General features: G+C 39.8%; 99 protein-coding genes and 1 other annotated feature. Of the genes, 97 read left to right on the top strand and 2 right to left on the bottom strand.

Annotated features, from left to right (window positions below; translation table 11 throughout):
* Nucleotides 1-220: 220 nt before the first annotated feature.
* The 39 genes from mraZ to D1953_RS07950 all read left to right on the top strand — a co-directional run bounded on the left by mraZ (nucleotide 221) and on the right by D1953_RS07950 (nucleotide 44,411).
* Complete coding sequence (gene mraZ, locus D1953_RS08140; protein WP_119116659.1) at nucleotides 221-652, top strand: division/cell wall cluster transcriptional repressor MraZ; 432 nt, start codon at nucleotides 221-223, stop codon at nucleotides 650-652.
* 46 nt (nucleotides 653-698) lie between these two features.
* Nucleotides 699-1,631 (top strand): 16S rRNA (cytosine(1402)-N(4))-methyltransferase RsmH, encoded by a 933-nt coding sequence (rsmH, locus tag D1953_RS08135; RefSeq protein ID WP_119116658.1) that lies wholly within the window; start codon nucleotides 699-701, stop codon nucleotides 1,629-1,631.
* A 29-nt stretch (nucleotides 1,632-1,660) separates the two neighbouring features.
* Nucleotides 1,661-2,014 (top strand): cell division protein FtsL, encoded by a 354-nt coding sequence (gene ftsL / locus D1953_RS08130; RefSeq protein WP_119116657.1) that lies wholly within the window; start codon nucleotides 1,661-1,663, stop codon nucleotides 2,012-2,014.
* On the top strand, nucleotides 2,014-4,179 hold the full coding sequence (locus D1953_RS08125; RefSeq protein WP_281271534.1) for a penicillin-binding protein: 2,166 nt from the start codon (nucleotides 2,014-2,016) through the stop codon (nucleotides 4,177-4,179). Before ftsL ends, D1953_RS08125 begins: the two co-directional genes overlap by 1 nt.
* A 121-nt stretch (nucleotides 4,180-4,300) precedes the next feature.
* Nucleotides 4,301-6,223: a stage V sporulation protein D gene (locus tag D1953_RS08120; protein ID WP_119116655.1), complete on the top strand. Its 1,923-nt coding sequence runs from the start codon at nucleotides 4,301-4,303 to the stop codon at nucleotides 6,221-6,223.
* A gap of 243 nt (nucleotides 6,224-6,466) precedes the next feature.
* Nucleotides 6,467-7,927: a UDP-N-acetylmuramoyl-L-alanyl-D-glutamate--2,6-diaminopimelate ligase gene (locus tag D1953_RS08115; RefSeq protein WP_119116654.1), complete on the top strand. Its 1,461-nt coding sequence runs from the start codon at nucleotides 6,467-6,469 to the stop codon at nucleotides 7,925-7,927.
* Between the two features lie 35 nt (nucleotides 7,928-7,962).
* Nucleotides 7,963-8,940, top strand: a complete 978-nt coding sequence (mraY, locus tag D1953_RS08110; protein WP_119116653.1) for a phospho-N-acetylmuramoyl-pentapeptide-transferase — start codon at nucleotides 7,963-7,965, stop codon at nucleotides 8,938-8,940.
* A gap of 1 nt (nucleotide 8,941) precedes the next feature.
* Entirely contained in the window at nucleotides 8,942-10,294 is a 1,353-nt protein-coding gene (gene murD, locus D1953_RS08105; protein ID WP_119116652.1) for a UDP-N-acetylmuramoyl-L-alanine--D-glutamate ligase, read from the top strand.
* Nucleotides 10,295-10,481: 187 nt separating this feature from the next.
* Nucleotides 10,482-11,582 (top strand): stage V sporulation protein E, encoded by a 1,101-nt coding sequence (gene spoVE, locus D1953_RS08100; RefSeq protein ID WP_119116651.1) that lies wholly within the window; start codon nucleotides 10,482-10,484, stop codon nucleotides 11,580-11,582.
* A 368-nt stretch (nucleotides 11,583-11,950) separates the two neighbouring features.
* On the top strand, nucleotides 11,951-12,859 hold the full coding sequence (gene murB, locus D1953_RS08095; RefSeq protein ID WP_119116685.1) for a UDP-N-acetylmuramate dehydrogenase: 909 nt from the start codon (nucleotides 11,951-11,953) through the stop codon (nucleotides 12,857-12,859).
* A 179-nt stretch (nucleotides 12,860-13,038) separates the two neighbouring features.
* Nucleotides 13,039-13,824 carry a cell division protein FtsQ/DivIB gene (locus D1953_RS08090; protein WP_119116650.1) on the top strand — a complete coding sequence of 262 codons (786 nt, stop codon included), beginning with the start codon at nucleotides 13,039-13,041 and terminating at the stop codon, nucleotides 13,822-13,824.
* 618 nt (nucleotides 13,825-14,442) lie between these two features.
* Nucleotides 14,443-15,732: a cell division protein FtsA gene (gene ftsA / locus D1953_RS08085; protein ID WP_119116649.1), complete on the top strand. Its 1,290-nt coding sequence runs from the start codon at nucleotides 14,443-14,445 to the stop codon at nucleotides 15,730-15,732.
* 41 nt (nucleotides 15,733-15,773) lie between these two features.
* Nucleotides 15,774-16,946: a cell division protein FtsZ gene (gene ftsZ, locus D1953_RS08080; protein ID WP_119116648.1), complete on the top strand. Its 1,173-nt coding sequence runs from the start codon at nucleotides 15,774-15,776 to the stop codon at nucleotides 16,944-16,946.
* A 436-nt stretch (nucleotides 16,947-17,382) separates the two neighbouring features.
* Entirely contained in the window at nucleotides 17,383-18,318 is a 936-nt protein-coding gene (gene spoIIGA, locus D1953_RS08075; protein ID WP_425454260.1) for a sigma-E processing peptidase SpoIIGA, read from the top strand.
* Nucleotides 18,319-18,460: 142 nt separating this feature from the next.
* Nucleotides 18,461-19,180, top strand: coding sequence for an RNA polymerase sporulation sigma factor SigE (gene sigE / locus D1953_RS08070; RefSeq protein WP_119116647.1), 720 nt, complete (start codon nucleotides 18,461-18,463; stop codon nucleotides 19,178-19,180).
* Between the two features lie 145 nt (nucleotides 19,181-19,325).
* Nucleotides 19,326-20,105, top strand: a complete 780-nt coding sequence (sigG, locus tag D1953_RS08065; RefSeq protein ID WP_119116646.1) for an RNA polymerase sporulation sigma factor SigG — start codon at nucleotides 19,326-19,328, stop codon at nucleotides 20,103-20,105.
* Nucleotides 20,106-20,446: 341 nt separating this feature from the next.
* Entirely contained in the window at nucleotides 20,447-20,716 is a 270-nt protein-coding gene (locus tag D1953_RS08060) for a YlmC/YmxH family sporulation protein (protein WP_119116645.1), read from the top strand.
* Between the two features lie 58 nt (nucleotides 20,717-20,774).
* The gene (pgeF, locus tag D1953_RS08055; RefSeq protein WP_119116644.1) at nucleotides 20,775-21,596 is read left to right on the top strand and encodes a peptidoglycan editing factor PgeF; all 822 of its coding nucleotides are present in this window, start codon (nucleotides 20,775-20,777) and stop codon (nucleotides 21,594-21,596) included.
* Between the two features lie 7 nt (nucleotides 21,597-21,603).
* On the top strand, nucleotides 21,604-22,281 hold the full coding sequence (locus D1953_RS08050) for a YggS family pyridoxal phosphate-dependent enzyme (protein ID WP_119116643.1): 678 nt from the start codon (nucleotides 21,604-21,606) through the stop codon (nucleotides 22,279-22,281).
* Between the two features lie 12 nt (nucleotides 22,282-22,293).
* Nucleotides 22,294-22,746: a cell division protein SepF gene (locus tag D1953_RS08045; RefSeq protein ID WP_119116642.1), complete on the top strand. Its 453-nt coding sequence runs from the start codon at nucleotides 22,294-22,296 to the stop codon at nucleotides 22,744-22,746.
* 6 nt (nucleotides 22,747-22,752) lie between these two features.
* Nucleotides 22,753-23,016 (top strand): YggT family protein, encoded by a 264-nt coding sequence (locus D1953_RS08040; protein ID WP_119116641.1) that lies wholly within the window; start codon nucleotides 22,753-22,755, stop codon nucleotides 23,014-23,016.
* A gap of 95 nt (nucleotides 23,017-23,111) precedes the next feature.
* Nucleotides 23,112-23,885: a YlmH family RNA-binding protein gene (locus tag D1953_RS08035; RefSeq protein ID WP_119116640.1), complete on the top strand. Its 774-nt coding sequence runs from the start codon at nucleotides 23,112-23,114 to the stop codon at nucleotides 23,883-23,885.
* A gap of 73 nt (nucleotides 23,886-23,958) precedes the next feature.
* Complete coding sequence (locus D1953_RS08030; protein ID WP_119116639.1) at nucleotides 23,959-24,474, top strand: DivIVA domain-containing protein; 516 nt, start codon at nucleotides 23,959-23,961, stop codon at nucleotides 24,472-24,474.
* 64 nt (nucleotides 24,475-24,538) lie between these two features.
* Nucleotides 24,539-24,784: a binding site (T-box leader), on the top strand.
* A 77-nt stretch (nucleotides 24,785-24,861) separates the two neighbouring features.
* The gene (gene ileS / locus D1953_RS08025) at nucleotides 24,862-27,630 is read left to right on the top strand and encodes an isoleucine--tRNA ligase (protein WP_119116638.1); all 2,769 of its coding nucleotides are present in this window, start codon (nucleotides 24,862-24,864) and stop codon (nucleotides 27,628-27,630) included.
* Between the two features lie 140 nt (nucleotides 27,631-27,770).
* Nucleotides 27,771-28,454, top strand: coding sequence for a DUF975 family protein (locus D1953_RS08020; RefSeq protein ID WP_119116637.1), 684 nt, complete (start codon nucleotides 27,771-27,773; stop codon nucleotides 28,452-28,454).
* A gap of 243 nt (nucleotides 28,455-28,697) precedes the next feature.
* On the top strand, nucleotides 28,698-29,168 hold the full coding sequence (gene lspA / locus D1953_RS08015; protein WP_119116636.1) for a signal peptidase II: 471 nt from the start codon (nucleotides 28,698-28,700) through the stop codon (nucleotides 29,166-29,168).
* Nucleotides 29,161-30,075 (top strand): RluA family pseudouridine synthase, encoded by a 915-nt coding sequence (locus D1953_RS08010; protein ID WP_119116635.1) that lies wholly within the window; start codon nucleotides 29,161-29,163, stop codon nucleotides 30,073-30,075. The genes lspA and D1953_RS08010 overlap by 8 nt, the downstream gene beginning before the upstream one ends.
* Nucleotides 30,076-30,257: 182 nt before the next feature.
* The gene (gene pyrR / locus D1953_RS08005) at nucleotides 30,258-30,815 is read left to right on the top strand and encodes a bifunctional pyr operon transcriptional regulator/uracil phosphoribosyltransferase PyrR (RefSeq protein ID WP_119116634.1); all 558 of its coding nucleotides are present in this window, start codon (nucleotides 30,258-30,260) and stop codon (nucleotides 30,813-30,815) included.
* 170 nt (nucleotides 30,816-30,985) lie between these two features.
* Nucleotides 30,986-32,287: a uracil-xanthine permease family protein gene (locus tag D1953_RS08000; protein WP_119116633.1), complete on the top strand. Its 1,302-nt coding sequence runs from the start codon at nucleotides 30,986-30,988 to the stop codon at nucleotides 32,285-32,287.
* A 205-nt stretch (nucleotides 32,288-32,492) separates the two neighbouring features.
* Entirely contained in the window at nucleotides 32,493-33,425 is a 933-nt protein-coding gene (locus D1953_RS07995; RefSeq protein WP_119116632.1) for an aspartate carbamoyltransferase catalytic subunit, read from the top strand.
* Nucleotides 33,388-34,668 carry a dihydroorotase gene (locus D1953_RS07990; protein ID WP_119116631.1) on the top strand — a complete coding sequence of 427 codons (1,281 nt, stop codon included), beginning with the start codon at nucleotides 33,388-33,390 and terminating at the stop codon, nucleotides 34,666-34,668. The genes D1953_RS07995 and D1953_RS07990 overlap by 38 nt, the downstream gene beginning before the upstream one ends.
* Complete coding sequence (locus D1953_RS07985) at nucleotides 34,668-35,750, top strand: carbamoyl phosphate synthase small subunit (protein ID WP_119116630.1); 1,083 nt, start codon at nucleotides 34,668-34,670, stop codon at nucleotides 35,748-35,750. The genes D1953_RS07990 and D1953_RS07985 overlap by 1 nt, the downstream gene beginning before the upstream one ends.
* A 1-nt stretch (nucleotide 35,751) precedes the next feature.
* The gene (gene carB, locus D1953_RS07980; RefSeq protein ID WP_119116629.1) at nucleotides 35,752-38,961 is read left to right on the top strand and encodes a carbamoyl-phosphate synthase large subunit; all 3,210 of its coding nucleotides are present in this window, start codon (nucleotides 35,752-35,754) and stop codon (nucleotides 38,959-38,961) included.
* Complete coding sequence (locus tag D1953_RS07975) at nucleotides 38,958-39,728, top strand: dihydroorotate dehydrogenase electron transfer subunit (RefSeq protein WP_119116628.1); 771 nt, start codon at nucleotides 38,958-38,960, stop codon at nucleotides 39,726-39,728. Before carB ends, D1953_RS07975 begins: the two co-directional genes overlap by 4 nt.
* A gap of 5 nt (nucleotides 39,729-39,733) precedes the next feature.
* Nucleotides 39,734-40,636: a dihydroorotate dehydrogenase gene (locus D1953_RS07970; protein WP_425454259.1), complete on the top strand. Its 903-nt coding sequence runs from the start codon at nucleotides 39,734-39,736 to the stop codon at nucleotides 40,634-40,636.
* 1 nt (nucleotide 40,637) lies between these two features.
* Nucleotides 40,638-41,354: an orotidine-5'-phosphate decarboxylase gene (gene pyrF / locus D1953_RS07965; RefSeq protein WP_119116626.1), complete on the top strand. Its 717-nt coding sequence runs from the start codon at nucleotides 40,638-40,640 to the stop codon at nucleotides 41,352-41,354.
* Entirely contained in the window at nucleotides 41,348-41,983 is a 636-nt protein-coding gene (gene pyrE / locus D1953_RS07960) for an orotate phosphoribosyltransferase (RefSeq protein WP_119116625.1), read from the top strand. The genes pyrF and pyrE overlap by 7 nt, the downstream gene beginning before the upstream one ends.
* A 235-nt stretch (nucleotides 41,984-42,218) precedes the next feature.
* Nucleotides 42,219-43,517, top strand: a complete 1,299-nt coding sequence (locus D1953_RS07955; RefSeq protein ID WP_119116624.1) for a Ppx/GppA family phosphatase — start codon at nucleotides 42,219-42,221, stop codon at nucleotides 43,515-43,517.
* A 123-nt stretch (nucleotides 43,518-43,640) separates the two neighbouring features.
* A complete protein-coding gene (locus tag D1953_RS07950) occupies nucleotides 43,641-44,411 on the top strand; it encodes an ABC transporter ATP-binding protein (protein WP_119116623.1) in 771 nt (256 codons plus the stop codon).
* A 131-nt stretch (nucleotides 44,412-44,542) separates the two neighbouring features.
* On the opposite strand, the gene D1953_RS07945 is transcribed toward D1953_RS07950, so the two are convergent.
* A complete protein-coding gene (locus D1953_RS07945) occupies nucleotides 44,543-46,258 on the bottom strand; it encodes an Rqc2 family fibronectin-binding protein (protein ID WP_119116622.1) in 1,716 nt (571 codons plus the stop codon).
* Between the two features lie 250 nt (nucleotides 46,259-46,508).
* On the opposite strand from D1953_RS07945, the gene D1953_RS07940 reads away from it, so the two are divergent.
* The 17 genes from D1953_RS07940 (at nucleotide 46,509) to spoVM (ending at nucleotide 64,432) form a co-directional block, all read left to right on the top strand.
* Nucleotides 46,509-49,187 carry a cation-translocating P-type ATPase gene (locus D1953_RS07940; protein WP_119116621.1) on the top strand — a complete coding sequence of 893 codons (2,679 nt, stop codon included), beginning with the start codon at nucleotides 46,509-46,511 and terminating at the stop codon, nucleotides 49,185-49,187.
* 102 nt (nucleotides 49,188-49,289) lie between these two features.
* Nucleotides 49,290-50,165, top strand: a complete 876-nt coding sequence (locus D1953_RS07935) for a YicC/YloC family endoribonuclease (protein ID WP_119116620.1) — start codon at nucleotides 49,290-49,292, stop codon at nucleotides 50,163-50,165.
* A 54-nt stretch (nucleotides 50,166-50,219) separates the two neighbouring features.
* Nucleotides 50,220-50,483, top strand: coding sequence for an extracellular matrix/biofilm regulator RemA (gene remA / locus D1953_RS07930; RefSeq protein WP_034313813.1), 264 nt, complete (start codon nucleotides 50,220-50,222; stop codon nucleotides 50,481-50,483).
* 10 nt (nucleotides 50,484-50,493) lie between these two features.
* The gene (gene gmk / locus D1953_RS07925; RefSeq protein WP_119116619.1) at nucleotides 50,494-51,108 is read left to right on the top strand and encodes a guanylate kinase; all 615 of its coding nucleotides are present in this window, start codon (nucleotides 50,494-50,496) and stop codon (nucleotides 51,106-51,108) included.
* Between the two features lie 3 nt (nucleotides 51,109-51,111).
* Nucleotides 51,112-51,318 carry a DNA-directed RNA polymerase subunit omega gene (rpoZ, locus tag D1953_RS07920; RefSeq protein ID WP_119116618.1) on the top strand — a complete coding sequence of 69 codons (207 nt, stop codon included), beginning with the start codon at nucleotides 51,112-51,114 and terminating at the stop codon, nucleotides 51,316-51,318.
* Between the two features lie 254 nt (nucleotides 51,319-51,572).
* A complete protein-coding gene (gene coaBC / locus D1953_RS07915; protein ID WP_119116617.1) occupies nucleotides 51,573-52,781 on the top strand; it encodes a bifunctional phosphopantothenoylcysteine decarboxylase/phosphopantothenate--cysteine ligase CoaBC in 1,209 nt (402 codons plus the stop codon).
* An 8-nt stretch (nucleotides 52,782-52,789) separates the two neighbouring features.
* Entirely contained in the window at nucleotides 52,790-55,201 is a 2,412-nt protein-coding gene (priA, locus tag D1953_RS07910) for a primosomal protein N' (RefSeq protein ID WP_119116683.1), read from the top strand.
* A 112-nt stretch (nucleotides 55,202-55,313) separates the two neighbouring features.
* Complete coding sequence (gene def / locus D1953_RS07905; RefSeq protein ID WP_119116616.1) at nucleotides 55,314-55,799, top strand: peptide deformylase; 486 nt, start codon at nucleotides 55,314-55,316, stop codon at nucleotides 55,797-55,799.
* A complete protein-coding gene (gene fmt / locus D1953_RS07900) occupies nucleotides 55,796-56,743 on the top strand; it encodes a methionyl-tRNA formyltransferase (RefSeq protein WP_119116615.1) in 948 nt (315 codons plus the stop codon). Before def ends, fmt begins: the two co-directional genes overlap by 4 nt.
* Nucleotides 56,743-58,095, top strand: a complete 1,353-nt coding sequence (gene rsmB, locus D1953_RS07895; protein WP_119116614.1) for a 16S rRNA (cytosine(967)-C(5))-methyltransferase RsmB — start codon at nucleotides 56,743-56,745, stop codon at nucleotides 58,093-58,095. Before fmt ends, rsmB begins: the two co-directional genes overlap by 1 nt.
* On the top strand, nucleotides 58,092-59,186 hold the full coding sequence (gene rlmN, locus D1953_RS07890) for a dual-specificity RNA methyltransferase RlmN (protein WP_119116613.1): 1,095 nt from the start codon (nucleotides 58,092-58,094) through the stop codon (nucleotides 59,184-59,186). The genes rsmB and rlmN overlap by 4 nt, the downstream gene beginning before the upstream one ends.
* Nucleotides 59,187-59,192: 6 nt before the next feature.
* Nucleotides 59,193-59,942: a Stp1/IreP family PP2C-type Ser/Thr phosphatase gene (locus tag D1953_RS07885; protein WP_119116612.1), complete on the top strand. Its 750-nt coding sequence runs from the start codon at nucleotides 59,193-59,195 to the stop codon at nucleotides 59,940-59,942.
* Between the two features lie 5 nt (nucleotides 59,943-59,947).
* Nucleotides 59,948-61,954, top strand: coding sequence for a Stk1 family PASTA domain-containing Ser/Thr kinase (gene pknB / locus D1953_RS07880; protein WP_119116611.1), 2,007 nt, complete (start codon nucleotides 59,948-59,950; stop codon nucleotides 61,952-61,954).
* A 26-nt stretch (nucleotides 61,955-61,980) separates the two neighbouring features.
* Nucleotides 61,981-62,862: a ribosome small subunit-dependent GTPase A gene (gene rsgA / locus D1953_RS07875; protein ID WP_119116610.1), complete on the top strand. Its 882-nt coding sequence runs from the start codon at nucleotides 61,981-61,983 to the stop codon at nucleotides 62,860-62,862.
* A 3-nt stretch (nucleotides 62,863-62,865) separates the two neighbouring features.
* The gene (gene rpe / locus D1953_RS07870) at nucleotides 62,866-63,516 is read left to right on the top strand and encodes a ribulose-phosphate 3-epimerase (RefSeq protein ID WP_119116609.1); all 651 of its coding nucleotides are present in this window, start codon (nucleotides 62,866-62,868) and stop codon (nucleotides 63,514-63,516) included.
* Nucleotides 63,517-63,582: 66 nt separating this feature from the next.
* A complete protein-coding gene (locus D1953_RS07865) occupies nucleotides 63,583-64,236 on the top strand; it encodes a thiamine diphosphokinase (protein WP_119116608.1) in 654 nt (217 codons plus the stop codon).
* 115 nt (nucleotides 64,237-64,351) lie between these two features.
* Nucleotides 64,352-64,432 (top strand): stage V sporulation protein SpoVM, encoded by an 81-nt coding sequence (gene spoVM, locus D1953_RS07860; protein WP_119116607.1) that lies wholly within the window; start codon nucleotides 64,352-64,354, stop codon nucleotides 64,430-64,432.
* 122 nt (nucleotides 64,433-64,554) lie between these two features.
* On the opposite strand, the gene rpmB is transcribed toward spoVM, so the two are convergent.
* Nucleotides 64,555-64,743 carry a 50S ribosomal protein L28 gene (rpmB, locus tag D1953_RS07855; protein ID WP_028392895.1) on the bottom strand — a complete coding sequence of 63 codons (189 nt, stop codon included), beginning with the start codon at nucleotides 64,741-64,743 and terminating at the stop codon, nucleotides 64,555-64,557.
* Between the two features lie 248 nt (nucleotides 64,744-64,991).
* Between rpmB and D1953_RS07850 the strand changes: the two genes are divergently transcribed.
* The 41 genes from D1953_RS07850 (at nucleotide 64,992) to hslU (ending at nucleotide 111,232) form a co-directional block, all read left to right on the top strand.
* Nucleotides 64,992-65,354, top strand: coding sequence for an Asp23/Gls24 family envelope stress response protein (locus D1953_RS07850; protein WP_119116606.1), 363 nt, complete (start codon nucleotides 64,992-64,994; stop codon nucleotides 65,352-65,354).
* Nucleotides 65,355-65,371: 17 nt separating this feature from the next.
* Nucleotides 65,372-67,042, top strand: coding sequence for a DAK2 domain-containing protein (locus tag D1953_RS07845; protein ID WP_119116605.1), 1,671 nt, complete (start codon nucleotides 65,372-65,374; stop codon nucleotides 67,040-67,042).
* A gap of 148 nt (nucleotides 67,043-67,190) precedes the next feature.
* Nucleotides 67,191-69,266, top strand: a complete 2,076-nt coding sequence (gene recG, locus D1953_RS07840; protein ID WP_119116604.1) for an ATP-dependent DNA helicase RecG — start codon at nucleotides 67,191-67,193, stop codon at nucleotides 69,264-69,266.
* Nucleotides 69,267-69,372: 106 nt separating this feature from the next.
* Nucleotides 69,373-69,933 (top strand): transcription factor FapR, encoded by a 561-nt coding sequence (gene fapR, locus D1953_RS07835; protein ID WP_119116603.1) that lies wholly within the window; start codon nucleotides 69,373-69,375, stop codon nucleotides 69,931-69,933.
* A 21-nt stretch (nucleotides 69,934-69,954) separates the two neighbouring features.
* Nucleotides 69,955-70,950: a phosphate acyltransferase PlsX gene (gene plsX, locus D1953_RS07830; RefSeq protein WP_119116602.1), complete on the top strand. Its 996-nt coding sequence runs from the start codon at nucleotides 69,955-69,957 to the stop codon at nucleotides 70,948-70,950.
* A gap of 12 nt (nucleotides 70,951-70,962) precedes the next feature.
* A complete protein-coding gene (fabD, locus tag D1953_RS07825) occupies nucleotides 70,963-71,913 on the top strand; it encodes an ACP S-malonyltransferase (protein ID WP_119116601.1) in 951 nt (316 codons plus the stop codon).
* Nucleotides 71,910-72,653 (top strand): 3-oxoacyl-[acyl-carrier-protein] reductase, encoded by a 744-nt coding sequence (fabG, locus tag D1953_RS07820; protein WP_119116600.1) that lies wholly within the window; start codon nucleotides 71,910-71,912, stop codon nucleotides 72,651-72,653. The genes fabD and fabG overlap by 4 nt, the downstream gene beginning before the upstream one ends.
* Nucleotides 72,654-72,779: 126 nt before the next feature.
* Nucleotides 72,780-73,013 carry an acyl carrier protein gene (acpP, locus tag D1953_RS07815; protein ID WP_119116599.1) on the top strand — a complete coding sequence of 78 codons (234 nt, stop codon included), beginning with the start codon at nucleotides 72,780-72,782 and terminating at the stop codon, nucleotides 73,011-73,013.
* A 136-nt stretch (nucleotides 73,014-73,149) separates the two neighbouring features.
* Entirely contained in the window at nucleotides 73,150-73,884 is a 735-nt protein-coding gene (gene rnc / locus D1953_RS07810; RefSeq protein ID WP_119116598.1) for a ribonuclease III, read from the top strand.
* A gap of 28 nt (nucleotides 73,885-73,912) precedes the next feature.
* Nucleotides 73,913-77,476, top strand: coding sequence for a chromosome segregation protein SMC (smc, locus tag D1953_RS07805; RefSeq protein ID WP_119116597.1), 3,564 nt, complete (start codon nucleotides 73,913-73,915; stop codon nucleotides 77,474-77,476).
* Nucleotides 77,477-77,493: 17 nt separating this feature from the next.
* Nucleotides 77,494-78,606 carry a signal recognition particle-docking protein FtsY gene (gene ftsY, locus D1953_RS07800; protein WP_119116596.1) on the top strand — a complete coding sequence of 371 codons (1,113 nt, stop codon included), beginning with the start codon at nucleotides 77,494-77,496 and terminating at the stop codon, nucleotides 78,604-78,606.
* A 128-nt stretch (nucleotides 78,607-78,734) separates the two neighbouring features.
* Nucleotides 78,735-81,122 carry a hypothetical protein gene (locus D1953_RS07795; RefSeq protein WP_119116595.1) on the top strand — a complete coding sequence of 796 codons (2,388 nt, stop codon included), beginning with the start codon at nucleotides 78,735-78,737 and terminating at the stop codon, nucleotides 81,120-81,122.
* Nucleotides 81,119-82,054: an ABC transporter ATP-binding protein gene (locus D1953_RS07790; protein WP_119116594.1), complete on the top strand. Its 936-nt coding sequence runs from the start codon at nucleotides 81,119-81,121 to the stop codon at nucleotides 82,052-82,054. Before D1953_RS07795 ends, D1953_RS07790 begins: the two co-directional genes overlap by 4 nt.
* On the top strand, nucleotides 82,051-82,893 hold the full coding sequence (locus tag D1953_RS07785; protein ID WP_119116593.1) for an ABC transporter permease: 843 nt from the start codon (nucleotides 82,051-82,053) through the stop codon (nucleotides 82,891-82,893). The genes D1953_RS07790 and D1953_RS07785 overlap by 4 nt, the downstream gene beginning before the upstream one ends.
* Before the next feature lie 11 nt (nucleotides 82,894-82,904).
* Nucleotides 82,905-84,449: a hypothetical protein gene (locus D1953_RS07780; protein ID WP_119116592.1), complete on the top strand. Its 1,545-nt coding sequence runs from the start codon at nucleotides 82,905-82,907 to the stop codon at nucleotides 84,447-84,449.
* Between the two features lie 7 nt (nucleotides 84,450-84,456).
* Nucleotides 84,457-85,464, top strand: a complete 1,008-nt coding sequence (locus D1953_RS07775; RefSeq protein ID WP_119116591.1) for an AAA family ATPase — start codon at nucleotides 84,457-84,459, stop codon at nucleotides 85,462-85,464.
* Nucleotides 85,461-86,324, top strand: a complete 864-nt coding sequence (locus D1953_RS07770) for a DUF58 domain-containing protein (RefSeq protein ID WP_119116590.1) — start codon at nucleotides 85,461-85,463, stop codon at nucleotides 86,322-86,324. Before D1953_RS07775 ends, D1953_RS07770 begins: the two co-directional genes overlap by 4 nt.
* A gap of 9 nt (nucleotides 86,325-86,333) precedes the next feature.
* Nucleotides 86,334-88,097 carry a vWA domain-containing protein gene (locus tag D1953_RS07765; RefSeq protein WP_119116589.1) on the top strand — a complete coding sequence of 588 codons (1,764 nt, stop codon included), beginning with the start codon at nucleotides 86,334-86,336 and terminating at the stop codon, nucleotides 88,095-88,097.
* Entirely contained in the window at nucleotides 88,087-89,139 is a 1,053-nt protein-coding gene (locus D1953_RS21695) for a VWA domain-containing protein (RefSeq protein ID WP_245979979.1), read from the top strand. The genes D1953_RS07765 and D1953_RS21695 overlap by 11 nt, the downstream gene beginning before the upstream one ends.
* A 6-nt stretch (nucleotides 89,140-89,145) precedes the next feature.
* On the top strand, nucleotides 89,146-90,840 hold the full coding sequence (locus D1953_RS21690; protein WP_245979977.1) for a vWA domain-containing protein: 1,695 nt from the start codon (nucleotides 89,146-89,148) through the stop codon (nucleotides 90,838-90,840).
* A 94-nt stretch (nucleotides 90,841-90,934) separates the two neighbouring features.
* Nucleotides 90,935-91,267 carry a putative DNA-binding protein gene (locus D1953_RS07755; RefSeq protein ID WP_119116588.1) on the top strand — a complete coding sequence of 111 codons (333 nt, stop codon included), beginning with the start codon at nucleotides 90,935-90,937 and terminating at the stop codon, nucleotides 91,265-91,267.
* Between the two features lie 12 nt (nucleotides 91,268-91,279).
* The gene (gene ffh / locus D1953_RS07750) at nucleotides 91,280-92,620 is read left to right on the top strand and encodes a signal recognition particle protein (RefSeq protein ID WP_119116587.1); all 1,341 of its coding nucleotides are present in this window, start codon (nucleotides 91,280-91,282) and stop codon (nucleotides 92,618-92,620) included.
* A 142-nt stretch (nucleotides 92,621-92,762) separates the two neighbouring features.
* Nucleotides 92,763-93,035 (top strand): 30S ribosomal protein S16, encoded by a 273-nt coding sequence (gene rpsP, locus D1953_RS07745; RefSeq protein WP_119116586.1) that lies wholly within the window; start codon nucleotides 92,763-92,765, stop codon nucleotides 93,033-93,035.
* 12 nt (nucleotides 93,036-93,047) lie between these two features.
* Entirely contained in the window at nucleotides 93,048-93,278 is a 231-nt protein-coding gene (locus D1953_RS07740) for a KH domain-containing protein (RefSeq protein ID WP_119116682.1), read from the top strand.
* Nucleotides 93,279-93,472: 194 nt separating this feature from the next.
* Complete coding sequence (locus D1953_RS07735; RefSeq protein WP_119116585.1) at nucleotides 93,473-93,859, top strand: YlqD family protein; 387 nt, start codon at nucleotides 93,473-93,475, stop codon at nucleotides 93,857-93,859.
* A 10-nt stretch (nucleotides 93,860-93,869) separates the two neighbouring features.
* Nucleotides 93,870-94,388 carry a ribosome maturation factor RimM gene (gene rimM, locus D1953_RS07730; RefSeq protein ID WP_119116584.1) on the top strand — a complete coding sequence of 173 codons (519 nt, stop codon included), beginning with the start codon at nucleotides 93,870-93,872 and terminating at the stop codon, nucleotides 94,386-94,388.
* Nucleotides 94,388-95,122, top strand: a complete 735-nt coding sequence (gene trmD, locus D1953_RS07725; RefSeq protein ID WP_119116583.1) for a tRNA (guanosine(37)-N1)-methyltransferase TrmD — start codon at nucleotides 94,388-94,390, stop codon at nucleotides 95,120-95,122. The genes rimM and trmD overlap by 1 nt, the downstream gene beginning before the upstream one ends.
* 129 nt (nucleotides 95,123-95,251) lie before the next feature.
* Nucleotides 95,252-95,599, top strand: a complete 348-nt coding sequence (gene rplS, locus D1953_RS07720) for a 50S ribosomal protein L19 (protein WP_119116582.1) — start codon at nucleotides 95,252-95,254, stop codon at nucleotides 95,597-95,599.
* A 299-nt stretch (nucleotides 95,600-95,898) separates the two neighbouring features.
* Nucleotides 95,899-96,459 (top strand): signal peptidase I, encoded by a 561-nt coding sequence (lepB, locus tag D1953_RS07715; RefSeq protein WP_119116581.1) that lies wholly within the window; start codon nucleotides 95,899-95,901, stop codon nucleotides 96,457-96,459.
* Between the two features lie 37 nt (nucleotides 96,460-96,496).
* Nucleotides 96,497-97,369: a ribosome biogenesis GTPase YlqF gene (gene ylqF, locus D1953_RS07710; protein WP_119116580.1), complete on the top strand. Its 873-nt coding sequence runs from the start codon at nucleotides 96,497-96,499 to the stop codon at nucleotides 97,367-97,369.
* A 198-nt stretch (nucleotides 97,370-97,567) separates the two neighbouring features.
* A complete protein-coding gene (locus D1953_RS07705) occupies nucleotides 97,568-98,368 on the top strand; it encodes a ribonuclease HII (RefSeq protein ID WP_425454256.1) in 801 nt (266 codons plus the stop codon).
* A 23-nt stretch (nucleotides 98,369-98,391) separates the two neighbouring features.
* Nucleotides 98,392-100,368 carry a hypothetical protein gene (locus D1953_RS07700; protein WP_119116579.1) on the top strand — a complete coding sequence of 659 codons (1,977 nt, stop codon included), beginning with the start codon at nucleotides 98,392-98,394 and terminating at the stop codon, nucleotides 100,366-100,368.
* A complete protein-coding gene (locus D1953_RS07695) occupies nucleotides 100,365-100,646 on the top strand; it encodes an EscU/YscU/HrcU family type III secretion system export apparatus switch protein (RefSeq protein ID WP_119116578.1) in 282 nt (93 codons plus the stop codon). Before D1953_RS07700 ends, D1953_RS07695 begins: the two co-directional genes overlap by 4 nt.
* Before the next feature lie 268 nt (nucleotides 100,647-100,914).
* A complete protein-coding gene (gene sucC, locus D1953_RS07690; RefSeq protein WP_119116577.1) occupies nucleotides 100,915-102,075 on the top strand; it encodes an ADP-forming succinate--CoA ligase subunit beta in 1,161 nt (386 codons plus the stop codon).
* A gap of 20 nt (nucleotides 102,076-102,095) precedes the next feature.
* Nucleotides 102,096-102,998: a succinate--CoA ligase subunit alpha gene (gene sucD / locus D1953_RS07685; protein WP_119116576.1), complete on the top strand. Its 903-nt coding sequence runs from the start codon at nucleotides 102,096-102,098 to the stop codon at nucleotides 102,996-102,998.
* Between the two features lie 157 nt (nucleotides 102,999-103,155).
* Nucleotides 103,156-104,034 (top strand): DNA-processing protein DprA, encoded by an 879-nt coding sequence (gene dprA, locus D1953_RS07680; RefSeq protein ID WP_119116575.1) that lies wholly within the window; start codon nucleotides 103,156-103,158, stop codon nucleotides 104,032-104,034.
* Between the two features lie 261 nt (nucleotides 104,035-104,295).
* Entirely contained in the window at nucleotides 104,296-106,371 is a 2,076-nt protein-coding gene (gene topA / locus D1953_RS07675) for a type I DNA topoisomerase (protein WP_119116574.1), read from the top strand.
* Between the two features lie 616 nt (nucleotides 106,372-106,987).
* On the top strand, nucleotides 106,988-108,295 hold the full coding sequence (gene trmFO / locus D1953_RS07670; RefSeq protein WP_119116573.1) for an FADH(2)-oxidizing methylenetetrahydrofolate--tRNA-(uracil(54)-C(5))-methyltransferase TrmFO: 1,308 nt from the start codon (nucleotides 106,988-106,990) through the stop codon (nucleotides 108,293-108,295).
* A gap of 59 nt (nucleotides 108,296-108,354) precedes the next feature.
* Nucleotides 108,355-109,257: a tyrosine recombinase XerC gene (gene xerC / locus D1953_RS07665; protein ID WP_119116572.1), complete on the top strand. Its 903-nt coding sequence runs from the start codon at nucleotides 108,355-108,357 to the stop codon at nucleotides 109,255-109,257.
* Nucleotides 109,258-109,282: 25 nt separating this feature from the next.
* Nucleotides 109,283-109,810 (top strand): HslVU peptidase proteolytic subunit, encoded by a 528-nt coding sequence (gene hslV / locus D1953_RS07660; RefSeq protein WP_119116571.1) that lies wholly within the window; start codon nucleotides 109,283-109,285, stop codon nucleotides 109,808-109,810.
* A 15-nt stretch (nucleotides 109,811-109,825) separates the two neighbouring features.
* Complete coding sequence (gene hslU, locus D1953_RS07655) at nucleotides 109,826-111,232, top strand: ATP-dependent protease ATPase subunit HslU (protein ID WP_119116570.1); 1,407 nt, start codon at nucleotides 109,826-109,828, stop codon at nucleotides 111,230-111,232.
* Nucleotides 111,233-111,270 lie beyond the last annotated feature (38 nt).

The raw sequence follows: 111,270 nt of genomic DNA, 5'->3' as shown, positions 1-111,270 counted from the left end.
AAAGTTAAAAGATATGGACTTTTTCAGTGCCCTCGTTTTGAGCCTGTCTCTTTTTGCATGTCGGAGGATTGTGTAAGTATATAAGTGCAATTAGTAGTGCTTATTTATCCTATAATCAACATTTAGTGGAAAATGATAGGTCCAAAGTATTTAAATTCAAAACAAGTGGAGATAAGTGGAGAAATGTGGTACATTGATAGTAGAAAGTGGGGTATTGGGTATGTTTATGGGAGAATACCATCACACCATTGATGCCAAAGGGCGGTTGATTGTTCCTGTGAAATTTCGGGACAACCTAGGTGAACAATTTGTGTTGACACGCGGTCTTGATCAGTGTTTGTTTGGTTATCCCATGGCGGAGTGGAGTCTTCTCACAGAAAAGTTAAAGGCGTTGCCATTAACGAAAAAAGATGCCCGTTCTTTTACTCGCTTTTTCTTCTCAGCTGCAACAGAATGCGACATAGATAAACAAGGCCGAATTAATATTCCAGCGCCGCTTATTTCATATGGCCAACTGGAAAAAGAATGTGTAATTCTTGGTGTGTCCAATCGAATTGAGATTTGGAGCAAGCCCCTTTGGGAAGACTATTTTGCAACATCAGAAGACTCTTTTGCTGAAATAGCAGAGAGTATGATCGGCTTTGATATTTAAGGCGACCCGAATGGGACTCAATTAATCGATTGGAAGGATGAAAAAAATGTTTCAACATACGACTGTGCTACTTAGAGAAACGGTTGATGGTTTAAATATAAAACCGGATGGAATTTATGTGGATTGTACACTTGGAGGAGCGGGACATAGTGAATACTTGCTTTCGCAGTTATCTAGTGAGGGAAAGCTATACTCCTTTGATCAAGATATTACCGCTATCCAAAATGCTAAAGAGAAATTACGTGCATATGGTGATCGCGTTGTGCTCATCCAAAATAACTTTAAATATTTACAAGAAGAACTGCAGGCGCGTGGAGTGGACAAAGTAGATGGTATTTTATATGACTTAGGTGTCTCCTCGCCGCAATTAGATACACCAGAGCGAGGGTTTAGTTATCAACATGATGCCCCACTTGATATGCGAATGGATCAAAATGCTTCTATTTCTGCTTATGATGTGGTGAATACATGGTCATATGAGGATTTGGTACGCATTTTCTTCCAGTATGGAGAAGAGAAATTCTCTAAACAGATTGCAAGAAAGATTGAAGCTGCTCGTGCCAAACAACCAATTACGACTACATTTGAATTAGTTGACCTTATTAAAGAAGGGATTCCAGCCCCTGCAAGACGTAAAGGCGGACATCCAGCTAAGCGGGTGTTTCAAGCAATTCGAATCGCAGTAAATGATGAGTTAGGTGTTTTTGAAGATTCGTTAGAACAAGCGATATCCATGTTAAACCCTCGTGGTAGAATCTCTGTTATTACCTTCCATTCATTAGAAGATCGTATTTGTAAAAAGGTATTTAAAGCTGCTAGTTCCCTACCTGACCTTCCACCTGGTTTGCCTATTGTTCCTGATGAGTTTAAGCCAACGTTGAAGTTGATTACGAGAAAGCCGATTTTACCTTCAGAAGCTGAATTAGAAGGAAATAATCGTTCGCGGTCAGCTAAGTTACGAATTGCAGAAAAGCAGTAAACAAATGATACGCAATAGGAGTGAGTGGAATGAACTCGTTTGCTAAAAAAATTCAGGAGCAACAACCTGAACAGCAGCGACAAACTGTTCAGACAGTTGTCGTTCGGAAAAGCAAAATTTCAATTGGTGAACTATTTTTGCTATGTGCCCTTGCTGCAATGGTGGCATTTGTTAGTGTCAAAATGATTTCTAATCAGGCTGCTATTTATAAAGTAAATAAAGATATTCAGCAAGCGGAAGTTTCTATTGAAAAGCAAACAAAAGCGAATGAAGATTTAAAAATACAGGTTAAAGAATTAAGTGGTTATGAAAGATTATGGAAAAAGGCTGAAGAACTTGGCCTTAAACGTAATGATAATAACGTGAAGGTTGTGCAGGAATAATGCTCAAACAAAAAAATATGAAGCGAGGGGCAGCCGGGTTATTTTTCTTCTTCGGCCTGCTCTTTTTTGTCTTACTGATTCGTTTTATTTATATTCAGGCAACAGGTATCGCTGGTGGAGAAGTACTGGCATCCAAACTGGATAAGAAATATGAAAGAGAACAAGTGCTTGAAGCAAAAAGAGGAAATATTTTAGACACAAATGGGGAAGTCATTGCAGAGGATACGTCGTCTTTCACCTTAATAGCGATATTGAGTGAAAAAGAGAAAGAGCATGTTGAGAATCCGAAAGAGACGGCAAAGCAGCTAGCTAAGTTCATTGAAATGGATGAGTCGGACATTTATGAACGTTTGACTAAAAAAGGTCTATTTCAAGTCGAGTTTGGGAAGGCGGGACGTGATTTAACACACGAAACGAAACAGAAGATTGAAGAGCTGGAGATGCCTGGAATTACGTTCCAAAAGAAGAACCGACGCTTTTATCCAAATGGTGTATTTGCCTCTCATTTAATTGGTTATGTGGAACAAGATGAAAAAACAGGAGAGACCGTAGGGAAATTTGGAATTGAGCGGTATATGAACGATGATTTATTAGAGAAGAATGGGAAGATTACCTTTGATAGTGATCGATGGGGCATGTTATTGCCGGATAGTCAAGAAAAGGTGACCGCTCCTCAAAATGGGAAGAATGTTACGTTAACGATTGATAAGAAGGTTCAAACGGTATTAGAGGACGCTTTAACAAAGGTTGAAGAAAAGTATACACCTAGTCAAATCATTGCGATTGTTTCTAATCCTAAAACAGGTGAAATTGTTGCAATGGGACAACGTCCAAGCTTTCATCCGGTTACGAAGGAAGGTTTGGCAGATACTTGGCGAAATTTAGCCATTGAAGAAAGCTTCGAGCCAGGATCCACGATGAAGGTTTTTACATTAGCGGCCGCGGTGGAAGAGGGAGTATTTAATCCGAATGCGACGTATGTATCTGGGAGCTATAATGTACCGGGGTCCAAATCACCTAGAGACCATAGTGGGATACCAGCAGGACAAACGATGACGTTTCTAGAAGGAGTTCAACGCTCTTCTAATGTCGCCTTTTCAACGCTTGCGATGGATAAGATCGGTGCCGATACGTTCCGTGAGTATTTAACAAAATTTGGTTTTGATAACAAAACAGGCATCGACTTGCCAAATGAAATTATTGGAAGGATTCAATATAAATATAAAATTGAAAAGGTCACAACGGCATTTGGTCAAGGGTCAACAATCACGCCCATTCAGCAAATTCAAGCTGCATCAGCGATTGCTAATAATGGCAAGATGATGAGACCATACGTCATTAAAAGTATTTCTAATCAAGACACTGGGAAAGTGTTGAAAACAACAAAGCCGAAAGTAGTTGGACAGCCTATTTCGGCGAAGTCGGCGAAAGAAGTTCGAGATTATTTAGAGACGGTTGTAACAGCTGAAAAAGGAACGGGTAAGCCATATGCTTTAGAAGGGTATGATGTAGCTGGGAAAACAGGAACTGCTGAAATTGCTGGAGCAGATGGACGTTATATGGTTGGACGGAATAACTATATGTTTTCTTTTTTAGGAATGGCACCGGCGGATGATCCTCAACTCGTTATGTATGTGGCTGTTAAGCAGCCGCAATTGGGTACTTCTTATGTAGGAGCAGATCCTGTATCAGAGATTTTTAAGCCAGTTATGCAAAATAGTTTACAATATTTAAATATTGAACCAACGAATATAAAAAAACAAACAGCGACCGAGCTTGAAGATTTTGCGAACCAACCACTTCAAACTGCTACAAAAAAACTTAAGCAATTAGGATATGAAGTAGTGACAATTGGCGATGGACGTAAAATAATTGATCAAGCTCCAAAAGCAGGGGCTGCTTTACTGCCGGGTGAGAAAATTATTTTCCGAACGGAAGGGGAAATGAAAGCCCCTAATATGCAAGGCTGGTCGCTACGGGATGTTATGAAGGTGGCTAATATTAGTGGTGTACAATTAAATACAGCAGGTACTGGGTATGTAACAAAACAAAATATGAAAACTGGTAAGACGATGAAAGAGGGAGATTATCTTATTGTTGAATTAACCAAACCGAATGACATCGTTGAGAAAAAGGAACCGGATGAAGAAGAAGTACATGATTAACGAAAAAGCATCGGCATAAGCCGGTGCTTTTTCGTTGTGGCCCATTCGACTTTGCTTTTCTTAGTCTACCTTCTATAAGACAAGCATATATTGTAGCAAGTGTGAATGGAGGTGTCTGTTTTTGCGAGTTTCTAATGTAACGGTGCGAAAACGGCTGGCGATTGCTTTAGCAGCAGGGATTATCATTTTTTTCATTATTGATATTCGCCTAGGAATTGTGCAATTTTTACGGGGAGACGAATTAACGAGTTTAGCAGAAGATTTGTGGAGTCGGAATATTCCGTTCGAACCGAAGCGCGGTGAAATATTGGATCGAAATGGAGTAGAGCTTGCAACTAATATTTCAGCTCCGACTGTATACGTCATTCCAAGGCAAATCGAAAACCCAGGCGAAGCGGCGGAACAACTTGCTTCTATATTAAATATGGACAAACAAAAAGCCTACGAATTACTGACAAAGAAGACAATGAGTGTTCGTATTCCAGAAGGGCGGAAGATTTCTCATGAAAAAGCGAAAAAAATAAAAGCGCTAGGGTTAAAGGGAGTATATATTGCAGAAGACTCAAAAAGGCATTACCCATTTGGTTCCTATTTATCACATGTACTTGGATTTGCTGGTTCAGATAACCAAGGTTTAATGGGCATTGAATTGACGTACGATAAAGAATTAAGTGGTGAAAAAGGCTATGTGAAATTTTACTCAGATGCTAAAGGAAAAAGACTCGAAAATATGGCAGATGATTATAAAGCGCCTGTTGATGGCAATGATGTAAAGCTGACGATTGATAGCAAAATTCAAACGATTGTTGAGCGAGAACTTGATAATGCAGAGGCGACTTATAATCCGGATGGCATCATTGCAATTGCGATGGATCCGAATTCAGGTGAAATTTTAGCGATGTCGAGTAGGCCATCTTTTGATCCAGCTAACTTCCAAAAGGTACCACCAGAAGTGTATAATCGAAATTTACCAGTATGGAGTTCCTATGAACCAGGTTCGACATTTAAGATTATCACACTGGCAGCGGCTCTTGAAGAAGGCAAGGTCAATTTAGATAAAGATACTTTTTTTGACCCAGGACATGTCGAAGTAGCAGGCGCAACTTTACGTTGTTGGAAAAGGGGCGGGCATGGCTCACAAACCTATTTAGAAGTAGTTGAAAATTCGTGCAACCCCGGCTTCGTTCAATTAGGAGAGCGTCTTGGGAAAGACAAGCTGTTTCAATATATTAAAGATTTCGGTTTCGGAGCGAAAACGGGTATTGATTTAGCTGGAGAAGGTACAGGGATTATGTTTAATATGGACCGAGTTGGCCCGGTTGAGCAGGCTACAACAGCGTTTGGGCAAGGGGTATCTGTGACCCCGATTCAACAGGTAACGGCTGTTTCTGCAGCGGTTAATGGCGGCATCCTGTATACACCTTATATTGCGAAGGAACTAATTGATTCAACAACAGGGGAAGTAGTGATGGAGAAGAAACCTAAAGCGAAGAGGCGCGTTATTTCCGAGGAAACATCGAAGGAAGTGCGCCGTGCCCTTGAATCGGTTGTAGCGAAAGGAAGCGGAGCAGGTGCTTTCGTAGAATCTTACCGAGTTGGCGGGAAAACAGGAACGGCTCAAAAAGCAGAAAACGGCCGTTACTTGGAAAATAATCATATCGTTTCCTTCATTGGATTCGCCCCGGCAGACAAGCCAGAAGTTGTTATTTATGTTGCTGTAGATAATCCAAAAGGGACTGTACAATTTGGTGGTGTAGTTGCTGCTCCAATCGTTGGGAAAATCATGGAAGACTCTCTTCATGCTCTTGATGTCAAGCCGCGAAAAAATCAAATTGAAAAAGAGCGGAAATGGAACGACCCTGTCATGATTGAAGTGCCTAATGTTGTAGGAATGACGAAAAACGAATTACAAACGCAGCTGCTTGATTTAAAGCTCGATATTGCTGGACAAGGTAATTATGTTATTAAACAAGCACCAGAAGCAGGTGTGAAAATAAAAGAAGGGTCCACAATACGAATTTATCTTGGCGAAAATACAGAATAAGTATAAAATAAACATGGTTAGTGGAAGCGGCTGAAACATCAGCCGCTTTGTTTTACGATAACCTAAGCTGACTGACACAGTTTAGGGAGTGGAGGTTTTGTTTAGAAATAAAACAGTTAAAGGAAACAGTTAAGAAGGCTGAAGAGTCTACGATAGAAAAGCAATGATACATGCTTTTCTCGACAAGGTGTAATGATTCACCTATAATAAATCCTCAGATAAAGTTGAGAGGGATGGAGAAAAATGAAGCTACATACATTACTATCTTATTTGCATGCTTTAGTTAAATATGAAGGGGATAATCCAGACATTACCTCGATAGAGAATGATAACCGTAAAGTAAAGGACGGTAGTTTATTTGTTTGTATTCAAGGGTACACAGTTGATGGCCATGAGTTTGCCAAATCTGCCGTAGACAATGGAGCAAGTGCCATTCTTGCTGAGCGGCCGCTTGATCTACCGGTACCCGTTATCGTTGTTCGAGATACAAAACGGGCGATGGCGGTACTGGCCGATGCTTTTTACGGTCATCCAACACAAAAGCTGCGCTTAATTGGCATTACTGGCACAAATGGCAAAACAACAACGAGCCATCTTTTAGAGAAAATCTTTGGTGACCAACAACAAACAACCGGGTTAATCGGTACGATGTATACGAAGATCGCTGATCAAACGTATGAAACGAAAAATACAACACCCGATAGTGTAACGTTGCAGCAAGCGTTTCATCAAATGATTGAAGCGAACGTAGATACGGCTATTATGGAAGTATCGTCACATGCTTTAGAGCTTGGGCGGGTGCATGGCTGTGATTATGATATTGCAGTTTTTACCAATTTAACACAAGACCATCTAGATTTTCATAAAACGATGGAACATTATAAACAAGCAAAATCTTTGCTTTTCTCTCAGCTTGGAAATACCTATATAGAGAACCGTCCTAAATATGCTGTGTTAAATGCCGATGATGAAGCAGCAGGAGATTTCATTAAGGCAACTGCAGCGACGGTTGTGACATATGGGATTGACAAACCGGCTGATGTCGTTGCTAAAGACATTCATATTTCGGCAAAAGGGACCGCATTTACGCTTGTATTTGCCAATGAAGAGCGACGCGTGCAACTACAGCTTATGGGTAAGTTCAGTGTGTATAACGTACTAGCAGCAATTTCAGCAGCATTATGTGCGGGTGTAGATCTAGATGCAAGCATTCAATCAATCGAAGAAGTAAAGGGTGTTTCGGGTCGTTTTGAACTTGTTTCAGCAGGGCAAGCATTTCCTGTTATTGTAGATTATGCTCACACACCGGACAGCTTAGAAAATGTGTTGAAAACAGTTCAAGAATTTGCGGAGAAAAAGATTTTTGTTGTTGTTGGATGCGGAGGCGACCGAGATAAAACAAAACGTCCATTGATGGCTAAAATTGCTTGTCAATTTGCGACGCTTCCAATTTTTACTTCCGATAACCCACGCAGTGAAAATCCAAGCCAGATTTTGCGTGATATGGAAGCAGGCGTTGCCGGCCAACTGTATAAAGTAATAGAGGATCGTCGTGAGGCAATCGCCTATGCAGTTTCACAAGCTGAAGCTGGTGATGTCATTGTCATTGCCGGAAAAGGACATGAAACGTATCAACTAATAGGAGATCAAGTGCTGCACTTTGACGACCGTGAAGAAGCAAAGAAAGCAATTTTAAACAAATAAATGATTTTATTGTATGAGGAATGAGGGAGTAAGGAATGTTGGAACAAGTGATTTTTTATACGATTTTGGTAGCTTTTTTAATTACCGTCCTATTCTCCCCGATTTTTATTCCATTTTTAAGAAGACTTAAATTTGGGCAAAGCATTCGGGAAGAAGGGCCAAAATCACATCAAAAGAAAACAGGAACACCAACGATGGGCGGCATCATGATTTTGCTTGCGGTTACAATTGCGACACTCGTGATGACATTTAAATTTTCAGAACCATCGTTTGAAACATATTTATTATTATTCGTTACATTAGGGTTTGGTCTATTAGGCTTTTTAGATGATTTTATTAAAGTAGTGATGAAGCGAAATCTCGGTTTAACATCGAAACAAAAATTATTCGGTCAAATCGTTATTGCTGTTATTTTTTATTTAGTTTATCGACGCGCGGATCATTTTGTTCCTTCTTTAACGATTCCAGGAACGGATTTTGCTATTGATTTTGGATGGTTTTATGTGTTTATCGTGATTTTCTGGCTTGTTGGCTTCTCGAATGCTGTGAATTTAACAGATGGTTTAGACGGGCTTGTATCGGGAACGTCAGCTATTGCTTTTGGAGCGTTTGCTGTACTTGCTTGGAATCAATCTCAATATGATGTTGCTATTTTCTCTGTAGCTGTTGTAGGGGCTGTATTAGGATTTCTTGTCTTTAATGCTCACCCTGCCAAGGTGTTTATGGGAGATACAGGTTCACTAGCTTTAGGTGGAGCCATTGCTTCGATTGCGCTGTTAACAAATTTAGAATTAATGCTTGTTATTATTGGTGGAGTCTTTGTTATTGAAACATTATCGGTTATTTTGCAAGTTGGTTCGTTTAAATTAAGAGGGAAAAGAATTTTTAAAATGAGTCCGCTGCACCATCATTATGAGCTTTCTGGCTGGTCAGAATGGCGCGTTGTTGTGACGTTTTGGACGGTAGGATTACTTTGTGCAGTGCTCGGAATCTATTTAGAGGTGTGGGTGTAAAATGAAGGAAACAGCAAAATATTCACAAAAAAAAGTATTGGTATTAGGGTTAGCGAAAAGCGGGGTCACGGCTGCTTCCCTTCTTCATAAGCTAGGAGCATTTGTAACGGTGAATGATATGAAGCCACTGTCTGAGAATCCTGAGGCACAAGGACTGCTAGAGCAAGGTATTAAAGTGATATGCGGAAGTCATCCTATTGAGCTGTTGGATGAAGGCTTCGAGCTAATTGTCAAAAATCCAGGAATTCCTTATCGTAATCCGCTTATCAAAGGGGCTCTGGAAAAAGGGATTCCCGTTATTACGGAAGTAGAGCTTGCTTATCAAATTAGTGAGGCGCCGTTTGTTGGGATTACTGGAACAAATGGGAAAACAACGACGACTACATTAATTTTTGAAATGTTGAAGGCTGGGGACAAGTCGCCATTAATTGCTGGAAATATTGGTACAGTTGCTTCCGGTGTGGCTAAAGAGGCAAAAGCAGAGGATACAATCGTCATTGAGCTATCATCGTTTCAGTTAATGGGGATCGAAGAGTTTCGCCCGGAAATCGCACTTGTGACAAATCTATATGATGCTCATCTCGATTATCATAGCTCGAAGCAAGAATATGCAGAGGCGAAAGCAGCAATCACAAAAAATCAACAAAAGACAGATTTCTTTGTTTACAATGCAGACCAAGAAGACGTAAGACGCATGGCTGCCGGCTCACAGGCGGAGCTAGTTCCATTTTCAGCGACGACAAAACAGGAGCAAGGTGCCTATATAGAAGCGGGCGCTGTTTACTTCCGCGGTGAAAAAGTGATGAATACAGCGGATATTGCTCTGCCAGGTAAACATAATTTAGAAAATATTTTAGCCGCTATATCTGCTGTGAAATTAAAAGATGTTTCAAATGAAGCGATTCAATCGGTACTGTCGTCGTTTCATGGAGTAGAACACCGTTTGCAATATGTAGCCACAATAAAGAATCGTAAATTTTATAATGATTCAAAAGCGACGAATATTTTGGCTGCTTCTAAGGCGCTTGCGTCTTTCTCAGAACCAACGATTTTACTAGCTGGCGGCCTGGATCGCGGCAATGAGTTTGACGAATTGAAGGCGAGTATGAAAAATGTGAAAGCTGTTGTGACATTTGGGCAAACAGCAGAGAAAATTGAACGTGTAGCAAAAGAAATAGGAATAACGAATATTAAACGTGTCGATAATGTAGTAACGGCTGTTCCAGTTGCTTTCGAATTATCAAACGAGGGCGACTGCATTCTCCTTTCTCCTGCTTGTGCAAGCTGGGATCAATATAAAACATTTGAGCAAAGAGGGGACATGTTTATGGAGGCTGTGCATAAGCTGAAGTAAGAGCTTTTTATTGAAAGTATTTGGGCTTTACAGAAGAAAGCAGTATTGCTTTCACTTCGACATCTTAGAAAAAAGCGATAATGGTGGTTATCGCTTTTTTTTTGACTAAAGTATAGCCTGCCTATGTACGACTTCAGCTGGTGTTGCTCGCAAAAGGCTCTAAAATCTTCTTAGAGGTGGATTGTCTGTGCCATTAAAAAAATCTAATCCCGATTTAATTCTCATTATTGTGACACTAAGTCTTTTGGCCATTGGTTTAACTATGGTATACAGCGCCAGTGCTATTTGGGCAGATTATAAATTTGATGATTCTTTCTATTTTGCGAAGCGTCAGTTGTTGTTTGCCTGTTTAGGCGTTGTCGCGATGTTCTTTATTATGAATGTTGATTATTGGACGTGGCGCACATGGGCGAAGCTGCTGATTATTGTTTGCTTTATTTTACTATTAGCTGTTCTGGTTCCTGGAATTGGAATGACGCGTAATGGATCGCGAAGCTGGATTGGCGTTGGAGCTTTTTCTGTTCAACCATCAGAATTTATGAAGCTGGCGATGATTGCTTTTTTAGCCAAGTTTCTTTCTGAACGGCAAAAGCTGATTACATCATTTAAAAAAGGGATGCTGCCATCTCTAAGCCTTGTCTTTTTAGCTTTTGGGTTAATTATGCTTCAGCCTGATTTAGGAACGGGCACAGTTATGGTTGGTACGTGTATGGTCATGATTTTTATTGCTGGAGCAAGAATTAGCCACTTTGTTGGGCTAGGTTTAATCGGCGTTGCTGGTTTCGTAGTCCTCGTATTATCGGCTCCGTATCGAATAAAGCGAATTACGTCTTTCTTGGATCCGTGGGAAGATCCTCTTGGAAGCGGCTTCCAAATGATTCAATCTTTGTATGCGATTGGTCCAGGAGGTTTGTTTGGTCTTGGATTAGGGCAAAGTCGGCAAAAGTTCTTTTATCTTCCGGAGCCGCAAACGGATTTTATCTTTGCTATTTTATCGGAGGAATTAGGGTTTATTGGAGGCTCGCTCGTTCTATTTTTATTTGCTCTAATGCTTTGGCGAGGAATTCGCATCGCCCTAGGTGCTCCAGACCTTTATGGCAGTCTTGTGGCTGTTGGGATTATTGGAATGGTAGCCATTCAAGTGATGATTAATATTGGCGTTGTAACCGGGTTGATGCCGGTTACCGGAATTACCCTGCCTCTTTTAAGTTACGGAGGATCTTCGTTAACGTTGATGCTTATGGCCATCGGTGTGTTGTTGAACATTAGTCGTTATTCCCGTTTTTAAGGAGAAGCTCTGTTCATATAGAGCTTCTTTTTTTATAATCCGCTGTCTACATCAATCATCATTGATTAACAGACATTTGGGGAAAATTACTAATATAGATTATGGAGAATTTGTATAGAATTATTGGCATTAATGCCCTGTTTAGACTATAGTATAAGAGGCTAAAACGATGTAAAATAGTGATACGTCTGTCAATGCTGTTAAATCAAATTGTATGTCGGAATGTAGATGAAACATTTCGCTTTTAATACGTTAAAAACGTTTAATCCCCCCAAAGGATTGAAGGGGAAGAAAAGACATGGGCTTTCTTTGCTAGAGAGACAAGTGATGCTTTTCTAAAAGGAATATTGAGGAGGCTTATTTTTATGATGGAGGCAATTGTACAACAATTAAGAGATTTACAGGTTGGTAAAGTTCTTGTGAATGAACCGCTTGCAAATCATACAACGATGAAAATGGGAGGACCTGCGGATTTATTTATTGAACCTTCTTCGATTGAAAATTTGGAAAAAACGATGAAGATTATTAGAGAGAATAATCTGCCTTGGCGTGCAATCGGAAGAGGATCTAATTTGCTTGTAAGTGATGCTGGCATCGAAGGAGCCCTTATTAAATTGGGCAAAGGATTAGATCATTTGGAGATAAATGGGTCGGAAATCCGAGTTGGAGCAGGCTATTCGCTTGTTAGTCTTTCTGTGCAAATTAGCAAAAAAGGGTTAGCGGGTCTGGAGTTTGCCAGTGGCATTCCAGGGTCAGTTGGAGGTTCTGTGTATATGAATGCGGGGGCCCATGGTTCTGATATGAGTGAGATATTAGAGAAGGCCTATGTTTTATTTGCTGATGGTACGCTTGCGTGGCTCTCTAAAGAAGAGATGGAATTCTCTTATCGAACATCTATTTTACAAAAAAAACGTCCGGGGATTGTGTTAGAAGCTATCTTTCAGTTAACACCTGGTAATCGGGAAGAAATTGTAGCTAAAATGCAGAGCAATAAAAACTATCGGAAAGAGACACAGCCGTACAATCTTCCTTGTGCAGGCAGCATTTTTAGGAATCCACTTCCTCATTATGCAGGGCAGCTTGTACAAGAGGCTGGTTTAAAAGGGTATTCCATTGGTGGTGCACAAATTTCGCCAATGCACGGTAATTTCATTGTAAATACGGGAAATGGAAAGGCTGCTGATGTGTTAGCTTTAATTCAGCATGTAAAAGACACTGTGTTTAAACAATATGGAATTGTGATGGAGACAGAAGTTGAAATAATTGGTCGAAAATAATGGAACAATCTATAAACATACTTATGTACTGTGATATAATAAATTGCGGAAAATGAAGAATCGTCGAGTTTGGATAACTATTCTTGTAAATAAATGATGATGTAGAGCTTAATTAAGTTGAATAAGACGAAGTCGCTTTTCTGGTGTTTGATTTTACTTTTTAGGAAGAGGTGAAAGGGGTGGAGAAAGGGAAAGTCATTTCAATTGAGGATCGCATTCCAAAGCTGAAAAAGATAAGAAAGAGGAACACAAATCGTCGTTTAATATTCTTGCTGTCTCTCTTTTTTATTCTTGTTGGTTGCGTATTATACTTTCTATCACCATTAAGCCATGTAAAATCGGTCGAAGTAGAGGGAAATCGATATTTGTCTAAGGCGCAGATTGCAAAGCTGAGTAATATAAACAAAAATCAAAGTATATGGAAGGTCGACACAGCACAAATTGCGGCTAATATAAAGGAAAAGCCTGAAATTAAGAGTGCTGAGGTCGTTCCTGTGTTTCCTAATTCGATTAAAATTACAGTGTCAGAACATAATAAAATGGCTTATTTGCTTAAAGGAAAGCATTTTTATCCTATTCTTGAAAATGGAGAGATATTAGATGGTTTAGAGACAGGGGAAATCCCTGTATTTGCTCCTGTGTTAATTGATTTCAAAGAAGGAAAAGCTTTGAATCGCTTGTTGGAAGAATTGGTAAAATTGCCGGAAGAAATCCAGAATTTGGTTTCGGAAATTCATTATAAACCAACAAAAATGGATCCATATCATATTATAATGTATATGAATGACGGGTTTGAAGTAAGCGCGACGAGCGAAACTCTTTCTGAAAAAATGGTGCACTATCCCTCAATTGCAAATCAGTTAGATCCTAAAGTAAAAGGGATTATTGATTTAGAGGTAGGTTCATTTTTTAAAGCCTATCAGCCTCCTGAACAAGAGGAAGAGAAAGAGAAAGAGGGAGAATAAGTAATAGAAGGATATCTTTCTATTATCAATGCAATCTAGGAAATTTCTAAATTATATATTAAAAAAGTAATAAGAGGTTCCGAAATAAGATATAGCGATTATTATCGTTTGATCTTATACTGTATAATTTGTGTTGAAATTCCCTTTAAATGGTATCTCTTGGAGGGGAATGAGGTAGGAAGATTCGTTCATACGGTGTTACATTCTGTTTATATATCAGAATATATACAGCTTTATTATAATCGTGTGTCAACCGTATGTTTATCTTTTCTAGACGTGAATCTTAGTGTAGACTTGTATTGAGTATAGGCTGTGTTTGACAAAAAACTTTTTGGAATTTTACGTTCATGTTCGGATGATTTGGATAAAATGGTTGACTTCTTATAAAAAAACGAAAAAATCGTTCGTTTTTAAAAGGGAAACAGCTATAAATGACGAATAGATTAAGGAAATATCTATTATTGCTAGAAAATGGATATCCTTTTTGCCGGGCAGAAAGTAAGGTTGTCAAATAAGTTAAGAACGAAAATACTTTGCTTATAATTAATTGCTCTTACTATATAAACGTTAACGTTGTAATTCCAAAAAAATATATAATACTGAAGGAGGTGCCATGGAATGAACAGCAATGAATTTTACGTTAGTCTCGACATCGGTACATCCAGTGTAAAAGTAATCATTGGGGAAATGGTGAATGATACATTAAACATTATTGGTGTGGGAAATGTCAAATCGATGGGACTTAAAAAGGGATCCATAGTCGATATAGATGAAACCGTTCAATCTATTCAAAAAGCTGTTGAACAAGCAGAAAGAATGATTGGAATGGAGATACGAAAAGTAGTTGTCGGCATTAGCGGTAACCATGTGGATCTTCAGCCTTGTCATGGGGTTGTAGCTGTTTCAAGCGAGAACAAAGAAATTACAGAACATGATGTGATGCGTGTTAAAGAGGCAGCTGAGCTGATTACAATACCATCGGATCGTGAAATTATTGATACTGTGCCGATTCATTACAAAGTGGATGAATTAGATGAGATTAATGACCCAAGAGGTATGATTGGGGTTCGGCTTGAAATGCGTGGTATTTTAATTACAGGTCTACGCACGCTTTTACATAATTCGTTAAGATGTGTAGAGAAAGCAGGATTAGAAATTATAGATATCGCCCTTCAACCATTGGCAGCAGGCTCACTTGTGTTATCGAGGGATGAAAAGGATCTTGGCGTAGCCTTGGTAGATATTGGCGGGGGTTCTACGACATTAGCCATCTTTGAACAGGGTTATTTGAAGTATACATCGGTCATCCCAATTGGTGGCGAAACGATTACGAAGGATCTTTCCATTGTACTTCGAACGACGACAGAAGATGCAGAGAAGATTAAACTTAAGCATGGACATGCCTTTTATGATGATGCTTCTGAAGAGGAAGTATTTCAAATTCCGATTATTGGCAGCGACCAACAACAGCCTTGTAATCAATTAATGTTGGCAGATATAATTGAGGCAAGGATGACTGAAATATTTGAGTTGATCCAAGATGAATTAAATAGACTTGGATTCTCAGATGTACCAGGAGGGTTTGTACTAACTGGCGGTGGTGTGAAGATGCCTGGCGTGCTAGATTTAGCACAATACGTTTTCCAAAATCGAGTCAGAACGGCTGAGCCGAATTATATTGGAGTTCGTGAACCACAATATACGACAGCTGTTGGTTTGATTAAACATGCATGTAAAAAAGAGAGAATGCAGAAAAACACTGCTACAAAGACACCTGATGTTGCTATGCCGACTCAAGAACAAAACGAGCCGCGTAAACCAAGGCAGACACAACAGCCGCAAGAGGCCCCTGCCAAAAAACAAGGTGAATCTAAATTCAAAAAAATTCTAGGATACTTTTTTGAATAAAACAAAGAAAAAGGGAATTTCGTCAAAATAGGAGGCCTGTCATGTTAGAGTTTGATTCTAATTTAGAACAATTAGCAATGATAAAAGTTATAGGTGTTGGCGGCGGCGGAAACAATGCTGTGAACCGTATGATTGAGCATGGAGTACAAGGTGTAGAATTTATTGCTGTGAACACCGATGCTCAAGCTCTTAATCTATCTAAAGCAGAAGTAAAGATGCAAATCGGCGGTAAATTAACACGTGGATTAGGTGCCGGTGCGAATCCAGAGGTTGGGAAGAAAGCGGCCGAAGAAAGTAAAGAACAAATCGAAGAAGCTCTTCGTGGTGCAGATATGGTGTTTGTTACTGCTGGTATGGGTGGCGGAACAGGGACTGGTGCAGCTCCGGTTATTGCGCAAATTGCAAGAGATTTAGGAGCGCTAACGGTTGGAGTGGTTACTCGTCCATTTACATTCGAAGGACGCAAGCGTGCGACACAGGCCCAAGGCGGCATTTCAGCGATGAAGGAATCGGTAGACACGTTAATTGTCATTCCAAACGATCGTCTTTTAGAAATTGTTGATAAAAGTACACCGATGCTTGAAGCATTCCGTGAAGCGGATAATGTTCTTCGCCAAGGGGTACAAGGTATTTCAGATTTGATTGCTACACCAGGTTTGATTAACCTCGATTTTGCCGATGTGAAGACGATTATGTCAAACAAAGGCTCTGCCCTTATGGGAATTGGAATTGCCTCTGGAGAAAATCGTGCAACAGAAGCTGCCAAAAAAGCAATCTCCAGTCCATTGCTTGAAAAATCCATTGATGGTGCACAAGGTGTGCTTATGAATATTACAGGTGGTACGAATTTAAGTTTATTTGAAGTTCAGGAAGCAGCTGATATTGTAGCGACTGCGTCTGATCAAGAGGTAAACATGATTTTTGGTTCGGTCATTAATGAGAATTTAAAAGATGAAATTGTTGTAACGGTTATTGCAACAGGCTTCAATGAAGTAGAGCAACCATTACGTCAGGCTGCACGTCCTTCATTTGGACAACAGCAACCGAGAACACAACCACAATCACAACCTCAACAGCCATCACAGCAGCCAACTATGAAGCGTGAAGTGAAAAGAGAAGAAACACATGAGCCACCGGTTCGCAGTGTAAATAATCAAGCGGAAGAAACATTGGATATTCCAACATTCCTTCGCAACCGTAATAGACGTCGTTAAGGAATACTAATGATTGAAAAAGATTCAAAGGTTATGATTTTATGTAGCCTTTGAATCTTTTTTTGTTTATCTACAAGTATTGTCGATTTTTCTCTAGTCTCTCATGCTTTAGTTTTAGACCTTTTTTGGGGCTATGCCTCTATCTGAAAAAAAGAACCAATACTTATAGTGTTTTTTCAACAAAAAGGTTGAAAAACTTTTACAATTTCAGCACAAAAAGTGACACACTTTCGCAAAGCAGGTACGTTATACTCTTTTCAAGAACGATAGACCATCAACAAGGTGATCTACATGATTATGAAAAAATGAAGTGGAAGAATAAAGGCGGCGTGAACGTAAGCATGCACCACTAAAAGCGCTAGGATACATCAAATGTTCCCCTAACTTGAAGGTGATGTAAAAGATGCGGAGTTCCGCCCCTTTTCCTTCGAAAGGAGTGAACGGCTTGACAGTATACGTAGATATCATTTGGCTATTAAATTGGCTTTTTGACTGTCTTCTTTTGTATTGGACTGCGATCATCTTAAAGCGACGAGTACCGTTATGGCGGCTGGTAGCAGGTGGTTTAATCGGTTCCTTCATTATCGCGTTGGCATTCACTTCATATTCTGCTTTGACTGATAACATCTATATGAAATTATTATTTTCCGTCTTTATGGTGTTGACTGTATTTGGCTTTATTCGTTTAAAACTCTTTTTGAAGACACTTATGACACTGTATTTTGTGACCTTTTTATCAGGAGGAATTTTACTTGGGCTCCATTATTTCTTCTCGTTTCAAGTGGCAGAAATGGCTACTAGTACACAAATGGGTATGAATCGTTTCGGTGATCCGATGAGCTGGCTGTTTGTAGCGCTTGGTTTTCCACTTGCGTGGCAGTTTTCGAAACGAATGCTTGATGGAATGGAAATGACGAAACTCAACTATGAACAGATAGTGACGGTAACGGTTGAGGTAGCGGACTTTAAAGCTGAATTTCAAGGCCTCATTGATAGCGGGAATCAGCTGTATGATCCGATTAGTCGTTCTCCGGTCATGATTGTGTCAATTGTTGGACAGGAGTCACATATCCCGGCTGATATGTTGGAGCTTTTTGAAAATCCTGATACTATGCTGCAAGAAGGTGAAATGACGAACTACACCTGGGCTGAACGAATTCGCGTGATTCCTTATAAAGTAGTTGGACAGAGTCATCAATTATTGACCGCTATTAAACCAGATTCTTTGCGCATTCAGTGTAACGAAAAAGTATACGAAGTAGAACGTGGCCTTGTGTCGTTCACTTTGCAGCAGCTTTCGGCAGAGAATGCGTATCAATGTATTGTGCATCCGAAAATGTTGACAGGCATTCCTGTTCCGAGTGCTTCATAGGGCGATAATCTATGAGTCTCATTTTTATTACAGAATATTATTAATGGATGTGTCATGTAACAAAGTTGTTCATTAATCCGCATATGGAATACACCATAATCGCGTTCAATAATAAAGTCTAAGTGTAGAAGGGAGAATTACTTTGAGGAAATTTATTCTTCGTATAACGTACTTGTGGTACAAATTATTATTTAAATTAGGGCTCAAAACAGATGAGGTTTTTTATATAGGCGGGAGTGAAGCTTTGCCACCGCCCCTATCAAAAGAAGAAGAAGAAATCTTAATTAATAAGCTGCCAAAGGGAGATGAGGCGGCTCGTTCCATCTTAATTGAACGTAACTTAAGACTCGTGGTCTATATTGCTCGTAAATTTGAAAACACAGGCATTAATATTGAGGATCTTATCAGCATTGGAACGATTGGGTTAATTAAGGCGGTTAATACGTTTAACCCAGAGAAGAAAATTAAATTAGCTACCTATGCATCGAGATGTATTGAAAATGAAATTCTTATGTATTTACGAAGAAACAATAAAATTCGTTCGGAAGTATCTTTTGATGAACCATTAAATATTGATTGGGATGGGAATGAGCTTTTACTATCAGATGTATTAGGTACAGAGGAAGATATTATAACGAAAGATTTAGAAGCGAATGTTGATCGAAATTTATTGACGAAAGCACTAACCCAACTATCGGACCGTGAAAAGCAAATTATGGAGCTGCGCTTTGGACTAGCAGGTGAAGAGGAGAAGACTCAAAAGGATGTAGCAGATATGCTTGGTATTTCTCAATCTTATATCTCACGTTTGGAAAAACGAATTATTAAGCGGCTTCGAAAAGAGTTTAATAAAATGGTGTAAAAAATTTTTTCTAATGCTGATAAATAGTGATGTAATCAATATTTTCTAGCTAAACTGACATGTTTCGACGACAAACAAGTGCATATTTTTCCCTCCCGCGGAGATACTGATGTTTGTACAGCGCTCCTGTGAGGAGGGAATAAATTTGTCTCGTAATAAGGTTGAAATCTGCGGTGTTGATACATCGAAATTACCGGTTTTAAAGAACGATGAAATGAGAGTACTCTTTAAAGAAATGCAGGATGGCGATATTTCAGCAAGAGAGAAACTGGTAAATGGGAATCTTAGGCTCGTTTTGAGCGTCATTCAACGCTTTAATAATCGCGGGGAATATGTAGATGATCTATTTCAGGTAGGCTGTATAGGGTTAATGAAGTCCATTGATAACTTTGACCTCGGTCAAAATGTAAAATTTTCAACGTACGCTGTACCCATGATTATTGGTGAAATTAGACGTTACTTGCGTGATAATAATCCAATTCGTGTGTCTCGTTCGTTAAGGGATATCGCCTACAAAGCTTTGCAAGTAAAAGAAAAGCTCATAAGCCAAACGCTTCGTGAGCCAACAGCAGAAGAAATCGCAAAAGTGTTGGAGGTACCCCATGAGGAAATTGTCTTTGCTCTAGATGCAATCCAAGATCCTGTTTCTTTGTTTGAACCGATTTATAATGACGGCGGGGATCCAATTTATGTACTCGACCAGTTAAGTGACGAGAAAAACAAAGATAGTACGTGGATTGATGAAATTGCTGTGAACGAAGGCATGCGCCGCCTAAATGAACGTGAAAAAATGATTTTACGTAAACGATTCTTTCAGGGAAAAACGCAAATGGAGGTAGCTGAGGAAATCGGCATTTCACAGGCGCAAGTTTCTCGGTTAGAAAAAGCGGCCATTAAACAAATGAATAAAAATATCCAACATTAAGCGCGTTACAAGCTTGCCCAACTGGGTAAAGAAGCCCTTCTTTACCCTTTGCTCAGCAAGCTATGTAGCGGGCTTTTTATTTTTGTTCATTTATAGATGGGGCTAGAGTGAATAGGAGTAAAAGATCAATAACGTTCTATAATAGAGCCCTCACTTTATCCTACACTCAATGGGCAGTAAGCCCTTACTGATAGAAGTTTCACTTTATATGACATGATTGAGTTGAATGAACCATATTATTGAATATATTCTTCTTTTTCATCGATTATGTTTCATGGGAGCCTTTGTTTTATCATATATATGAATCAACAGGTACATCAATGAAATGGAGCTGATGTTCGTTGACAAGAATTTCTGATTTTCAGATTAAAGATATTGTTAATATAGCAGACGGAAAAAAGCTAGGAAATATGACTGATTTAGAAATTAATACAGCTACTGGTAAAATTGAAGCAATTGTTGTTTCTAACAGCAGCAGATGGATGGGAGTATTTGGGCGGGATCAAGAAATCGTCATTCCATGGCATAAAATTAAAAAAATTGGAACGGATGTTATTCTCGTTGAGCACCAGTTATTGTTTCAAACAGAAATGCCCGATGATCAGTATTAACATGAGCGATTGCGTGATAAATGTGGTACACTAAATAAAAAATAATGAGGAATAATATATGCGAGAACCATTTACTTTAATCAAAGATCGATATTTGCTTATTGATTCATGGACTAAAAAAGATTCTAACCTTGTTGCAGGGTTTACGACGAAAAACGGCGGAGTGAGTCAAAAAGAGTATCAAACGCTAAATATTGGCTTTCACGTTGATGATCGTCTCGTAGATGTGCAGGCCAATCGCCGTCTTTTGGCGGAGGATCTCTCATTTTCATTGAATTGTTGGGTAGGTGCAGAGCAAACGCATGAAACCTATATTCAACGAATCGGTCGTTCAGATGCAGGTAGAGGAGCAATCGAATACGAATCTAGCTTCAAAAGGACAGACGGTTTTTATACATCGGAGAAAAATATATTGCTGACTCTTTGTTACGCAGATTGTGTGCCATTATTGTTTTATGCACCGAAACAAGGCTTTATCGGCGCGACACATGCTGGGTGGAAAGGGACGGTTGGTGAAATCGCCGGTAAAATGATTAAAGCTTGGCAAGGAGAGGGGATATCAGCAAACGAAATCTTTGTTGTGATTGGACCTTCAATTTGTTCAAATTGCTATATGGTAGATGATAAAGTTATCCATCGTGTGCAAAAATTGCTGGAAGAATATGACGAAAAGCCATATAATTTAATCAGTGAAGGACAGTATCAATTAGATTTGAAGCATTTAAACGCTATCATATTAGAAAAATCCGGAGTTCCAAAACATCAGATAGATATATCAACCTATTGTACAAGCTGTCATGATGATTTATTTTATTCACATCGACGTGATAAAGGACGTACAGGTCGTTTGATGAGCTTTATTGGTTGGAAGGAGGAGTAATGTAGCTGTGAAAGTTGCAGATAAATTATTACACATCGAAGAACAAATACAAGAGGCATGTGCGCGTAGCAACAGGAAGCGTGAGGAGGTTACGCTAATTGCTGTTACAAAATATGTAACAATAGAGCGGGCAAAGGAAGCTCTCGAAGCGGGAATTGAGGACTTAGGAGAAAATCGTGACGAAGGGCTTTTAGCTAAATATGAAGTATTACAGGACAGGCCAAATTGGCACTATATAGGATCATTACAAACACGTAAAGTGAAGAACGTTATTGATAAAATTGCCTATATTCATTCATTGGATAGAATTTCTTTAGCCGCAGAGATTCAAAAACGAGCAAATGAACCGATAAAATGTTTAGTACAGGTGAATGTTTCCGGTGAAGAATCTAAACATGGACTTAAACCGAGTGAAGTGCTCCCGTTTATTCAAGAATTAGCGGAGTATGATCGAATTATTGTAGCTGGGTTAATGACAATGGCGCCGTTAACAGATGATGAGCAAGCATTGCGAACATGCTTCCGAGGACTTAAAGAACTTCAAATGCAGATTCAGGAGGCTAAGCTTGCTCATGCACCGTGTACAGAGTTATCAATGGGGATGTCTAATGATTTTGTCATTGCAATTGAAGAAGGAGCAACGATGATTCGAATAGGTACTGCATTGGTGGGCGAAGAATCTTAAGGAGGTACGCGAATGTCGATTGTATCAAAATTCAAATCTTATTTTGCGTTAGATGATGAGTATGAGTATAAGGAAGAAGTGGTAGAGAAAGAGGTTGAAGAGCCAAAAGTGGTTAAGACCTCGAAACCAGCTCCTGTTAATACATCGAATAATAATATCGTAAGTTTGCAAAGCGTACAAAAATCTTCTAAAGTAGTATTATTGGAACCTCGTGCTTATGCGGATGCACAGGAAGTAGCCGATCATTTAAATAATAAGCGAGCCGTTGTTGTGAATTTACAACGAATTCAGCGTGATCAAGGAAAGCGTATCGTTGATTTTTTAAGTGGGACCGTTTATGCAATTAATGGGGATATTCAAAAAATAGGAACAGATATTTTTTTATGTACGCCTGCTAACGTCGATGTTTCCGGAAACATTACTGGTTTCGGGTTCGATGAGGAAGATGAGGAAACGAGGTGGTAGTATTTTATGGGAGTAATCTTAAGTTTATTTGTAACACTTATTGAAGTGTATTCTATCGCATTAATTATTTATATTTTAATGTCATGGTTCCCGAATGCTAGAGAATCAGCTGTGGGTCAGTTTTTTGCTAAAGTTTGTGAGCCGTATTTAGAACAGTTCCGCAAATTTATTCCACCGCTAGGAATGATTGATATTTCTCCAATCGTGGCGATACTTGTTTTAAATCTCGCGAAATCGGGCGTGTTTCAACTTGCTAATTGGATTAGCTGACAAGTGATGTACTCTTTAGAGTGGACGTGTATAGTCTGCAATAAACGCATACCATTTTTATATTGTCAATCATGAACATACATAGGGAGTTGTACATGAGTATTTATCAACATTTTAGACCGGAGGAAAAGGAGTTTATCGATGGAGCTGCGAGTTGGATTCAACAAGTGAAGAACTCTTATGCACCGAAGCTTACAGACTTTCTTGATCCGCGTCAGCAGCAAATTGTTCTTTCTTTGTTAGGACGTGATGAGGATGTTCACTTGCAATTTTATGGTGGTGCTGATACGGTAGAACGTCGACGAGCGTTATTATTTCCAGACTACTTTTCCCCGGAATTGAGCGATTTTCAACTCAGTCTCTATGAAATCTCTTATCCTAAAAAATTTATTACACTTGAACATCGTCATGTACTTGGAACGCTTATGTCGCTCGGATTAAAGCGCGAAAAATTTGGTGATATTCTCATAAAAGATGACGAGGTTCAGTTTATTGCGGCTGAAGAAATCGATACGTATTTAATGGCTAATCTTGAAAAGGTCGGCAAAGCAACAGTAACGATTAAGAAGCGTCCATTTTCACACATTATTCAAGTGGATGAGAATTGGGTGGAGCACTATTTAACTGTTAGCTCTTTAAGGCTTGATACGGTACTTGCAACGGCTTTGAATATATCACGACAAAAGGCTCAGGCATTGATTGTGGCTGGTAAAGTGAAATTGAATTTTAAGCAAACAGAAAAAACTTCAGAGGAATGCCAAGTCGGAGATGTGATTTCGGTTAGAGGATTTGGTCGATGTAAGATTATTTCGATTGATGGGAAAACAAAAAAAGACAAGTGGAAAGTGCTAATCGGTAAGAAGAAATAATCGTTTAGCGAAAGGGATTTTATAGATATTTGTCGAATCATAGAGAGAAGAATTTGTTGTGGAGGTGCCCTTAATGCCCTTAACTCCGATGGATATACATAATCAAGAGTTTAGTAAAGTGTTTCGTGGGTATGATGAAGATGAGGTAAATGAATTTCTTGATCAAATTATTAAAGATTATGAGCTCGTTTTACGAGAAAAGAAAGAAATTGAACAAAAATTAGAAGAAACATACGAACGCCTAGGGCATTTTACAAATATTGAAGGTACGCTTAATAAATCGATTCTTGTTGCTCAAGAAGCAGCGGAAGAAGTGAAGCGTAATGCACAAAAAGAAGCAAAGTTGATTATTAAAGAAGCCGAAAAAAACGCGGATCGAATTGTCAACGATTCGTTACTTAAGGCGCGTAAAATAGCAGTTGAAATCGAAGAGCTCAAGAAGCAATCGAAAGTGTTCCGCATGCGTTTTAAAATGCTTGTCGAAGCACAGCTTGATTTATTAGATAATGAGGATTGGGATCACCTTCTTGAATATGAAGTAGATGCAACTGAAATTGAAATAAATGATGGAGTCAAGGAAGAAAATTAAACGATTCCTTGACGAGTAGTACGTATTTCGCATATAATTTTTTAACAAAACCATTTAGATAATTAAGTAGACGATGACGGGGACAGTATATTTCTTCAAAATCTTATTTAAGCGATTCGGGGATGGTGGGAGCCCGGAAATAAGAGAAGAATAGAAGATCACCCTAGAGTTCCAAGTTGAACGCAATTTTGCTAGTAAACAAGGCGTTACATTCACGTTATGAATGCTCAAAGAGGATGGCTCTTGCTTTTTAGGAGGAGTAATCTAACCAGGGTGGTACCGCGGGAATCCAAGCTTTCTCGTCCCTTTACTAGGGATGAGGAGGCTTTTTTATTTGTCCTGTCATTGTTTCAGAAAATTGTCTAAATAAAGATGGAGGATATATACATGGATTATAAAGATACGTTATTGATGCCAAAAACAGAATTTCCGATGCGTGGGAATTTACCGAAGCGTGAACCGGAAATTCAGGCAAAATGGGAAGAAGCGAATATTTACAAACAAGTGCAACAGCATACAGAAGGGCGCCCGTTATTTATTTTGCATGATGGCCCTCCTTATGCAAATGGCGATATTCATATGGGTCATGCGTTGAATAAAATTTTAAAAGATTTTATCGTTCGCTTTAAATCGATGAACGGTTTTCATGCCCCTTATGTACCAGGGTGGGATACGCACGGTTTACCAATTGAAACGGCATTAACGAAAAAAGGTGTAAAACGTAAAGAAATGAGCGTAGCTGAATTCCGCAAGCTTTGTGAAGAGTACGCTTATGAGCAAATTAATAATCAACGTGAACAATTTAAGCGTTTAGGTGTTCGTGGAGATTGGGAAAATCCTTATATTACATTAAAACCAGAATATGAAGCACAACAAATTAAAGTGTTCGGCGATATGGCGAAAAAAGGGTATATCTATAAGGGGAAAAAACCTGTTTATTGGTCTCCTTCAAGTGAATCAGCGCTTGCTGAAGCGGAGATTGAGTATCAAGATAAACGTTCGGCTTCCATCTATGTTGCATTTGAAGTACGTGATGGGAAAGGTGTTCTTGAAGAAGGTGTCAAAATCGTCATTTGGACGACAACGCCTTGGACAATGCCTGCTAACTTAGGAATTTCTGTTCATCCGCAATTGAAATATGTGGTTGTAGAAGCTGCTGGTGAGAAATATTTAGTTGCTGAAGCATTACTTGAAGCTGTAACGACGGCAATCGGTTGGGAAAACCCACAAGTCATTCAAACGGTAAAAGGTGCAGAGCTAGATCGTGTAGTAGCGAAACATCCACTATATGACCGCAATTCATTAGTCATGCTAGGTGAGCACGTTACAACAGATGCTGGTACAGGATGTGTTCATACGGCACCAGGACACGGGGAAGATGACTTTATCGTTGGTCAAAAATATGGTTTAGATGTTCTTTGTCCGGTAGATGAAAAAGGTGTTATGACAGAAGAAGCTGGTGAATTTGCAGGATTATTCTATGATGAAGCAAATAAACCAATTACAGAAAAATTAAAAGAAGCAGGTGCGTTGTTAAACTTAAGCTTTATCACGCATTCTTATCCACATGATTGGCGCACAAAGAAACCGACAATTTTCCGTGCAACGGCTCAATGGTTTGCCTCAATTAAGGACTTCCGTGAAGACCTGTTAACAGCGATTGCTGAAACAAAATGGGTGCCAGCGTGGGGAGAAACACGTCTTTATAATATGGTTCGTGATCGTGGCGATTGGTGTATTTCCCGTCAACGTGCATGGGGTGTTCCGATTCCAGTGTTTTATGCGGAAAATGGTGAACCAATTATCACAGACGAAACGATTAATCATGTATCAGAATTATTCCGTGAGCATGGTTCAAACGTGTGGTTTGAGCGTGAAGCGAAAGACCTTCTTCCTGAAGGATTTACGCATGAAGGCAGCCCAAATGGCGTATTTACAAAAGAAACAGATATTATGGATGTTTGGTTTGACTCGGGTTCTTCTCATCAAGCCGTTTTAGAGGAGCGCGATGAGCTGCAACGTCCAGCAGATTTATATTTAGAAGGCTCTGACCAATATCGTGGTTGGTTTAACTCTTCTCTTTCTACAGGAGTTGCGGTTACAGGAAAAGCCCCGTATAAAGGCGTATTAAGTCATGGATTTGCTTTAGATGGTGAAGGACGTAAAATGAGTAAATCGGTTGGGAATGTCGTTATCCCGGCAAAAGTTATGAATCAATTAGGTGCTGATATTTTACGTCTATGGGTAGCATCTGTAGATTATCAAGCAGACGTTCGTGTATCGGATGCTATTTTGAAACAAGTGGCGGAAGTATACCGTAAAATCCGTAATACATTCCGTTTCTTATTAGGAAACTTAGACGGTTTTAATCCAGAAACAGATAAAGTAGCTATTACTGATTTACGTGAAGTCGATCAATACATGTTAGTGAAATTAAATAAATTAATTAAAAATACGAAACAAGCATATGACAATTATGAATTTGCGACAATTTATCATCTTATCAATAATTTCTGTACACAAGATTTAAGTTCATTCTATCTTGATTATGCGAAAGATATTTTATACTGTGAAGCACCGAATGGGAAAGATCGTTTAGCGATTCAAACGGTATTATACGAAGCGTTAGTAAGCTTAACGAAGCTTGTTTCACCAATTCTTTCTCATACAGCTGATGAAGTATGGGCGTTTATTCCAGGTGTAACAGAAGCAAGTGTTCAATTGACATTAATGCCTGAAGAGCTTTCAATTGATGGAGCAGAAGCGATTGAAGAAAAATGGAATATGTTTATGAACTTGCGTAATGATGTGTTAAAAGCATTGGAAGAAGCGCGTAATGAAAAAGTGATCGGTAAGTCGTTAAATGCGAAAGTATCAGTGTATGTGAAGGAAGATGTGAAAAACCTGCTTGCTAGCATTGAAGAAAACATGGAACAATTATTTATCGTTTCACAATTCGAAGTAGCAGGCGATGTATCTGAAGCTCCTCAAGAGGCAGTTACACTAGAATATGCGGCCATTGTTGTTTCAAAAGCGAACGGTGAAACATGTGAACGTTGCTGGAATGTGTCTGAAGCGGTTGGTGAAGTAGAAGAACATGCAACATTATGTCCACGCTGTGCAACAGTTGTAAAAGAACATTATGTCAATCAATAATTTTTTAGGGAACTAGACCTTCTATCGGGTCTAGTTCTTTTTTCAGCTTTGATTAAACAATATTTTTGAACGTGCTCTATTCTTTTTTTTCTCCTTTTTACATACTTTGTTATAGACAGACTTCGAGGAGGCGAATACAGATGAAAATTTCAGCCATTAAGCAACAAGCGCGAGGTGCCTTACAAGGAAAGTGGGGACTTTGTGTTCTTCTTTCCTTTCTTACATTCCTGATTTTTAGTATTATTCCAAATGTTGTATCCCTTCTATTTGGTGGAGGGTGGGAGTTAAGTGAGGTAAGTGAAGGATCAACATCAGTATCAGCAACAGCAGCGGTACCATGGCAAGCGAGTGTAGCAAATATTATTGTGTCTCTTCTTTTGATTCCATTATCGGTTGCGGTGTATTGGTTTTATCTTTCGATTGCTCGTCTAGAAGGAGCTAGGTTATCGCAAGTGTTTGCGATTTATGCAGATTGGAAAAGGTCGTTAAAATTAATTGGAACGTCGATTGTAGTGAGCATTTTTGTTTTTCTTTGGAGCTTATTGCTTATTATCCCAGGTATTATTAAACAATTTTCTTATTCCCAAACATTCTTCTTATTAAAAGATCATCCGGAATATTCGATATTGGAGGCAATTACAGAAAGTAAAGTGCGAATGAAAGGATATAAGTGGAAATACTTCTTGCTTCATTTAAGTTTTATCGGATGGGGGATTCTTTCTGTAATTACATTTGGAATCGGATTTTTATGGTTAATTCCTTATATTACAACATCAACAGCTACTTTTTATAATGAGTTGATTAAAACACAAGAGTCACAATGACATAAAGTGAAACTTCCATCAATGAGGGCCTTATTGTGCGTTAAGTGTAGAGTAGAGTAGAGTAATACGGAAAGGCGTTGTAGAGGACATACCTGCAACGTCTTTTTGTTAGTGGATGGAAAGGATAAGTGATTTGATGGACGGACTAAGGTGCCTTGAGCTTTTCTCATTCACATTCGCCATGAAATCGTTGTTTATGCTACAATGCATAAGTAAAGATTGAATTAGTTTGGGGGAAGTTTGATGCGGTATTACGTAATTGCCCTTTTTGTAATTGTGATGGATCAGCTGACAAAATGGATGATTGTGAAAAGAATGGAGTATGGTGAAAGCATTGAAGTAATTGAAAATCTTTTGTATATTACTTCACATCGGAATCGCGGGGCTGCATGGGGAATACTAGAAGGGCAGATGTGGTTCTTCTATGCAATTACAGTTGCGGTTATTATTGCTCTTGTTTATTACATACAGAAAATGGCGAAGCAAAGCGTCTTAATTGGTGTTTCATTAGCTTTTATGCTCGGTGGAGCCATTGGGAATTTTATCGACCGCGTATTTCGTCAAGAAGTGGTTGATTTTGTACATACGTATATTTTTACCTATAGCTTCCCAATCTTTAATATAGCGGATGCTGCGTTAACGATTGGAGTCGGACTACTCATTATTTATATGATATTAGAAGAAAAACTTGCTAAGGAGAAAACAAATGGATAAATTGCAATACAGCATAGATGAAACACTACAAGGAGTACGGATTGATAAAGCGTTGTCGACATTGAATCAAGAAGGATCACGCACGCAAATTCAGCAGTGGATTAAAGAGCAGCATGTACTCGTAAATGGGTCTGTTGTAAAAACTAATTATAAATGCAGTGCAGGAGATATCGTGGAAATTACGATTCCAGAACTGGAGGAGCTAGATGTCGTGGCTGAACCGATGGATCTAGATATCTATTATGAAGATGCGGATGTACTAGTCGTTAATAAGCCAAGAGGGATGGTCGTGCATCCAGCTCCTGGACATCATTCCGGTACACTTGTAAATGGCTTAATGGCTCATTGTACAGACTTGTCTGGTATTAATGGGGTGATGCGCCCTGGAATCGTTCATAGAATTGATAAAGATACATCCGGCTTACTTATGGTAGCTAAAAACGATGTAGCACATGAAAGCCTTGTTCAGCAATTAGTAGATAAAACGGTGACGCGTAAATATCAAGCGGTTGTTCACGGGGTTATTCCTCATGATTATGGAACAATTGACGCACCAATTGGTCGTGATAAAAAAGATCGCCAAAGCATGACCGTTACGGAGGAGAATTCGAAGCATGCGGTTACTCATTTCCGTGTAATTGAGCGTTTTAAAGCCCATACATTAGTAGAATGTCAGCTTGAAACAGGAAGAACGCATCAAATTCGTGTGCATATGAAGTATATTGGTTTTCCGCTTGCGGGTGATCCAAAATATGGTCCGAAGAAAACGTTGAAATTCAATGGACAAGTGCTTCATGCAGGGTTACTTGGATTTGTGCATCCTCGTACACAAGAATATTTAGAATTCGAGGCACCGCTTCCTCAAGATTTTGTTGAATTACTGGAGTATTTACGAAAAAGTAATTGACAATACTACGCAAACATTTTATTATAATAATAACTTAATGAACCTTTAACACAGTCCAGAGAGGCTGAGAAGGTAACGGAATGAGTAATAGGATAGAATTGCCTATTACGGATGTTACAAAATTCTCATGCCTTTTGAAGGTATGAGAATTTTTTTGTTAAAGTGTCCATCATATAAAATGGATGGGGGTGGCTAGCTTGAAGGAAAAGGCAATCGTCCTTGACGAACAAGCTATACGCAGAGCGCTAACGAGAATTGCTCACCAAATTATCGAGAAAAACAAAGGGATTGAACACTGTGTGTTAATAGGCATTCGCACACGTGGAATTTACTTGGCTAACCGCCTTGCTGAACGAATTCAGCAGATTGAAGGAAAAGCCATTCAAATTGGTGAAATCGATATTACGATGTATCGTGATGATTTGTCGAAGAAGACAACTGATGGTGAACCATTAGTAAAAGGTTCAGATATCAACGTGGATATTACGGATAAGACGGTGGTTTTAGTAGATGATGTATTATTTACGGGTCGCACAGTACGAGCGGCATTAGACGCCTTGGTTGATATTGGAAGACCTTCACAAATTCAACTTGCAGTTCTTGTTGATCGCGGTCATCGCGAATTGCCGATTCGCGCCGATTTCGTTGGGAAAAACGTACCAACATCTCACTCAGAGAAAATTTCTGTTACGTTAACAGAAATTGATGATATTGATCAAGTAAGTATACTAGAAAAATAAAATATTCCCTTTTAACAGGCAGTCCAGAGAGGCTGACAAAGGGGGTCGCAAACTTAGAATGTGTATTCGATGCATGCGATTGCACATTCTAGGTAACCCTCTTTGTAAATAAGCAAAGAGGGTTTTTTATGACATCAAAGATTGTTGCAGCATACTAGGAGGATTACATCATGAAAGAAACAAAAAGAGATGTCTTGTTAGATGTCGAGGATGTCCCGAAAGCAGGACAATGGATTACGTTAAGTTTACAACATTTGTTCGCGATGTTTGGATCAACGGTATTAGTACCGATTTTAGTCGGGCTCAGTCCAGCTGTTGCTTTAGTATCAAGTGGACTTGGAACATTAGCTTACTTATTGATTACTAAAGGGCAAGTTCCGGCTTATCTTGGTTCATCATTTGCTTTTATTACTCCGATTCTTGTCGCTAAAGCAACCGGAGGACCAGAAGCGGCAATGATTGGTTGTTTTGTAGCCGGTTTGGTATACGGATTTATTGCATTGATTATTAAAAATGTGGGTATTAAATGGTTAATGAATATATTACCTCCAGTTGTTGTCGGACCGGTTATTATGGTTATTGGTTTAAGCTTAGCTGGAACAGCAGTTAAAATGGCGATGTACGAGGATCCGAATGCTAAAACATTAGTTTATAGTACAACTCATATTACGATTGCTCTTATTACTGTGGCTACAATTATTTGTTGTAACGTATTTTTTAAAGGTTTTCTTAGCATTATCCCAGTTTTAATGGGGATTATTGTTGGATATATTTGCTCGGTTTTTGCGGGGATTGTAAACTTTGAAAAAATTAAAGAAGCAAAATGGTTCGATGTTCCGGATTTACTGATTCCATTCGCGACGTATACACCGAATTTTTCATGGTCTGTAATTCTAATTATGTTACCAGTTGTTATCGTAACGTTATCAGAACACATTGGGCATCAAATGGTACTAAGTAAAGTGGTCGGCAGAAATTTTCTTAAAAAACCAGGCTTACATCGTTCTATTTTAGGGGATGGTACTGGGATTGTGATTGGATCTTTAATCGGAGGACCGCCGCTTACATCTTACGGGGAAAACATTGGTGTATTAACGATGACACGAGCATTTAGCGTGTATGTGATAGGTGGGGCAGCCGTAACAGCAATCATCTTCGGATTTGTTGGAAAAGTGTCAGCAATGCTTAGCTCGATTCCTTCAGCTGTTATGGGTGGAGTTTCAATCCTGTTATTTGGAATTATCGCTTCAAGTGGATTAAGAATGTTAATCGATCATAAAGTAGATTTTGATCAAAAACGTAACCTAATGATTGCTTCTGTCGTACTTGTTTTAGGAATCGGGGGCGCCTTCATTAATTTACCAGGTAATGTTCAATTATCGGGTATGGCTTTATCGGCTATTGTTGGAGTGGTCCTTAACCTTGTATTACCAGGTCGTGAAAAAAATAATGGTGACATGTTTGAACAATAATGTAATACTATAATAAGACGTAATAGAATAACTAACCACCTTTTAAAAGAAGTCCAGAGAGGCTTAAAAGGGTGTTCGCAGTAAAGACAGTAGTAGATACTTTTTTCTACCACGTCTTTCTAGCCCACACCCTGTCCTTAACTGGCGGGGTGTTTTTTGTATAAAAACTACCTTGCCTCACAAAATTGTGGGAGGAGCAGGATCAATGAAAAGATTATTAACAATGAACGAGTTAACGATTTCTGAAATGGAGCATATTCTTGCAGAAGCCGAGCAGTTTGCCAACGGCGCAGTATGGAGACCACAGCAGCAAACGATGGTAGCTAATTTATTCTTTGAACCGAGCACACGTACAAAGTCAAGCTTTGAAATGGCTGAACGCAAACTAGGTTTAGAAGTGATTCCATTTGATGCAGGTGCTTCAAGCGTGCTGAAAGGGGAAACACTATATGATACAGCAAGAACATTCGAGTCTATCGGTGTTAAAGCTTTGGTGATTCGACATGAGCAAGATCATTATTTTGAGCAATTACTTGGGAAGCAGTTAAATATTCCAATTGTTAATGCAGGAGATGGCTGCGGACATCATCCCACTCAATCTTTGCTCGATTTATTAACCATTAAACAGGAATTTAATACATTCAAAGGATTGAAAATTGCGATAATTGGTGATATAACGCATAGTCGAGTGGCACGATCTAATGCGATTGCGCTTACACGTCTCGGAGCGAAGGTTGTTTTCTCAGGCCCACCAGAATGGTTTGATGAAAACAGCGGTCTTGGGGAGTATGAAGCGATTGATCAAGCGATTACGACAAGCGATGTAGTGATGCTGCTTAGAATTCAACACGAAAGACATGATTCAAGCGTAGAAACAAACGATTACTTAACGCAATATGGATTGACAAAAGAGCGCGAGCAAATGATGAAGCCGCACGCGATTATTATGCATCCAGCACCAATCAACCGAGGTGTAGAAATCGATAGTGAATTAGTAGAATGCAGCCGCTCAAGAATTTTTAAGCAAATGCAAAATGGTGTATTTGTAAGAATGGCCGTATTGAAAAATGTACTTGAACAATTCGAAGGGGGAACTTTACATGAAAACAGTCATCAAAAATGGAGTATTACTCAATAATAATGAATTCAAGCAAGTCGATATAGAAATAGAAGGTAAACGCATTACAAAAATCGGAGAAAACTTACCAACGGAAGGTTCGAAGGTTATTGATGCAAAAGGCTTGTTAGTTGCTCCAGGATTTGTTGATTTACATGTTCATTTACGTGAGCCGGGTGGCGAGCATAAAGAAACAATTGCTACAGGAACGTTAGCGGCAGCAAGAGGAGGCTTCACAACAATAGCAGCTATGCCGAATACGAAGCCAGTTCCGGATTCTGTTGAAACGCTAGAAGCATTAAATACAAAAATTGAAGAAACAGGACATGTGCGCGTACTACCGTATACAGCTATTACGGTTAATCAAGCAGGAGAAAAGCTTACAGATTTCGCAAGCTTAAAACTAAGCGGAGCATTTGCTTTCACAGATGATGGTGTAGGTGTACAAGAAGCAGGCATGATGCTTGAAGCGATGAAGCAGGCAGCAGCGCTTGATATGGCGGTCGTTGCACACTGTGAAGATAACAGCCTAATTAATGGCGGCTCTGTTCATGAAGGAAAGTTCTCCGCACAACAAGGCATTAACGGCATTCCATCTGTATGCGAAGCTGTACATATCGCCCGCGACGTGTTACTTGCTGAAGCAGCCGGATGTCATTACCATGTGTGTCACATTAGTACGAAAGAATCCGTACGTACAGTACGCGATGCGAAGCGTGCAGGCATTCGTGTGACAGCTGAAGTAACACCGCATCACTTATTATTATGTGAAGATGATATTCCAGGGCTAGATACAAATTATAAAATGAATCCTCCATTAAGAGGCGCTGACGATCAAGCAGCACTGATTGAAGGATTATTAGATGGAACAATCGATTTTATTGCAACGGATCATGCACCGCATACAGCAGAAGAAAAAGCACAAGGTATGCAAAAAGCACCGTTTGGAATCGTTGGTTTAGAAACAGCATTCCCGCTCCTTTATACACATCTTGTGAAAAAAGGCGTACTTACATTACAACAGCTTGTAGATTTCTTAACAGTCAAACCAGCTGAGAACTTTGCACTTCCATACGGGCAATTAAAAGAAGGTGCACTAGCAGATATTGTGTTACTCGATTTAGAAACAGAGCAAGAAATTAATGCAGAGGAATTTGCATCAAAAGGAAAAAATACACCATTTAACGGCATGAAATGTTTTGGATGGCCGGTATTAACAATAGCTGAAGGTAAGACAGCATGGCAAAAAGGAAGTGGACAGTGATGAAAAGACAACTTATTTTAGAAGATGGTACAGTGTTTATTGGTGAAGCATTCGGAAGTGATATTGATAAAGTTGGAGAAGTTGTATTTAATACAGGAATGACAGGGTATCAAGAAATTTTAACGGATCCTTCTTACTGTGGACAAATTGTCACATTAACATATCCGCTAATCGGAAATTATGGAATCAATCGTGATGACTTTGAGTCAGTTTCTCCAGCAGTTGCAGGTTTTGTTGTGAAAGAAGCAGCTGAATTCCCATCTAACTGGCGTAACCAATTATCATTAGATGAGTTTTTGAAAAATAAAAACATTCCAGGAATCAGCGGAATCGATACGCGAAAACTAACAAGAATTATCCGTCAACACGGTACGTTAAAAGGAGCAATTTGCAGCATTGAGAAAAATGCAGAAGAAATTATTTCGCAACTAAAAGCAACGGTATTACCTGCTGATCAAGTAAAACGTGTGTCAACAAAATCAGCTTACTTTAGCCCAGGTCGCGGACCGCGTGTTGTGCTTGTTGATTACGGCATGAAGCACGGAATTTTACGTGAATTAAATAACAGAAATTGCGATGTGGTTGTTGTACCTTATAATGTAACAGCTGAAGAAGTGTTAAGCTTCCATCCAGATGGCATTATGCTTTCTAACGGACCTGGAGATCCAAAAACGGTAACACAAACACTTGAGATGATTCAAACAGTTCAAAAAGAAGTGCCACTATTCGGAATTTGTTTAGGCCATCAATTGTTTGCTCTTGCGAATGGTGCAGATACGGAAAAATTAAAATTCGGTCATCGTGGATCGAATCACCCAGTTAAAGACTTACGTACAGGGAAAGTAAGCTTAACATCTCAAAATCATGGTTACACAGTGGATACAGAATCTGTTGTAAATACAGAGTTAGAAATTACACATGTTGCTTTAAATGATGGAACGGTTGAAGGGCTTCGTCATAAACAGTATCCTGCGTTTACCGTACAGTACCATCCAGAAGCATCACCAGGACCAGAAGATGCAAACTACTTATTCGATGAATTTATGCAGATGATTGAAGCATCTAAGAAAGTGGGGATTTAATATGCCGAAACGTAATGATATTAAAAGCATTTTAGTGATTGGATCTGGCCCGATTATCATTGGCCAGGCAGCGGAATTTGATTATGCAGGTACACAAGCGTGTATCGCTTTAAAAGAAGAAGGATACCGTGTTATCCTCATTAACTCGAACCCGGCAACGATTATGACAGACAGTGAAATCGCAGATGCTGTTTATATTGAACCAATTACACTTGAGTTTGTAAGCAAAATTATTCGTAAAGAACGTCCAGATGCTCTTCTTCCGACACTTGGCGGTCAAACAGGACTGAACATGGCGGTTGAACTAGCAAACGCAGGAATTCTAGAAGAATGCAACGTGCAAATTCTCGGCACAAAGCTTGATGCGATTGAGCAAGCAGAGGATCGTGACTTATTCCGTACATTAATGAATGATTTAGGTGAGCCTGTACCAGATAGTGACATTATCCACTCATTAGAAGAAGCGTATACGTTTGTTGAGCGCGTAGGCTATCCGGTTATTGTTCGACCAGCCTTTACACTAGGTGGAACTGGCGGCGGAATTTGTGAAAACGAAGAACAGTTAATTGAAATCGTAGAGGGCGGTTTGAAAAGCAGTCCTGTACACCAATGCTTACTTGAAAAAAGTATCGCAGGTTTTAAAGAAATTGAATACGAAGTAATGCGTGATACAAATGATAACGCAATTGTTGTGTGTAACATGGAAAACTTCGACCCAGTTGGCGTTCATACAGGGGATTCCATTGTCGCTGCACCAAGTCAAACGTTAAGTGACCGTGAGTATCAAATGCTTCGAAATACTTCTTTAAAAATTATTCGTGCTTTGAAAATTGAAGGTGGATGTAATGTTCAGTTAGCGCTTGATCCGAATAGCTATCAATATTATGTTATCGAAGTAAACCCTCGAGTAAGTCGCTCATCTGCACTTGCTTCAAAAGCAACAGGGTATCCAATTGCAAAATTGGCAGCCAAAATCGCAGTCGGCTTAACACTTGATGAAATGATGAATCCAGTTACCGGTAAAACGTATGCAAGTTTTGAACCGGCGCTTGACTATGTCGTGACAAAAATTCCACGCTGGCCATTTGATAAGTTTGAAAGTGCAAACCGTACGCTTGGTACGCAAATGAAGGCAACGGGAGAAGTTATGGCGATTGGCCGTACATTTGAAGAATCGATTTTAAAAGCGGTTCGTTCACTTGAAGCAGGTCTATATCACTTAGGACTAAACGGAGAAGAGCTAGAAGACGGTTTAATCGAAAAACGAATTCGTATTGCAGGAGATGAGCGTCTATTCTATATCGGTGAAGCACTTCGCCGTGGCGTAACGATTGAAACGATTCATGACTGGAGCCAAATTGATTTATTCTTCCTTCATAAGCTGAACAAAATTATCAACTTCGAACAACAAGTGAAAGAAGATCCATTTAATCCAGACGTATTAAGAAAAGCAAAAGAGCTTGGTTTTTCTGATAAAACGATTGCTCAATTAGCAGATGTGACAGAGTTACATGTATATGAAACAAGAAAACAATTAGGCATTGTTCCTGTCTATAAAATGGTTGATACATGTGCAGCGGAATTCGAATCAGAAACTCCTTACTTCTATGGCACATATGAAGATGAAAATGAATCAATTGTCACAGATAAGAAAAGCGTTGTTGTTCTAGGATCAGGTCCAATCCGTATCGGTCAAGGTGTTGAGTTTGACTATGCTACGGTTCATTCCGTATGGGCAATTAAAGAAGCTGGTTATGAAGCGATTATTATTAATAACAATCCAGAGACGGTATCAACAGACTTCAGTATTTCAGATAAACTGTACTTTGAACCGCTAACAATTGAAGATGTAATGCATGTCATTGACCTTGAGCAACCAGAAGGTGTTGTCGTTCAATTCGGTGGACAAACAGCGATTAACTTAGCAGATCAATTAGTGGAACGAGGCGTGAAAATTCTCGGTACATCATTAGAGGATATCGATCGGGCGGAAAACCGTGACAAGTTTGAACAGGCTCTGCACGAACTTAATATTCCGCAACCAAAAGGAAAAACGGCAACATCTGTAGAAGAAGCGGTTGTGATTGCAAAAGAAATTGGCTATCCAGTATTAGTTCGTCCTTCTTACGTATTAGGTGGTCGTGCGATGGAAATCGTTTACTACGAGGAAGAACTTTTACACTATATGAAAAATGCAGTAAAAGTGAATCCAGAACATCCAGTTCTTATTGACCGTTACTTAACAGGAAAAGAAATTGAAGTAGATGCGATTAGCGATGGTAAAACAGTCGTTATTCCAGGGATTATGGAGCATATTGAACGTGCAGGCGTTCACTCTGGGGATTCCATTGCTGTCTACCCAACACAAAGCTTAACGGCTCAGCAAAAAGAAACGATTATTGACTATACAACACGTTTAGCCAAAGGCTTAAACATCATCGGTTTGCTAAACATTCAATATGTTATTAGCGAAGGTGAAGTATACGTAATCGAAGTAAATCCACGTTCAAGCCGTACGGTACCATTCTTAAGTAAAATTACGAATGTCCCAATGGCAAACTTAGCGACAAAAGTGATTTTAGGCCACTCATTAGAAAGCTTTGGTTATGAAAGCGGCTTAGTACCTGAAAAAGAGGGCGTATATGTAAAAGTTCCAGTCTTCTCTTTCGCGAAATTAAGAAGAGTAGATATTACGCTCGGACCAGAAATGAAGTCAACCGGTGAAGTAATGGGGAAAGATCGTACACTTGAAAAAGCATTATACAAAGGCCTTGTTGCTTCTGGGATAAAAATTCAAGGTCACGGTTCCGTACTTTTAACAGTTTCTAATAAAGACAAAGAAGAAGCGCTGCAATTAGCGCGACGCTTCCACAATATTGGCTTCAAATTAATTGCAACAAGCGGAACAGCAGCATCGATTGCAGAAGCTGGTATTCCGGTTACAACGGTTGGTAAAATTGGTGAAGAAGGTAAAAATTTACTTGATGTAATCCGTAATGGAGAAGCTCAATTTGTCATCAACACGTTAACAAAAGGAAAACAACCAGAACGAGATGGCTTTAAAATTCGCCGTGAATCCGTTGAAAATGGTGTAGCTTGCTTAACGTCACTTGATACGGCAGAAGCAATATTGCGAGTGATTGAATCGATGACATTCTCTGCAGAAGCGATGGAGAAATCAGAAAAAAGTCGTGAGGTGAGCTTTTCATGATCGTAAAGGAAACGATGAAGGTCTTGTCACATAAAGAATTGGCGCCCGCCATCTTTGAGTTGACTTTACAAGGGCAATTAGTCGAAGAAATGAAACAACCTGGTCAATTTGTCCATGTAAAAACGAGCGATGGTCTGGATCCGTTATTAAGACGCCCGATCTCCATCTGTTCCTTTAATCAACATGAACAATCCTTTACGATGATTTATCGTGCAGGAGGGAAAGGTACGAAGCTGCTTTCACGTAAAACAGAAACTGAAACAGTGGATGTACTTGGACCATTAGGAAATGGTTTCCCGGTTGATGCAGTAGAAAGCGGTGAGACAGCGCTGTTAGTAGGTGGAGGAATTGGTGTTCCTCCTCTCTATCAGCTGTCGCAAATGCTTGTAGCTAAAGGTGTTCAAGTGATTCATGTGCTTGGCTTTGAAACAAAATCCGCCGTGTTTTATGAGCGTGAGTTTGCCGCTTTAGGGGAAACGTATATTGCTACAGTTGATGGATCACATGGTACAAAAGGGTTTGTAACGGATGTGATGAAAGATTTAGCTGATTCCTATAAAGCGATTTACTCTTGCGGTCCAACACCGATGTTAAAAGCGTTAGAAGCGGGATATTCGGACAAGCCCCTCTATCTGTCATTAGAAGAAAGAATGGGCTGCGGAGTCGGTGCTTGCTTTGCTTGTGTTTGTCACAGTGGGGAAGGATCTTCTTATAAAAAAATATGTAGTGACGGACCGGTTTTCCGTGCTGGAGAGGTGATACTGTGAGCAAACTGTCAATTGAATTACCAGGTCTTTCATTAAAAAATCCAATTATACCAGCATCAGGCTGCTTCGGTTTTGGCCGTGAATACAGCCAATTTTATGATTTAAGTAAGCTTGGTGCGATCATGATTAAGGCAACAACACCTGAGCCAAGATTCGGTAATCCAACGCCGCGGGTTGCGGAAACAGACGCTGGGATGTTAAATGCAATCGGTTTACAAAATCCTGGTCTGAAAAAAGTCATTTCAGAGGAATTAACATGGCTAAGTAACCATGATGTGCCGATTATTGCGAATATTGCTGGTTCACAGATAGAAGATTATGTGAAAGTAGCGCGTGAAATTAGTCAAGCATCTAATGTACATGCACTTGAATTAAATATTTCCTGCCCGAACGTAAAAGAAGGCGGGATTACCTTCGGAACGGATCCAGAAGTAGCAAAAAAAGTAACAAAAGCGGTGAAAGACGTTTCAAGCGTTCCCGTGTACGTGAAGCTATCTCCAAATGTAACGAATATCGTTGAAATGGCGAAAGCAGTTGAGGCGGGCGGTGCTGATGGTTTAACGATGATTAATACATTAGTCGGCATGCGTCTACACTTAAAAACAGGCAAACCGATTATTGCGAATAGAACAGGCGGTTTATCAGGCCCGGCGATTAAACCAGTTGCCCTTCGTATGATCTATGAAGTAAGTCAGCAAACCTCTCTACCGATTATCGGTATGGGCGGTATTACGAATGCTGAAGATGTAATTGAGTTTTTCTATGCGGGAGCAAGTGCAGTCGCAGTTGGTACAGCAAACTTTGTTGATCCATTTGTTTGTCCAACGATTATCGATGAGCTTCCAGCGCTCCTTGATGAGCTTGGCTTTGATCATATTTCACAATGTACGGGAAGGAGCTGGAAATAAGATGAATAACTCGTTGATTATTGCGCTTGACTTTCCTAATTTAGAAGAAACGAAAAAGTTTTTACAGCCTTTCGGTTCTGAAAAGTTGTTCGTGAAAGTCGGTATGGAGCTTTTTTATCAAAATGGTCCAGCGATGGTTTCATATTTAAAAGAGCAAGGACATGATGTGTTTCTTGACTTGAAGCTTCATGATATTCCGAATACAGTGAAAATGGCGATGAAAGGTCTTGCTAGTTTAGGAGCGGACTTAGTCAATGTTCATGCCGCTGGTGGCCAAAAAATGATGGAAGCAGCACTAGAAGGTTTAGATGCTGGGACTACAGGCGGTCAAAAACGACCGCTATGTATTGCGGTTACGCAATTAACAAGTACAACAGAAGAGCAGATGAATAGAGAACAGAATATCCTTGGTTCACTTGAGGATGCTGTCCTGCATTATGCGTCTCTTACAAATGCAGCAGGATTGGATGGTGTGGTTTGTTCCACTCATGAAGTGAAGCGAATCCATGAAACGATTGGTTCGCAATTTTTAACGGTAACGCCTGGTATCCGTAATGCAACAGGAGCAACGCACGATCAAGCGCGCGTTGCGACACCAGCACTAGCAAGAGAGCTTGGTTCAGATTTTATTGTGGTAGGACGAGCAATTACGAAAGCTGATGATCCATTACAATCTTATTTATCGATGAAGAACGCTTGGGAGGGAATTTCATGTTAAAACAAACTATTGCACAACATCTATTAGAAATTAAAGCGGTGTACTTACAGCCGAATGATCCTTTCACATGGTCTTCAGGAATGAAAGCACCAATCTATTGCGACAATCGCTTAACGCTTTCTTATCCAACTATTCGTCAAGATATCGCTCGCGGGTTGCAGCAATTAATTGAAGAGCATTTCCCTGGTACGGAATTAGTTGCCGGAACAGCAACAGCAGGAATTGCCCATGCAGCATGGGTAAGTGATTTAATGAACCTCCCAATGTGCTACGTTCGTTCGAAAGCAAAAGAGCATGGCAAAGGGAATCAAATTGAAGGCAGCGCGAAGCCAGGTCAAAAAGTCGTTGTTGTAGAAGATCTTATTTCGACAGGCGGCAGTGCGATTACAGCTGCACAAGCACTTCGCGAAGCTGGTTGTGATGTACTTGGTATCGTTTCGATCTTTACATATGAGCTCGAAAAAGGAAAAGAAAAACTAGCAGCTGAAGGGTTAGCTTCTCATTCGATTAGCGATTATTCAACACTTGTACAAGTAGCAAAAGAACAAGGCTATATTAACGAAGGCGAACTGCAAAAGCTAACGAAATGGCGCGAAAATCCAGAAGATCCTTCTTGGATTGATGCTTAAAAGAAAAAGAATGTCCTACCGTATGAAACGGTAGGGCATTTTTTGTTATTTTGGTTCTGTTAAAAATCGTATACATCAACAATATTCGTTAATCTGATTAGATCTTAACGAAACTTTTAATCAAATGAAATGCTAGCCTAACGTAAGAGAAAGAGAAGTAGTGTTATAATAACGTAAGCGAATTGGTCTTACAAACAATTAGGGATTTTGTAATAGGGGTTAAGGGGGGCTTGATATGAAACGAATAGCGGTCATTGATATAGGCTCAAATTCCTTTCATATGATTATTTGTGAAGTGAGCGAAAACGATTTTAATCCAATTAAAATCGTCAATGATAATGATTATAAAGCGTACGTTCGTTTAGGGGCTAACTTGCAACAAGGTGATTGCATAAAGTTAGAAAAAATCCAGGAAATTATGACGGTTTTAACTAGATTTCAGCATGTAGCAATGAGCAACAAAGTGAGCAAAATCTTTTGCGTAGCAACGGAGGCTTTACGTCGTGCGGCTAATGGACAGGAAATCATTCAACGGATAAAAGAACAGATCGGAATAGAAGTTGAGTTGATTTCCGGACAACAAGAAGCGTATCTAGGATACTACAGCCTTGTTAATGGTTTTGCACTCGACAATTATTTAATGGTTGATATTGGCGGGAGCAGTACAGAGCTTGTGTATGTTAGTAATCGGGAGATGAAACAATCGATTAGCTTACCAGTTGGTTCATTAAATATTTGTGATCGATTCCAATCTACGAATATGATTGATAATCAGCTCCTCGTAAAAATGACGCAATCTTTTACTACACTATTAGACAGCGTTGAATGGTTAAAAGATTTAGAAATTGATGCAATCATTGGTGTTGGCGGAACGATGCGGACTATTGGAAAGTATGACCGGGCTAGGAAGCGTTATCCGTTGTCGATTCAGCATAATTATTCGCTAACCTTCGAACGGGTTCAAGCTATTTTTGAAGAGCTGCGAATGTTAACAGAGCAGGAACGTTTAGATGCCGAGGGGCTCCCTAAGAAACGAGCAGCCATCTTTCCGAGTGCTTTATTATTTGTTATAACGATTATGAATTATGTACAGAATAAACAACTTATTTTAAGTAAGCATGGGTTAAGAGAAGGGGTTGTATGGGATTATCTATTAAAGGGAGCTGTATGTGAGAATATACTAGAGCGTGATATTGAACAGCTTCTGAATGAGCATGCTCTTTCCGGGCGTTATCAGCAACGTTTCGCGGAGGTGTTTACTGCATGTCAGTCGATGTTAACTACGGAAGAGGTTGATGTGATAAAGCTTGCGACGTTCTTTAATTTGAAAAAACAGTACTCTGATGGAAAGCAGACTAAGAAATTTTTGAAATACTTATTCTCACGCGGCGTATTTGGAGTGACTCATCAGCAAATGATGATGGCGCTGTTAATTGCTGATTATAACGTGGATGATAAGTATAAAAGGATTTTGACTGATAGTGACCATGCCTTTGTTTTGCGCATGAAGTCATTGAATTTGTTTAGAGAATAAAAGAATGTATAGGCTGTTTACAACGTTTGAGTGAGAAAGAGCGTTGTAAACAGCCTATTTCTGTTAAAATATTGATGTACATTAATTAGAGAAATTCGTTATAGATAAAGGAGAGGGCACATCTTGATTACTGTAGAAAATGTTTCATTTCGACGTAATAATAAGCATATTTTACATGATGTATCGTGGTCTGTACAACAAGGAGAGTATTGGTGTCTATTAGGGCTAAATGGTTCTGGGAAAACAACGCTTTTAAATATAATCAATGGCTATATTTGGCCGACAGAGGGGAAAGTTCATGTATTAGGACATACATTTGGTCAAACGAATTTACCTGAGCTGCGTAAAGAAATTGGCTGGGTGAGTTCATCACTGCAACAGCGCTTTCGAGAGTATGATACGGTGTTTCAGATTATCTTAAGCGGAAAATTTGCTTCAATTGGCTTATACGATAAAGTAGATGAACGTGATATTGAGCGTGCAAAAGAATTAATGAAGTTATTACAATGTGAACATTTACAGGATCAAGCTTATGGCGTTTTATCGCAAGGAGAGCGCCAACGAGTGCTTATTGCAAGAGCGCTTATGCCGTCGCCTAAGCTTCTTATTTTAGATGAACCATGCACAGGACTAGATTTACTAGCAAGAGAACAGTTGCTTCAGTTTATCGAAAAGGTTGCCACTGAGCCAAACGGTCCGACACTTATTTACGTGACGCATCATGTTGAAGAAATTTTACCGTGCTTTACACATACTCTTTTGATGCGTGAGGGGAAAGTATTTGCTTCTGGACGAACGAATGAACAGTTAACAGAATCTATGCTTTCAGATTTTTTTAAGCAGCCGATTGCCATTCAACATGAGCAAGATCGAACGTGGATTGCACTTAAATAATTGGTTCTGTTAAATAACGTTCGTATAAATTAACAATATTTATGAGCATAACCAAATAATTAAATATAGTGAATTGGACATGATTATTCCATTTCAAAGAAAAGAGGCTGTGTTGGCAGCCTCTTACGTTGCTATTCATTATTTTTTAATTGAATGACGATTTCCTCGTCTGGTGTAACGAACAGGGTTTGCTGCTGTTCATAAATGACGAAGCCGGGTTTTGCGCCGCTTGGTTTTTTTACATGACGTACCTTTGTATAATCAACTGGGACAGAGCTTGATTGCCGGGCTTTACTATAGTAAGCGGCTAAAATAGCAGCTTCTTTAATCGTTTGTTCGCTCGGTACTTCGTTGCGAATGACAACATGTGAACCAGGAATATCTTTCGTATGAAGCCATATTTCATCACGACGAGCAAATTTATTTGTTAAGTAATCGTTTTGTTTATTGTTTTTTCCAACGAAAATAATATCTCCGTTTGTAGAGTGGTATGTTTCAAGCTGCGGTTTGGCATTGGCAGGTTTTTTCATGCCTTTTTTTTGCTTTTGGCGTAAGTAGCCTTCTTCTTGCAACTCTTCACGAATTTCTTCTACATCCTTTGGTGATGCGGATTGTAGCTGCTGCTGCAACGTTTCAAAGTAGTGTAATTCCTCTTTTGTTTTTTCAATTTGTTCTTGAACAATAGCGACTGCATTTTTCGCTTTTTGATATTTAGCGAAATAATGCTGAGCGTTTTCTGTCGGTGTTTTTTGTGGATTAAGTGGAATAACGACGGTCCCTTCATTTTCATCATAATAATTGACGACTTCAATCTCCGTTAGTCCCTTTGTCATTTGATATAAGTTCACGGTCAATAATTCGCCATATAGTTGATATTGCTCACTGCGTTCGGTTTCTTGTAATGTTCGTTCAAGCTTTCCAATTTTTTTTCGGTTTTTTTCCACTTCGTTTGTGATGAATCGTTCAAGGTCATGTCCTTGCTGCTTAACACGATCACGCTCAGCCTTACCAAAATAAAAGCGATCCAGCATTTGGCTAAGCGACGAGAAAGATTTAGCCTCGCCAGAAAGATGATGTAAAGGAAGCATATAAAACACGTCTTTTTTTCCATCTGATATCATAGTAGGTATGTAATCTTGCTTAGAAAGAGTATGGATTAATGCAAGAAAAGCCCCCGGCAATGTGTCTGAATTAGCAAGTCCAGCGAGATGAACGGCTTCTTTAGCGAATAAAGGGGAGATTCCGGCGAATTGTTGTACAAGCTGACGATCTAATTTGCCCGCATTGAAATCTAGTTGTTTTACGATATCTTCTGTAGAAGCAGTAAATGGGTTTTGTTTGTGCTGTGCAGGAGGGAGCTTGTACTCTTGCCCTGGCAAAATGGAACGGTGACTATTCACTGCATAAGATACATGTTTAATACTGTCGAGAATCATATTTCGTTCTTGATCGACTAAAATAATGTTGCTGTGACGACCCATAATCTCAATAATTAATTGTTTTTGAGATAAATCGCCGAGTTCGTTACGTCCTTTTACATCCAGAATAATCATTCGGTCTAATTCATGTTGACGAATATCCTCAATCGTAAATCCTTCAAGATGCTTTCTGAGCAGCATGCAAAACATTGGCGGCTCTTTTGGATTCTCATAATCTTCTTCTGTTATTTGAACTCTTGCATAGCTTGGATGAGCAGAGAGTAATAATTTAAAATTTTTCTTGCCTGCCCGAACAACCAAAATTAATTCGTTTTTATAAGGCTGATGCACTTTGTTAATACGGCCGCCTTTTAGTAAAGAAGCGATTTCTTCTGTCATCGCCTTTGTAAATAATCCGTCAAATGACATATATTCTACATCCTTTTTCAAATATTGAGTGAAGTAACGACTATATGGTAAGCAATCGAGACTGGTACCACTTTTCATAATCATTATAGCATTTTTTTGGACGAGTCTGAATATGTATGGGAGGAGAGATGGTTGGAGCTTGGCAAGGTTAGAGGAGGGGGAGTACTGCTTAGATCGTGCACATTATCTGTTGCTGTAAATAATCCCGCCGCCACTTTTCTACTATTATGCAGAGGATGTGTGATGCTCGATGAAGTTCCGGGAAATGAAGACGCAAGAAATAGAGAATGCTCTTCAAACAAGCATTAAGCTTGGATTGAACAAAGATGAGGTGACGAAAAGGCAGCGTAAACATGGGTTTAACGAACTTCAAGAGGCTGAAAAACAGTCTGCGTTACTGTTATTTTTTGCCCAGTTTAAAGATTTCATGGTGCTCGTATTATTGGTCGCAACGCTTATCTCTGGGATACTAGGTGAGTATGTAGATGCCATTGCTATCATTGCAATTGTGTTTTTAAACGGGATTCTTGGATTTTTTCAAGAACGAAAAGCAGAGAAGTCTTTAGATGCTTTAAAGGAGATGTCTGCTCCGCAAGTCCATGTGTTACGTGATAATAAATGGATAAAAATACCCTCTAAGGAAGTCGTTGTTGGAGATGTGTTAAAATTTGCAAGCGGTGACCGAATCGGAGCAGATTTGCGAATTATTGAATCATTCAGTTTAGAAATTGAAGAATCTGCTTTAACAGGTGAATCGCAACCGGCTGTTAAAACATCTGAGCCGCTTTTATTTGATGCAGATGGTATTGGGGACGAAGAGAATAAAGCATTTATGGGGACGATGGTAACGAGAGGAAGCGGTAAAGGAATTGTCATCGCCACTGGAATGGATACAGCGATGGGGAAAATTGCCCACTTGCTTCAAACAGCGGAAACGATGATTACACCGCTTCAACGCAGATTGGAGCAGCTTGGTAAAGTTTTAATTGCGACGGCACTCGTGTTAACCGTTATTGTAGTATTGACAGGTGTATTACAAGGACATGACGTGTATACGATGTTTTTAGCAGGGGTATCGCTGGCGGTTGCAGCTATTCCTGAAGGCTTGCCGGCTATTGTGACGGTCGCCTTGTCGCTAGGTGTGCAACGTATGATTAAGCAGCAGGCGATTGTTCGTAAGCTTCCCGCTGTTGAAACGCTCGGTTGTGCATCGGTTATTTGTTCAGATAAAACAGGAACGATGACACAAAACAAAATGACAGTGACAAAGCTATGGAGTGGCGGAAAGACATGGGATGCTACAGGGACGGGCTATGCTCCTGAAGGAGAATTTCTAGACGGTGAACGAGCTGTTTCTGTACAAGCGGAAAAGTCATTGCTTCAATTGTTAACATTCGGTATGCTGTGTAATAAAGCGGATTTAGTGAGAAAAGGAGATCGGTTTACGTTAGATGGTGATCCAACAGAAGGAGCGATGTTTGTTGCTGCATTAAAAGCAGGATTAACGAGAGAGCAATTGTTTGAGAAGTTTACAATTGTGAAGGAATTTCCGTTTGATTCGACACGAAAAATGATGAGTGTCATCATAAAAGATGAAGCAGGAAAGCATTTTGTTGTAACGAAAGGGGCTCCAGATGTCCTGTTTGCTCGCTGTGAGTCGATTTTGTGGGATGGGAAAACAGCTCCTTTGAATAAAGAATATCAAGCAAGTGTTCATCGAGAAATGGAAGGACTAGCTTCACTTGCTCTTCGGATGATTGCGGTAGGCTATAAGCCATTAGCGGCTGGACATGTCGTGTTACATGAAGAGGAAGCTGAAAAGAACTTAACATTTATGGGGCTGCAAGGAATGATTGATCCTCCGCGTCCTGAAGTGAAGCAAGCTATTAAAGAATGTCGAGAAGCAGGCATTAAAACAGTGATGATTACGGGAGACCATGTAACGACCGCTAAAGCGATTGCTGCGCAGCTCGGTATTTTAAAGGGCAAGGAGAAGGTTATTGAAGGGAAGCAATTAAATGATTTGTCGTTTGAAGAGCTAGAAGAAATAGTGGAAGATGTTGCGGTGTTCGCTCGTGTGTCACCTGAGCACAAACTACAAATTGTAAAGGCTCTGCAAAATAAAGGGCATATCGTAGCGATGACCGGCGATGGAGTGAATGATGCCCCGGCTATTAAAACAGCGGATATTGGGGTAGCGATGGGGATTACAGGAACAGATGTGGCAAAAGAAGCTTCCTCACTCATATTAGTGGATGATAATTTTGCGACGATTAAATCAGCGATTAAAGAAGGACGAAATATTTATGAAAACATTCGGAAGTTTATTCGTTATTTATTAGCTTCGAATGTAGGAGAAATTTTGGTGATGTTTTTTGCCATGCTTTGTGCCTTACCGTTGCCGATGGTGCCTATTCAAATCTTATTCGTCAATTTAGTGACAGATGGTTTACCGGCGATGGCTTTAGGTCTAGATGAGCCAGAAGATGATGTGATGAAGCAAAAGCCGCGCAGTCCAAACGAAGGCGTATTTGCAAGGGGACTTGGGTGGAAAATCATTTCTCGCGGTTTTTTAATTGGTGTTTCCACCTTGATTGCTTTTTATATTGTCTATCGTGCGAATCCGGACAATTTGGAATATGCTCAGACGGTCGCTTTTGCTACATTAGTGCTAACGCAGCTGATTCACGTGTTTGACTGCCGAAGCGAACGTTCCATCTTTTCACGAAATCCTTTTGGAAATAAATATTTAGTTGGTGCCGTATTGTCTTCTTTACTGTTAATGATTGCGGTCATTTATTATCAGCCATTGCAACTGATTTTCCATACGATTGCGATTCCTGCTCGTGATTGGCTGTTAATTATCGGAATGTCGTCGATTCCAACTTTTTTACTGGCTGGCAGCTTTTTAGCAAGAAAATCAAAATAATATATGATATAATCCATAAGGTAGTAGAGTGTTCTCTATTACCTTTTTATTTTTTCCAATACATATAATGACTGTACATTATGTTTGATAGGAAGTGAAACCATGGTTATTAGTATGACAGGCTATGGACGAGGTAAGGCAGAGAATGATCATGTAAGGGTAACTGTTGAAATTAAAACGGTGAATCATCGCTTTTGTGAATACAATATTCGAATGCCGCGACAGCTTTTATTCTTAGAAGATAAAGTAAAGAAGAAAGCAAATGAATATATTCGACGTGGACGGGGAGAAATTTTTATTACAGTCGAAGGAGAAGGCCTTGTTTCTAAGGAGCTGAAGTTCGATTGGGATATTGCAGATCAATTTGTTTCACTCATAGATACAGTACAAGAAAAGTATCAGTTTACATCACAAGTTACGTTACAAGATTTACTGAAACTTGAAACGGTTTTTTCGGTAGAGGAAGTGCCCGCAGAAAATGATGAAGTGGAATGGCTTCTACTGCAAGCCTTAACAAGCGCGTTAGAAGATGTAAAACGTATGCGTGTTCAAGAAGGTCAAGAGCTAGCTTATGACTTAGAAAAACATAAGGAAAAGTTAGCAGCTATTGCACAGCATGTGAAACAATATGCTCCTTCTGTTGTTCGTGCTTATAAAGACAGGCTAGCGATGAAGTTAAACGAGTTAACGGACGGATTGATTGAAGAAAGTCGACTTGTTACAGAAGCTGCCATTTTTGCAGATAAGTGTGACATTAACGAAGAGTTAACTAGATTAGAAAGCCACTTATTACAATTCGCAGAAACATTGAAGCAAAAAGATCCGATTGGTCGTAAGCTTGATTTTCTTGTACAAGAGATGAACCGAGAAGTCAACACAATTGGTTCAAAGGGAAATGACTCTCTTATTACAAAGGAAGTTGTCGAAATGAAAAGCTTATTAGAAAAGATGAAAGAACAAGTTCAAAATATTGAATAGGTTGTTTATGATTAAAGCTTCAAGGTGACAATAGAATAGGGATGGAGGACAATAATGTCGATCAAGCTCATAAATATCGGTTTTGGAAATATTGTTTCTGCAAATCGTATTGTCTCAATCGTGAGTCCGGAATCGGCTCCAATTAAAAGAATTATTCAGGATGCCCGCGATCGCGGTTCATTAATAGATGCTACATACGGAAGAAGAACAAGAGCTGTAATTATAACAGATAGTGATCACGTTATCTTATCAGCTGTTCAGCCGGAAACAGTTGCTGCACGTCTTCAAGATCGTGATGACAGCGTAGAAGAGGGGTAAAGGACATATTATGAAAGAAAAAGGGTTATTGATTGTATTATCTGGACCATCTGGTGTTGGAAAGGGAACGGTTCGAAAGGCTATTTTCTCCGAGCCTGATAAATCGTTTGAGTATTCTATTTCGATGACGACTCGTCTTCCACGTGAAGGAGAAGTTGACGGGGTTGATTATTTCTTTAAAACGCGAGAAGAATTTGAAGCGCTCATTGAGCAAGGGAAATTGCTCGAGCATGCTGAGTTTGTAGGAAACTACTATGGTACACCTGTTGATTATGTACGAGAGACAATTGAGGCAGGAAAGGATATTTTCCTAGAAATTGAAGTAGAAGGAGCAAAGCAAGTTCGGGAAAAGTTCCCAGATGGCTTGTTTATTTTCCTAGCGCCGCCAAGTCTTTCAGAGCTTGAGAACCGCATCGTGAATCGTGGAACGGACACGGAAGAGGTCATTCAACGTCGAATGAAAGTGGCAAAAGAGGAAATTGAACTTATGAGTTTATATGATTATGTCGTTGAAAATGATTCTGTAGAAAGAGCATGTGAAAAAGTAAACTGCATTATTGTTGCTGAACATTGTCGACGTGAAAGAGTAGAAGCTCGTTATAAAAAAATGCTGGAGGCTGAATAAATTATGTTATATCCACCAATTGATTCTTTATTACTTAAAATTGATTCTAAATACTCACTTGTTTCTGTTGCTGCTAAGCGCGCTCGTGAAATGCAAATGAAGGAAGATTGCCAGGTTGAAAAGCCAGTTTCTCATAAATCTGTTGGTCGTGCGCTAGAGGAAATTTATTCTGGAAAATTAACTTATACGAATCAATATGAAGAAAAGTAAGTAATCGTATTTGCTTGACCTTTTCGGGTCTGACTCCGTAAAGCAATGAGGCTCGGTAGTTTATCTACCGTATCTCGCTCTGCAAACGTTGTCAGACCTTTTCTTTTTGTGCAGGAGAAGGGGATGTCTGCATGAACTTATTCTATTGGAATAGATGTTTGAATGATAATCGTTTCAAAAGGTAAAGTGATATTCGTTTTATATCCATTTGGATTATAATAAACTAAACAATGTTCAAGCTAGGGGGAAATTCTATGCTTATCGATAAAAAGATTCTTCTTTGTGTAACAGGTGGGATTGCTGTGTATAAGGCAGCAGCTTTAACAAGTAGATTAACACAAGCAGGAGCTTCGGTGAAGGTAATCATGAGTGATTCAGCTCGTCAATTTGTGACTCCGCTTACATTTCAAGCGCTCTCACGACATGATGTTTATACGGACACGTTTGATGAGAAGGATTCAGCCGTTATTGCTCATATTGATTTAGCGGATTGGCCAGATCTTATTCTACTTGCTCCAGCAACAGCGAATGTGATTGGGAAGATTGCCAATGGTATTGCTGATGATATGATTACGACAACACTTTTGGCAACAGAAGCACCAGTTTGGGTTGCTCCAGCGATGAATGTACATATGTATGCTCATCCTGCTGTTCAAAAAAATATGGATACATTACGATCTTTCGGCTATCAGTTCATTGAACCAGGAGAAGGCTATTTAGCGTGTGGTTATGTTGGCAAAGGGCGCCTTGAAGAGCCCGAAACGATTGTTCAGCATTTGCAGCAGGCTTTTAATGAGAAGAATCAGCCATTACCGCTTAGCGGAAAGAAATGTTTAATCACAGCAGGGCCGACGCGGGAAGCGATTGATCCCGTTCGTTTTTTAACGAATCATTCGACTGGCAAGATGGGGTATGCTTTGGCAGAAGAAGCAATTAAACTAGGTGCAGAAGTAACGCTTATTTCAGGACCAGTCAATTTGGCGCCACCTGCTAAAGCACATGTTGTACAAGTAGAATCAGCAGCAGAGATGTATGATGCGGTCTGGCCATTTTATGACGATACGGATATTGTTATTGGTACAGCTGCTGTGGCCGATTATAAGCCAAAAGTTTATCATACACATAAAATGAAAAAACAACCGGGAGACAATGTCATTGAGTTAGAACGAACAAAAGATATTCTTCAAGAGTTGGGAATGAAGAAAACTCACCAACTCATTATTGGGTTTGCTGCTGAAACGAACGCAGTAGAAGAATATGCACGTGGAAAGCTTGAGAAAAAGAATGCAGATATGATTGTAGCCAATAATGTGACGACAGCAGGAGCAGGCTTTGGAACAGATACGAATATTGTAACGATATTTAAACGAGATGGCAGTGCCATCAACTTGCCAATGCTGACAAAAGCAGAGACAGCGAAACGAATTTTAACTGAAGCAGCTTCAATGTTACAAAAGGATTGATGGAAAGTATGAACATTGCAACAGTTATTGTGGATGTTCCCGCAAAGCAAACCGACCGTGAATTTGATTATCGAATTCCGGAAAAATGGACAAACATCATTCAACCAGGAATGCGTGTAATTGTCCCCTTTGGTCCAAGAATGGTACAAGGATTTGTGGTCGGAGTGAAAGATCATAGTGAGTGGAATAAGTTGCGTAATATGAAAGAGCCGATGGATTTAGAACCGGTCTTAAATGAGGAATTGCTGCAGCTTGCTGATTGGATGACGAGGGAAGCGATGTGCTTTAAGATTACCGCTTTACAAGCAATGCTTCCAGCAGCGATGAAAGCAAAATATGAAAAAGTCCTTAATATAATCGAAGAAAAAAAAGATAGGTTATCTCCTATTGTTCTTGCTGCAATGGGACATCGTTCTTCGATTACTTGGAAGGAAGTCATTGAAGGAGAACATGGGGCTCTTTTTCAAAAAGAAGTACAACAGGGGCATCTCGAGCTTGTTTATTATGTGAAGAATAAATTAAATAAAAAAACGATTAAAGTGATTCGCCCATTACATACAGGGGAAAAGCTTGCGGAAATTGCACTCACTTTTACCGGAAATGCGAAAAAACAACGTGAGGTTTTACAATATTTCTGTGCGCATCCTGAACCTATTTCGTTAAAAGAGTTGCTTGAAGTAACGCATACATCGAACGGGACGGTCAAAGCATTAGTCAAGAAGCAGCTGCTTGCTGAAGAAAATCAGGAAGTGTATCGTAATCCGTATGAAAACCGAATATTTGAGCGGTCAGAGCCGCTGTCGTTAACGAATGAGCAAGCTTTAGCACTGCATCCGATTCAAGAAAATATTAGGAACAAAGAACATGAGGTGTTTCTTCTATATGGAGTAACAGGAAGCGGAAAAACGGAAGTCTATCTTCAGGCCATTGCTTCTGTTATTGAAAAGGGAGAGGAAGCAATTATGCTTGTTCCGGAAATTTCGTTAACACCGCAAACGGTCAAACGTTTTAAAGAACGATTTGGCGAGCAGGTCGCTGTGATGCATAGCGGCTTGTCAATCGGGGAGAAGTATGATGAGTGGCGTAAAATTCATCGTAAAGAAGTGAAAGTGGTTGTTGGGGCACGATCGGCTATCTTTGCGCCATTTGAACATCTTGGCTTAATTATTATCGATGAAGAACATGAAGCAAGCTATAAACAAGAAGAGACACCACGCTACCATGCCCGTGATGTAGCGATTGAGCGAGCTAAATCACATCGCTGTCCGGTTATTCTCGGCAGTGCGACACCTACATTAGAATCGTTTGCCCGCGCTCAAAAAGGGGTATATAAGTTACTAACGATGAGCCGACGCATGAATGAAAGTGCACTTCCAGCTGTTGAAATCATCGATATGCGCGAGGAACTCCGCAATGGAAATCGCTCGATGTTTTCAGAAATGCTGTTGACGAAATTAACAGACCGTCTTGAAAAAAGGGAACAGACTGTTTTGATGTTAAATAAACGAGGGCACTCATCCTTTGTTATGTGCCGCAGCTGCGGCTATGTGATTCATTGTCCAAACTGTGATATTTCTCTCACCTATCATCGCTTTAATGATATAATGAAATGTCATTATTGCGGCCATGAAGAGGGCATGCCCAATGTTTGTCCAGAATGTGAAAGTGAACATATTCGCTTTTTTGGAACAGGAACGCAAAAAGTAGAGGAAGAACTAGCGAAGATACTCCCTGAAGCACGCGTTATTCGTATGGATGTGGATACGACAAGCAAGAAGGGCTCGCATGAACGATTGTTGAATGCTTTTGGAGAAGGCAAGGCTGATATTTTACTTGGTACGCAAATGATTGCAAAAGGTCTTGATTTTCCTAATATTACGCTTGTCGGAGTTTTATCAGCGGATACAATGTTGCATTTACCAGACTTTCGTTCTTCAGAGAAAACGTTTCAGCTTTTAACGCAAGTGAGTGGACGAGCTGGAAGGCACAATCTTCCTGGAGAAGTAGTGATTCAAACATATACACCTGAGCATTATAGTATTGAGTTAGCTGCTCTTCAACATTATGATTCGTTTTATGAACGAGAAATGTTGATTCGGAGGCAAAGTCATTATCCGCCTTATTTCTATCTTGTTCTTATTACCGTATCACATGAAGATGTCATGAAAACGGTGGCGACGACAGAAAAGATTACACACTATTTAAGAATGCATTTAAGTCCGCATTCTATTATTTTCGGCCCAGTTGCTTCACCGCTTAGTCGAATCAACAATAGATATCGCTATCAATGTCTGATAAAATACAAGCGGGAGCCGCAATTACATCATCATTTACACACGATTTTAGAGCATTATCAACAAGAATCTATACAACATCATTTGACCATTTCGATTGATTTAAATCCACAAATTATGATGTAGTCCAGTCGCGAGCTGCTAGAAGCGCTCGCGTTTTTAAATAAAATGATTTTAAAACGAGTAAGGGGATATCGCTTCACGCGCCTTGCGCTTTTCTAATAGGAGGTTTAATTTTTTGACGATTTTACCAATTGTAATGTTTCCGGAAAAAATTTTGAAACAAAAATGTGCAAAAGTCACAAGTTTTGATAAAAATTTGGCTAAGCTGTTAAATAATATGTATGAAACGATGGTTGAAGCAGATGGAGTAGGGCTCGCTGCTCCGCAAGTTGGTGTGAAAAAACAAATTGCTGTCGTGGAAATAGATGAGGAATCCGGTGTCATTGAAATGATCAATCCAGAAATTTTAGAAGCAGATGGAGAACAAACTGGGATTGAAGGGTGCTTAAGTTTTCCGGATGTATACGGTGAAGTAACACGTCCATATCGTGTAAAGATTCGGGCACAAAATCGACGTGGAGAATATTATGAGCTTGAAGCGGAAGATTTTTTAGCGCGCGCCATTCAACATGAAATTGATCATTTGCACGGCGTTTTATTTACAAGTAAAATTTCTCGCTATATAACAGTAGAAGAGCTAGAAGGGTTTGAGGAACGATGACAAAGATTATTTTTATGGGGACGCCGGATTTTTCGGTACCTGTTTTAAAGCGAATTATGGATGAGGGCTATGAAGTAATAGCGGTTGTAACGCAACCTGATCGACCAGTTGGACGGAAGAAAGTATTAACGCCTCCCCCTGTAAAAGTAGAGGCGGAGAAGTACGGTATCCCAGTATATCAACCAGAAAAAATTCGTAATGAAGTAGATTTAGCTGAGATTTTGGCCCTAAAACCTGACTTAGTTGTGACAGCGGCTTTTGGACAGATTTTACCGAATGAACTGCTGGAAGCGCCAAAGTTTGGCTGTATTAATGTCCATGCTTCTCTTTTACCAGAGCTGCGCGGCGGCGCACCGATTCATTATTCAATTTTGCAAGGAAAAGAAAAAACAGGTATTACGATTATGTATATGGCTGAAAAGCTGGATGCGGGAGATATTTTAACACAGGCAGAGGTTGTCATTGAAGAAGAAGATAATGTTGGAACACTTCATGATAAGTTAAGTCAAGTGGGGTCAGATTTATTAGCGGAAACTTTGCCAAAACTAATAAATGGAGAACTTACTCCCATTAAGCAAGATGAAGCGAAAGCAACTTTTGCTTCAAATATTAAACGGTCCGATGAAAAAATTGATTGGACAAGAACAGGGCAAGAAATTTATAACCATGTGCGCGGCTTAAATCCGTGGCCTGTAGCGTATACACTATTGGAAGGCAATGTCTTAAAAGTATGGCAAGTAAAAAAGCTTCCAGACATGAAAGAATCCGCTCCGGGAACTATCATCGATGTTCGTGAAGAAGGGATTGTTGTTGCAACAGGTAACGAAACCGCTATTCTCATTACCGAGCTTCAGCCTTCAGGTAAGAAAAAAATGCTGGCAAAAGATTATTTACGCGGTGCTGGGGCATTTATTAAAGCAGGTATGAAGGTAGGAGAAGAATAATGAAGCAAACGAAAAAGGGTGTGCGAGACATTGCTCTTGATATTCTCGAATCAGTAGAGAAAAATCAAGCGTATAGCAACTTGATGTTAAATAATGTGATTAATAAATACCAGCTTTCCAGTGCAGACAGCGGGTTGTTAACGGAAATTAGTTACGGAACGATTCAACGAAAGATGACGTTAGATTATTTCCTTAAACCGTATATTAAAAACCCGAAAAAAACACAGTCTTGGGTAATCAATTTACTTCGTATGTCTGTTTATCAAATGGTTTACTTAGATAAAGTGCCGGATCATGCGATTTTGTTTGAGGCAGTAGAAATTGCGAAAAGACGCGGCCATAAAGGAACGACATCGATGGTTAATGGTGTACTTCGCAATATTCAACGAAATGGCGTTGCTTCTTTTGAGGAAATTGAAGATGAAAGCGAACGTTTAGCGATTAGGACGAGTCATCCCATTTGGCTTGTGAAGCGTTGGATTGAGCAATTTGGCTTTGAAAAAACCGCGGATATGTGTGAAGTTAATTTAACAGCGCCTTTGCAAACGGCACGGGTGAATGTAAAGAAAATTTCCCGCAGTGAACTTGTGAGTATTTTAATTGAAGAAGGCTACGATGTTGAAGCGAGTGATATTTTACCTGAAGCCATTATTTGTTATCGTGGGAATTTAGCGCATTCAGAAAGCTATAAATTAGGATACCTATCCATTCAGGATGAAAGCTCAATGCTCGTTGCTCATGCTTTAGGAGCAAGTGGAAATGATGCGGTTCTTGACTGCTGTGCAGCACCTGGAGGAAAAACAACACATATTGCCGAAGGTTTAACGACTGGACAAGTGTATGCTTTAGATTTGCATGAGCATAAAGTGAAGCTGATTAAAGATCAAGCAGAGCGTTTAGGGCTTCGAAATGTTAAAACACAAGCTGCGGATAGCCGGCATGTTCAAGACTTATTTAATAAAGAAGGCTTTGACCGTATTCTTGTCGATGCACCATGTTCAGGTCTAGGTGTCATGCGCCGTAAACCAGATGTGAAGTATACGAAAACAAAAGATGATATAATAAAGCTCTCTTCTATTCAACAAAAGTTGTTAGACGCAGCGGCACCTTTAGTGAAGCAAGGCGGGCGTTTGATTTATAGTACATGTACGGTCGATCGCGAGGAGAATGATCGAGTGGCAGCTGCCTTTTTGGAAAGCCATCAGGAATTTGAAAGCGATCTAAGTTTAAAAGAAAGAATGCCTGAGGCAATCGTGCCTTATGTGGAAGGACATAGCCTTCAAGTGTTCCCTCAATATTTTGAAAGCGATGGATTTTTTATTGCAAGCTTTAGAAAGAAGGTACAAGCATGACAGAAATTACAAAGTCAACAAGAGTGAAAAAAGATACGAAGCCGGAAAAGCCTTCGATTTATTCGTTAGAAATTCAGCAGCTGAAAGAATGGGCTGTTGAGAACGGTGATAAAGCCTTTCGTGGTGAACAAATTTATGATTGGTTATACAAAAAGCGCGTAAAAGGGTTTGCTGAAATGACAAACCTATCAAAACAGCTGCGTGATAAATTAGAAGAACAGTTTACATTTACAACGCTGAATACATTAATTCAACAAACATCTAGTGATGGTACGATGAAGTTTTTATTTGAGCTTCATGATGGCTATTCAATTGAAACGGTATTAATGCGTCATGATTACGGAAATTCTATTTGTGTTACAACGCAAGTCGGATGTCGAATCGGTTGTACGTTTTGCGCTTCTACACTTGGTGGGTTAAAGCGTAACTTAGAGGCAGGAGAAATTGTTGCTCAAGTTGTAAAAGTACAGCAAGCATTGGATGAGGTTGGCGAGCGGGTGAGTTCCCTTGTCATTATGGGAATTGGGGAACCATTTGATAATTATGACAACATGATGTCCTTTTTACGAAACATTAATCATGAAAAAGGTTTGAATATTGGAGCACGTCATATTACGGTTTCAACAAGCGGTATTATTCCAAAAATTTATCAATTTGCTGAAGAACCTCTACAAATTAATTTTGCTGTTTCTCTTCATGCACCAAATACGGAACTCCGCAGTAAATTAATGCCGATCAACCGTGCGTATAAACTGCCTGATTTAATTGAAGCCATTAAGTATTATACAGAAAAGACCGGGCGTCGTGTTAGCTTTGAATATGGTTTATTCGGTGGAGAAAACGATACAGTGGAGCATGCGGAAGAACTCGCTGCACTTATTAAAGGAATCAAGTGCCATGTAAACTTAATTCCTGTTAATTACGTACCAGAACGCAACTATGTGAGAACACCTCGTGAACAAATTTTTGCATTTGAAAAGACATTGAAGAAACGTGGTATTAATGTAACAATTCGAAGAGAGCAAGGTCATGACATTGATGCGGCTTGTGGTCAGCTTCGGGCCAAGGAGCGAAAAGAAGAGACGAGGTGACTCGATATGCGGACAATTTATAGAACAGACCGCGGTAAAGTACGTCAACACAATGAAGATAATGGTGGAGTTTTTATTAATTCCGCAGGGATTCGCCTTGCCATCGTAGCCGATGGCATGGGTGGTCATCGTGCTGGGGATGTGGCAAGCACGATGACCGTTGATTTGTTAAAGAAAAGCTGGGATGAAGCCGGAGCTATCGAGACAGCGAATGAAGCAGAAGAGTGGCTGAGAAAACATATTACGAAGGTAAATGAAGTTCTCTTTCAACATGCTGCGGAGAATAGCGAATGCCAAGGAATGGGAACAACTATTGTTGCAGCTATCTGTACAGACAAATTTGCATCGGTTGCCAATATCGGTGATAGTCGCTGTTACTTGTACAATGAAAGCGGGTTTAAACAAGTAACAGAAGATCATTCTCTCGTCAATGAACTCGTTCGTACTGGTCAAATTACGAAGGAAGATGCGGAAAATCACCCACGAAAAAATGTTTTATTGCGGGCATTAGGTACTGAATTGAAAGTAGAAATGGATATTGTAACTGTCATGTTTGAAGAAGAAGATATTCTTCTGCTTTGTTCGGATGGTTTGTCTAATAAAGTAAGTGAACAAGAAATGTGCAACATTGTGAAAAATGAACATTCATTAGAAGAAAAAGCAACAGCCTTTATTGATTTAGCTAATCATTATGGTGGCGAAGATAATATTACCCTCGTACTCGTTCAATTTTATGATGAAAGTGTAGTGAGGTGAGTCCGATGCTGGTTGGTAAAAGAATCAATGACCGCTATAAGCTGCTAAAAATGGTTGGCGGCGGCGGTATGGCAAATGTGTATTTGGCTCGGGACATGATTTTAGATCGCGATGTGGCACTGAAAATCTTGCGTATGGATTTTAATAATGATGAAGAATTCATTAAGCGCTTTAATCGTGAAGCACAATCGGCAACGAGTCTTGCTCATTCTAATATTGTCAGCATCTATGATGTCGGTGAAGAAGACGATATCTATTATATTGTAATGGAATATGTCGAAGGAATGACATTGAAACAATACATACAAAAAAATTCTCCCATTCCTATTGAAACAGCTTTAGATATTATGAAGCAAATTACAGCTGCTATATCTCACGCGCATCATAACGGAATTATTCATCGTGATATTAAACCACAAAACATTCTCATTGACCATGAAGGGACTGTTAAAATCACGGATTTTGGCATTGCGATGGCATTAAGTGCTACAAATATTACGCAAACAAATGCGGTGCTCGGTTCTGTTCATTATTTATCCCCTGAACAAGCGCGAGGGGGGATGGCCAATAAAAAATCGGACATTTATTCGCTTGGCATTGTGATGTTTGAGTTGTTGACAGGAAGATTGCCATTCTCAGGAGAATCCGCTGTCTCTATCGCTCTGAAACATTTACAGTCTGAAACTCCGTCACCGAAGCGATGGAATGCCGACATTCCGCAAAGTGTAGAAAACATTATTTTAAAGGCAACAGCGAAAGACAGCTATTATCGTTATGAAAGTGTTGAAGCAATGGGGGAGGATATTCGTACAGCGCTTGATCCAAGTAGAGAGAATGAAGCTCCTTTCTCCATCCCGCAAGATGAAGAGGCTACAAAGGCGATTCCGATTATTACGAATGATTATCTAGACAGCATCGATGAGACAATCGTTAGAGGACCAGAGAAAAATAAGCCCGTTTCCGACGATGATGAACCGACCATTGCCAGCGATAAAGCCAATCATAATAAGCCTGCTAAACAGCCTGAACAAGAAAAAACAAAGCGGAAAAAGGGGCCGGTTATTTTAGTGGCATCTTTTTTAACGCTATTATTTTTGACAATCTTGATTATTGTAGTGTTCCCGTCTTTGCTAGGAACAAAGGAAGTAACGATTCCCGACTTGCAAGGAAAAGAGTTAGAGGATGCGATTACCGAATTGCAAAATACAGGTCTAGTACCAGGCAAAATTATTGAATTAGAAGACGCAGAAATTCCTGAGGATCATGTTATTAAAACGAATCCAAAGGAAGGTAAGAAAGTAAAAGAAGGAGCGAAAATTGACATTTATCAAAGTATTGGTCAAGAAACGATAGTTCTTTCTGATTATGAAGGGGAAAATATAGAAGACATAGAAAAAGAATTAGAAAAAATGGAATTTAAAGATATCGTCGTGACAGAGGAGTACCATGCTGATATTGCTTCTGGAACGATTATTTCGCAAAATCCAGTGGCCAATACGGAAGTTTTACCTGAGGATACCGTTATTGAATTTACTGTTAGTAAAGGAAGCGAACAAATTTTACTGAAAGATTTAACAGGCTATAGTGAGGCAGGCCTAAAAGACTACGCGCAAGATAGCGGCCTGATCATAGAAGTAGAGAAGGAAGAATATCATCAGTCTGTACCAGAAGGACAAGTTATTTCACAGTCCCCTGCTGCTCATTCTTCCGTTGATAAAGGGAGCACAGTCAAAGTTGTATTATCTAAAGGAAAAGAAGAAGTACCGCCCAAAACGGTTACAAAAGAAATTACGATTGAATATGAGCCTGATGTTACCGGGAAGGCTCAGTATGTACAAATTTACGTTGAAGATTTAACACGAACAATGGATCAACCAATTGCCTCGTTTTTTATGACGGAGAATAAGACACGAACAATTGATTTCACGGTTTCAATTGATAAACCTGCCAGGTATAAAGTTATGCGGGATGATCAAGTAATTATAGATGAAGAGGTACAGTATTCCGATTAAGAAAGTTTAGCAGAAGGAGTGGAGCTATGCCCGAAGGAAAAATTATTAAAGCACTTAGCGGGTTTTATTATGTGTTAGACGGTGAAGAAGTGATTCAATGTCGCGGTAGAGGCGTATTTCGCAAAAATAAAGTCACGCCCCTTGTCGGCGATCATGTCGTCTATCAGGCTGAAAATAAAACAGATGGCTACGTGCTAGAAGTAAAACAGCGAAAAAACGAATTGGTTCGCCCGCCGATTGCGAATGTAGATCAAGCGATTCTCGTTTTTTCGGCAGTGGAACCAGATTTTAGTCCAGCTTTGTTAGATCGCTTTCTTGTATTGATTGAGGATAATGAAATTGACCCAATTATTGTTGTGAGTAAAATTGACTTAGTTCCTCAAGAGAAGCGAGCTCAGTTGGATGAGTACGTAAGCGATTATAGAAAATTAGGGTATCCTGTGATGATTACGTCTTCTGTCACTGAAGCAGGAATCGAGGAGCTGCTTCCATTTGTAGATGGAAAAACGAGTGTGTTTGCCGGGCAATCGGGTGTCGGTAAATCCTCAATATTAAATGCGATTAATCCTAAACTAGATTTAAAGACGAATGACATTTCATCTCACTTAGGCCGCGGCAAACATACAACAAGGCATGTGGAGCTTATTCATATTGGTTCGGGTCTTGTTGCGGATACACCAGGATTTAGCTCGCTGGATTTTATCGAAATGGAAGCTGAACGGCTTACGTATTGTTTTCCTGAGTTTTATGAGTTAAGTGAGAATTGTAAATTCCGAGGTTGCTTGCATGATAAAGAGCCTCGCTGTGCTGTGAAAGCAGCAGTGGAAGCAGGGGAAGTTCCTGTTTACCGTTATGAACATTATAAACAGTTTTTAGAAGAAATTAGAGAGAGAAAGCCGAGGTATTGAACGATGGTTAAAATTGCTCCATCTATATTGTCAGCTAATTTTGCAAAATTAGGAGAAGAGGTTTTAGACGTAGAACGCGGTGGTGCGGATTATATTCATGTCGATGTTATGGACGGGCATTTTGTTCCTAATATTACAATTGGTCCGTTGATTGTAGAGGCGATTCGACCAGTTACGAAGCTTCCGCTTGATGTGCATTTAATGATTGAAAATCCTGATCAGTATATTGAAGCCTTTGCGAAAGCAGGTGCGGATTATATTACTGTTCACGTTGAAGCATGCCCGCATTTACATCGTACAATTCAATTAATTAAATCTTTCGGTGTGAAAGCAGGCGTTGTGTTGAACCCAGCGACACCTGTTGTCCAAATTCAACATATTATTGAAGATGTGGACATGGTGCTGTTAATGACTGTAAATCCAGGCTTTGGGGGACAGAAGTTCATTCATTCTGTGTTACCAAAAATCGCTGAAGTAAAGGCATTGGCTGATCAATTCAATCCAAATTTGGAGATTGAAATTGATGGTGGTGTAAATGAAGAAACGGCCAAACTATGCATTGAACAAGGTGCTAATGTATTAGTGGCAGGCTCTGCTATTTATAACCAAGAAGACCGAACTGAGGCAATCAGAAAAATTCGCGGTAATTATTAATTGTATGGAAGGAAGCCGACTCAATACTTGAGCGGCTTTTTTTCTATAGAGGTATGGAGGCGTTATATGAATATTTGTATTATGGCTGGGGGGCCCAGTCAATATTGGCCCAACTTACATATGTATAAACAAAGAGCGAATCTGTGGGTCGGCGTTGATCGCGGAGTATTGGCATTATTAGAGCAGGGAATTACTCCTCATCTTTCAGTAGGGGATTTTGATTCGGTGACGAAGGACGAGTTTCAAATGATGCAAGCTCAATTGCCAGAAGTATCGCTGTTTCCTTCGGAGAAAGATGAAACAGATCTTGAGCTTGCTCTTAACTGGGCCATTGGCCAAAAACCAAAGAATATTTATATTTTTGGGGCGACAGGAGGGCGAATTGACCATTTTCTTGGAAATATTCAACTACTTCAGCAAGAGGCTGTTTTACACTGTTTAGATGAAGTGAATATATACATCATTGATGAGAAAAACAGTGTTACTATAAAAAAGCCTGGGACATACGATATTCAATACGATTCAAAGAAGAAATATTTTTCTCTTTTGTCTGTGACGAAGGAAGTAACAGGTATTACGCTAACAGGATTTAAATATCCGCTGCATCAAGCGCGATTAACGAGAGGATCCACGCTTTGTATTAGCAATGAACTAATTTCTGAATATGGGAATGTTTCATTTGAAAAAGGCATAATAATGATGGTAAGAAGCAATGATTAAAATTTATGCTGGAGACAGATTCAGAATTCATCTTCTGTGCATAATCTGTTAAAAAGCTTATCTCGTGATAGAACATTCCACGAAATAGGTGTGGAGATATAAGAGGAGGGGCATAATGAAATTTTATACGATTAAATTGCCTAAGGTCCTTGGTGGTTTAGTGAAGGCGATGCTTGGAGCACTTAAAAAAGGATAAATAACAAATATAAATAAATGATAACACCCAGTCACTTGGGTGTTGTTTTTTATATAACGAGCTAATCAAACCGGTAGAGTTTTTCAAAATAAAAAGGCACCCTGGGGAGGATGCCGTTAACATTATACGCGTTCTACTTTGCCTGATTTAAGAGCTCTTGCAGAAACGTATACACGTTTAGGTTTACCGTCAACTAAAATACGTACTTTTTGAAGGTTAGCGCCCCATGTACGCTTGTTTGCGTTCATTGCGTGAGAGCGTTTGTTACCAGAACGAGTTTTTCTTCCAGTGATTACACATTGACGTGCCATGTTTAATTCCCTCCTAACTACTCTTGCTTAAGTTCAAAACTATCTTAAGTCTTTTGAAATACCTTAATAATTTATCATACATGCCGTGAGAATGCAATACTGTAGTTTATTACTTTCAAGAAAAATACCTTGACATATAGTTGAGAAGAATCGTTTATAATAAAATAGGATGGCTATGACTTTTAAAACAAGGGCCATTATAGTAGAATGTTAAATAGTTAATGCGATTTTTTGGGAGGGTAAAGAAAATGTCTATCGAACTACAAACGAAATATGGACAAATTGATATCTCTATGGATGTAATTGCTACTGTAGCTGGCGGAGCGGCTGTTGATTGCTACGGAATTGTCGGGATGGCTTCCAAAAAACAATTTAAAGACGGTATTGCTGAAATTTTACGAAGAGAGAATTTCGCTAAAGGCGTTATCGTTCGTCAAGAAAACGAAGAAGTTCACATTGATATGTTTATTATTGTTAGTTATGGAACAAAAATTTCAGAAATTGCTCATAATGTGCAATCGAAGGTGAAATATACTCTGGATCAAACAGTCGGGCTTGCTGTTGATTCTGTTAATATTTATGTGCAAGGAGTTCGTGTAACGAACGCTTAAGTATAGGAGGAAATTTTGTGTCAATTACAAGTTTAGACGGAAAGCGTTTTGCAGAAATGATTATTCAAGGGGCTAATCAGCTGGCAGCTTATGCTCAAATGGTCGATGCATTAAACGTTTTCCCTGTTCCAGATGGAGATACAGGAACGAATATGAATTTATCTATGACTTCTGGAGCGAAGGAAGTACAGAACAATGTGCAGGAGCATATTGGTAAAGTAGGAGCTGCGTTATCGAAAGGCTTGCTGATGGGAGCGCGTGGGAACTCCGGTGTTATTTTATCACAGTTATTCCGCGGCTTCTCAAAAGCGATTGAACATAAAGCAACAATTACGAGCGAAGAATTTGCTCAAGCATTTGAAGCGGGTGTTCAAACGGCATACAAAGCGGTCATGAAACCTGTTGAGGGAACAATTTTAACGGTGGCTAAAGATGCAGCTAAGCAAGCGGTTGCTTCTGCTAAGAAGCATCGTGATATCGTTCTTGTGATGGAAGAAATTGTGGCAGAAGCAAATGCATCGCTAAATCGTACGCCAGATTTATTACCGGTTTTAAAAGAAGTAGGTGTAGTAGATAGCGGCGGTCAAGGTTTAGTGTTTGTATATGAAGGCTTTCTTGCGGAGTTAAAGGGAGAAGCTCTTCCAACTCGTTCGGCCAATATTCCAAGTATGGATGAGCTAGTAAATGCGGAGCACCATATGAATGTACAAGGACACATGAGTACGGAGGATATCGTATTTGGTTACTGTACAGAATTTATGCTGCGATTAGAGGCAGAAAAAGTAGCCAATCATCCTTTTGACGAAGAGTCCTTTCGTCAAGATTTAAGTGAGTACGGAGATTCTTTGCTAGTTATTTCTGATGAAGAAATTGTTAAGGTACATATTCACTCGGAACAACCGGGAACTTGCTTAAACTATGGTCAACAGTACGGCAGCTTAATAAAGGTGAAAGTTGATAATATGCGTGAGCAGCATACAGCGATTGTCAATGAAACGAAAACACCGTTACAAACAGCGCCGAAGGAAAAAGAACAATATGGTGTTGTATCGGTTGCGATGGGTGCTGGAATTAGTGAATTATTTAAAAGCATTGGTGCCAAACAGGTTATTGAAGGCGGCCAAACAATGAATCCAAGCACAGAGGATATCGTTAAGGCGGTACAAGCTGTTCATGCAGAAACGATTATCATCCTTCCGAATAATAAAAATATTATTATGGCAGCTGAGCAAGCTGCAGCTGTTTTAGAGGAACAAGTTATTGTTATCCCATCTAAAACAGTCCCGCAAGGAATGGCGGCGTTACTTGCATTTAATCCAGCTCTTTCTGCAGAAGAGAATGAAGCGGTTATGAAAGAAGCCCTTTCTCATGTGAAGACGGGGCAGATTACCTACGCTGTTCGCGATACGCAAATCGATGGCTTAACAATTGAAAATGGCGACTTCATGGGTCTTGACGAAGGAAAGATTAAAGTCAAGGGAAAAGAAAAGCTTCAAGTTGCAAAAGATTTGTTAGCAGAGATGATTGATGAAGAGTCGGAAATTTTAACGATTCTTCATGGAGAAGACGCGATAAATGAAGAAGTAGAAGCACTGGTTGCCTTTTGTGAAGAAACATTTGAAGACGTTGAGGTAGAAGTCTATAACGGACAGCAACCTTTATATGCGTTTATTTTCTCAATTGAATAAAACGATCCAATTGAATGTATGGATTCGATTGGTCGTGTATAAGCTGTGAATCAGCAATAAACTGCATAAGTCATTAGGCTATGCAGTTTATTTTTCGAGGATGAAAGAAACAATCAAGCAATCGTTGTTGCGGAGAGGAGAAGTGAGAATGTTTCAGGAGGTCGCAAGTGAAGCGATGAACAATTTATTACAGCCTGTTACAGCGATAAAGGGGATAGGTACGGATACGGCTGCTTTGTTACATGAGATGGAGATTGATACCGTTATCGATCTATTAGAGCATTTACCTTATCGCTATGAAGATTATCGACTAAAGGATTTAGAAGCTGTTGAACATGATGAGCGGGTGACAATTGAAGGGACAATTCATAGTGCACCGCTTGTTAGTTATTTTGGAAAGAAGAAGTCGCGTCTAACGCTTAAAGTGCTAACAGGTCGCTATTTAATTACGGTCATTTTTTTTAATCAGCCTTATTTAAAAAGCAAGTTAGAAATGGGTGTAACAGTAACGATTACAGGTAAATGGGACCGTCATCGTCAAACGATTACAGGTTCAGAATGCCATATTGGTCCATATCAATTAGAGAAAGAATTTGAGCCTGTTTATTCCGTTCGGGGCAGTTTAACGGTAAAAGGAATGCGTCGTTTGATGAAGAATGCTTTTGCGCAGTATGGTTCCTTCATTGAAGATAATTTACCTCCCAAATTATTAGCTAGATATAAATTAATGCCGCGGAAAGAAGCGTTGCAAACGATGCATTTTCCGCCATCTGCAGCTGCCGTGAAGCAAGCACGCCGCCGCTTTGTTTATGAAGAGTTTTTATTTTTTCAATTGAAAATGCAAGCTCTTAGAAAAGTCCAGCGAGAGCAATCAAAAGGGATTGGACAAATGTATAATAAAGAGAGTGTAGAGGACTTCACTCAGACTTTGCCGTTCCCATTAACAAATGCACAGCAGCGTGTCGTTAGCGAAATATTGGATGATATGAAGTCGCCGTTTCGGATGAATCGTTTGCTTCAAGGGGATGTTGGTTCAGGGAAGACGGTTGTTGCGGCTATTAGCTTGTTTGCTACGGTCTCTGCAGGCTTTCAAGGTGCTTTAATGGTGCCGACTGAAATATTGGCAGAACAGCACGCTCATTCTCTCTCGGCTATGCTTGAACCTGTTGGAGTGAAAACAGCTCTGTTAACGAGTTCTGTTAAGGGAAAGAAGCGTAGAGAGCTATTGCAGTTGCTTGCAGAAGGTGAAATCGATGTGTTAATTGGGACACATGCTCTCATTCAAGATGAAGTGAATTTTCGGAAGCTCGGTTTAGTGATTACAGATGAGCAGCATCGCTTCGGAGTGGAGCAACGTCGTATTTTACGGGAAAAAGGAGCGAATCCTGATGTTTTATTTATGACAGCTACACCGATTCCAAGGACGCTTGCAATTACCGTTTTTGGGGAAATGGATGTGTCGATCATTGATGAACTTCCTGCCGGCCGGAAAACGATTGAAACCTATTGGGCGAAACATCAAATGTTGGATCGCATTCTTGTTTTTGTTGAAAAAGAGCTGCGTAAAGGCCGCCAAGCGTATGTTATTTGTCCATTAGTGGAGGAGTCAGAAAAATTAGATTCGCTGCAAAATGTGCTAGATGTTCATGCAATGCTTTCGCAGTACTATTCAGGCCGCTATAAGGTTGGCTTAATGCATGGACGCTTGCCTGCGGATGAAAAAGAAGAAGTCATGAGGCGATTTAGCATGAATGAAGTACAAATTTTAGTATCGACTACCGTTGTAGAGGTTGGGGTAAACGTGCCGAATGCAACGGTTATGGTCATTTATGATGCCGAGCGCTTCGGGCTTTCACAGCTTCATCAGCTGCGAGGTCGAGTCGGACGAGGAAGCGATCAGTCTTATTGTATTTTGTTAGCAGATCCGAAAACAGAAGTAGGTAAAGAGCGGATGAAAATTATGACCGAAACAAATGATGGTTTCGTTCTTTCGGAAAAAGATTTAGAATTGCGCGGCCCTGGAGACTTTTTTGGTAAAAAACAAAGTGGGCTACCGGAATTTAAAGTAGCGGATATGGTTCATGATTATCGTACGCTTGAAGTGGCGCGCGATGATGCGGCAAAATTAATAGCTTCACAAAGTTTTTGGAGCACGCCGGAATATTTGCCGCTGCGTATATATTTGAAACAAACAGGCGTGTTAGATGGGGAGAAATTGGATTAGTTCTAAAAAATAACTAGCAGATTACGAGTTTTCTTGCATTCTGCTAGTTTAACTTATATACTACTATTAGTACCTAGTCTTAATACTTTGGATGGTGACCTTCGATATGAGAAGAAATAAGAAGGAACGCCAGCAATTATTAGTCGAAACGATAGAGGGAAATCCTTTTATCACGGATGAAGAGCTGGCTAATCGGTTCTCTGTGAGCGTCCAAACGATACGGCTCGATCGTCTTGAATTATCGATTCCAGAGCTTCGTGAGCGCATTAAAAACGTAGCTGAAAAAAAATTCACGGATGAAGTACGAGCGTTACCTTTGGATGAAGTCATTGGAGAAGTAATCGATATTAACTTAGATGAAAGCGCTATTTCGATATTAGACATTAAAAAAGAACATGTTTTTAGCCGAAATGGAATTGCAAGAGGGCATCATTTGTTTGCGCAAGCGAACTCGCTTGCTGTAGCAGTTATTAATGATGAACTAGCTCTGACAGCGAAAGCGTCTATTTCCTTTACACGCTCTGTAAAGGAGCATGAACGTGTGATTGCAAAAGCAAGAGTGAAAACTTTTGATCACGTTACTGACCACCGTACCGTTGTGGAAGTGCGTAGCTTCGTTGGAACAGAACTAGTATTTAAAGGTGAATTTGAAATGTATCGCTCATAATGAGCGGGAGGATGAATAAATATGAAAATCGCGTTAGATGCAATGGGTGGAGATCATGCTCCAAAAGAACAAGTGTTAGGAGCGATGAAGGCGGTCGAAGCCTTTGCAGACGTTGAAATATTGTTAGTGGGAAATGAAGCAAAAATCAGACCATTTTTAACGAATGATCAGCGTATTACAATCATACATACAGAAGAAGAGATTTTAAGCACGGATGAGCCAGTCCGAGCAGTGAGACGTAAAAAAACAGCTTCTATGGTGCTTGCTGCGCAGCAAGTAGCAGATGGAAAAGCAGATGCTTGTATTTCATCTGGGAATACAGGTGCGTTAATGGCTTCTGGGCTGTTTGTTGTAGGCCGAATTGATGGAATTGAACGCCCAGCTTTAACACCAACAATGCCAACGATTGATGGTAAAGGGTTTGTGTTTTTAGATGTTGGGGCTAATTCAGACGCTAAGGCGGAGCACTTATTACAATTTGCGATTATGGGCTCTGTTTATGCGCAAAAAGTACGCAATGTCGCAAAACCGCGAGTGGGCTTATTGAATATCGGCACCGAAGAAAAAAAAGGAAATGAGCTAACGAAAGAAGCGTTTGCTTTATTGCAGCAATCTGAAGATATTCATTTTATCGGTAACGTTGAATCACGTGATTTACTCAATGGTGCAGCAGATGTCGTTGTCACAGACGGATTCACAGGCAACATGGTGCTAAAAGCGATTGAAGGCACGGCGATGAGCGTATTTAAAATGGTGAAGGCCGCGATGATGAGCAACCTGAAAAGTAAAATCGCTGCGGGACTTTTAAAGCCTCAATTAATGGGGATTAAAAACCAAATGGATTATTCAGAGTATGGCGGCGCTGGGTTATTCGGGTTAAAAGCACCTGTTATTAAAGCGCACGGGTCGTCGGATGCTAATGCTGTTTATAATGCTATTCGTCAAACAAGAGACATGGTTGCACACGATGTGACAGAGACAGTTGCCAAAACAATTGAAAAAATTAACAGTAAGTAAGGAGTGTAGATGATGGGAAAAATCGCTTTTGTCTTTCCAGGTCAAGGTTCACAAACAGTAGGAATGGGACAAGATATCTACCAAGAAAATGAGCGAGCACAACAAACGTTTCAAACAGCGGATCGAAAGTTAGACGTTGCTTTATCAAATTTAATTTTTCATGGTCCTCAAGAAGAATTAACTATTACATATAATGCTCAGCCAGCTCTTTTAACGACAAGCTATGCATTTTTTACTGCGTTAACAGAAGCAGGCATTACACCAGATTATACAGCTGGACATAGCTTAGGTGAATATACTGCCTTAGCAGCTGCTGGTGCAATGAGCTTTGAAGATGCGGTCTATACGGTTCGTAAACGCGGTGAATTTATGGAACAAGCTGTTCCGAATAAGCAAGGCTCTATGGCCGCGATTTTAGGAATGGATCGAGAGCTATTAGCAGACATTACAGCAGAAATTACAGAAACGACTGGAGAAACGGTTCAATTAGCGAATATTAACTGTCCAGGTCAAATTGTTATTTCAGGTACGCGAAAAGGTGTCGAGACAGCGATTGTACAAGTGAAGGAAAAAGGAGCAAAGCGTGCTCTTCCATTAGATGTAAGCGGTCCTTTTCACTCTGCACTTATGAAGCCTGCAGCAGACCAATTAAACGAAGTGTTAAATGATATCAGTATTGTTCAAGCGGACATTCCTGTTATTTCGAATGTGACAGCGGAGCCAATTACGGAACCGGCTGACATTCAAGAAAAATTAATCGAACAGCTTTATTCTCCTGTCCTTTGGGAAGATAGCGTGAAGAAATTGCTAGATTTAGGTGTCGATACATTTGTTGAAGTAGGACCTGGTAAAGTATTAGGCGGTCTTATTAAAAAAATCGACCGTTCTGTAAATATTTATTCCGTCTCGAGCCTAGAAACGTTAGCAAAAACAATTGAAGCTTTAAAGGAGGAGCGTGCATGATGTTAGAAGGCAAAAAGGTTCTTGTAACTGGTGCTTCACGTGGAATTGGACGTGAAATTGCGTTGGAATTAGCGCGTCTTGGTGCTGATGTAGCAGTCAATTATGCGGGCAGTGAAGCAAAAGCAAATGAAGTAGTGGATCAAATTAAAGCGCTTGGACGAGAAGCGATGGCGATTCAGTGTGACGTAGCGAATAGTGAAAGTGTAGCTGAAATGGTTAAAGCAACGATTGAACAGTTTGGTCGTTTAGATATTTTAGTCAACAATGCAGGCATTACACGTGATAATTTGCTTATGCGTATGAAAGAATCCGAGTGGGATGATGTCATCAATACGAATTTAAAAGGTGTGTTCCTTTGTACAAAAGCTGTGACAAGACAAATGATGAAGCAGCGCAGCGGACGAATTATTAACATTGCTTCAATTGTTGGTGTGAGCGGAAATGCTGGACAAGCAAACTATGTAGCGGCAAAGGCTGGTGTCATTGGCTTAACAAAAACATCAGCAAAAGAATTGGCGCCGCGCGGCATTACGGTTAATGCCATTGCACCTGGCTTTATTTCTACAGATATGACAGACGAATTGACTGAAGAGATTCAACAAGCTATGCTTCAGCAAATTCCTCTTGCTCGTTTCGGGGATCCAAAGGACATTGCTTCTGTAGCGGCTTTCCTTGCGTCGGATGCCAGTCGTTATATGACTGGACAGACACTTCATGTTGACGGTGGCATGGTCATGTAATACACTGTTACAGTTAGGCTTTGAGTTTTTATAGAAAATAAGGATGCAATCATTTTTGATGAGTACTAGTGTCTAGCTTTAAAAGCCGATAAATGAGCGCTTTTCGCTTGAGGGGAGGTGAATGCAGTGGCAGACGTATTAGAAAGAGTAACAAAAATCGTGGTAGATCGTTTGAATGTTGAAGAATCAGAAGTAAAACTTGAGGCTTCATTCAAAGAAGATCTTGGTGCAGATTCTCTAGATGTAGTAGAACTTGTAATGGAACTTGAAGACGAGTTTGATATGGAGATTTCTGACGATGATGCAGAAAAAATCGTTACAGTTGGAGATGCTGTAAATTACATACAGAGTGTATTGTAATGAAATGCTCTCAAATCAAAGCTCCGTTTTTTAAACGGAGCTTTCTCTTGTGGCCAGAATTAGGTATGATGGTAGGGAGGGCAATTATAAATTTCGGGAAAATAAGCTTTTTAACCGTTGTGGAGGGTCTTATTAAATGCGCAGGAACGGAAATAATCATCAACTATCAGTCAAGGAGCAAAAATTTAAACAACTTCAGGATTGCTTAGGCATCCAGTTTTCTCAGGTCAAATTATTAAAACAAGCATTTACCCATTCATCTTATGTGAATGAGCATCGCCGCAAGCTTTACGAAGATAATGAACGGCTTGAATTTTTAGGGGACGCTGTATTAGAACTGACGGTATCTAAATATTTATTCGAAAAATATCCGATGATGAGCGAAGGGGAGTTAACAAAGCTAAGAGCTGCTATTGTTTGTGAACCGTCACTTGTTATGTTTGCCAATCAATTAGGGTTTGGTGAATTTGTATTGCTCGGAAAAGGAGAGGAAATGACAGGCGGTAGAGAGCGCCCAGCGATGCTTGCCGATGTTTTTGAATCTTTTATTGGAGCATTGTATTTAGATAGAGGTTTAGAACCAGTTGTCGAGTTTTTAAGAAAAGTGGTTTTCCCAAAAATAGACGAGGGTGCTTTTTCTCATGTGATGGATTACAAGAGCCAGCTTCAAGAATTGATCCAACGTGATAGCAGCGGTACCATTCAGTATAAAATATTACAGGAAAAAGGACCGGCTCATAATCGTGAATTTGTTTCTATTGTTTTACTCAATGGAGAAAAACTAGGGTCTGGCTCTGGTAAATCGAAAAAAGAAGCGGAGCAGCATGCTGCCGAGCGTGCCTTAAACGTATTAAGACAAAAAAGATCATAATGATTGTGAAAGATAAGGGGGAGAGAGCATGTTCCTCAAACGCTTGGACGTTGTAGGATTTAAGTCTTTCGCAGAGAAAATTTCAATGGACTTTGTACCAGGTGTAACCGCAGTCGTAGGGCCGAACGGAAGTGGAAAAAGTAATATAACAGATGCGATTCGTTGGGTGCTTGGCGAACAGTCCGCCAAATCATTGCGCGGGGCGAAAATGGAGGATATTATCTTTTCCGGAAGCGATTCAAGAAAGCCTTTGAATTTTGCTGAGGTATCTTTAACCCTTGATAACGTAACAAATTCTTTACCCATTGATTTTCATGAAGTCAGTATTACAAGAAGAGTGTACAGATCGGGTGACAGTGAATTTTTAATTAATAATCAGCCCTGTCGTTTAAAGGATATCATCGATTTATTTATGGATTCAGGCCTCGGCCGCGAAGCCTTTTCGATTATTAGCCAGGGGAAAGTAGAAGAAATATTAAGCAGTAAGGCGGAAGAAAGACGCGTTATTTTTGAAGAAGCAGCTGGTGTTTTAAAATATAAAACGCGTAAAAAGAAAGCCGAGCAAAAGCTTGCTGAAACACAGGAAAATTTAAATCGTGTTCAAGATATTCTTTATGAATTAGAAGGTCAGGTAGAGCCGTTAAAAATTCAATCGTCGCTTGCTAAAGAGTTTTTGGCGAAAAAGGAAGAGCTAGAGCAAATTGAAGTGAGCTTAACAGTTTATGAAATTGAAGAGCTTCACCGAAAATGGGAAAAGCTATCTCATGAGTTAGAAGAGCATACGCTAAGAAAAGAGCAAATGGCAAGCGAACTGCATCAAAAGGAAGCAGCTCTACAGGAACTGCGCCAGAAAACAGCTAGTTTAGATGCAACGATGAATGATTTACAAGCGATTCTTTTAACATCAAGTGAAGATCTTGAAAAGTTAGAAGGTAGAAAAGAAGTATTAAAAGAACGGAAGAAAAATGCGACACAGAATAAAGTTCAACTTGAAAAGTCCATCGAAGAGGCTAAAACATTTATCGCTCGTTTAGAGGTGGATAAAGAAGCTCAAGTCATTTTGGTTCGTGAATTAGAAAACGAAGTAAAGAACTTGCAGTCGCGCTTGCAGGAAAAGCAACAAACCCTAGGTTCTTTTCAAACGAATATTGAGGCGACGATTGAACTTCATAAAAGTGATTATATTGAATGGCTAAATAAGCAAGCGACAGCGAAAAACGAAAAGCAGTATTTAGCGCAGCAGCTGGAGCAGCATGCTTATAAAAATGAGAGACTAGATAATGATAATGCGAAGTATTTAACGGAAAGAACGTCAATCGTGAAGCAAAAACAGCAGCATGAAGCGGAATTGCATGAGATGGCGCTTGAGTTAGAAAAGCATGTGGCTCGTTATCGTAATCAGGAAAAGCAACTAGAAGAAACGAAGGATCGCTATCAAAAGCAAGAAACGAAACTATATAAAGCGTATCAATTTTTACAGCAAGCGAAGGCGCGTAAAGAGTTGTTAGAGGAAATGGAAGAAGAGTATGCAGGATTCTTCCAAGGTGTAAAAGAAATATTAAAAGCAAAAGCTTCTTTGCAAGGCATTGAAGGGGCCGTTGCGGAGTTGATTACAGTGCCAAAAAGCTATCAAACGGCGATTGAGATTGCACTTGGCGCGGCGATGCAGCATGTTGTTGTTCGTGAAGAAGAACATGCACGTCAGGCGATTAGCTTTTTAAAGAAAAATGGTTATGGCCGGGCTACTTTTTTACCACTCTCCGTAATAAAAGGTAGAGAAGTGCCCCAGTCTCAATTGAAACTGCTTCAAAACCACCCAGCTTTTATTGGTACTGCTGCCCAATTAATAGACTATGAAGTGAAATATGCAGAGATTGTAACCAATTTGCTTGGAACGGTCGTTATTACACGTGATTTAAAAGGAGCAAATGAGCTGGCTAAATTAGTCGGTCACCGTTATCGTTTTGTAACGCTTGATGGGGATGTTGTAAATCCTGGTGGTTCGATGACAGGGGGGGCACTTAAGCAAAAATCCTCATCCTTATTATCGCGAAAAGCGGAATTAGAGGAACTAAAAAATAAGCTTGTCGATATGGAAGCGAAAACAAATCAATTAGAACGTGAAGTTCGGGAGCTAAAAGCTGAAATCACGCAGCAAGAAGAACGTTTATCAGAAATGAAGCAATCGGGTGAGTCATTGCGAGAAAAAGAGCAATTACTGAAAAGTAAATTTCGAGAAATTGAATTACAAGAAAAGAATATTAATGACCGTCTTCATTTATATGATTTAGATAAAACACAACTCATAGAGGAAGAGCAGCAAAGAACGGCCCGTCTTGAAGAGTTGGAGAACATTATCGTATCTTGTGCAGAGGAGCTTAGTCGACTGGATGAAACGATTGCTCAATTGACGGAGCGAAAGGAAACACAGCAATCATCAAAAGAAATCCTCCTAGAAGAGATGGGGGAGCTGAAAGTAACGCTTGCTTCCAAACGAGAACAGCTTCGTAACCAAAAGGAGAATATGGCTCGTCTTGAGGAAGATTGGCTTATGACACAAACGAAGCTTGCTGAATATGAGGATGACTGGTCGCTTTTAACGAATGAAATGAGTGATAGTTCAAGCGGAGAAGAACGATTAGAGGATGCTGCAAAAGAGCAGTTTGCACTGAAAAATGAAACGATTGAAAAAATTTCGGTTACACGTCAAGAAAAAGAGAGTTTGCAAACGAAGCTTGAGGATATGGAGCTCGATTTAAAAGAGCAAAATCGTCAATATAAAGGCATTGCAGAAAGCGTCAAAGATGAAGAAGTGAAGTTGAATCGACTTGATGTGGAGCTTGAAAATCGACTTTCTAAGCTGCGAGAGGAATATCTTTTAAGCTATGAGGCTGCAAAAGAGAAGTATCCGTTAACATTGCCGGTTGAAGAAGCGAAGAAACACGTCAAGCTCATTAAATTGGCGATTGACGAGTTAGGAAACGTTAACTTAGGGGCAATTGATGAGTACGAGCGTGTATCAGAGCGCTATGAATTTTTACTTAATCAAAAGGATGACTTGCAGCAAGCGAAAGATACCCTTCTTCAAGTAATTCATGAAATGGATGAAGAGATGACGCGGCGCTTTTCTGAGACCTTTTATGCGATTCGTGATCAATTTGGACAAGTGTTTAAAGCGCTATTTGGCGGAGGGCGTGCTGAATTAAAGTTAACGGATTCGCTGAATTTGTTGGAAACAGGTGTCGAGATTGTCGCTCAGCCTCCTGGGAAGAAATTGCAAAATTTAAGTTTATTATCAGGTGGAGAACGAGCACTGACTGCGATTGCCTTGCTGTTTTCCATTTTAAAAGTGCGTCCGGTGCCATTTTGTGTGCTTGATGAAGTTGAAGCAGCGCTGGATGAAGCGAATATCACACGTTTTAGTCAATTTTTGCGTAAGTTCAGCGAAGAAACGCAATTTATTGTCATTACACATCGTAAGGGTACGATGGAAGGTGCGGATGTGTTATATGGCATTACGATGCAAGAATCAGGTGTTTCAAGGCTTGTTTCTGTACGAATTGAAGAGACAGAAGAAGTAGCAAGAGTATAACAGAAGGAAGTGACACAATGAGTTTTTTTAAGAAGCTGAAAGAGAAATTTGTAGGTGCGAAAACTGAAAATGTAACACCAGAATCTACTGAACAACTGGAAGCGAATGAACAGTTGGAGCTGAACGAACAAGTAGCGTTGAATGAGCAGCCGGAAGTGAAGGCAGAGATTGAAAAGAAGAAAGAGCAGATTTCAATCGGAGAGAAGTTTAAACAAGGTTTAGCGAAGACACGTAATGCCTTCTCAAGCCGAGTCAATGATTTAGTCGCACGCTATCGTAAAGTGGATGAAGAATTCTTCGAAGAGCTTGAAGAAATTTTAATTCAAGCAGATGTCGGCTTTGATACGGTGATGGAGCTTGTCGATGAATTAAAAATGGAAGTAAAGCGCCGCAATATTTCAGATACAAAAGAAGTGCAAGATGTTATTTCTGAGAAATTAGTCGACATTTACCAAGGCGGAGATGAAGAGCAATCTGAGTTGAACATTGAAAAAGATGGCTTAACGGTTATTTTATTCGTTGGTGTGAATGGCGTTGGGAAAACGACAACAATTGGAAAAATGGCTCATAAGTTTAAAGAGGAAGGCAAGTCGGTCGTATTAGCAGCGGGTGATACGTTCCGTGCCGGTGCCATTGATCAATTAGAAGTATGGGGCGAGCGTGTTGGCGTCGATGTTATTAAACAAGGAGAGGGCTCTGATCCGGCGGCGGTTATGTTTGATGCGATTCAAGCAGCAAAAGCACGCGGTGCGGATATTTTGATTTGTGATACGGCAGGCCGTTTACAAAACAAAGTGAACTTGATGAAAGAGCTTGAAAAAGTAAAACGAGTGATTGAGCGTGAAGTACCTGGTGCGCCACATGAAGTATTATTAGTGTTAGATGCAACAACAGGACAAAATGCATTAATTCAAGCAAAAACCTTTAAAGAGGCAACGAATGTATCAGGCATTGTGCTAACAAAGCTTGATGGAACAGCAAAAGGGGGAATCGTGTTAGCGATTCGAAATGAATTAGCGATTCCGGTTAAGTTTGTTGGATTAGGTGAGAAAATGGATGATTTGCAAGAGTTCGATGCAGAGAAATATGTGTACGGATTGTTTGCAGACCTTATTGAAAAAGCAGAATAATTATATGAAAACGAAAGTCAGAAGGGTGTTTCCTTTCTGGCTTTTTTTCATATTCTAAAAAGTTTTTGTATACTTTTTTATTTTTTCGTTCGTCTATTTTATAGAGAGAAACAAAAGGGGGAGTTCGTTTGTCAAATATAGCACGTCAAGTAGCCGCCAGTTTGTTGTTTTTAATGGCTTTTATGCTTTTTCCATTGCTGGCTGCTGCTGAGCAACCGAAGATTAGTATTTCAATTGAGGAAGGGTTAGGTGGATATGCGAAGCGTTCGACGGCGCTGCCTGTCAAAGTTGAAATAGAGAATAAAGGAGAAGCGTTTAGTGGAACGTTGTTGCTTCAGTTTCAAGCAACCTATCAGTTAGGAGGCTCGCAAGCCATCCGAGTTGAACTGCCAAAGGGAAGTGTGAAAACATATTCTGTTACCTTACCTGCATATACAGATGAGAATTATTCTTCGTCTGCAGTTCAACAAACCATTCATTTATATGAGGGGGATTGGAAGAAAGGGAAGGAAGTAGCGTTTAAAGGGACGAAAGTGATTGCACCTAAATTCGTCGATTCGGGGGAAGTACAGATTGGTATATTAAGTGAAAAGTATGATCGTCTAAAAGAATGGCGTGTACTGCCTTCCTCTCCAATGAATACATTAGATTTAACAAAGGGAGATTTACCAAATGAGGCGAGAGGATACGATGTGCTCACATATTTAATTATCGATGAATTTTCCATGAGCACACTCAATCATGAGCAACAGGAAGCCATTGCTGAATGGGTTCAAAACGGAGGGGTTTTGATTGCTGGTGCAACACCGAATGCCAGTCAGCAATATGATACACTTTATAATTTATTACCGATGAAGTCGACTAAAGAGCTAATGGTTAGTAGTGCTTTTTTAGGAACTGGTAAGCAAGCACCTTCTTTTAAGCAGATTCCTAGTTTTGTTGGGGAAGTTGAAAAAGAGGCAGATATTGTGGTGAAGAGTGATAATCATCCAGTCGTCGTAAAAAAAGAGTTTGGAAGCGGGGTGATTATCCAAACAAGTTTTTCACTTGGAGATGAACCACTATCTTCTTGGAGTAAGTACGGGGCTTGGGTTGAGTCGACTTTACTTACATTAACAACGAATGATCCTTATAAGCGAATGGATAATCTTTTAAATAATTTAGAGTGGGAATTGTCGGAACCGAATAAATGGTTTGATAATACAAACTTTTCCACAGGTCAATTAATTCTCTTATTAATTGTCTATTTACTTATTTTAATCCCGCTCTTATATGTGGTCCTTAAGAAATTAGATAAACGCGAGCATGCGTGGTGGAGTATTCCGGTTATAGCAGTTATTAGCTCAGTCGTCATTTTTGCGTTCGGAGCAAAAGATCGAATCGCTCAGCCTCAATTAAATCAGCTTGGTATTTATCAAGTGAATCATCAACAGGTAACGGGCATTCAATCTAATGTGTTACTTTCGAATAAAAGCGGGGACTATAAGCTATCTTTTGCAAAGGATGAAATGCTTGCTTTGCCATCTGTACCGGACTCTTCTTTAGGCAATCCGCTTCGAGCTCCAGTTGTCGAAGAAAAAGTGAAGGAAATAGCGATTGAATTTCCAGGAGTCGAATATTGGTCAACACGTTCGCTAGTGGGGCGCATTTCTCAAAAACAAGCTGGTGAATTTAAGACCGATTTGAAAGTGGAAAATAAAAAACTAGCAGGAACTATTGTGAACAATTTGAACTACGATTTTGAGGAAATCATGATTGTGTCAGGCAACCAGAAATGGGCTTTAGGGGCGTTAAAAAAAGGAGAAACGCTAACTGTTAACCAAAAGCTAAAAACGGATCTTTTAATGCGTCCTACGATAAGTTTTTCATCGAGCATGCATACGTGGACCCCTGGACAAAAAGTGGATTGGAATCAAGTACGGAACGACCAATTATTATATCTTGCCGGACAGTATTTCTTTAACGGACAAGCAGCAGATAATGCACCTGTCATTATTGGCTTGACGAAGGATCAAGTGACGGAATTGAAATTAGAAAATGAAAAGATGAAAGAACATAATAATAATGTGATTTTCCAAACCTTTGAAGCGGATACGACTTTATCAGGGAAAGTTAGTTTTCCAAAAGAAATGTTTCCGTGGAGACTTGAAACAATCAAGGGTCATTATGAAGCAGATATGAATGTTACACCTCCTTCTTATTGGTTGGAAGTGGGAGAGTATGAGGCGTATGCTGAAATGCCAGCTGTCATGAAAGATCCATCTTTTAAAGCTTCGAAGCTAACGATTAAATGGACGGATTCTACGCTTCAGTATGCACTATACAATACGAAAAAAGGTAAATATGAACAAATAGATGGAACGGAACGAATTTTGACGCTTGAAGGGAGTAAGAAGATTAACGCTTATCTTTCTGCGGATGGTGAACTAAAAGTGAAGCTCGTGAAAAAGCAAGATCCTAATGGTGCCGAAAATCGTTTACCGGTTATTACTGTTGATGGGGAGGTTACACCGTGATTGAAATTATTGGATTGACAAAACAATATGGGAAATTTACGGCGCTGGATCATTTAGATTTGCATATTGGTGAAGGAACCGTGTTTGGTTTTGTAGGTCAAAATGGGGCAGGGAAGTCTACCACTTTCTCCATTTTAGCGACATTGCTTGCACCGACTTCTGGAACAGCCTTTGTCAATGGCTACAATATTTTAAAAGACCCAAAGAAGGTTCGAGAGCAAATCGGCTATATGCCCGATTTCTTTGGTGTATACGATCAATTAAAGGCAGAAGAGTATCTCGATTTTTACGGAGCAAGCTATGGTATCTCTGTCAATGAACGAAAGAAATTGATTCCACAGCTTTTAGAGCTTGTGAATTTAACCGATAAACGCGATTCGTATGTTGATTTATTATCACGTGGAATGAAGCAGCGTCTTTGTTTAGCTCGCAGTTTAATTCATGATCCGGAAGTACTTATTTTAGATGAGCCCGCGTCTGGTTTAGATCCGCGTGCGCGTATTGAAATGCGGGAGATTTTAAAAGAATTAAAAGCTATGGGCAAAACGATTTTGATTTCATCGCATATTTTACCGGAGCTTGCGGAAATGTGTGATGTCATTGGCATTATTGATCAAGGGAAGTTAAAGGCACAAGGCTCTGTTGCGGAAATCCAGGAGAAATTGCAAGGTGCTAAGAGCATGATGGTAAAGGTGAATCGTAATATTGAGCGTGCGTTTGCATTTTTTGAAGACAATCCAGATATTAGTGAAATCGAGCGTCATGAGGATGGAGCGAGCATTCAGTTTTTGTTTAAAGGCAATGCGGAGGCGCAGCAGCAATTATTGAAGGCTTGCATTATGCAAGAGCTCGACTTAGTTAGTTTCGCCGAAATCGAAACCGATTTAGAAGATGTGTTTATGGAAATTACGAATGGGGGGATGGAGTCATGAAAAGCTGGCTGATGAATCCCGTATTAAATAAAGAATTCAAGCTTCGCTTTCGTTCTTTAAAAAGTTTTCTTGGTGTTTTATTTTATGTGCTGGCAATCGGCATCATCGTGATTGGAATGATTTTCGTACAGCAGTTGAGCAGTATGGGCGGGGTGAACCCAGAACAAAGTCGTGAGCTATTTATGATGTTATCCGTGTTGCAGTTTGCGTTAATTATTTTTATTACGCCAGGCTTAACGGCAGGTGTCATTAGCAGTGAGCGAGAGCGGCAAACGTTGAATATTTTATTAACGACATCGCAAAGCTCCAGCAGTATTATCATTGGAAAGCTCGTGTCCTCGGTCGCTTTTTTACTATTGTTAATCATTGCAAGTCTGCCTTTGTATAGCATTGTCTTTTTATATGGAGGGATTTCACCGCGTGAGCTATTAACGGTGTTTGCGTTAAATGTTTTTACCGTCTTTGTGGTTGGCAGTTTAGGTGTGATGTTTTCGACGTTTATTCGCAAAACGATTGCAGCAATGGTTACAACATATGGAGTGATGTTATTTCTTGTTGGGGGAACGGGCTTTTTGGCGCTAATTGCGACAAGCTTTACGCAAATGAGTCAGACAGGAACACCAACTACGAATATACTCGTCTATCTTTTGGCGATGTTTAATACACCAATTACACTTGTAAATTTGTTTCAACCGAGCATCGGTGAAGAAATTGCACGAATGTCGGGAGTGTCTTTTCCACTTTGGATTGCTCATCTTATTTCTTATACATTTATTTTTATTACGGCAATTGTACTTAGTGTTCGAAAGCTCCGTCCAAAAATGAAAGCGAAGAAATGAGGGACGAGGTGATGGAAGAAAAGAAGCAGTTTGAAAATCTTGTGAAGCCTGTGCAGCGTCAGCTTTTTTGGATTTTAATTGGAAGAGAAGTACAATGGTTTCTTCTTGCAGCGAGCATTTGGGCGTTTCTCCCTTTTCTTATTACAAGAGTCATTGTTTTCCCCTTTATGCTGCATTTCTTAGCGATTGGGTGGCTTATGCTTGGAATTGTGTTGATCTATCGCATTTGGAAGAAGAGGCCGTCGTTTAAGGCGGCTTCGCTTCTTTTTAATCAATATGTGCCAGATGATCGCGTGTTAACAGCTTTTTCTTTTTTAGATAAAGAAGGAGAACTAGAAAGATTACAGCTTCGTGATGCACTTCGTCAAATGAAAGTAAATGAAGCAAGTGTTTTGAAGCGAAAGAAGAAAATATGGTACCCAAAATGGTTGATGATAGCTTTCTTATTCGCAGGAGTTGCGACTCTTTCAGCTTTGTTCCCCAATGAATTGATGCACGAAGCGAAAGAAGTGGAAAAAGTTGCAAAAGTGATGAAAGAGGTTGAAAAGAAAGCAGAGGAAAAAGTGAAGGAAACAAAGGACCCAGTGGCCAAAAAGGCGCTAGAAGAGGCAAAGAAGAAGCTAGCCGAAGTGAAAGAGCCGGATGAGGCGCTAAAGGAATTAGAGAAGTTGTCCAAACAGCTTAACCTCCAAGCGATGAAGCAAAAGGAAACACAGAAACAGCTAGATAATTGGCAAAAGCAAGCCAATGAGGCTGGTTTAAAGGATTTAGCTCAGTTTCTTGAACAAAAGGATTTGGAGAAGTTAGAAAAAGAGTTGAACAAGTTGAATGAAAAGTGGGAGGAGCTACCGAAAGAACAGCAAGAGGCATTAAGTGAAGTAACGAATCAAAACGAGAAGTTAACAGAAGAACAGCTTACAGCGCTCGCTGAACAATTAAAAGAAGCGATTCAATCTGGACAGCTGTCTAAACAATTAGCGAATGCTAGTCAGCAAGTCCAACAAGTTAGTCAAAATTTACAGCAACAAATGAAAAATAACGGAATGACACCAACGCAAATAGGAAGCGGTACCCCGGGAAATAATCAGAACTCTGCTTCATCTTCTTCTAATAATTCAACGGGCAATCAAAAAAGCAATCAAACTAGTAATAGTCAAAACGGCAGTGGTTCCGGAAGCGGCAGCGGTGGTTCAGGTTCAGGAGCTGGTTCCGGCTCAGGCTCAGGTGGCAGTGGTTCGGGTAGTGGATCAGGATCGGGCAACGGCCAAGGAAGCGGTGCTGGACTTGGACAAGGGTCACGGGAACTATTAACGATTCCTGAAGAAATAGAAGGAAAGCAAAATGTCGAATCCGATAGCGGGGAACTTGGAGAAGGAAGCAGCCAACAGCAAACGACCAATGAAGGCCCTGTGTTAAAGGGGAATGTGCGTAATTATCAAGAGGTCTATGAGCAATATGGTGAGTCGTATCGAGAAAGTACGGAGCGCCTGAAGCTGCCCACTGATTTAACGGATATTGTTAAAAATTATTATGACCAAATCGATCCAGAAAGGTAGTGGAAATATGTCAGATAAAGAGATGCAGTTTATGAAAGCACAACAGATCGTAGAAGACGTTAAAAAAGAGATTGCCCGTTTTATCGTTGGACAGGAGGATATCGTTGAACAAGTACTTTGGAGTATTTTTGCAGGAGGGCATGTGCTATTAGAAGGGTTACCGGGTCTTGGAAAAACGATGCTCGTTCGGACCATTTCAGAAAGTATGGATTTAAGCTTTTCACGCATTCAGTTTACCCCGGATTTAATGCCGGCAGATATTACAGGAACGATGCTGCTTCAGCCCGATGAAGGTGGAAAACAGCACTTTGCCTTTCATAGAGGGCCCTTGTTTTCACATATTGTGTTAGCCGATGAAATCAATCGCGCCACACCAAAAACCCAAAGTGCATTGCTTGAAGCGATGGGAGAGCAAACGGTGACAGTGATGGGAGAAACGAAACAGCTTGAGCGGCCGTTTTTTGTATTAGCGACGCAAAACCCGATTGATTTAGAAGGTACTTATCCTCTGCCTGAGGCGCAAATGGACCGTTTTATTTGTAAAATTCTTGTCGGTTATCCTTCCAAGGAAGAATTAAGGGAAATTATGAAGCGTACGACTGGTACGGAGTCGATTTCCATTGAAAAGGTCGCTTCGATGGAGGATGTATTATTTTTACAAAGTCTATCAAAAGAGGTGCTTCTATCAGAGGAAATGCTAGATTATGCGATTGATATTGTTACGATGACGCATCCAGATGCACAAGCAGCACCAGAAATTGTACAGAAATATGTGCAGTATGGCAGCGGTCCCCGTGGCTTACAAAGCTTAATTAAAATGGCGAAAACAAGAGCGCTATTTGCAGGGCGTTATCATGTATCGGCGGGAGATTTGAAGCAAACAGCGATTCCGGTGTTACGCCACCGCTTGCTATTGAATTTTGAAGCAGAAGCAAGTGGCATTCAGGCAGATCACGTTCTTGCTGAAATTGTGGAAGCGGCGTATACGTTAGGCAAAGGATCATCTGCATCATGATAGCATCTTCTTTTTTAGAAAGGCTGCAAAAGAAACGGCTGCTTGTGAAAACACGAAAGCGCGGTATGCATAAAGGTTCCAGGCAATCTAGCGCGTTTGGTTCATCGCTTGAGTTTTCCGATTTTCGGGTTTATCAGCCAGGAGATGATGTACGTCAAATTGATTGGAATGTGTACGGCAGAACACAAAAGCATTATATTAAACGATTTTTGGACGAACAGGAAGTAGCGATTGCAATCTATCTTGATATGAGTTCATCGATGCGCACGTATAGCGGGAAGTGGGATCTTGCTCGTTTATGTGCCGCCGCGCTTAGCCATATTGTACTTTCTAGCGAAGATCGACTTTCTTTTGTTCCATTCGCTTCAACAAATATACAGCCGATTCGCCGTAAAGGAGCGGTGTATCGGAAGCAGGTTTTTCATGAGATTCAACGTTTAGAAGAAAGGGAGAGTACAACTGCTTTTTTTGCACAATTAAGTCAACAAATATTGAAGAATCAACAGTTAGCCATTCTTCTTACCGATGGATTAGAGCCGTTAGATGTCATAGAAGCAGCGTTAAAAAAGCTGCGCTCGGTGAAGCAGGAGGTTTGGTTGTTTCAGCTATTAGCTGAGGAAGAAATGAAACCAAGCTATAGTGGTGACGTGAAGCTGGTTGATAGTGAATCGGCAGGAACGGTAAATATCAGTATGAATCCTCTGTTAATTGAAAACTATCAAAGACGTTTAAACGATCATAATCAGCAACTCGAAGCGATTTGTCGTACACTCGGTTGTCGATATTTCCTTATGAACGGCGAGAAAGACATTCAAACGATTTTGTTTCATGATTTACCGAGACAAGGGTTTATGAATTGAGGTGAGAAGATGTCTGTTGCAAGTCCGTTCTTTTTTTTATTTAGTTTGTTCATTGCAGCCTTCATTTTATTGTATTTCTTTCGAAAGCAATATGAGCAGTTACCTGTTTCATCGAATATGCTTTGGGAGCAAGTATTAAATGAACGGCAAGCATCACCATGGCTACAAAAGCTGCAGCATAATCTCCTTTTTTGGCTGCAATTGCTCATTCTAGTGCTCATTATGCTGGCGTTGACCCGTCCATATTGGTATGGAAAAGTGCCTGCAGGTGATCATTTCATTTTGGTTGTTGATACATCAGCGACGATGAGTGCAAAGGAAGGAGAGAAAACTCGATTTGCGACAGCAAAAGAGGATATCTTTAAATTGCTTGATGAGATAGATCAACAAGAGGTGACGATTATTAGCACTGGGCAAAAGCTAAAGATTATTGCGAATCATGAACAAGATCAGCGTGCGCTTCAAAAAGCGATTCAAGAGCTTGAACTTTCGTATGAGTATGATGCCATGGATCAAGCGCTTGAGCTTGCCGGATCGTTAGTGACAACGAAGGATTCGGTTGTGCATTTGTTTTCAGACCATGTGGTCGAAGAGGATGTTGCTTCTTTTTCAGAGGATCAGTCGGTGTTTGTACATAATTATAATAGTCAACATGATAACCTTTCATTGCTTTCGTTTGGTACGGCACCAGAGGGAGAGAAAGTCTCGGCTGTGGCTGTGATTGCGAATGAAACAGATGCCGATGAACAAGTGGATTTTCAAGTGATGAGTGGTAAAACGCTTCTTTTTTCCAAAAAAGTGCATGTAGCAGCGAATCAGGAAGCGGTTGTTAATATGCCAACATTACCAGCACATCCATATTATCAAGCTGTAATCCGTACACCGGATGATTATGAAGCGGATAATGAACTAACCGCTATTTCAACGACATCCTATGATAAGGTGTATGCCGTTGGTGATGTAAATCCTTTTTATCTAGCAGGATTAAAAACGCTTGGTCTTGAAGTGATTCAAGTTGATGATGTTGCTAAAATTGGTCGTGATGGCATGGTCATTGCAGAAGGAGTGAGTCTTACGCAGCTAGGCGAGTATCCGCTTCTTTTTATTCAAAGTGAAGCGAAGAAGAAACAGAAAGTCACTGAAACATTAACAGCAGCGGATGATCCATTATTTATGCATGTTGATAGCAAAAAGGTGTATATCGCTTCTTCCTTTCGTCCACTTAATCAGGAATGGCAAACGATTTTGGCAAGCGGAGACCAGCCGTTGATTCAAAAAGGAACCCATCATGGTTATCCGATTATTGCGCTCAATTTTGCATTAAGTGACACAGATTGGCCGCTGCAACCTGGGTTCCCGCTCTTTTTATATAACAGTTATCAATGGTTGACACAGCAAACGAATTTTCTTGGATATTATCAGCCAGGAGAAGAAAAATGGTTGAACTTAGGAAATAAACAAACGGATTTAAGTATTTTTACAGAGGACGGAAACAATCTGTACACGATTAATCTTGCCAAAGAAAGTTTTATTGCCCCAGTTAAACCAGGCGTGTATGAAGGTGTAGCAGGTGAACAGTCTTATTATTTTTCTGTTTTATTGGATGAGCGTGAAAAAAGCTTAAATGCGGCTCCTTCTTTTGCAATGAATCCAAAAGAAGCTCAGTCAAGAGAGACGACAGAGAATATTCAGGATCATTTGTGGTTTTGGCTGGCTTGTATCGCATTACTCTTGTTGATGGCAGAGTGGGAGGTGTACCGTCGTGGGTATTGAACTAACGTATCCTTATTTGCTGTTGTTACTCCTTCCATGTGTGTTTCTTATGTATTCTTTTTGGAAAAACAGCCGCCTCACAATGAACCGTAGTGAAAAAGTCATTGTAATAACGCTTCGTTCACTCGTCTTTTTTCTCCTTATTTTTGCTTTAACAATTCCGCAGCTATTGCTACCGGTAAAAGGGACAACGGTCGTCTTTTTAGCGGATCAATCAGCGAGTGTAGATAATAAGGAAGAAGATATTCTGGCCTGGATTGAGGCGAGTGTTGATAAGAAAGCAGCTGATGATGCATTTGCTGTTGCTTCGTTTGGGGGCGATGCGGCAGCCGAGCAAGCGGTAACGAAGAAAGAGACTGTAATTTCACAGCTTAGTAGTGAAGTAGATGAAACCGAGACATCCATTGAAGCTGGTATTCGCTTTGCTTCCTCTTTTATTTCGAATGATGAAAACGGACGAATTGTATTGTTTTCAGATGGAAATGAAACGATAGGGCATGCCGCTGAAACAGTGAAACTGCTCCATAATAAAGGGATTGAATTGGATGTTGTGCCGATTCAAGTACCAGTCAAAAAAGATGCTTCTTTAACGGATTTATCGGTTTCTCCTTCTCTATATCAGGGAGAAAAGGCAGATATTTCGGTATCGATAGCAAGCGATATTACTCAAGAGGCAACGATTCGCATTTCGTTAAATGATAAAGAAATCATCAAAAAATCTGTTGCTGTCAAGGAAGGAAACAACGTATTCGGCTTTTCGCATATTGTAACGGAAACAGGCATGCATGTGTATAAAGCAGAAATTGCAGCGAAAGAAGATGCTTATGCTGAAAATAACACGCTGCATGCGATTACAAATGTTAAAGGTACGCCAAAAGTGTTGATTGTTGAAGAAAACCGAAGTTCGTTATCGAGTATTTTATCGGGAAATGGCTTTGATGTAGAAGCGATTGTACCAGAAAAATTGCCGACAACGTTATCGGGGTTTTTACAGTATCAAAGTGTGGTGTTTAACAACGTATCAGCCACGTCTATTTCGTAAAACCAAATGCAGTTAATTGAGCAATCTGTAAAGGAATTCGGCAATGGTTTTGTGATGACAGGAGGCGAAAATAGCTTTGGACTTGGCGGGTATTTTAAAACCCCAATTGAAAAGCTGCTCCCGGTCGATATGGATGTGAAAGGAAAAAAAGAAATGCCATCATTAGGCTTAGTCATTGTTATGGACCGTTCAGGCAGTATGAGCGGGAATAAATTATCTCTTGCGAAAGAAGCAGCTGCCAGGTCTGTGGAGTTATTGGAAGAAGGCGACACGTTTGGTTTTATCGCCTTTGATGATCGACCTTGGCAAATTGTTGAAACAGAGCCATTAAAGGACAAGGAAGCAGCGATGGACCAAATTCGTTCCGTTGCATCTGGGGGCGGCACCGAAATTTATCGTTCATTGGAGCTTGCTTATGAGCAGTTGCAGGATAAGAAACTACAGAGAAAGCATATTATTTTATTAACGGACGGTCAGTCACCTAGAAATGATTATGAAGCGTTGATTGAAGAAGGAAAAGAACAAAATATTACGTTATCCACTGTGTCAATTGGAAATGATGCCGATAAGCTGCTTTTAGAAGAGTTAGCTCAATGGGGAGCGGGCCGTTATTACGACGTCGTTGATTCTTCTGTCATTCCAAGTATTCTCTCGCGTGAAACGGTGATGGCGACAAAGACGTATATTGAAGATAACCGGTTTTATCCAACGATACAACAGGGAACTGGTTGGAACTCTCTTTTTGCAGATGGAGTGCCGCAAATGAATGCCTATATTGCAACAACAGCGAAAGAACGGGCAAAAGAGCCTCTTATTAGTGGTAAAGAGGACCCCGTGCTTGCCGAGTGGCAATATGGCATGGGCACGACGATTGCGTTTACTTCGGATATAATGGGGAAATGGTCTGGTAATTGGCCGCGTTGGAACCAATGGGGGAACTTTTTAAATCAGATGATTACGACAACATTACCGAAGTATGAGAGTGAGCCATATACGGTTACGATGGATCATAGCGGTGATGAGACCGTATTATCTATTCAAGCGGCAACGAATAATATACACCCGTTATCTGCAAGTATTGTGTCTGAAAAAGGCGACCGGATTGACAGTCATCCGAAATTAGTTGCACCAGGGAAATACGAGATGACAGTTCCGAATCAATCAGGCTTATACTTTTTAAGTGTACAGCAGGATCATGAAACGGGGGCTTCAAACCTTTATCAAACAGGTTTTACGATTCCGTACTCAAAAGAGTATGTACAGCAAGGATTGAATCAACGATATATAGATGAACTGCTTGCGACGTCTGGTGGGCAAGAATTGAAAAAAGAGGCATCGGCATTTCGAGATCTTAAAGAGATGTCCCAGCACAAACAGAGTATAAGTGCATGGTTATTGTGTGCAGCCTTTTTGCTATTCTTTGTCGAAATTATCATTCGCCGTTTTGGCTGGCAAAGGTTGTGCTCTTTCTTTACGAGGAAAAAGCAAGGTATTGAACGTTCGAAAGCTGAAACGACTGTGAAGCGTTTGAAACAGGCGAAACAAACGGTTGAAAGAGGGCCTAATAAATCAATGCAAGTAGAGGAACAGAAGCAAGCAACCGGAAAATCACAGCTAAAGCAAATGGATAAAAAGCTGTCTCCGTCAGAACGTGAAGAGCGAATGAAACGACTGTTAGAGGCGAAGCGACGCAAACATTAGAAAGTGGTAAGGATTATTGCTTGACATTACTGTAGTCAATAGGTAAACTATAAACTTGTAAAGGGTTTTCACTTAACAGCAGGGAGTGACTAACATGCTTGAAAAAACAACGCGTATTAATTATTTGTATGATTTTTATCAATCGTTGTTAACCGAAAAGCAACAGAGCTACATGTCCCTCTACTATCTAGATGATTACTCTCTTGGGGAAATTGCTGAAGAATATGAAGTCAGTAGGCAAGCAGTATATGACAATATAAAAAGAACAGAAGCGATGCTTGAAGAATATGAAGCAAAGCTTTTGTTATTTCAAAAATTTCAACAGCGTAATAGATGGATTGCTGAGTTTAAGGCTCTGATTGAGCACGAATCTGTGACAAAAGAGGAGCTGGCTCAGGCCATTGCAGCGCTTGAGAAGTTAGATTAGGAGGCGGCAATAATGGCATTTGAAGGATTGGCCGACCGACTGCAAAGCACGATGCAAAAAATTCGCGGCAAAGGGAAAGTAAACGAGGCGGATGTTAAGGAAATGATGCGCGAAGTGCGCTTAGCTCTTCTTGAAGCCGATGTTAACTTTAAAGTTGTTAAGGATTTTATTAAGCGAGTGAGTGAACGTGCGGTAGGTCAGGAAGTGCTAAAGAGCTTAACCCCCGGTCAACAGGTTATTAAAGTAGTTAAAGAAGAATTGACAGAGCTTATGGGCGGTGAACAAAGCAAGATTGCTGTTGCAACAAAACCCCCAACTGTCATTATGATGGTAGGTCTTCAAGGGGCGGGTAAAACGACGACAACCGGGAAGCTTGCTAATCTTCTTCGCAAAAAATATAACCGACAACCATTGCTTGTTGCGGCAGATATTTATCGTCCAGCAGCGATTAAGCAGCTTCAAACACTAGGTAAGCAATTAGATATGCCTGTTTTCTCATTAGGCGATCAAGTAAGCCCAGTGGAGATTGCGAAGCAGGCTATTGCTAAGGCAAAGGAAGAACATCATGATTATGTGCTACTCGATACAGCAGGTCGTCTCCATGTTGATGAAAAGCTAATGGATGAACTGAAGGATATTAAGGAGCTCACAAAGCCTGATGAAATTTTCCTTGTTGTTGATGCCATGACAGGGCAAGATGCTGTAAATGTGGCGCAAAGCTTCAATGAACAGCTCGGTTTAACGGGCGTTGTGTTAACGAAGCTCGATGGTGATACACGAGGCGGAGCTGCGCTTTCCATTCGTTCTGTAACGAATACACCGATTAAGTTTGTCGGGATGGGCGAGAAAATGGATGCGCTTGAAACGTTTCACCCAGAAAGAATGGCTTCAAGAATTCTCGGCATGGGCGATGTGTTAACGTTAATTGAAAAAGCACAAGCAAATGTGGATGAAGAAAAGGCGAAAGAATTAGAGAAGAAGATGCGGACAGCTACTTTTACCTTTGATGATTTCCTTGATCAACTTGGCCAGGTACGCAATATGGGTCCTCTTGATGATCTATTGAAAATGATTCCAGGGGCCAATAAAATTAAAGGGTTGGATAATGTTCAAGTGGACGATAAGCAAATTGGCCATGTTGAAGCAATTATCCGTTCTATGACAAAGCAAGAAAAAGAACAACCCGAAATCATTAATGCTTCACGTCGTAAACGAATTGCTAAAGGGAGCGGAAGATCCATTCAGGAAGTCAACCGTCTTCTAAAACAATTTGAAGATATGAAGAAAATGATGAAACAAATGACAAATATGCAAAAAGGGAAGAAAAAAGGATTTAAATTCCCATTTATGTAATGGTTTTTAGATAGAGAAAATGGGCGCAACGCTCTATATTACAATGTTTTTTCTATCTGTTAAGAAAAAAACCTTTACAAACATACAAGGTGTTTGGTAACATATTATCTTGTGTGAAACTACTCGGAGGTGTTTATTTAAAATGGCAGTAAAAATTCGTTTAAAACGCATGGGAGCTAAAAAATCTCCTTTCTATCGTATCGTAGCAGCTGATTCTCGTTCACCACGTGATGGACGTTACATCGAAGTAATTGGAACATACAATCCAGTTGCAGAACCAGCTAAAGTAGAAATCAACGAAGAGTTAGCTCTTAAATGGTTACAAGACGGTGCTAAACCATCTGATACAGTTCGTAACCTTTTCTCTAACCAAGGCATCATGGAAAAATTCCATAATGCAAAATTCAGCAAGTAATCAACTAAGTTGATGAAAACTCTAATTGAAACGATTGTCTCAGCGCTTGTTGATCATCCTGATGCGGTTGTTGTAACGGTGAAGGAAGAGGCTGATCGAATCGTTTATGTTCTTTCGGTTCATAAGGAAGACATGGGCAAAGTGATTGGCAAGCAAGGGCGTGTTGCGAAAGCGATTCGGACTGTAGTTTATGCAGCAGGATCCTCACAGCAAAAGAAAATCTATTTGGAGATTTCCGAATAAGGAGGGCTAATACCCCTCCTTTTTTTGTACGATCATTTATTTTGCGATATACTTAACTATAGAATGAAACTTGATAATATTTGGAAGGATAAGCGATTATAGTGTTAATGCTGCGACCACGAGATACATATATTCTTTTATACATATCGTTGCTTAAGTATGAAAAAATCCTACATACTATAGGGGGGGCTGGAATGAAAATTCTTCAAAATGTTATCGTTACGCAAGTGTTGACAGAATCCAGCAAGAATGAGCTCCTTGATGCGTACAAATCGAAGCGCTTGCAGTTGCAAAAAGAAAGTGAGCAACTCCGTTTTGAATTGAAAAAACTAGAGAAAACGCGTCATACACAACCAACAACTCTTAAGTCGCATTTTGAGAAAGAGATTAACAATCGCTTGGAAAAAATTAAATTAGTGGAATTTCAAATGGAGCAATTAGAAATTCTGCCGATTGGGAGCGAGTTAAAAGAACGCGAGGTTCAAAGCCTGGTTGATGTTCAAGTTGGAGCGAATTGGGAAGAACTAACTAAAACAAAAACAATCGTCATTAAAGACGGCATTGTGTCAGAAATTCGGTAGAGGTGACAGCATGGAAAGATGGTTTAACGTTGGAAAGATTGTCAATACGCATGGTATACGAGGTGAAGTTCGGGTTATTTCGAAAACGGATTTTGCAGACGAGCGTTATAAAGTAGGGAATACCCTTTACTTATTTAGGGAGAAGCATAAGGAGCCGTTAGAGCTGACAATTGCTTCACATCGCACACATAAAAATTTTAATTTACTAACATTTGAAGGCTATCATAATGTAAATGATGTCGAACCGTTTCGCGATGGAATTTTAAAGATCAATGAGTCTCAGTTAACGGATTTAGATGAAGGGGAATTTTACTTTCATGAAATTATCGGTTGTACCGTATACACTGATACCGAAGAAGAAGTCGGTACCATTAGTGAAATTTTAACACCGGGTGCAAACGATGTTTGGGTTGTGAAAGGTCCTAAAGGGAAGGATGTATTAATTCCTTATATCGAGCACATTGTGAAAGAGGTCGATATTACAAATAAAAAGGTCATTATTACACCAATGGAAGGATTATTAGACTGATGAAGATTGATGTGCTCTCTCTTTTTCCGGAAATGTTTGAAGGTGTTTTAGGATCGTCCATTCTAAAAAAGGCGGCGGAGAAACAAGCGGCCAGCTATCGAGTGATTAATTTTCGCGACTATGCTGACAATAAGCATCATACGGTGGACGATTATCCGTATGGTGGCGGTGCAGGGATGGTCTTGAAGCCTCAGCCTATATTTGATGCAGTGGAGACTCTTCAAGGAGAGGCGACGGTGAAGCCGCGTGTAATTCTGCTTTGCCCGCAAGGTGAACGATATACGCAAAAGAAAGCGGAAGAGTTAGCCCGTGAAGAGCATCTTATTTTCGTTTGCGGACATTATGAAGGCTATGATGAACGAATTAGAGAACATGTTGTGACAGATGAAATATCGCTTGGAGATTATGTATTAACGGGCGGTGAGCTAGGGGCCATGGTCATTATTGATAGCGTAGTCCGTCTTTTACCTGGTGTATTAGGGAATGAAGCTTCGCCTGTGCTTGACTCCTATTCATCGGGACTTCTTGAACATCCACATTATACAAGACCGGCTGATTTTCGCGGTATGAAGGTTCCGGATGCATTATTATCAGGTAATCATAAAAAAATTGAAGAATGGAGAATGAAAGAATCGTTGCGTCGCACTTGGATGCGCCGCCCGGATTTACTTGATTCTTATTCTCTTTCAGAAGTTGAAAAAAAATTATTAGCTGAGATTCAGAAAGAACAATGAATCTATTGTATTCCAGTTCATCCTATGGTACAATATTTTTTGTGACTTGGGCAATATGTCCAGTCTTATAACGATGTTCCGCTGTAGACATGCTAGGTTTGCAAGAGCATCCATGAGGAGATGAAATCAATGCAAAAACTTATTCAAGAAATTACACAAGAACAACTTCGCACTGATCTTCCGTCGTTCCGTCCTGGTGACACAGTACGTGTACACGTTAAAGTTGTTGAGGGAACTCGCGAACGTATTCAGTTATTTGAAGGTGTTGTAATCAAACGTCGCGGTGGCGGAGTGAGCGAAACTTTCACAGTTCGTAAAGTTTCTTACGGTGTTGGAGTTGAACGTACATTCCCTGTTCACACACCAAAAATCGCGAAATTAGAAGTAGTACGTCACGGTAAAGTACGTCGTGCGAAACTTTACTACTTACGTGAACTTCGTGGTAAAAAAGCACGTATTAAAGAAATTCGTCGCTAATTTATCGATTTCAGTAAGAGGTACGCACTGCCGTTTTCAAAAGGCTATAACTTATATAGCATTATACAAAAAAGGAGCTTGATTATCAGGCTCCTTTTTTGTATAAGTGTTTATATATTGATTAGTGCCCAAGGTATGTTCATGTCCCTAGTCAACAGCCTTAGTGAACATCGCTGGGCTAAAGAAGAATGTTTTAATAAAAACAGATTCTTGGGTAACAGGAGTTACTCGCTATCAGATGAGTAAGATGGTAAAATGATGAATGGATGAACATGCCTGATTTAAAGAGGATGGTGACCATGGCTAAAGGGAAAAATGAACTAGTAGAGTGGATAAAAGCGATTATTGTCGCTGTTATTATCGCAACGGTCATTCGCCAATTCTTTTTTGCTCCAGTTGTTGTGGATGGTTACTCGATGATGCCGACTTTAAAGGATACAGATCGAGTCATTGCGAATAAATTTTCTTATGTAATAGGCAAACCGAAGCGCTTCGATATTATTGTGTTTGAGGCACCAGAAGGCAAGGATTATATTAAACGTGTAATTGGCTTGCCAGGAGATAAAGTTGAGTATGATCATGATACGCTCTATATTAACGGCAAACCGTATCAAGAGCCTTATTTAGATAAATATAAATCAAAGTTAGTAGATGGCGGCCCTCTAACAGAATCTTTTACATTAAAGGATATTAAAGAAATTAATCAAGAAACGGTACCAGAAGGCTATTTATTCGTTATGGGTGATAATCGTCGTTTAAGCAAGGATAGCCGGCATATAGGTGTCATCCCGTATGATAAAATATTAGGTAAGACAAATACGGTTTATTGGCCTATAAAAGATATCAGGAAAGTCGAATAGATTGTTGAAACATTAGAAATAGGAAGGTTGATTTTTAGTGACAATACAGTGGTTCCCTGGCCATATGGCCAAAGCAAGACGGGAAGTAACGGAAAAGTTAAAATTAATTGATATTATATTTGAATTAGTAGATGCAAGAATCCCGGCATCTTCAAGAAATCCGATGATTGATGAGATTATTCAACATAAGCCAAGAATTATTTTATTGAATAAGGCAGATATGGCTGATCCGGTGAAAACAAAGAAGTGGCTCGAGTACTTTAAAGCACAAGGAAAAACAGCTATTGCGATTAACTCGCAAGCAGGTAATGGCTTGAATCAGATTACAGCAGCTGCTAAAGAGCTGTTAAAAGAAAAGCATGAGCGGATGAGAGCGAAAGGTATTAAGCAGCCACGAGCAATTCGGGCGATGATTGTCGGTATTCCAAACGCTGGGAAATCGACACTGATCAATCGATTAGCGAAGAAAAATATTGCTAAAACGGGGAATACACCAGGTGTGACGAAAGCGCAGCAATGGATTAAAGTAGGCAAGGAAATGGAGCTGCTCGATACACCGGGAATTCTTTGGCCAAAATTTGAGGACCAAGAGGTAGGCTTGAAGCTAGCATTAACGGGAGCTATTAAAGATACTATTTTAAATTTACATGAGGTATCGCTCTACGGCCTTCGCTTTTTAGAAAGAGAATATCCAGAGCGGCTGCAATCGCGCTATAATTTAGACCAGATTCCAGAAGAAACCGTGGAGCTTTTCGATGCAGTTGGTCAATTCCGCGGCTGTTTAGCTGGCGGTGGACTTGTCGATTATGATAAGACGGCTGAATTAGTTGTTCGAGAGATTCGTTCGGAAAAATTAGGGCCTCTTACATTTGAAGTACCTGGTGAAGAACGAGAAGATATAGAAGAATAATTAATTGATACGGAGCCGGATGTTTTCGCTCCGTATTTTTGTGCAATATGACAGCATGCAATTTTTGATAAGTGTTGGTGTCTAATTTTATACCTGCCCCCTTAGGCTAATAGCTATTTAAATCTAATATCTATCAATCAAGGACCGGTGGCGTTTTTTCTAATTAGATGCTATAGAATAACAGTGGGATAGCCGATAATGAATATAACAGGTGAGAATATGGACACACGTATGAGTATTAAAGAAATAGCATTGAAATTACAAGAGATTACGAATCCACATGATGATTTTTTCATTCAATGTCAACAGGATGAGCGTAAAGGTGTTATCAATTTAGTGAAGAAATGGGAGCGTTCGTTTGAAAAAGAGCAGCAATTAAAGCAGCATTTTATCACAATGTCTCAATATGAACGAGAGTTGCGAAAGCAAGGGGTTGCGCTTATTGCTGGAATTGACGAGGTAGGTAGAGGTCCGCTTGCAGGTCCTGTTGTGGCGAGCGCGGTTATGTTGCCAGAGACGTTTTATTTGCCGGGACTCAATGATTCTAAAAAAATACCCGAAATAAAGCGTGAATTGTTTTATGAAACGATTATGCAAGAAGCGATTGCGGTCGGAATAGGCATTGTTGATAATGAAGAAATTGATGCGATTAATATTTATCAGGCAACGAAGAAAGCGATGATTACTGCGATTTCTGAATTACGTGAGCAACCGGATCATCTTTTAATTGATGCAATGGAGCTTGAAGTGGACATTCCGCAATATTCCATTATTAAAGGAGATGCTAAAAGTATTTCTATTTCTGCAGCATCGATTATTGCAAAAGTGACGCGGGATCGCATGATGAAGGAATATGCAAAGCAATATCCTGAATATGGTTTTGAACATAATATGGGTTACGGGACGAGCGTACATTTAGAGGCGCTATCCCGATATGGACTGACACCATGGCATAGAAAAAGCTTTTCACCTATTAAAGAAATGATTCATCGTGGATAAACGTATGGAAGGAGCTGAGAAGTGTGCAATTTATAACGATGGGAGCCCAAGTCCATACATCTACAAATGTAGATTCCGGTCTCGCGTTTAAAGTTGGACAAATCTTTTTCGGGAAAGTAAATAAAATTTACCCGAATCAAATAGCCGAAGTGCGAATTGGCAATCAAAAACTGATCTCTACTTTAGAAGCTCCTTTGCAAGCAGGAGAACGCTACTGGCTGCAAGTTCAATCTAATGAGAGGAAGCCGGTGTTAAAGGTATTAGATACACCGCATGCCGCCCAGACGATGAATATGAAAGCAGCTGCTCAGCAATTGATTGCGCATCTTGGGATAACTGCGAATGCGGAGGCAGCAGAACTTGCTGAGTTTCTTATGAGAAATCAGTTTCCTATTACTAAAGATTCGTTCCAAGCGGCCCTGCACTGGCTGAAATTAACAGACTCTTCTCAATCTGGCTTAGAGACGATTAAAACGATGTATGTTCAACAATTGCCTTTTGTCGAGGATATTTTTAAAGCTCTATTAGCCCAGTCTAAAGGCGAATCTCTACATAATATGCTTGGCGATTTGCTTGGCAGGCTCACTTCAGCATCTACTGGCACAGCGACAACGAGTCAATTAAAAGAAGTACTAGAGTCACTTGTTTTATCGAAACAAGGACATCTACAAGAAACAGGCTTATTGAGGCTTATAAGTCAATGGGCAAGTTCAGATGCATCTCCTGACCTTAAAGCAGGAGCATTTAGTTTACTTCAAAAAGTTGGTTTGATTTCTTCTTCGTTTTCGGAAGCAGAATTTTTAACGAAACTAGTTACAGATTCACAAATAAGCGGTGTTCCTCAGGCTAAAACAGAGCTTGCTATGAAGTGGCAGCAAGGGATGCAGTTGCTTGCTGATTATAAAACAGCACTGCGAAATGGAGAGCATCGTATTGTACATCTTCAAAATGTGACAAACTGGTTGGCTGAGCAACAAGGAGTGTCGAAAGCTCCATTAACAAACTTAGTACAAGGACAACAGCTGGCGACAGCGAGTGTAAGCTCAGCTGATTTTGCTCAGCAACCTGCCAATTTAGCTGCGCCTTTAAAGATAAATCCTCAGCAAACGGATTTACCAAAGTTGACGATGAACGTAATGGAAATGCTAGTTACTGAAAGTGAGAGCAAATCTGTTCTAGCATCATTTTTACATTTGTTGAATCCAAATCATTCACAGGTAAATGGTGCGAAAGAGGCTTTAGCGAACCAATTGTTATCATTTTCACAAAATCCTTCTGAGCGCTCGGTATTACCACATGAAAGAGCAGTTTTACAAGTACTAGCATCAGAGTTTCAAATGATAGATTTGACGAAAGGAACCGCCGTATATTCTCATTTAAAGGACATCGTCAAAATATTAGGGCTACAATTCGAGCATGTACTGGCGCATGCGCAAAATGCGAATCCGGCTGCTTTAGAAGAAGAGCTTGTGACGTTAAAGCCGCTGCTGCTTAAGTTGCTTCAGGAACAGCAGCATCCAGCTGGTATTAAAGAGCTAGCGGAACAGATTGTGAATCGTTTAACGGCTCAGCAAATTATGTCACAAGAAAATGGGCCGCTTCAAAATGTTTTGCTGACGTTACCATTAAATATAGGGAAATATGAAACTGATGTTACTTTACAATGGAGCGGCCGTCGAACACAAGAGGGTGGCATTGATTCAAATTATTGTAGAATTTTATTTTATTTAGATCTTGAACAATTAAAGGAAACGGTTATTGATATGCAAGTTCAAAATCGAGTGATTAAAGTCGTTGTCATGAATGAACAAAGTGAGATATTAGAAAACATGGCAAGGCCTTATATCGGTCTCTTACGAAGCAGTCTTGCACAATTAAATTATAAATTATCTGGTGTATTATTTGAAAATACGCTTATGAAACATGAGAAGGAAAAAAGGAACCAGTCGACTTCGTATCCAGCGGCTGGTTCCTACAATGGAGTGGATGTTCGAATATGATAGAGGATAAACGAGCAGAAGCTATTGCTTTGAAGTACGATTCTGAAAAAGACCCGGCTCCCAAAGTATTGGCGAAAGGAAAAGGGAAGGTAGCAGAGAACATTTTAGAAAAGGCAAAAGAGCTAAATATTCCTGTCCAAAAGGATCCGTCACTAGCTGAGCTTCTAGGGAAATTGGATATTAATGAAACCATACCAGATGAATTGTATCGCGCGGTAGCTGAGGTATTTGCTTTTATTTATAAAATGGATCGAGATGCAGGATCACATCACAAATAGAATTATTTTAATATAATTATAGTTTAGTAAAAACATAGCTTAGGCTATGTTTTTTTCTTTATTTTAGTTAATTATCTGGTCCTAATAAGAGAATATAGTAGACAATATTTTTAACATTTTATACAATAAAATGGAAGTATATGATAAAAGTGCTATTAAATACCTGGGATTATAAGGGGAATAAATTAGCCTATTTATATACTGATATAGAAGCTGTGCGGCAAAGATTTTTTGGAGAATATTTTCTCGAAATAAGGGGGATGGGAACATGAATATCCATGAGTATCAAGGCAAAGAGATTTTAAAGCAATACGGGGTATCTGTGCCGAATGGCCGAGTTGCGTATACGGTTGAGGAAGCGGTTGATGCAGCAAAAGAACTAGGGACAGATGTCGTTGTTGTCAAGGCTCAAATCCATGCCGGGGGACGTGGAAAAGCCGGTGGCGTGAAGGTAGCAAAAGATCTTAAAGAAGTCCGTACATATGCTGAAGAGCTTCTTGGGAAAACACTTGTAACGCATCAAACTGGACCATCTGGCAAAGAAGTAAAACGATTGCTTATTGAAGAGGGGTGCGATATCCGAAAGGAATATTATATCGGTTTTGTTTTGGATCGTGACTCCGATTGTATCGTACTTATGGCCTCTGAAGAAGGGGGCACAGACATCGAGGAAGTAGCAGAAAAGAATCCAGAGAAGATTTTTAAAGAATATATCGATCCAGTTGTTGGATTAGTACCTTATCAGGCAAGAAAGATTGCTTTTCAAATAAATATACCAGATCAAGTGATTAATAAAGCTGTAACGTTCATGCTTGGATTATATAGAGTGTTTATTGAAAAAGATTGTTCAATTGTAGAAATTAATCCGTTAGTTGTAACGGGAGATAATCAGGTGTTAGCTTTAGATGCCAAGTTTAATTTTGATGATAATGCTTTATATCGTCAAAAAGAGGTTGTGGCTTATCGGGATTTAGATGAAGAAGATGCAAAAGAAATTGAAGCCTCTAAATATCAGTTAAGTTACATTTCATTAGAAGGAAATATCGGTTGTATGGTTAATGGTGCAGGACTTGCAATGGCAACGATGGACATTATTAAACATTATAATGGTGATCCGGCTAACTTCCTTGATGTAGGGGGCGGTGCGACGGAAGAAAAAGTAAAAGAAGCATTCAAAATTATTTTATCAGATAGCCAGGTTAAAGGAATTTTTGTTAATATTTTTGGAGGAATTATGAAGTGTGACATTATTGCTGCGGGAGTAGTAGCAGCCGCGAAGGAGTTAGGACTCGATGTGCCGCTTGTTGTTCGTTTAGAAGGTACAAATGTTGAATTAGGTAAACAAATTTTACGAGAATCCGGCTTGAATATTACAGCAGCAGAGTCGATGGCAGATGGTGCACAAAAAATTGTCTCATTAGTTGGTTAATGAATGGAGGAGGGAATGTTATGGCGATTTTTGTTAATAAAGATACAAAGGTTATTGTTCAAGGGATTACAGGTTCGACAGCCGCATTTCATACGAGTCAAATGCTTGATTATGGTACAAAAATTGTAGCGGGAGTAACACCGGGGAAAGGCGGCACAGAAATCGAAGGGGTTCCTGTTTATAATACAGTTGCAGAAGCTGTGCGTAAAACGAATGCAACCGCTTCTGTTATCTATGTTCCAGCTCCGTTTGCGGCAGATGCAATTCTAGAAGCGGTAGATGCTGAGCTAGACTTAGTAATTTGTATAACTGAGCATATTCCGGTGTTAGATATGGTAAAAGTAAAACGATATTTACAAGGTAAAAAGACGAGATTAATAGGGCCAAACTGTCCGGGTGTCATTACAGCGGATGAATGTAAAATTGGCATTATGCCAGGCTATATTCATACAAAAGGGCATGTAGGCGTTGTCTCTCGCTCAGGTACATTAACCTATGAAGCCGTTCATCAATTAACGAATGCAGGCATTGGACAAAGTACGGCTGTTGGGATTGGCGGTGACCCGGTCAATGGTACGGATTTCATTGATGTATTAAAGGCCTTCAATGAAGACCCAGACACACATGCTGTTATTATGATTGGTGAAATCGGTGGAACAGCTGAAGAGGAAGCGGCACGCTGGGTGAAGGCTAATATGAAGAAACCTGTTGTTGGCTTTATCGGTGGTCGTACTGCACCTCCGGGAAAACGTATGGGGCATGCAGGAGCAATTATTTCTGGTGGAAAAGGAACAGCGGATGAAAAAATTCGTGTAATGAATGAATGCGGAATTCGAGTGGCAGCCACACCGTCTGTCATTGGAGAAACTTTAATTTCCGTTTTAAAAGAGAACGATCTTTATGAAGTTAGTAAAGTGCGTTAAATAATTAGGAAAACCGCCTTTGACTTATTTAAAGTCAGAGGCGTTGTTGTATTAAGGTATAAATCGTAGGTGTACTAAAAAGTCAACTTGGCAAAGTGCTGCATGCTTTTGTTGTCGACTTTTCTTCAAAAAATCCCCCCGTAAGGAGTGTCCTCATTTGAATCCAAAAGACAAGCTTATCCATCTTCATCATTGTCGCGGCGCTGGTTGGAAAACGATTCAGGCTATTGTTCAAGTCGATCCATTACTATCTTCTCTTTTTACAAAGTCATATGCTGAATGGAAGGATATCGTGCCGCTGCCTTCAAATAAGCTGCAAATGTTCTTTCGCGATTTACATTCGCTTTCTATTATGGAGAAACTAAGGAGATACGAAGAGTGCCATATTCAGTGTTTAACAATGTTTGACGAAGAATATCCTTATTTACTTCAACAAATCTTTGACCCCCCTTGGGTGCTTTATATGAAAGGGAGAAAAGAATTATTAAAGGAACAGAACACATTAGCTATCGTCGGGACAAGAACGCCGACAACATACGGCCTAGGGGCATTAAAGGCTATTCTTCCCAAGTTAGTTGAGAAGAACTTTACTATTATTAGTGGAGTCGCCGCAGGCATTGATGCTGCTGCTCATATGGTTACCCTTAATGAAGGAGGAAAAACCATCGGTGTTTTAGGAGGCGGGCTGCTGCAGATTTATCCGAAAAGGAATGTACAATTGGCAGAGACAATGATGAAACAAGGTCTCTTATTGTCAGAAATACCTCCGATGAGACGGGCAGAACCATGGATGTTCCCCGTACGCAATCGAATTATTAGCGGTTTATCAAGAGGAGTGCTTGTTATAGAGGCGAGAAAAAGAAGTGGTACACTTATTACAGCACAGGCTGCTCTTGAGCAAGGAAGAGATGTCTATGCCTTGCCTGGGAATATTTTAAGTCCTCAGTCTATGGGTACTAATCAATTAATTCAGGATGGAGCCAAGCTTGTGCTAACCGCTTCAGATATCGAGGAAGAGTATGCGAATCTTTTTTAAATAATGTTGTTAAACAATATGGTGGTTCAGTCATCCGGCCTTTTATATAGGGGAATTTTAGGGAGAATGTGCAAAATTAATACAATTTATACAGGGAATTTTTATAAAAAGGGTTGAAATTTTTGTAAAATTGTTATAAATTTTGCAAAACCCCTTTTTGTCTAGATAGAGGTTAACAATGGAAAGAGATATTGACAAATGAATTTTGAATGATTAATAATAGTGAAGATTTATATTACCTCTTTGAGGAGGACTTGTTGAATGTCAGATTACTTAGTAATAGTAGAATCGCCGGCGAAGGCGAAGACGATAGAGCGTTATTTAGGAAAAAAATATAAAGTTAAAGCTTCAATGGGACATGTTCGCGATTTACCTAAAAGTCAAATGGGGGTAGATGTTGAGCATGACTATGAGCCTAAATATATAACAATTCGTGGTAAAGGTCCTGTATTAAAGGAATTAAAGACCGCTGCTAAAAAAGCAAAGAAAATTTACCTCGCAGCTGACCCCGATAGAGAGGGAGAGGCAATTGCTTGGCATTTAGCCCATAGTTTAAATGTAGATATTCATTCAGATTGCCGTGTGGTATTTAATGAAATTACAAAGGATGCCATTAAAGAATCGTTTAAATCACCTAGACCGATTAATATGAGTCTAGTTGATGCTCAACAAGCGAGACGCGTTCTAGATCGCTTAGTAGGCTATAACATTAGTCCTTTGCTTTGGAAAAAAGTAAAAAAAGGACTAAGTGCAGGACGCGTTCAATCTGTGGCCGTTCGAATGATTATTGATCGCGAAAAAGAAATAAAAGATTTTGTTCCGGAAGAATATTGGAGCATTAGAGCTGATTTTGTTAAAGGAAAGGAACAATTCGAAGGTGCTTTTTTCAGCTTAAATGGTGAGCGAACGGAATTAAAAAGTGAAGAAGATGTAAAAAAAGTACTAGCTAACTTAGAGGGCAGTGAGTTTAAGATTGCAGGCGTAACCAAAAAAGAACGTAAGCGTAATCCAGCCGCGCCTTTCACAACGTCTTCCTTACAGCAAGAAGCGGCGCGAAAATTAAATTTTCGTGCAAAAAAAACGATGATGCTTGCTCAACAATTATATGAAGGAATTGAGCTTGGTAAAGAAGGAACCGTCGGGTTAATTACTTATATGAGAACGGATTCTACCCGAATTTCGGACGTGGCTAAGCAAGAAGTGCATACATATATTGAAAGCACATACGGGCAAGAATATATGCAAGCAGAGCAGAGGAAAGAAAAGAAACAAACTAATGCACAAGATGCTCATGAAGCTGTGCGACCAACGAGTACATTACGTGAACCGAGTTCGGTAAAAGAATTTCTTTCTCGTGATCAATTTCGTTTATATAAATTGATTTGGGAGCGTTTTGTAGCTAGTCAGATGGCTGCCGCGGTTATGGATACGATGAGCGTTGACCTTCAAAATGGCCCCGTGTTATTCCGTGCTAATGGCTCGAAAATTAAGTTTCCTGGTTTTATGAAAGTGTACGTGGAAGGAACGGATGATTCCGTTGAGGAGAAAAATAATTTACTGCCAGATGTAGTGGAAGGTGACATCTATTTTTCGAAAGATGTAGAGCCGAAGCAGCATTTTACGCAGCCGCCTCCACGCTATACAGAGGCAAGGCTTGTCCGTACATTAGAGGAACTTGGAATAGGTCGACCATCAACGTATGCGCCAACCCTTGATACGATTCAGAAACGCGGATACGTAACGCTCGATAACAAACGTTTTGTGCCAACGGAGCTTGGAGAAATTGTGTTAGAGCTTATTCGTGAGTTTTTCCCGGATATTTTAGATGTTGAATTTACAGCTAAAATGGAGCAGCAATTTGATGGTGTCGAGGAAGGCCAGATAGAATGGATTAAAGTAATTGATGAATTTTATCAAGACTTTGCCATTGATTTAGCAAAAGCTGAAGCTGAAATGGAGAAAATCGAAATCAAAGATGAACCAGCAGGCGAAGATTGCGAAGAATGTGGTCATGAGATGGTCTTTAAAATGGGGCGTTATGGAAAGTTTATGGCCTGCAGCAATTTCCCAGACTGTCGCAATACGAAGCCAATCGTAAAGAAAATTGGTGTGAAGTGTCCGAAGTGTAAGGAAGGCGACATCATTGAACGAAAAAGTAAAAAACGTCGTCTCTTTTACGGTTGTGATACATATCCAAGCTGTGATTTTATTTCCTGGGATAAGCCATTACCAAGAAGCTGTCCAAAATGCGAAGGCATATTAGTAGAGAAGAAGCTGAAAAAAGGAATGCAAGTTCAATGTATAGAGTGTGATTACAAAGAAGAGCCACAAAGTTAAATGGTTAGAAAAGGTGAGCCCATGCTCACCTTTTCTTTGTGTAGATTGGATAGATAAAAGTAAGTGGAGGAAATGGCAATCATGTAAGTTTGCGGCTTTTTATTGTCTAAAAAAGAGAGGGATTCTTTTGGTTGGGGGCTATGTGAATGAACTTTTTATTTCTTACGATTTTTGGCTTAAATGAATCAAAAACCACCAACGTTATGTAATAGAGCATTATAAGTGATAGATCGAAAAACTTTTTTATTTAGCGAAGGTAATGTACAATGCAGTGGACAATTCCTTTTGTTTAACGATATAATGTTTAATTGCGGTCTAGGAATAAAAAAGGATGCGCGCATCTAAGCACATAGAGGTCACTATTTCCCGTAAAATAATGAATGAAAATTTGTGAGTGAATATATGAGAAGGTAGATTAAAATCATAGTTTTATTTGAACTATAAAATGAACATGACCTGTCTAAAAGAGAGGCACTCGCTGTGTTTTTTTAAGGCGAGCTGTACTAAATCATAGTGTTAATCAAACGGTTTTTTGCGTCCAATTTCCTCGTGTGTTGGGAGTTGACTAAGGCGCCTTGTGCTTTTCTTATCATATCTTTATATGGAGGTTCGTAAAATGAAAGAAGCAAAAGTTAATGTGATTGGAGCAGGTCTTGCAGGAAGTGAAGCTGCGTGGCAACTGGCTAATCGAGGAATTCAAGTTCGTTTGTATGAAATGCGTCCAGTGAAGCAAACACCAGCTCATCATACTGATAAGTTCGCAGAGCTTGTATGCTCTAACTCTTTGCGTGGCAACGCGTTAACGAATGCGGTAGGCGTTTTGAAAGAAGAAATGCGCATGCTTAATTCAGTTATTATCGCAGCAGCCGATGCGTGTGCAGTTCCTGCTGGCGGAGCTCTTGCAGTAGATCGACATGAATTTGCAGCACGTGTGACAGATTTAGTGAAGAATCATCCTAATGTAACCGTTGTAAATGAAGAGGTAACAACGATTCCAGAAGGCCCAACGGTCATTGCGACGGGACCTCTTACAAGCCAAGCATTATCGAATAGTTTGAAGGAGATTATGGAGGAAGAGTATTTATATTTTTATGATGCTGCTGCACCAATCGTTGAAAAAGATAGCATTGATATGAATAAAGTGTACTTAAAATCCCGTTATGATAAAGGAGAAGCCGCTTACTTAAACTGTCCGATGACGGAAGAGGAATTTGATCGTTTCCATGAAGCGTTAATCACAGCGGAAACTGTTCCATTGAAAGAGTTTGAGAAAGAAATCTTCTTTGAAGGATGTATGCCAATTGAAGTAATGGCGGCACGCGGGAAGAAGACTATGCTGTTTGGGCCGATGAAACCAGTTGGACTAGAAGATCCGAAAACAGGTAAAAGACCTTTCGCGGTTGTTCAATTACGCCAAGATGATGCAGCAGGTACGCTATATAACTTAGTAGGTTTTCAAACACATTTGAAATGGGGGCCACAGAAGGAAGTCCTTCGATTAATTCCAGGTCTTGAAAATGTGGAAATTGTTCGATACGGGGTTATGCATCGCAATACGTTTATTAATTCACCAAAAGTATTAAAATCAACGTATCAATTTAAAAATCGTGATGATCTTTTCTTTGCAGGTCAAATGACGGGTGTAGAAGGTTATGTGGAATCGGCTGCTTCAGGATTAGTTGCAGGAATGAATGCGGCTCGAATGATGATGGATCAAGAGCCAATTGTATTCCCACAAGAAACAGCGATTGGAAGTATGGCTCACTATATTACGTCAACAAATGCAAAAACATTCCAACCGATGAATGCTAATTTTGGATTATTCCCAGACCTTGGTGTTAGAATTAAGTCGAAGAAAGAACGATATGAAATGCATGCTAATCGCGCTTTACAAACAATTCAGAACTTTATGAAAAGTTTGTGAAATATTTGCTTGCAGTCAGTAAGTGTGATACGATTTAGTAGCCTTTGAGAGGTGTATGTATGGTGGATACGAAAAAAGCGTTACAATTGTTTATCGAATATTTACAAATTGAGAAGAACTGTTCACCTTATACAATTGATAATTACAAACGAGATCTTGGCGAATTTTTTTTGTTCTTAGAGACCCAGAACATTGAGCAATTAGCGTTGGTTGAATATTTTGATGCTCGTCTATTTTTAACAACTTTATATGAACGAGATTTATCTAAACGGACAGTTGCAAGAAAAATATCTTGCTTACGAACCTTTTATAAATTTTTAGTGCGAGAAGGGATGGTGGGGGAAAATCCATTTTCCCTCTTAGCTCTACCTAAAAAAGAACACAAGCTGCCTCGTTTTCTTTATGAGGAAGAGATTAATCAGCTGTTTTCTACTTTAAATAAAGATACACCGATGGGCTTGCGGGATGCTGCTTTATTAGAGGTTCTTTATGCAACAGGGACTCGAATTAGTGAATGCTGCAACATTCAATTACAAGATATTGACTTCTCTCTTGAAACGATTTTAGTGCATGGGAAAGGGAAGAAAGATCGATATGTGCCATTTGGTCAATGTGCTAAAGAGACTCTACAGACTTACATAAATACAGCACGTACGGAGACGATGTCTTCTTATCGAACATCTCATTCCTATTTATTTATTAATTATCGCGGAGAGCCATTAACTGTTAGAGGAGCTCATTATGTGTTAAATGAATGCATTAAAAAAGCTGCGGCAAATGGGAAGCTGCATCCTCATATGTTAAGGCATTCGTTTGCCACACATTTATTAAATAATGGAGCGGATTTAAGAACGGTTCAAGAACTTTTAGGGCATTCCAAAATTTCATCTACTCAAATTTATACGCATGTAACGAAAGAGCAGCTTAGAAAAGTATATAATTCAACACATCCAAGGGCTTAATACGCTTTTCGAAAGGGGTATTCTTATGACAACCATTTTTGCTGTTCATCATAATGGACAATGTGCGATGTCTGGCGACGGTCAAGTGACATTAGGAAACTCAGTCGTGATGAAGCATACAGCGAGAAAAGTGAGAAAGATTTTTAACGGTAATGTGCTGGCGGGATTTGCTGGATCTGTAGCGGATGCCTTTACTTTATTTGAAATGTTTGAAGCGAAGCTTGAAGAATATAATGGTAATCTTCAGCGTGCGGCTGTCGAAATGGCAAAGCAATGGCGCAGTGATAATATTTTGCGTAAGCTTGAAGCGATGTTAGTCGTAATGGATCGGAAACATTTGTTACTTGTCTCGGGTACAGGAGAAGTGATTGAACCAGATGATGGAATTTTAGCGATTGGTTCTGGCGGTAATTATGCTCTGGCTGCAGGTCGAGCTTTAAAGCGGTTTTCCGCTGAGCAGTTATCGGCGAGAGACATTGCAGAGTCTGCATTAAACATTGCAGCTGAAATCTGTGTGTTTACGAATTCAAATATTATTGTAGAAGAGCTGTAAAGGAGGAGCGCAAAAATGGCAAAAAAAGCTGCTTTAACACCGAGACAAATTGTTGAGAAATTGGATCAATATATTGTAGGTCAAAAAGAGGCAAAGCGCGCTGTAGCTGTTGCCCTTCGCAATCGTTATCGTAGAAGTCTGTTATCTGATCAGTTACGTGATGAAGTCGTTCCGAAAAATATTTTAATGATTGGACCGACTGGTGTTGGGAAAACGGAAATTGCTCGCCGAATGGCGAAGCTTGTTGGAGCTCCTTTTATTAAAATTGAGGCTACAAAATTTACGGAAGTCGGTTATGTCGGCCGTGATGTGGAGTCGATGGTTCGAGATTTAGTGGAGACATCCGTCCGTCTTGTGAAAGAAGAAAAGATGGTGAGCGTCAAAGAACGAGCGGAAGAACAAGCTAATCGCCGTTTAATTGAATTGCTTGTTCCATCAACAAAAAAGCAGAACAATTTTAAAAATCCATTAGAAGCATTGTTTGGTGGAAGCCATGTGCAAGAAGAAACGGTTGAATCTCATTCTGAGGATGTAAGCTTGCAACAAAAGCGCAAACTGATTGCGGACCGCTTAGCCAAAGGTGAACTAGAAAACGAAATTATTACGGTAGAGGTTGAAGAACAACAAGCATCGATGTTTGATTTATTACAAGGTTCGGGCATGGAACAGATGGGTATGAATATGCAAGATGTTCTAGGCGGACTAATGCCGAAGAAGAAGAAAAAGCGTAAGCTGAAGGTAAGTGAGGCGCGCGGTGTTTTAGTAAATGAAGAAGCGGCAAAGCTTATCGATATGGACGAAGTGACACAAGATGCTGTGAGACGCGCGGAGCAAACTGGAATTATTTTTATTGATGAAATTGATAAAATTGCAAGCAAACAGTCCGGTTCATCTTCAGCTGATGTTTCTCGTGAAGGGGTTCAACGGGATATTTTACCGATTGTAGAAGGATCAACTGTTGTAACGAAATATGGATCTGTTAAGACAGATCATGTGTTATTTATTGCGGCCGGGGCGTTTCATATGGCTAAACCTTCTGATTTAATTCCGGAATTACAAGGAAGATTTCCAATTCGTGTTGAGTTACAGAAACTAACGGTGGATGATTTTGTACGGATTTTACATGAGCCAGATAATGCTTTGTTAAAACAGTATATAGCATTATTGGAAACAGAAGGTATACAAATTGAATTTTCTGACGATGCTATTGGTAAGATTGCGGAAGTAGCGTTTGAAGTCAATCAAAATACGGATAATATCGGGGCGAGACGTCTTCATACAATCATGGAACGTTTATTAGAAGATTTGTCGTTTGAAGCACCGGAGATTACTCTTGAGAAGATTATGATAACACCGCAATATGTGGAAGAGAAGTTAGGCTCTATTGCGCGTAATAAAGACTTGAGTCAATTTATTTTATAGTTAATGATTTAGATGGATAGGCACTATTGGGAGGAACA

This window comes from Peribacillus asahii, from assembly GCF_003570725.1.
Taxonomy (GTDB): Bacteria; Bacillota; Bacilli; order Bacillales; family DSM-1321; genus Peribacillus; species Peribacillus asahii.
Note: the sequence above shows the minus strand (reverse complement) of the source record. Positions and strands in the feature narration are given on the sequence as shown.

Coding starts and splice junctions, on each gene's coding strand:
- mraZ (WP_119116659.1), top strand. CDS start 221: ATGTTTATGGGAGAATACCATCACACCATTGATGCCAAAGGGCGGTTG.
- rsmH (WP_119116658.1), top strand. CDS start 699: ATGTTTCAACATACGACTGTGCTACTTAGAGAAACGGTTGATGGTTTA.
- ftsL (WP_119116657.1), top strand. CDS start 1,661: ATGAACTCGTTTGCTAAAAAAATTCAGGAGCAACAACCTGAACAGCAG.
- D1953_RS08125 (WP_281271534.1), top strand. CDS start 2,014: ATGCTCAAACAAAAAAATATGAAGCGAGGGGCAGCCGGGTTATTTTTC.
- D1953_RS08115 (WP_119116654.1), top strand. CDS start 6,467: ATGAAGCTACATACATTACTATCTTATTTGCATGCTTTAGTTAAATAT.
- mraY (WP_119116653.1), top strand. CDS start 7,963: ATGTTGGAACAAGTGATTTTTTATACGATTTTGGTAGCTTTTTTAATT.
- murD (WP_119116652.1), top strand. CDS start 8,942: ATGAAGGAAACAGCAAAATATTCACAAAAAAAAGTATTGGTATTAGGG.
- murB (WP_119116685.1), top strand. CDS start 11,951: ATGGAGGCAATTGTACAACAATTAAGAGATTTACAGGTTGGTAAAGTT.
- ftsA (WP_119116649.1), top strand. CDS start 14,443: ATGAACAGCAATGAATTTTACGTTAGTCTCGACATCGGTACATCCAGT.
- ftsZ (WP_119116648.1), top strand. CDS start 15,774: ATGTTAGAGTTTGATTCTAATTTAGAACAATTAGCAATGATAAAAGTT.
- pgeF (WP_119116644.1), top strand. CDS start 20,775: ATGCGAGAACCATTTACTTTAATCAAAGATCGATATTTGCTTATTGAT.
- D1953_RS08045 (WP_119116642.1), top strand. CDS start 22,294: ATGTCGATTGTATCAAAATTCAAATCTTATTTTGCGTTAGATGATGAG.
- D1953_RS08040 (WP_119116641.1), top strand. CDS start 22,753: ATGGGAGTAATCTTAAGTTTATTTGTAACACTTATTGAAGTGTATTCT.
- D1953_RS08035 (WP_119116640.1), top strand. CDS start 23,112: ATGAGTATTTATCAACATTTTAGACCGGAGGAAAAGGAGTTTATCGAT.
- D1953_RS08030 (WP_119116639.1), top strand. CDS start 23,959: ATGCCCTTAACTCCGATGGATATACATAATCAAGAGTTTAGTAAAGTG.
- ileS (WP_119116638.1), top strand. CDS start 24,862: ATGGATTATAAAGATACGTTATTGATGCCAAAAACAGAATTTCCGATG.
- D1953_RS08020 (WP_119116637.1), top strand. CDS start 27,771: ATGAAAATTTCAGCCATTAAGCAACAAGCGCGAGGTGCCTTACAAGGA.
- lspA (WP_119116636.1), top strand. CDS start 28,698: ATGCGGTATTACGTAATTGCCCTTTTTGTAATTGTGATGGATCAGCTG.
- D1953_RS08010 (WP_119116635.1), top strand. CDS start 29,161: ATGGATAAATTGCAATACAGCATAGATGAAACACTACAAGGAGTACGG.
- pyrR (WP_119116634.1), top strand. CDS start 30,258: ATGGGGGTGGCTAGCTTGAAGGAAAAGGCAATCGTCCTTGACGAACAA.
- D1953_RS08000 (WP_119116633.1), top strand. CDS start 30,986: ATGAAAGAAACAAAAAGAGATGTCTTGTTAGATGTCGAGGATGTCCCG.
- D1953_RS07995 (WP_119116632.1), top strand. CDS start 32,493: ATGAAAAGATTATTAACAATGAACGAGTTAACGATTTCTGAAATGGAG.
- D1953_RS07990 (WP_119116631.1), top strand. CDS start 33,388: ATGAAAACAGTCATCAAAAATGGAGTATTACTCAATAATAATGAATTC.
- D1953_RS07985 (WP_119116630.1), top strand. CDS start 34,668: ATGAAAAGACAACTTATTTTAGAAGATGGTACAGTGTTTATTGGTGAA.
- carB (WP_119116629.1), top strand. CDS start 35,752: ATGCCGAAACGTAATGATATTAAAAGCATTTTAGTGATTGGATCTGGC.
- D1953_RS07975 (WP_119116628.1), top strand. CDS start 38,958: ATGATCGTAAAGGAAACGATGAAGGTCTTGTCACATAAAGAATTGGCG.
- pyrF (WP_119116626.1), top strand. CDS start 40,638: ATGAATAACTCGTTGATTATTGCGCTTGACTTTCCTAATTTAGAAGAA.
- pyrE (WP_119116625.1), top strand. CDS start 41,348: ATGTTAAAACAAACTATTGCACAACATCTATTAGAAATTAAAGCGGTG.
- D1953_RS07955 (WP_119116624.1), top strand. CDS start 42,219: ATGAAACGAATAGCGGTCATTGATATAGGCTCAAATTCCTTTCATATG.
- D1953_RS07945 (WP_119116622.1), bottom strand. CDS start 46,258: ATGTCATTTGACGGATTATTTACAAAGGCGATGACAGAAGAAATCGCT.
- D1953_RS07940 (WP_119116621.1), top strand. CDS start 46,509: ATGAAGTTCCGGGAAATGAAGACGCAAGAAATAGAGAATGCTCTTCAA.
- D1953_RS07935 (WP_119116620.1), top strand. CDS start 49,290: ATGGTTATTAGTATGACAGGCTATGGACGAGGTAAGGCAGAGAATGAT.
- remA (WP_034313813.1), top strand. CDS start 50,220: ATGTCGATCAAGCTCATAAATATCGGTTTTGGAAATATTGTTTCTGCA.
- gmk (WP_119116619.1), top strand. CDS start 50,494: ATGAAAGAAAAAGGGTTATTGATTGTATTATCTGGACCATCTGGTGTT.
- rpoZ (WP_119116618.1), top strand. CDS start 51,112: ATGTTATATCCACCAATTGATTCTTTATTACTTAAAATTGATTCTAAA.
- coaBC (WP_119116617.1), top strand. CDS start 51,573: ATGCTTATCGATAAAAAGATTCTTCTTTGTGTAACAGGTGGGATTGCT.
- priA (WP_119116683.1), top strand. CDS start 52,790: ATGAACATTGCAACAGTTATTGTGGATGTTCCCGCAAAGCAAACCGAC.
- fmt (WP_119116615.1), top strand. CDS start 55,796: ATGACAAAGATTATTTTTATGGGGACGCCGGATTTTTCGGTACCTGTT.
- rsmB (WP_119116614.1), top strand. CDS start 56,743: ATGAAGCAAACGAAAAAGGGTGTGCGAGACATTGCTCTTGATATTCTC.
- rlmN (WP_119116613.1), top strand. CDS start 58,092: ATGACAGAAATTACAAAGTCAACAAGAGTGAAAAAAGATACGAAGCCG.
- D1953_RS07885 (WP_119116612.1), top strand. CDS start 59,193: ATGCGGACAATTTATAGAACAGACCGCGGTAAAGTACGTCAACACAAT.
- pknB (WP_119116611.1), top strand. CDS start 59,948: ATGCTGGTTGGTAAAAGAATCAATGACCGCTATAAGCTGCTAAAAATG.
- rsgA (WP_119116610.1), top strand. CDS start 61,981: ATGCCCGAAGGAAAAATTATTAAAGCACTTAGCGGGTTTTATTATGTG.
- rpe (WP_119116609.1), top strand. CDS start 62,866: ATGGTTAAAATTGCTCCATCTATATTGTCAGCTAATTTTGCAAAATTA.
- D1953_RS07865 (WP_119116608.1), top strand. CDS start 63,583: ATGAATATTTGTATTATGGCTGGGGGGCCCAGTCAATATTGGCCCAAC.
- spoVM (WP_119116607.1), top strand. CDS start 64,352: ATGAAATTTTATACGATTAAATTGCCTAAGGTCCTTGGTGGTTTAGTG.
- rpmB (WP_028392895.1), bottom strand. CDS start 64,743: ATGGCACGTCAATGTGTAATCACTGGAAGAAAAACTCGTTCTGGTAAC.
- D1953_RS07850 (WP_119116606.1), top strand. CDS start 64,992: ATGTCTATCGAACTACAAACGAAATATGGACAAATTGATATCTCTATG.
- recG (WP_119116604.1), top strand. CDS start 67,191: ATGTTTCAGGAGGTCGCAAGTGAAGCGATGAACAATTTATTACAGCCT.
- fapR (WP_119116603.1), top strand. CDS start 69,373: ATGAGAAGAAATAAGAAGGAACGCCAGCAATTATTAGTCGAAACGATA.
- plsX (WP_119116602.1), top strand. CDS start 69,955: ATGAAAATCGCGTTAGATGCAATGGGTGGAGATCATGCTCCAAAAGAA.
- fabD (WP_119116601.1), top strand. CDS start 70,963: ATGGGAAAAATCGCTTTTGTCTTTCCAGGTCAAGGTTCACAAACAGTA.
- fabG (WP_119116600.1), top strand. CDS start 71,910: ATGATGTTAGAAGGCAAAAAGGTTCTTGTAACTGGTGCTTCACGTGGA.
- rnc (WP_119116598.1), top strand. CDS start 73,150: ATGCGCAGGAACGGAAATAATCATCAACTATCAGTCAAGGAGCAAAAA.
- smc (WP_119116597.1), top strand. CDS start 73,913: ATGTTCCTCAAACGCTTGGACGTTGTAGGATTTAAGTCTTTCGCAGAG.
- ftsY (WP_119116596.1), top strand. CDS start 77,494: ATGAGTTTTTTTAAGAAGCTGAAAGAGAAATTTGTAGGTGCGAAAACT.
- D1953_RS07785 (WP_119116593.1), top strand. CDS start 82,051: ATGAAAAGCTGGCTGATGAATCCCGTATTAAATAAAGAATTCAAGCTT.
- D1953_RS07780 (WP_119116592.1), top strand. CDS start 82,905: ATGGAAGAAAAGAAGCAGTTTGAAAATCTTGTGAAGCCTGTGCAGCGT.
- D1953_RS07775 (WP_119116591.1), top strand. CDS start 84,457: ATGTCAGATAAAGAGATGCAGTTTATGAAAGCACAACAGATCGTAGAA.
- D1953_RS07770 (WP_119116590.1), top strand. CDS start 85,461: ATGATAGCATCTTCTTTTTTAGAAAGGCTGCAAAAGAAACGGCTGCTT.
- D1953_RS07765 (WP_119116589.1), top strand. CDS start 86,334: ATGTCTGTTGCAAGTCCGTTCTTTTTTTTATTTAGTTTGTTCATTGCA.
- D1953_RS21690 (WP_245979977.1), top strand. CDS start 89,146: ATGCAGTTAATTGAGCAATCTGTAAAGGAATTCGGCAATGGTTTTGTG.
- D1953_RS07755 (WP_119116588.1), top strand. CDS start 90,935: ATGCTTGAAAAAACAACGCGTATTAATTATTTGTATGATTTTTATCAA.
- ffh (WP_119116587.1), top strand. CDS start 91,280: ATGGCATTTGAAGGATTGGCCGACCGACTGCAAAGCACGATGCAAAAA.
- rpsP (WP_119116586.1), top strand. CDS start 92,763: ATGGCAGTAAAAATTCGTTTAAAACGCATGGGAGCTAAAAAATCTCCT.
- D1953_RS07740 (WP_119116682.1), top strand. CDS start 93,048: ATGAAAACTCTAATTGAAACGATTGTCTCAGCGCTTGTTGATCATCCT.
- D1953_RS07735 (WP_119116585.1), top strand. CDS start 93,473: ATGAAAATTCTTCAAAATGTTATCGTTACGCAAGTGTTGACAGAATCC.
- rimM (WP_119116584.1), top strand. CDS start 93,870: ATGGAAAGATGGTTTAACGTTGGAAAGATTGTCAATACGCATGGTATA.
- trmD (WP_119116583.1), top strand. CDS start 94,388: ATGAAGATTGATGTGCTCTCTCTTTTTCCGGAAATGTTTGAAGGTGTT.
- rplS (WP_119116582.1), top strand. CDS start 95,252: ATGCAAAAACTTATTCAAGAAATTACACAAGAACAACTTCGCACTGAT.
- lepB (WP_119116581.1), top strand. CDS start 95,899: ATGGCTAAAGGGAAAAATGAACTAGTAGAGTGGATAAAAGCGATTATT.
- D1953_RS07705 (WP_425454256.1), top strand. CDS start 97,568: ATGAATATAACAGGTGAGAATATGGACACACGTATGAGTATTAAAGAA.
- D1953_RS07695 (WP_119116578.1), top strand. CDS start 100,365: ATGATAGAGGATAAACGAGCAGAAGCTATTGCTTTGAAGTACGATTCT.
- sucC (WP_119116577.1), top strand. CDS start 100,915: ATGAATATCCATGAGTATCAAGGCAAAGAGATTTTAAAGCAATACGGG.
- sucD (WP_119116576.1), top strand. CDS start 102,096: ATGGCGATTTTTGTTAATAAAGATACAAAGGTTATTGTTCAAGGGATT.
- topA (WP_119116574.1), top strand. CDS start 104,296: ATGTCAGATTACTTAGTAATAGTAGAATCGCCGGCGAAGGCGAAGACG.
- trmFO (WP_119116573.1), top strand. CDS start 106,988: ATGAAAGAAGCAAAAGTTAATGTGATTGGAGCAGGTCTTGCAGGAAGT.
- xerC (WP_119116572.1), top strand. CDS start 108,355: ATGGTGGATACGAAAAAAGCGTTACAATTGTTTATCGAATATTTACAA.
- hslV (WP_119116571.1), top strand. CDS start 109,283: ATGACAACCATTTTTGCTGTTCATCATAATGGACAATGTGCGATGTCT.
- hslU (WP_119116570.1), top strand. CDS start 109,826: ATGGCAAAAAAAGCTGCTTTAACACCGAGACAAATTGTTGAGAAATTG.